This window comes from Polynucleobacter sp. AP-RePozz3-80-G7, from assembly GCF_018882145.1.
Taxonomy (GTDB): Bacteria; Pseudomonadota; Gammaproteobacteria; order Burkholderiales; family Burkholderiaceae; genus Polynucleobacter.
This window is the reverse complement of sequence record NZ_JACVPC010000002.1, coordinates 115,344-230,686: the sequence shown is the minus strand read 5'-3', so window position 1 is coordinate 230,686 and position 115,343 is coordinate 115,344. Positions and strand designations below refer to the sequence as shown.

Here is a 115,343-nt window from a genome sequence, read left to right as displayed (position 1 = left end):
AATCTCCATTGATTTCCCGAGTTCGTGCTACCGAACTTTTGGGCACGATGCTAGGTGGTTACAACATCAAACCGTTAGTAGAGCTTTTATCTGACTCTGAGTGCGGAGTTGCTGCTGCAGAAGCGCTCAAGAAAACACTTTTGATGTTTGATTATTTCAACGACGTTCAAGAGCTTGCTGAAAAAGGCAATGCAAATGCTAAAGCGGTAATGCAAAGTTGGGCCAATGCGGACTGGTTTACTAGCCGCCCTGCAGTTCCAGAAAGCATGAAGTTAACTGTTTTCAAGGTAACCGGTGAAACCAATACCGACGACCTTTCTCCTGCGCCTGACGCATGGAGCCGCCCTGATATTCCGCTACATGCAACCATCATGCTCAAAAACCCTCGTCCTGGCATTGAGCCAGATGAGGTTGGTGTTCGTGGTCCTATGAAGCAAATTGCTGCTCTCCAGAAAAAAGGCAATCAAATTGCCTACGTTGGGGACGTTGTTGGTACAGGCTCATCACGTAAATCTGCAACAAACTCTGTTCTATGGTGGACAGGTCAAGATATTCCATTCGTACCAAACAAGCGTTTTGGTGGTGTGTGCTTAGGCACCAATATCGCCCCGATCTTCTTCAACACAATGGAAGATTCCGGAGCATTGCCAATTGAATTAGATGTTTCTCAAATGAATATGGGTGATGAAATAGAACTTCGCCCATACGAAGGAAAGGTATTCAAAAACGGTAAGGAAATTACCAGCTTTACATTGAAGTCGCCTGTCATTCTGGATGAGGTACGCGCTGGCGGACGCATTCCTTTAATCGTTGGCCGTGGCTTAACTGCTAAAGCACGGGCTGCCCTGGGCTTGCCTGCTTCTACTGAATTCCGCCTTCCAGTTAATCCTGTTGATAACAAGAAGGGCTTCAGCTTGGCTCAAAAGATGGTTGGTAGAGCATGTGGCTTACCAGAGGGCCAAGGTGTTCGGCCCGGTACGTACTGCGAGCCGCATATGACTACTGTTGGCTCACAAGACACAACAGGCCCAATGACGCGCGATGAATTGAAGGACTTGGCTTGCCTTGGCTTCTCTTCCGATCTCGTAATGCAGTCGTTCTGTCATACCTCAGCTTATCCAAAACCTGTAGATATTCGCACTCAACATGAGTTGCCGCCATTCATGACGAATCGTGGTGGCGTTGCCTTGCGACCAGGTGATGGCGTGATCCATAGCTGGTTGAACCGCTTACTCCTCCCAGATACCTGTGGAACTGGTGGCGATAGCCATACTCGTTTCCCAATTGGCATTTCTTTCCCTGCTGGTTCAGGACTAGTTGCTTTCGCAGCTGCTACAGGTGTGATGCCATTAGATATGCCTGAGTCTGTATTGGTGCGCTTTAAAGGCAAGATGCAGCCTGGCATCACCTTACGTGACCTAGTAAATGCCATCCCTTTATATGCAATCAAAAAAGGTTTGTTGACCGTTGAGAAACAAGGCAAGAAGAACATTTTCTCGGGTCGTATTCTTGAAATTGAAGGTCTACCTGACCTAAAAGTTGAGCAAGCGTTTGAATTGTCTGATGCTTCTGCTGAGCGCTCTGCTGGCGGCTGTACTGTTCACTTGAACAAAGAGCCAATTATTGAATATATGACATCAAATATCACCTTGATGAAGTGGATGATTGCTAATGGTTATGAAGATAAGCGTACTCTTGGTCGCCGTATCAAAGCCATGGAAGCTTGGATTGCTAATCCTCAGCTTCTTAAAGCTGATGCAGATGCTGACTATGCAGAGATTATCGAAATCAATATCGATGAAATCAAAGAGCCTATCCTTGCATGCCCTAACGATCCGGATGATGTGAAAGTGTTGTCTGAAGTTGCGGGTGACAAGATTGATGAAGTATTTATTGGTTCATGCATGACCAATATTGGCCACTTCCGCGCAGCTGGTCAGGTGCTACAAGGTAAGAAAGATATGCCAACCCGTTTATGGGTAGCGCCTCCAACTAAGATGGATGCTATGGTCTTGATGGAAGAAGGCTACTACGGCATGTTAGGCGCAGCTGGTGCCCGCATGGAAAGCCCAGGCTGCTCACTTTGTATGGGTAACCAAGCGCAGATCCGCAAGGGCTCCACAGCTGTATCAACCTCTACTCGTAACTTCCCTAACCGCTTGGGTATCGATACTCGCGTGTATTTGGCTTCTGCTGAATTGGCGTCTGTTGCCGCACTCTTGGGTCGCCTACCTACTCCTGCAGAGTATTTGGAGCAAGTGAAGGCTCTTGATGCTAAAGCTGGCGATGTTTATAAATACATGAGTTTTGACAAGCTCAAGTCATTTAGCGATGTTGCAGATACTGTGACCGTGTAATACGCAATACGCTCAACCTAGCAATAGGTTGAGCGGCAAAAAAAGGCGATCAAACGATCGCCTTTTTCTTTTGCTACGAAGTATTAGATCGAAAGCTTATCTTCTTGTCGGGCATTCTCCCGACTAATGCCTGAAACCCATTTATTAGTAGGGAGCCCAGTTTTTTCAAGGATCAGTTTTGCCCGTTTTGAGACATCCTTCCATTCCGCCTCGAGCTTAGGGCCCTTAAATGCGATTGCGACGACATTGCAATCATGGGACTCAGGAAATAAGAGCACCCTGTTATCAAAAGCTTCGCAGATATTCTTAAGGTTTATATCAAAGCTTTTGTGTCGCGAGAATAAATTCACCGTCATCACACCGGGCCCTTTGAGAATATCGTAGCAACCTTTATAAAAATCCAAAGAGCTTGCCGCAGGACCATCGCAAATGGCATCATACAAATCAACCTGAACAGCATCAAAGCAGTCTTGATACTTTTTATTCTTGACGAATAGTTTTGCATCAGCTTGTAGAGTTTCTAAGCGGCGATCATCGTCAGGTGTAAAAAACATAGATCTTGCAGAAACGATTACAGCGGGATTGAACTCTACTACGGTAGTTTTCACAGCTGGGCAATATCGATGTTGAAATTTTGTTAGTGCGCCGGTACCTAAACCTAGCTGGGCTATCCGCATGCCGGGCTTAGTTTCCAAAAATAATAGCCAGGCCATCATCTGCTGGTTGTACTCTAAATAAATCTCATCAGGATCACGAATACGCATCGCTCCCTGAATGGAGTCCGTACCAAAGTGAAGATAACGAACGCCGCCACTTTCAGAAAAAGTGACCGGCTCCATTAATCCATCAGCAGACAACTTAATTCGCCCAACGACGGGCATTGCGGAATAAGCGTAGCCAAGGGCTAGCACCATCAGGGGTATCCAACCATTCAGGCGGACACCAGCTCATCTGCACAGCTCTAAATACACGCTCGGGATGAGGCATCATGACCATAAAACGACCATCGGGTGTCGTGACCCCATTTAAACCATTGGGAGACCCGTTTGGATTCATTGGGTAAGTTTCTGTTGGATTGCCTTGATGATCCACAAAGCGGAATGAGGCCAAGCCTTGCTTTTGAATTTGCTCTAAGCTGCCTTGTTGGCTGAAGTTGGCGAATCCCTCACCGTGAGCGATGGCAATGGGTATCTGACTGCCTTCCATTCCTTGGGTGAATATGGAAGGCGAAGCCATTACTTCAGCCATCACTAAGCGCGCTTCATATTGCTCTGATTGATTGCGCGTAAATTTAGGCCATGCTTCTGCACCCGGAATAATTCCTGAGAGGTTACTCATCATTTGGCAACCGTTACAAACACCTAACGCAAAACTGTCTTGACGATTGAAGAACTTAGAAAATTGATCTCGGAGTTGTTGATTAAACAGGATTGTTTTAGCCCAACCCTCGCCGGCACCCAATACATCGCCGTAACTAAAGCCGCCGCACGCTATTAGCCCTCTAAAGTCTTCTAATTTAGCCTTGCCACTGAGTAAATCAGACATGTGGACATCATAGCTATCAAATCCAGCCCAATTTACTGTATATGCCATTTCAACATGGGAGTTCACGCCCTGCTCTCGCAATATGGCTACTTTAGGGCGTACATTCTTAGTGATAAACGGCGCTGAAATATCTTCAGAAGGATTGAATGTGAGTTTAGGATTCATCCCTGTATCGGCAACATTGTCCAAGAGCGAGAATTCACTATCAGCACAGGCAGGATTGTCACGTAAACGGGCTATTTGATAGCTAGTATTGGTCCAGATCTTTTGCAGCACCTCACGCGGCTCAGCAAAAATATTTTTAGCATCACGCCAAATTTCAATACGACCGTTGGTATTGGGTTTGCCGATCACATGGCTATGAGCACTTAAGCCCAAATATCTCAATACGGCAAACACCGCATCACGATCTTCTTTGCGAACTTGAATTACCGCGCCTAACTCTTCATTAAATAATGCGCGCATCGTTTGCTCATGGCGGCGACCAGAAACCTGCTGCGCCCAATTCTTGGCATCACCATAATCAGGCTCCTGTCCAGCGTCCATAGCGATCATATCTACGTTGAGCGAAATTCCGCAATGAGAGGCAAAAGCCATTTCAGCGACGGCGGCAAATAACCCACCATCAGAACGGTCGTGATAGGCCAAAAGCTTATTCGCTTTCCGCAGTTCAATTATGGCGGCGGCCAAAGCCTTAAGATCTTCTGGATGATCAATATCAGGCACTGACTTTCCGGACTGATCAAGTACTTGAGCCAAAATACTTCCCGCCATACGATTCTTGCCACGCCCTAAATCAATCAAGATCAGCTCAGTCTCTTGTGGAGATCCGTCTTTGCCCTTTAATTGAAGCAGAGGTGTCAATGTTTTACGGGCATCAAGCACAGATGCAAAAGCAGAAATAATTAAAGATACGGGTGCGACTACTTTCTTGACCTCATCACCATCTTGCCATGCGGTAGACATAGATAGAGAGTCTTTACCCACTGGGATCGATATTCCAAGCGCAGGACACAGCTCCATACCGATTGCTTTAACGGAGTCATAAAGCTTAGCATCCTCGCCAAGAGATCCGCATGCTGCCATCCAGTTTGCAGAAAGTTTTACGCTTTCGAGGCTGGCAATATCTGCAGCCAAGAGATTGGTAATCGCCTCACCCACTGCCATGCGTGCAGCTGCTGGTGCGTCTATAACCGCTAATGGAGTTCTTTCACCCATGGACATAGCTTCGCCGCGATACCCCTTGTAATCCATCAGGGTTACTGCGCAATCAGCTACTGGTACTTGCCATGGACCAACAAACTGATCCCTGGCATTTAGACCGCCAACAGTTCTGTCACCAATCGTAATTAAGAAAGATTTGCTAGCTACGGTAGGCTGTTGCAAGACCCAGGCTATTGATTGGGCAAGATCGGCATCAGTTACATCTAATTCTTTGAACTCCTGGGCAACTCTTGTAACGTTGCGATGCATCTTTGGAGGCTTACCAAGCAAAACTTCCATCGGCATATCAATTGGCAGCGCTGCATCATCAGATAACGGCTGCTTTGAGTCACTTAATTTCAGTTGACGTTCAGTAGTCGCTTCTCCAACTACCGCAAAGGGGCAGCGTTCACGTTCGCAAAATGATTTAAATAAATCTAAATCCTTGGCATCAATTGCCAAAACATAACGTTCCTGAGATTCATTGCACCAAATCTCTGCAGGACTCATGCCACTTTCTTCGAGTGGAACGCTCCGAAGTTTAAATGAAGCCCCCAATCCAGCTCCATCTGCAAGCTCCGGGAATGCATTAGAGATACCGCCCGCACCCACATCATGTATAGAAACAATTGGATTGCGGTCACCCAGAGCGCGGCATGCATTAATCACTTCTTGCGCGCGACGCTCCATTTCTGGGTTGCCTCGCTGTACAGAATCAAAATCAAGATCGGCAGTATTAGTCCCGGTTGCAACAGAGCTACCCGTAGCACCGCCCATGCCGATTCGCATACCTGGACCGCCCAATTGAATGAATAGGTGCCCTGCTTTAATTGCTTTTTTTTCAGTATGAATAGAATCAATACTTCCAATGCCACCAGCAATCATGATGGGCTTGTGATAGCCGCGGCGTATGCCATCTAATGTTTGCTCAAAGACTCTGAAGTAACCACCCAAGATTGGTCGGCCAAACTCATTATTAAATGCAGCGCCGCCTAGTGGCCCCTCAATCATGATTTGTAAAGGTGTAGCAATGCGCTCAGGCTTACCGTATTTCAGATTCTCCCAAGGAAGGTCTGTGCCTGGAATATTCAAATTGGAAACTGAGAAACCGGTCAGACCAGCTTTAGGTCGGCCACCAATGCCAGTTGCTCCCTCATCACGAATTTCACCGCCCGCACCTGTAGATGCCCCAGGAAAAGGAGCAATTGCAGTCGGGTGATTATGTGTCTCCACCTTCATGAGGGTATGGACTAGGCGAGTATCTTTTTCGTAGAGCTGATCTTTGCCTTGAGGAACCCAGGTTTCCGCTTCACAGCCAACCATGACTGCGGAGTTATCAGAATACGCAATGATCGTTCCCTCTGGATGCAATTGGTGTGTATTGCGGATCATGGCAAATAAAGAGCGTTCTTGATCATCCCCATCAATTGTCCAGCTGGAATTAAATATCTTATGGCGACAGTGTTCGCTATTTGCTTGCGCAAACATAATTAACTCAACATCTGATGGGTTGCGTTGCAGGCGGATAAAGTTTTCGACAAGGTACGCTACCTCATCATCAGATAAGGCAAGGCCTAATTCCTGATTAGCTTTATCAAGGGCAACTCTGCCTTCAGTCATCACTGGTATGCGAGTTAGAGGCTTGTCTTCGAGAGATTGGTATAAAGCATTGGCTGCATCCGTAGAATCAATCACCGTTTCGGTCATTCTGTCGTGTATCGCAGCTAGCACTAATTTTTTTTGCTCTGGAGTTAACGCCTTTTTACTTTTCCATGAAAACTGTACGCCACGCTCAATCCGCAACACATCTAATCCACATTGACGAGCTATATCAGTAGCCTTACTAGCCCAAGGAGATAAGGTCCCAAATCTTGGGATAACGATGGCGCCTTGATTCTCACCCTTACCAGTTCCGAACCAAGGCTTTCCTGGATGTATTTTGGAATGAAACGGCTGGCCATAGGTCAATAAACTAGCCATGACTTCTTGGTCTTTGGCTTTTAGCTCAGCCTCTGACCATATGAAATGAAGGTATTGAGCTTCAATAGACTCAAGATCAACCCCTTGGGCAGCCAAAGTAGCTAAAAGTCGCTGTTGGCGAAAGGGGGAAAGCGCATCAGCGCCAGACAAAAAGTGGAAAAAAGACATCCCTAGATTATAAGGTTTTGCCTACAACAATCGCCCACCTTGAAGGTGTAACTGCCGCTGGCACCGATTAGCCAGGGCCTTGTCATGGGTGACCAAAATAAGGGTGGAATGATTGGCTCGATTTAGGTCAAAAAGCAGCTCAATAACCCGATTCCCGCTACCCTCATCAAGGCTGCCCGTAGGCTCATCGGCAAACAAAATCGCCGGCTTCATGATGAAAGCCCTTGCCAGAGCAACCCGTTGCTGCTCTCCGCCTGATAAAGTTTTGGGGAAATGATTGGCTCGCTCACTTAAACCCACCTGGTCCAGGCAGACCAGAGCATTTTCTTTGGGCTTTGCCATGCTGTTCAGCTCAGCTGGCAGCATGACGTTTTCAAGGGCTGTCAAATGAGGCAGCAATTGAAAGGATTGGAATACAAAGCCAACCTTTTGCCCCCTTAATTTTGCCCGCCCTTCTTCATCCAGGTGATTCAGATTTTGAGAGACCAACTCAACATGCCCACTAGAGGGCGCATCTAATCCAGCCAGAAGTCCAAGTAAAGTACTTTTTCCAGAACCCGAAGCTCCGGTGATGGCGATGCTTTCACCCTCAAAGACGTCAAAGCTAATGTCGTGCAAAATAGTTAATGATCCATTACTAGATAAAACTTCTTTACCTAGATGTATTGCGCTAAGGACCTTCACTGGAATACTCATAAATGAATCAATATATTTGGTTGAACTTCTTGAGTAAAAAATTGCAAGCCGCATTAATGGCAACTGCCCTATTTTGCCTGTTTATTCCTTTTGGCACAAAAGCTCAGACAAATCCAACAATACTAGTTATGGGCGATAGCCTTTCAGTTGAGTATGGATTGGTTCGAGGTACCGGCTGGGTAAGGCTGCTAGAGGATCAACTCCAAAGACAGAGAAGCCCCTGGGGCATATTTAACGCCAGCATTAGTGGCGAAACTAGCGCTGGTGGTTTATCCAGATTATCAAAACAACTAGAGCAAAAAAAGCCGGGCATCGTTCTATTGGAACTCGGAGCAAATGATGCATTGCGCGGTCTATCTATCCAGGAGTCGGAAAAGAATTTACGCAAGATGATTCAGTTAAGCAAGGCCTCTGGGGCCAAAGTCCTTTTGTTTGGCATGCAAATTCCACCAAATTATGGCCAGGAGTACACGAAGGAGTTTCATGATTTATATCCCAAGCTTGCTCGTCAGGAACAGGTTGAGCTTGTACCGTTTTTTCTTAAGAATGTTGCCTCTGACATCAATTTATTTCAAGCAGATCGCATGCATCCTAACGAAAAGGCGCAAGTCATTCTCTTTAAAAATGTATGGGGCGCTATGGCCCCATATCAAACACTGCTGAAGAGTCAATAAGTAATTTAGCGATACAGCTTAACTGCCCGCACCAGATGATGGCGGCTTAAGGGGATTAATTAGCTTAACCCCAGCAACATCGCGCCAATAAGCCATAAACCCAGCAAATTCAGACTGAGCTGCCAATGCTTGGATTTGTTGCGCTTGTGCCTTGTGGACCTTGGCATCTGCACCTGTGGGCTGCCTTAGCTGATCAACACGATACAAAATAGTGCCGACCCCAGGATTCTGAACAGAAACCAGCGCAGGAAATTTATCAGGGTTAGTGGACATTACCTCATCAAGCGCTCCGCCAATTAAGTTTGCAGGCTTATTGCGAGAAACCCAAATTGGGCTTGCAAAACCGGCTGCACTTTTAGGATCTTTTTCTAGCGAAGCTAAGCGCTCAGCTGCTGCGCTGATGGCAAGCTTTTCAGCCATGCGCTGGCTAACTTGACGTTTCACTTCTGCCGCCACATCTTTAAATGGCAAAGTTTGTGCTGGGTGGAAGGTGATAACACGTGCTGAAACAAAAACACCAGGGGATGTTTGCACTGCTTCAATATTACGTTTGTTCTTAACAGCTTCATCGCCAAATAAAGATTGGACTACCTTAGGATTGGCCAATGGGTGATCTTTTGCAACACCCATTGCTCCAGAGCGAGTGACACCCTTTTGGGTTTGGACATTGAGCTTTAATTTATCTGCTGCTGGCTTAAGACTGTCTGACTGGTCATAAGTGATATTGGCAAATTGATCTGCTTTATCGCTAAATACTTTGGCATCTTCTTTTGGATCAGCTTTGAGAACGATGTACTCGACATCCACATACTCTGGACTCTCAAATAGCTTTGTGTTGGCGTTATAAAAAGCCTGCAGGTCTTCTTGGGATGGATTTACCTTGCTTAGGTAATCTTTGGCATCAAATGATAGGGACTGAACTTGACGCTCAGCCTCATAAAGGGTTGAAACGATTTCAGATAATTTTGGACTGCCGATTTCTGTCCGAGCTACAGAATTCACCAATTGGCTAATTTTTAAATCAAAAGCCTGGCTGGCATAAAACTGCTCTTCGTTTAAACCATTACTAGCCAAGAGCTGCTTGAAGCGCGCATCATCAAAACTTCCATCTTGCTTATATAGGGCGCGAATCTGCGGAATATTTTGCAAGCTCTTAACGAGAGCCTCCTTGCCAACTTGTAAACGTAAATTGCTGACTGCAAATCCAAGGATGCGTTGTTGCAATAGCTCATTCAAAATTGCCTGTCTAAATTGGAGGCTTTGAGCAATCTGAGCGTTTCCACCAACGCGCTCAGCTTGACGTTTCGCAGCTGAATCTACTTCCTGAGCAGTAATGGGTTTGCCGTTAACTTTGACAATGTCAGTCTCTTTGTCCATGAAGCTGGAATAGCTAGAGATTCCAAAGAAGGCAAAAGATGGAACGATCAAAAGCATTAATACAAACTGCAGAATTCGCTGGTGCTTACGGACGGTATCAAACATATAAAAGTTCGCTAGTAAAAAAGATGAATACCACGAGTGTACTGGGCACTGAGCAGATGGGTATTGAAATGCCTGAGTAGGCTAAGAAGAACTGACAAGAGTAATAGTTTGGTGGGCGCTGAGAGGCTCGAACTCCCGACATTCTGCGTGTAAGGCAGACGCTCTACCAACTGAGCTAAGCGCCCCAAAATATTACAGCTAAGATTGTAACCTAAGCGTGAGCTTAGGGTGGATTTTTGGCTAAACCTGCCTCATTAGATGAGTAGGATTTAACGAAAAATCACCCTATTTTCAGTGCTTAAGAACGTCTGAAGCAGCACCCTTTTCATTTGCCTTACTGGCTTCAGCGGCCTTTTTAGCCAACTCTTCAGGCGAAGGATCTGGCAAGGCTTCGGGCATACGTTCTAAAGCCAATTCCAATACTTTATCGATCCAACGAACTGGAATAATCTCAATTGCATTCTTAACATTGTCTGGAATATCAATCAGGTCTTTGACGTTCTCTTCAGGAATTAAGGCAAGCTTAATACCACCACGATGAGCAGCCAAAAGCTTCTCTTTTAATCCGCCAATAGGTAGCACTTCACCACGTAACGTAATTTCACCTGTCATGGCGACATCTGAACGAATCGGAATCCCAGTAAAGACGGATACCAAGGCTGTCGTAATCGCAATACCAGCAGATGGGCCATCCTTTGGTGTTGCGCCATCTGGGAAGTGAATATGAATATCCTTCTTCTCAAAAGCCTCATCCGTAATGCCAAGTCGTTTAGATCTAGAGCGAACTACCGTTCTAGCAGCCTCAACGGATTCTTTCATCACATCGCCAATAGAACCGGTGCGGGTAATAACACCCTTACCTGGCATCACAGCAGCTTCGATGGTGAGCAAATCACCACCCACTTCAGTCCAAGCCAAACCGGTAACCTGACCAACTTGATTTTCTTTTCCGGCCAAACCAAAGTCATACATGCGTACCGATAAGAATTTCTCTAAATTATCCGCATTCACAACAATCGGGGCAGCTTCTTTTTTTAAGAGCAATAGCTTTACTACTTTGCGGCAAATCTTGCTGATTTCACGTTCTAAAGAACGCACGCCAGCCTCACGCGTATAGTAACGAATCATATTACGAACTGCGCTATCTTCAATCTTGAGCTCGTCCTTCTTTAAGCCATTATTTTTGATTTGTTTAGGAATCAAATAATTCACAGCAATACTGGTCTTTTCATCCTCGGTATATCCAGCCAGGCGAATAATCTCAAGACGATCTAACAATGGGCCAGGAATATTCAAGGAGTTCGAGGTAGCGACAAACATCACATCTGAGAGATCAAAGTCAACCTCTACATAGTGATCTTGGAAGGTGTGATTTTGTTCTGGATCTAAAACCTCCAACAAGGCACTAGCTGGATCACCGCGGAAATCCATACCCATCTTGTCTACTTCATCTAGAAGGAATAAAGGATTGCGAACGCCCACCTTGGTAAGGCTACTCAAAATCTTACCAGGCATCGAACCAATATAGGTACGACGGTGACCACGAATCTCAGATTCATCACGCACACCGCCTAAGGCCATGCGGACAAATTTTCGATTGGTCGCACGCGCAATAGATTGACCTAAAGAAGTTTTACCAACACCAGGAGGGCCGACTAAACAAAGAATTGGGGCCTTGACACGATCAACACGTTGTTGAACTGCTAGGTACTCCAAAATGCGTTCCTTGACCTTATCCAAGCCATAGTGATCCTCATCCAATACTTTCTCAGCATTAGTAAGGTCGTTGTTAATCTTGGTTTTTTTCTTCCAGGGTAGATTCACCAGCGTATCAATAAAGTTACGGATGACTGTTGCCTCTGCAGACATGGGCGACATCAACTTAAGCTTCTTAAGTTCTGATTCTGCCTTTTTCAATGCTTCCTTAGGCATGCGCGCAGCCTTGATACGCTTCTCGAGCTCTTCGAGATCAGCGCCCTCTTCGCCTTCACCCAACTCTTTCTGAATCGCTTTTACCTGTTCATTGAGATAGTACTCGCGCTGACTCTTTTCCATCTGACGCTTTACACGTCCACGAATACGCTTCTCAACCTGAAGAATATCAATCTCACTTTCCAGATCAGCCAACAAACTTTCCAAGCGTTGTACAACATCCATCATTTCAAGTAAGCGTTGTTTTTGCTCTAGCTTCACAGGTAGATGAGCGCAGATGGTGTCAGCCAAACGACTTGGATCATCTATTCCGCCCAGAGAAGAGAGTATCTCTTGAGGAACTTTTTTATTGAGTTTTACGTATTGATCAAACTGCGCCATGATTGCGCGACGCAAAGCCTCTGTTTCATGCGCGTCAATTGCATTGATGGCAGTTGGTGTAGCTTCGCAATTGAAGTAACCAAGACTATCTTCAATTTGACTAACTTCAGCGCGCTGAACACCTTCAACAAGCACTTTTACAGTGCCATCAGGCAACTTGAGCATCTGCAAAATATTGGCGATACAGCCCACCTCATAGAGATCCTCAATGACGGGCTCATCTTTAGCAGCCGTTTTTTGAGCCACCAAAAGAACGTTTTTGCCCGTTTCCATAGCCGCTTCGAGCGCTTTAATCGATTTAGGGCGACCCACAAAGAGTGGAATCACCATATGAGGAAATACAACTACGTCCCTTAAAGGGAGTAAAGGTAGTTGAATCGGTTCAGAGGGTAGTAATAAGTGGCCAGGCATGGGGCAAATCCTCCAAAGTAATCAAACCTCAAAAGTCTTCATTAGTAGCAATTGAATTAACAACCACTAAATACAGACATTATTCATAAGTAGCATACTACCTATATGGGTGGGCTTTAGAGAAAAACAAGGGGTAAAAAGACAAAAACGGGGCAAAAATGCCCCAAAAATAGCAAAAACCCTAAGAATTTATGCTTTTTTGCTTAAATCCGCCTGATCAGCATCATGTTTGTAGACTAAAAGTGGTTTTCCGCCATCAGCAATGCTACTTTCGTCTATCACAACTTTTTGGACATTCTTCAGGGATGGTAGGTCATACATGACATCCATCAAAGAACCTTCAAGGATGGATCTCAGGCCACGAGCACCAGTTTTGCGGGCGATTGCCTTCTTGGCAATGGCAGATAATGCCTCGCGACGTACTTCGAGGTCAGAGCCCTCCATAGTTAAAAGCGCCTGATATTGCTTAACTAAGGCATTTTTAGGTTCAGTCAGAATCTGAATTAAAGCCTCTTCATCCAATTGAGCCAAAGTCGCAACAACGGGCAAGCGTCCAATCAACTCTGGAATCAAGCCAAACTTAATAAGATCTTCTGGCTCAACTTCAATCAAGAGATCACTTACACCGCGGTCATCTTTACCAGGAACAGTTGCATTGAATCCAATACCTGTTTTAGCAGTACGCTGCTGAATGACTTTTTCAAGTCCATCAAATGCACCACCACAAATAAACAAAATATTCGTTGTATCTACTTGCAAGAAATCTTGATTAGGATGCTTGCGTCCACCTTGAGGTGGCACAGAAGCCATCGTGCCTTCAACCAGCTTTAACAGCGCTTGCTGCACACCCTCACCAGATACATCACGGGTAATAGACGGGTTATCCGACTTGCGTGAAATCTTATCAATCTCATCAATATAGACAATTCCGCGCTGTGCTTTTTCTACGTTGTAGTCGCAAGCTTGCAATAATTTTTGAATGATGTTTTCAACGTCTTCACCGACATAACCTGCTTCAGTTAAGGTAGTTGCATCAGCCATCACAAATGGGACATCCAACATACGAGCCAATGTCTGGGCCAATAATGTTTTACCTGAGCCAGTAGGACCAATCAACAAGATATTGCTCTTTGCAAGCTCTACACCATCAACCATTGCTTTAGCGGGGAGCTTAGATTCTTTCTTTTCTGTACCCTCTACTGGCTTGCCGTCCTTATCCAGTTTCTCTTTTTTAGGCTTAGGTAAATACTGTAGGCGCTTGTAGTGGTTGTATACGGCAACTGCTAATGTTTTTTTGGCATGATCTTGACCAATAACGTATTGGTCCAAGTTTTCACGAATTTGATGTGGCGTTGGTAAAGAATCATCGCCCTCTTCCTTAGGAAGCTTGGCAATTTCTTCTTGAATGATATCTGTGCAAAGATCAATGCACTCATCGCAAATAAAAACAGATGGACCAGCAATCAGTTTTTTTACTTCATGCTGACTCTTGCCGCAAAAAGAGCAATACAGAACTTTGTCTGCTGAATTCGTAGTGTTGGTATCGCTCAAAATGGGCTCTGTATATATTTATGAAGGTTTAAGGACGTTTCTCGATAACCTTGTCGATCAAGCCATAGTCACGAGCTTGCTCTGCAGACATAAAGTTGTCGCGATCAGTATCCTTGGCAATCGTTTCGATTGATTGACCGGTGCGGTCAGCCAAAATTTTGTTCAAGCGCTCACGCAAATACAAAATCTCACGAGCTTGAATCTCAATGTCAGATGCTTGACCACGTGCACCACCTAATGGCTGGTGAATCATGACACGTGAGTTTGGCAAAGCATAACGCTTACCTTTTTCACCGGCACACAATAAAAATGCGCCCATACTTGCAGCCATTCCCATGCACAATGTGCTGACATGAGGCTTTATGAATTGCATTGTGTCGTAAATAGCCAATCCCGCAGAAACTGAGCCGCCTGGAGAGTTGATATACAGAGAAATTTCTTTATCTGGATTTTCACTCTCAAGGAACAGCAATTGCGCGATTACCAAATTAGCAGTTTGGTCGTTGACCTCCCCAACCAAAAAAACTACTCGTTCACGCAATAATCTAGAGTAAATGTCGTAAGCACGCTCGCCTCTACCAGAGGTTTCAATCACCATTGGAACCAAGCCCAAGCCTTTTGGTTCTAGATTTTCAGACTGAGAATGGTTGTAGATCATAACGAAACCTCTTGTGGGTAAATAGATGACTTAGTAGTTGACTTAGTTTAGCTTGCTGAGTTCTTCGAAGGTAACCGCTTTATCAATTACCTTGGCTTGGGATGTGAAATACTTAATCACATTATCTTCAAGCACGAGGTTTTCGATATCCTTCAAGCGACTTGGATTGCTGTAGAACCAACGCACCACTTCTTTTGGATCTTCGTATGTAGCAGCTTGCTCGTCAATTTCGGCTTTAATTTGATCCGCAGTAGCGGCCAGATTTTGCTTCTTAACTAGCTCACTCAAAATCAAACCAAGACGAACACGCTTGGTAGCTTGCTCCGCAAAAATCTCAGCAGGGATTGGAGCATCTTTAGCATTCGGAACGCCGCGTTGCATTAAGTCTTGACGGGCGCCTTCAACTAAGCGCTCTTGCTCGGAGGCGACTAAAGACTTGGGAACATCAAGTTCGCACAAGCTATTGAGCTTGTCCATCACTTCATTCTTGAGCAAAGAAGTAATACGACGTTTTACTTCGCGATCTAAATTCTCTTTTACTTCAGCACGCATTTTCGCAACGCCGCCTTCAGTAACACCTAAAGACAATGCAAATGCATCATCAACGGCGGGTAGATGCGGCCAATTTACTGATTTCACAGTAATAGTGAACTCAGCAGTTTTGCCTGCAACGTCTTTACCGTGATAATCAGCAGGGAAACTTAATGGGAAAGATTTGCTCTCACCTGCTTTAAGTCCCAATGTTGCAGCTTCAAACTCAGGCAGCATGCGCCCTTCACCCAGAACGTATTCAAAGTTTTCTGCTTTACCACCGGCAAACTCAACTCCATCAATCTTGCCAACAAAATCAATCACCACTTGGTCACCATTTTGAGCTTCAAGATTAGAGCCGCCATCGCCATGAGCACCAGCCTCACCGCGTGGGTGGTAATGAACCTGTTGTTTACGCAGCACATCTAAGGCGCGGTCAATTTCTGCTTCGCCAATATCGGTTGTGTGTTTGGTAACTTCCGCCTTACTAAAGTCACCAATTTTTACTTCTGGCAACACTTCAAAGAAGGCATCAAAAACAATCTTGTCGGCATCGATTTCACTCTTTGGCTCAAGACGTGGTTGACCAGCTAAAGCAACACCTTCTTTTTGGGCTTGGTCATAAAAGAGTTCAGCAGCTTTATCAAACTGGAGCTCGAAGTCCACTTGCATGCCATGTTGTTTTTCAACGAGATTCTTTGGTACCTTGCCTGGGCGGAAGCCGGCCATTTTCATGGTCTTACCAACTTTAGCTAAACGGGCTTCCCGCGCTTTTGCCAAATCGGCACGAGCGAATTCCAAAGTCATTTTGCGGTCTAGTGAACCTAAATTTTCTATCTGCACAGCCATTCTCGTCTCTTAATTGAAATCTGGAAATGTGAAGTCCAAGCCAAGTAGCAATCTTGTGGTGCGAGGAGGGGGACTCGAACCCCCACACCATTTCTGGCGTCAGGACCTAAACCTGGTGCGTCTACCAATTTCGCCATCCTCGCGATATCCGCAAACTGCCAAGCCTAGACTTCACTCTAAAGACCGTAATTCTACAATGCCTAGGGTTTTAGAGAATCTTTTAGGCCTTGTAGAGCAAAGCAACGGCGTGGACGGCAATGCCCTCGCCTCTACCTAAATGGCCCAGGGATTCATTTGTCTTAGCCTTAAGATTGACGTGACTGGGGGTCACAGCCAAATCTGCAGCAATATTGCGGACCATTTCTGGCAAAAAATCCGCCAATTTCGGCTTTTGGCAAATAATCGTGGCATCTACGTTGCCAATCTGAAATGCCGCTGCCTGGATCTTTTGCAAGGCCGCTCTGAGCAAGATTCGACTATCCATATCCTTAAATTGAGGATCAGTATCCGGAAATAACTGCCCAATATCATTTAAGCCCGCAGCCCCCAATAAAGCGTCAGTTAATGCATGCAGTAAGGCATCAGCATCGGAGTGGCCCAATAAACCCTTTTCATAAGGCACGTGGACTCCACCCAGAATCAACTTTCGGTCTGCTACTAATGCATGCACATCGTAACCCTGACCAATGCGAAATTGCGGAATATGGGGATTGCTTTGAGTCATATTGGATTTCTCATTGTTTGGCGCGGGAACTTAACAGCAATTGCATTAACTCCCAATCGGCTGGATGGGTAACCTTAAAGTTACGAGCGGCACCTTCAATCAATAAAGGTTTAGCTCCAGTTAACTCGATTGCGCTAGCCTCATCAGTAACGTCAGCTTCAAGGCGGATAGCATCCTGAAGGGCATCATGCAATTGTTTTAATCCAAACATCTGTGGCGTTTGCGCTTGCCAGAGATGCTCGCGTGGAATAGTTCTCTCTGAGTGTGGGATGTTTCCAGCAATCACTGAATCTAGATCAGCCTGTTTTAAGGTATCAGCCAAGGGAACAGCTAGGATGCCACCACTATTAGATGCCTGTACTGAGTGAATGAGTTTCTCAATTAATGCCGGGGTGATACCTGGTCTAGCTGCATCATGAACCAGTATCCAGTCATCCTCAGGAATTCCAGCCTTTAGCATTGCAGCTAGAGTATTTCGGACCGTTTCTTGTCGAGTTGGTCCACCAGTTGCTACAACATGTATATCAGCCCCAGTGTTGGCGATAGTTCCTAAGATGGGGTTCTCGATAAAGCCAGGGCTGACACCAATCCAAATAGACTGGATCAGCGGAGATCCCTTAAAGGCTTCTAGCGCATAAGAGACCATGGGTTTGCCGGCTAGCTGCTGAAACTGCTTAGGCAACTCACCACCTAGGCGCGAGCCAGTCCCTGCTGTTGGTAAAAGGGCATGGCATTTCTTAATGGAATGATTTCCGGAGTGCATACCTGATTCTATAATGAGCGCAGATGTCTGATGCATTAAATCCAGCACCCCCCATACCCGCTCCACGGGCTGGGCAGCGCTTTACCTTTTCGGGCCTGGTAGGCTCGGCAGATGCTGCCTTAATCGCTCAAACCGCCCTGCGCTACCGCGATCAGTTTTCAGTGATGGTCATTTTTTGCGCTCAAGCCCAGGAAGCCCAGAGGCTTCTAGAAGAAATTCCCGCTTTTGCTCCGCAGCTAATAACCAGGCTTTTGCCTGATTGGGAAATTCTTCCCTATGACCATTTTTCACCGCATCAAGATTTGGTTTCAGAACGACTCGCCACTCTGTATGAATTGCTGAATGGTAGTTGCGACATTGTTTTGGTTCCAGTGACAACTGCTTTGCAAAGATTGGGGCCGCCGAACTTTTTATCTGGCCATACTTTTTTCTTTCGGCAAGGTGACAAACTCAATGAAGCTGCCCTAAAGCTGCAACTGCAACAAGCTGGCTATGATCCTGTGAGCGCCGTAATGCGTCCAGGTGAATATAGTATTCGGGGTGGTTTGTTTGATTTATTTCCAATGGGATCGAATCTGCCATACAGATTAGATCTCTTTGGTGATGAAATTGAACAGATTCGGGCGTTTGATCCGGATACGCAACGAAGCCTTTACCCCGTCAAGGAAGTCCGCCTTCTTCCTGGCCATGAATTTCCATTTGATGATGCTTCACGAACCGCTTTTAGAGGTCGCTGGAGAGAGGTGTTTGAGGGTGATCCAAGTCGCTGCTCCATTTACAAAGATGCCAACCAAGGCATACCTAGCGCAGGCATTGAATCCTACCTACCTCTCTTCTTTGAAGAGAAATCCAATCTTTTTGATTACTTCCCTCGCTCAGGCGATCCCGTATGGCTTGTCAGCATTGGTGATGTTGAAGAAACTATCAAAGGGTTTTGGAAGGACACACTTTCTCGTTATGAGTTCCTCAAACACGATCTTGATCGCCCCATCCTTCCTCCAAAAGAATTATTTCTTGATGTCGATGAATTTTTCAGCACCTCTAAATCGTACGCACGACTAACGCTTGAAAAGGACGGTGCCGAGAAAAGTCAATTCCTAGCGGTACCGGATATTGCCGTGCATCGCCGCGATACAGATCCGATCAACCTATTGCGCAAAGTAGTGTCATCTGAAACGGTTCGCGTACTTGTTTGTAGCGATAGTGCGGGTCGTAAAGAATCAATTCGACAACTCTTTGATGAAAGTAATTTGGTTGCCGGACTGGACGGCAACGTGCTCTACCCACTAAAGCCAGGGAGCTTCGAAAGTATTGCCGATTTTATTAGGAGCGATTCATTATTTGGGCTGGTAACTGCACCACTCTTTAATGGGTTTTCATGGCCAGCCGAAAATCTCCTGGTCATTACCGAGGCAGAGTTATTCACCACAACAGCACGACAGAGGCGTAAAGGAAAAAGTAATGAGAATGCTGATCCTGACATGCTCTTTAAGGATCTGTCTGAGCTAAAGATTGGCGATCCCGTAGTTCATGCTGAACATGGCATTGGTCGCTACCAGGGATTAGTACTTCTGAATTTAGCTCCGCCTAAAGAGGCGCCAATTTTTGAAGAGTTTTTGCATTTGCAATACTCAGGTGAAGCTACACTGTATGTTCCTGTTCAGCAGCTGCAAATGGTTACGCGTTATGCGGGATCTGACCCTGATTCAGCACCACTGCATCAATTAGGCTCGGGCCAATGGGATAAGGCCAAACGCAAAGCTGCCCAACAAATTAGAGATACCGCAGCCGAGCTATTGGGTCTGTATGCAGCCAGAGCAATACGCAAGGGTCATGCTTTTGAATTCTCAGCTCATGACTATGCTGCTTTTGCAGAAAGCTTTGGCTTTGAGGAAACTCCTGACCAAGCCAATGCTATTGCAGCCGTTATTGGCGATATGACGAGCGGTACGCCAATGGATCGCTTGGTCTGTGGAGATGTTGGTTTTGGGAAAACCGAAGTAGCGCTCCGAGCAAGCTTTGTTGCAGTCATGGGCGGAAAACAAGTTGCCATTTTGGCGCCAACCACCCTACTAGCCGAACAACATGTGGCCACCTGGAAAGATCGCTTTGCCGATTGGCCGGTACGCATTGTGGAATTGTCACGCTTTAAAACAACCAAGGAAATTAATGCAGCCCTAGAGGCCATTGCCAAAGGTGATGCGGACATCATTATTGGTACACATAAGTTACTTTCCAAGGAGACGCAATTTGCCAATCTTGGCCTAGTGATTGTGGATGAGGAACATCGCTTTGGAGTACGCCAAAAGGATGCTCTCAAGGCATTGCGCGCCGAAGTCGATATTCTGACGCTAACCGCTACACCCATCCCAAGAACCTTGGGCATGGCTATGGAAGGTTTACGTGAGTTTTCTATTATTGCCACTGCCCCACAGAAACGTCTGGCGATTAAGACCTTCGTTCGTCGCGAAGGAGATGGCGTTATTCGTGAGGCCGTGCTTCGTGAAATAAAACGTGGCGGCCAGGTTTACTTCCTGCATAACGAAGTTGAAACGATACAGAATCGCAAACACTTTTTACAAGAACTCATTCCAGAGGCGCGCATTAGTGTTGCACACGGACAGATGCATGAACGCGAGCTGGAATCGGTCATGCGTGAATTTGTTACCCAGCGTACCAATATTTTGCTGTGCACCACGATTATTGAGACCGGTATTGACGTACCCACAGCCAATACCATCATCATGCACCGCGCCGACAAGTTTGGTTTAGCTCAATTACATCAACTGCGTGGCCGTGTAGGCCGCTCACATCACCAGGCTTATGCTTATTTACTAGTGCCAGATCCTGAGGCACTCAGTAAGCAAGCGCAGTTGCGTCTTAATGCCATTCAAGCCATGGAAGAGCTTGGCTCTGGCTTCTACTTAGCTATGCATGATCTAGAAATTCGAGGGGCTGGTGAGGTCCTAGGTGATAAACAATCCGGTGAAATTCATGAGATTGGCTTCCAGCTTTATACCGAGATGCTCAATCGTGCTGTTAAGTCCCTGCGCAGTGGAAAGGAGCCTGATTTACTCTCGCCATTGCAAGCAACCACCGATGTAAATCTTGGCGTTCCCGCTCTATTTCCAGAGGACTACTGCCCTGACGTTCACGAGCGTCTATCCTTATATAAGCGTTTTGCAGGTACAAATGATTTCACAGAGCTAATGGGATTGCGCGAAGAATTGGTTGATCGTTTCGGCGACCTTCCTGATCAAGCTAAATCGTTTTATGAGACTCACCGTCTACGTTTAGAGATGACCGGTTTTGGAATTAAAAAGATTGATGCTACGCCTGCATCTATACAGATTCAATTCATCCCAAATCCGCCCATTGATCCAATGAAGATCATTCAGCTCATCCAATCTTCTAAGCACATTCAGCTAAATGGTCAGGATAAGTTAAAAGTACTTCCTCAGAAAGACCGTGAGTTCGAGAAGTTAGAACAACGCCTTGACACTATACGCAACATCTTGCGACGCCTCAACGATTCCGCAGTGTTGAGCACTGCAAAAGTAAGCTAACTATCCGATATTATTCAGCTATGCCTAAACACCAAGTCCTTGTGACGTTATCTAGAGAACCGATTGCCGATAAGCTCGTATTTTCATTAAAAGATCAGGCCTTAAAGTTTGGCATTTCGTTGCACTCTAATGGCGGTCAAATCAGTAATGGAAGCTACTACTCTGAGCGTTTTGAATCTGGAGCCCAACTAGATACAACTCAACGTGAGCATCTGCGAACTATTGCAGCAAGCTTTAATGCCGACCTGTGCTTTCTAAAGCCAGATCTGACACCACAAGACATCTGCGTACTAGCAATGGATATGGATTCAACGTTGATTAATATTGAATGCATTGATGAGATTGCTGACTTTACAGGCAAGAAGTCCGCTGTAGCTGAAATTACTGAAGCTACTATGCGCGGCGAAATCAAAGACTTTAAAGAAAGTCTAATTAGGCGCGTTGCACTTTTGGAAGGTGTACATGCTGATGCACTCGAATCTGTTTACCGAGAACGCTTACGACCTAATCCTGGAGCAGCAGAGCTTTTAGCTGGCGCTCATCAGCGCGGTTTGTACACGCTGCTTGTTTCAGGGGGGTTTACTTTCTTTACTGAAAAATTACGTCAAGAACTTGGCTTTAAACAAACGCAGGCTAATACACTCGAAATCGTGGATAACAAATTGACAGGTCGAGTCCTTGGCGACATTGTTGATGGGGTAGCTAAGGCTGCTCATCTGGACGAAGCCTGTATCCGCCTTGGCTGCACCAAAGCGAATGCCATCACCATGGGTGATGGTGCCAACGATCTGATGATGATGAATGGCTCTGGCATCAGTGTTGCATACCAAGCAAAGCCGGTCGTCAAAGAAAAAGCCGATGCGGCTTTTGACCGCGTCGGCTTAGATGCTGCTTTACTACTGATCTCCTAGGCTTGTACCCAAGAGATCGGGGTAATAGCTATGTTTCTATGTTTATAAACGCTCAAAAATAGTAGCGATACCTTGACCACCACCAATACACATTGTTACCAAAGCATATTTACCTTGAACGCGGTGTAACTCATGGATTGCCTTAGTAGCAATCGCTGCGCCAGAACAGCCAATTGGGTGGCCCAAAGCGATTGCACCACCGTTGACGTTAGTCTTGGCCGGATCTAAGCCCAAACCTTTAGTAACCGCCAACGCTTGAGCAGCAAAAGCCTCGTTAGACTCAATGACGTCCATTTGATCTAATTTCAGACCGGCGCGCTCAAGAGCTAATTTGGTTGCGGGAATTGGGCCTTCACCCATGATGTGGTTTGGAACTCCAGCTACTGCATAAGACACCAAACGAGCGATAGGCTTATGACCAGCTTTCTTTGCTGTTTCAGCATCAGCCAATACAAAGAATGCGGCACCATCATTAATACCCGATGCATTACCAGCCGTTACGGAACCACCCTCTTTTTTGAACACTGCCTTCATCTTGGCAAGTGTTTCCATCGTAGTTTCAGGCTTCACATGCTCATCGGTATCAAACACTACATCACCCTTACGAGTTTTAATAGTGATTGGCACGATCTGAGATTTAAAGCGACCTTCTTTAATTGCATTGGCCGCACGACGATGGGATTCCATAGCCAGAGCATCTTGCTCATCACGTGTTAACTTCCATTTTTCAACGAGATTTTCCGCTGTAACGCCCATATGACCAACACCAAATGGGTCAGTCAAAATACCAACCATCAAGTCGATCATTTTGGTATCGCCCATGCGTGCGCCGCTGCGCATCGCTGGGGAGCCATACATGCCGCGGGACATTACTTCAACGCCACCACCAACACCGTAATCACAATCACCCAACATAATTTGCTGTGCGGTTGTAACGATTGCTTGCAAGCCAGAGCTACACAAACGATTTAATGCCATTGCTACTGATTCCATTGGCAAGCCAGCTTGGATCGATGCAACACGGGCGACATACCCATAGCGGCTATCTGTAGGAATAGTATTGCCTACGGTGATGTAATTAATCAGCGCCGGATCTACACCTGAACGTGCTACCGCCTCTTTCATCACGATACCGCCGAGCTCGGAAGGCTCAAAACTACTCAGAGCACCGTTAAATGTACCAATTGCGGAGCGAACTGCACTTAAGACAACGACATCACGACTCATATCAATCCCCTTTGCTAAGCCCAATTGTTGGGCTGACTTTGTACTAAATAAGTAATCCTACTATCAGTTTTATTGCATTCGTCAAGTTTCGGCTATTAGGTCATGCCCTTGGGAGCTAATCACAGTAGCCTTGATGATTTCACCGGCACGATAGCGCTTAGAAGGCTTGCTAGGGGGCAAAACCCTCACTAGACCATCAATTTCTGGGGCATCGCCAATGGTTCTGCCAATTCCGCCAGATTCATCTACCCGATCAATGATGACCTGAATGCGTTTGCCTATTTTTTTAGCAAGCCGTTTGATGGAAATATCTTCGGCTTTAGCCATAAACCTAGCGCGCCGCTCTTCTCGTAATTCAGCAGGAACTGGATTATCTAATTGGTTTGCAGTAGCGCCATCAACAGGAGAGTAGGCAAAACAACCGGCCCGATCAATTTGAGCCTCTTCCAAGAAATTGAGGAGATGCTCAAACTCCTCCTCAGTTTCCCCGGGAAAGCCTGCAATGAAGGTGCTTCGAACAACCAAATCGGGACAGGCCTCACGCCACGCTAAGATGCGTTCCAAATTCTTCTCGCCACTCGCTGGACGCTTCATACGCTTAAGAACGTCAGGGTGCGAATGCTGCAGTGGAATATCTAAATACGGAAGAACACCATAACCATGCTCTGAGAACTCCGCCATCAAAGGCAAAACATCATCCACATGTGGATATGGATAAACGTAATGCAATCTGACCCAGGCCTGATGTTCACGCGCAATTTGATTTAACGAATTGACCAAATCAAACATTTTGGTTTTGACTGGTTTGCCATCCCAAAAGCCAGTGCGATATTGAATATCAACACCATAGGCACTTGTATCCTGAGAAACAACTAGCAACTCTTTTACGCCAGACTCAAATAATCTTTTTGCTTCAAGCAACACCTCACCAATCGGCCGTGAAACCAAATCACCACGCATATTGGGAATGATGCAGAAAGTGCAGCGATGGTTACAGCCTTCACTAATTTTGAGATAGGCGTAATGCTTAGGGGTGAGCTTGACACCAGCCGGGGGAACTAAATCCGTGAAGGGATCATGCGGCTTAGGCAGATGCAAATGAATGGCTTGCATTACCTCATCGGTAGCATGAGGGCCTGTAACGGCGAGGACTTTGGGGTGAATGCTTGAAATGAGGTCGCTACCGTCAGCATTTTTTCTCGCACCCAGACAACCAGTCACAATGACTTTGCCATTTTCAGCGAGCGCCTCGCCAATAGCAGAAAGACTTTCTTCCACGGCGGAGTCGATAAAGCCACAGGTGTTCACAACTACAAGATCAGCGCCAGAATAATCCTTGGCAGTCTCATATCCCTCAGCACTCAATTGCGTCAGGATAAGCTCAGAGTCTACAAGTGCCTTAGGGCATCCTAAGGATACAAATCCAATTTTCCCAGCCACAACTATTCTTTTTCAGTTTTATTGGGCTGAGGGGTAAATGGAAAGTTTCCAAAAATATTTTGAGAACCCTGCACCTGTTCTTGCATTTTGATAAAGAGATCTTTACTTTGCTCCATGTAGTTACCCATCAAGCCTTGCATCAGCGGGTTTTGGAGATTCATCATTTGTGACCATGCCTCTGGTGTACTGCCAGCACCGAGACCCTTCGTTTGATCGCCAAGCTTATTGTGAATGTCCACAAATGATTGCATGGTCTTCTCAAGATAGTTACCCATCAAACCCTGCATGGAGTTTCCATAAAAGCGAATGATTTGCGAAAGCATTTGTGATGAAAATACTGGTGCGCCACCAGCCTCTTCCTCAAGAATAATTTGCAGCAATATATTGCGCGTTAAATCTTCTTCAGTTTTGGCATCAACTACTTTAAATACTTCATTAGCCATAACCAAGTTTTTGATGTCAGATAGCGTGACGTATGTACTTGTCTGGGTGTCGTAGAGACGACGATTCGGATACTTCTTAATGAGCCGATCTTCGCCAGCTCGTTTAGCGCGGGTAACCATGTATTTTCCTTACTATTTACTGCATCGCAACATCAGCGTAGTTTAGCCTTAAGTTGTCCAAAAGGTAAATATGCTGTGTTGCGTACTGCACGTACTACAAATACTGAATTAATTGTTGCAGTGCAATATTAACCAGTGTGGATACCGCCGTTTAAGGAGAAGTCTGCACCAGTAGCATAGCCACCATCTTCAGAAGCTATCCAGCAGCAGATAGAGGCAATCTCTTCAGGAGTGCCCAAACGCTTGACTGGAATGCCAGAAACAATCTTCTCAAGGACATCTTCGCGGATAGCTTTAACCATATCAGTGCCGATATAACCAGGGGACACCGTATTTACAGTAACGCCCTTAGTGGCAACTTCTTGAGCTAGGGCCATAGTAAAGCCGTGCAGGCCTGCCTTTGCAGTGGAATAGTTCGCCTGACCAAACTGGCCCTTTTGACCATTGACAGAGGAAATATTAATAATCCGGCCCCAGTTATTTTCAACCATGCCATCAATCACTTGTTTGGTAACGTTAAACAAGGAATTCAGGTTGGTATCAATCACAGCTTTCCATGCGTCTGGGGTCATTTTGCGGAAAACGCTGTCACGGGTAATACCGGCATTATTTACCAATACGTCTACACGACCTACTTCAGCCTTAACCTTCTCAAAGGCAGCGACCGTACTATCCCAATCGGAAACATTACCTTCGGAAGCAATAAAATCATAGCCCAAGGCTTTTTGCTCACCAATCCAGCGATCTTTACGCGGAGAATTTGGACCACAGCCTGCGATCACTTTAAAGCCATCTTTAGCTAAACGTTGGCAGATAGCGGTACCAATACCACCCATACCACCAGTTACATATGCGACTTTCTGAGACATTACTTTCCCCTTTTTAAAACCTTCGTTAATTATTAATTGAGTTCTGGCGTTGCTTTTTCTTTTACATACACGCCAGGTGCCGCATCCATTTTTTTGTACTTAGCATTTCCAAAAGTAGTACCTGCTGGTTTCATTTCACCGCCAAATTGCGCAAGCCATTTGGTGTAATCAGGCCACCAACTTCCTGGAATTTGTTTTGCCCCCTCTAGCCACTCCTGGGCTGTTGGAGCAATCTTGTTATTTTCAAAGTAATAACGCTTATTTTTAGCCGGAGGATTGATCACACCCGCAATATGTCCAGAAGCGCCTAATACGAAACGATTTTTACCTTTCAGAAGATGAGTCGATTCGTAAGCAGACCTCCAAGGAACAATGTGATCTTCTTGGGATGCATATAAATATGCGGGGCAATTGATTTTTCCGAGATCCACTTTTTCACCGCAAATTTTTACTTTGCCGGGCTTCACTAAATCATTCTGCAAGTAGGTATGTCGAAGGTACCAGCAGTACATTGCGCCAGGAAGATTAGTGGAGTCGCCATTCCAATACAACAAATCAAATGGTGGGGGTGAATTACCTTTGAGGTAGTTCTCCACTACGTAGTTCCATACCAAATCATTCGGACGCAAGAATGAAAAGGTATTGCCTAAATCGAGGCCTGACATCATGCCGTACTTACCGCCCTTACCGCCAATAGAGTTCTCGCGCATCTCCACCATGCCTTCATCGATAAAGACATCCAGAATTCCGGTATCCGTGAAATCCAATAAGGTGGTTAGGAGCGTCAAGCTTGCTGCTGGGTGCTCGTCTCGGGCTGCCAGGACAGCCAACGCAGAGCTGGTTAAGGTCCCGCCAACACAAAATCCTAAAATATTAATTTGCTTGATATCGCCGATTTCTTTTACGACTTCAATTGCCTTGATAACACCCTTGCCTACGTAATCATCCCAACTTACTTCTGCCATGGAAGCATCTGGGTTCTTCCAAGAAACCAAAAACACGGTATGCCCTTGGCTAACCATGTGACGCACTACAGAGTTATCAGGCTGTAAATCGAGAATGTAATACTTATTGATGCACGGTGGCACCATTAAATAAGGGCGTTCAAATACTTGTTCTGTTAATGGCGTGTATTGAATTAACTCGAATAACTCATTACGAAACACCACATGACCCTCTGTAGTGGCAATATTTTTTCCCACTTCAAAAGCAGATTCATCTGTTTGAGAGACCTTACCTTTTTTCATATCCCCCAATAAATTAACAATCCCTTTTTGAATAGATTGTCCTTGGGAGCTAATAATGCTTTCTAATACCTCTGGATTGGTGGCAATAAAGTTAGATGGTGACAAAGCATCAATCATTTGCTCAGTAGTAAATAATATTTTCTGCTTTGACTTTTCGTCCGTCTCAACTGCTTTTGCTAACTCCATGAGATGCTTGGAATTAAGTAAATAAGTAGCAGCAATGACTTTGCTCCAGGATGAGTGCCAGGCCTTACCTGCAAAACGACGATCTTTAACCTCAATCGCTTCAGGATTGGTTGCAATGTGCGCTAATTCAGTGAAATATTCTTTTTGGATTTCAGATAAACGCTCTGGCGGAATGAGCGCCATATGATGCGGTGCCAAAGATGGTGTTGCACCGGTATTCATGCCTGCAAACATAGTAGTCTCTTCAATTAATTAAAGACATTCTCCGCCCTTAAGCACTATAGAGTTATACGCAATAACCCTAGCTTGGTGCACGGGCTAGTACTAACCCGCATGCTTTTGTGTACAAGCTATTTTTCAATCCAGATAGCTGAGGCAAATCTTCCAGTTTCACCATCACGACGATAAGAGAAAAACTGCTGCTGATCTCGAACGGTGCAATATTCACCGCCAAAAATCATTTTTATGCCACAAGCCTCTAAACGCGCTCGAGCCAGCATGTAGATATCCGCCAGAAACTTTCCAGGTTTATGGGATATTTCAGTGAATGCATTCTTTGGAACAGGAGGGCCGGAGTCTTGAAACGACTTCACAACATCCTCCCCAACTTCAAATGATTCGGGTCCAATTGCTGGTCCTAACCAAGCCATGAAGTCTGCAGCAGTGGATCCGTCAGAAATTTTGAGCAGCTCAGTAATGGTGTTTTCCAGAATTCCAGTACAAAGACCCCTCCAGCCAGCATGCGCGGCACCCACTGTAGTACCTTTGGAGTTAGTAAATAACACTGGCAAGCAATCTGCCGTCATGATGACCAAAACCTCTTCAGGAACGTTAGTGACCGAGGCATCTGCCTCAATTGACATCCCTCGGTTTAAGTCTCGACTATTCGGAGTGCTTACTGTTGTTCGGTGAGTCTGCTTTAACCAGATAGGTTCGCCTGGCATCCCTTTAGTAAAAATTGTTCTATTAAGCAAAACAGCCTCAGTCCGGTCACCTACATGATTCCCCAGATTTAGAGAATCATATGGGGCTTGACTTACCCCGCCCAACCTTGTGCTTACTCGTGTGTGCACCGACTTTGGGGCGGGCCATTGAGGCTCAACCAAACTCATCAGCGTGACTCATTTTCAATAGAGGCCAACACGACAGATTCTTTCGGCAGAACTTCGTCACTCATTCCAACTTGCGGTAATAAGTCCAATAAATCCTGTGGTGGCAAGCGGAACCAAGTCATTAATTCATGCTTCACTGGATGTTGAAGACTTAAAGCAAAGGCATGTAAAGCCTGGCGATTAAATGAAAGATTTTTAGCCGCGCCCGGAGCTTTTTTGCGGTAGACCGGGTCCCCCACCAACGGAAAGCCGAGTGATTCTAGATGGACGCGAATTTGATGCGTACGCCCCGTTTCCAGGCGACACTCCAACAAGGCAACAGGAGCCTCTCCGACCAAACCTTTGGCCAAGCGTCGAAATAAAGTAGCCGCCGGTTTTCCTTGTGGACTGCCTGCGGCCATCTTGAGGCGATCTCGCTGATCGCGCCCTACCGAAGCTAGGACTTTGCCTTGACTAGGGGCATCACCCCACACCCAAGCCAAATAGCGACGTCCCACCGTTCTTTCTTGAAGTTGACGTACCAGGGAGGTTTGGGCATGCGATGTTCTCGCCACGACCATCAGACCTGAGGTGTCCTTATCCAGGCGATGAACAATTCCCGCCCTTGGGAGTGACTTGAGCTCTGGATAGCGATGTAAGAGACCATTTAACAGGGTTCCAGACCAATTTCCAGCTGCTGGGTGAACCACTAGGCCTGGTGGCTTATTGACCACAATAATGGCCTCATCCTCGTAAACCACATCCAAGGGGATATTTTCAGGGCTGAAGGCAAATTGCTCCGGCATTTCCTGAGGAAAGACCTTAACGCTCTCGCCGCCATGGAGCAAATAGCGGGCTCTAGTAACCCTTCCATCGACCATAACGGCCCCAGCCTCAACCCAGGCTTTAAGGCGATTACGTGAATAATCAGGCAAAGACCCTGCTAGCACCTTGTCCAAGCGCTCGCCAGCCATCTCCAAAGGGATATCTAGGGAGATAAAATCCTCATCATCGATATAATCAATGGGATTCGAATCAGGAGTTTGCGGCAATGCCACGCTTAGAGAGCCTTTCAGTTATGTCCGACGTAATATCAGACGCCAGTTTAAGGCTTGCTGGGAATTATTCCTCACAAAAAAAGAGCTTTCATGTAAGTGGCACTCCATTTGCCCTACTTTTAGCCTTCATGTTTACATTAATGCTTTTGGGTGGATGCGCAGGTAGCGATGGCAGCAAAGATGACACCGATATTTGGTCGGAGGCAAAACTCTACTCTGAAGCCACTGACAAGCTCAATGATGCTGACTTTGCTAAGTGCGGCAAGTACTTTGAAAAATTAGAGGCACGCTTTCCTTTCGGGCCCTATTCACAACAAGCACAAATTAACTCTGCTTATTGCTACTGGAAAGCGCAAGAGCAAACTCAAGCACTGGTTGCGATTGATCGCTTTATTAAATTACATCAAGGCAGTCCGAGTCTTGATTACGCCTATTACTTGAAAGGTCTCATTACTTTTAATGATGACTTGGGATGGCTTGGTAAGTTCACTGGCCAGGATCTCAGTGAGCGCGATCCTAAAGCCGCAAAAGAGGCCTTTGAGTCATTCAAGATAGTAGTGGAACGCTTCCCAGACAGTAAGTACGCTCCAGATGCATTAGATCGCATGCGCTATATCGTGAACTCTCTTGCCGAGGCAGATGTTATCGTTGCCCGCTTTTACTATCAGCGTGGCGCCTATTTGGCCGCAGCCAATCGTGCCCAACTAGTTATTCGTGATTATGATCGCGCACCTGCCGTTGAAGAAGCGCTCTACATACTCACTAAGTCTTATGAGAAGCTTGGTATGGTCGATCTCAGCAATGATTCAGCCCGCGTCTTCAAATTAAACTTCCCTGACAGTCAAATGATGATCACCGGTCAACGTGTTCAAAAAGAACGCAGATGGTGGCAGTTCTGGAATAAGTAAGCTTGTTTTATTCTCAAAAAAATCCTCCGCTGTGGAGGATTTTTTATTTACCGGCTTGGCATTTTCTTTATCTACCGGATCTCAACAGGAACCCTAGGCGCCACGGCACAAAGCAACTCATAACCAATGGTTCCACTCATTTGCGCCACATCATCTACTGGAACTTTGTCACCCCAGAGTTGAACAACGCTACCGATGCCCGCATTTGGCGCATTGCTTAAATCAATCGCCAGCATATCCATAGAGACTCTTCCAGCAAGTGGGCAAGTCACGCCATGATCACCGTTGCTAACCCAAACCGGAGTGCCATCTTTTGCGTGCCGTGGATAACCATCGGCATAGCCGCAAGCCACAATGCCAACACGCATTGCATGAGGCGCTTCATAACGACCACCATAACCAATGCGATCACCTTTTTGAAGATCTTGAATATCGATAATTTCACTATGAAGTTGCATGACCGCCCTGAGGTTGGCATGCTCAATATCAGCATGCAGTCCTGTTGGTGATGCGCCGTAGAGCATGATGCCTGGGCGTACCCAATCGCCTAAGGCGTTGCGATGCCACAAAATAGCTGCAGAGTTTGCTAGCGATGTCGCACCCTTTAAACCAGCAATCGTTTCATTAAATAACTCTTGTTGACCGCCAACTGAAGGTAACTGATCCACTTGATCCGCATTGGCAAAATGGGTCATGTGATGCATGTGATAACCAGTAGCATGCAAGCGATGGAAAACAGTTCGATAAACCTCGGGCTTAAATCCTAAGCGATTCATGCCGGTATTCATCTTTAGAAAAACACTTAAAGGCTTATGGTTTTTACCTTTAAATCGCTCCAGCCAATCTACTTGAGCATCACAGTGGACCACAAGGTCACACGCTAAATCTTCCGCTCGGCTTAGCTCATTTTCATGAAATAAACCTTCTAAAAGGAGGATGCGCCCCTGCCAGCCATGCTCCCTTAGCCAGGCGGCGTCCTGTATGTCTAACAAGGCAAAGCCATCGGTAGAGGACAGACCCTTTAGCGCAGCTTCAAAACAATGGCCATAGGCTCGGGCTTTAATAACAGACCAAATTTTGGATTCTGGCGCCAATTCCCGAACTCGGTTTAAATTATGCTGAAAGGCGGCAATATCAATAGATGCCAAAATTGGTCTATTAATCAGGCCGTTAGCTGAATCACCCATTTTCACCCCTCCTTTCATGCTTTAATTGCAGTAATGACTAGATTGTACGAATGAACCGTAGCTTTTACATCATTATGGCGGCGCAATTTTTTTCGTCGCTTGCCGATAATGCTCTCCTAATTGCCGCTATTGCGCTCTTGGCCCAGCTTCAAGCTCCGGCCTGGATGACGCCGCTGCTCAAATTGTTCTTTGTATTGTCCTACGTTCTTCTGGCCGCCTTTGTAGGTGCCTTTGCAGACTCCCGCCCCAAGGGCAATGTCATGTTCATCACCAATACTATTAAGTTTGTTGGCTGCGTGACCATGTTGTTCGGTAGCCATCCTTTAATGGCCTACGCCATCGTTGGCCTAGGTGCCGCCGCTTACTCACCAGCTAAATATGGGATTCTGACCGAACTTCTGCCACCTGAAAAATTAGTTGCTGCTAATGGTTGGATCGAGGGATTAACGGTAAGCTCAATCATTTTAGGCACCGTTTTAGGTGGCGTTCTCATTAGTAGCACCGTATCTCAAAGTCTTTTAGCCCTTGACATGCCTACATTTGATACTGGCATTGATACGCCGGCTGAGTCCGCAATTCTGATCATCATGATGATTTATGTCGTTGCCGCACTCATTAACCTAAAGATTCCCGATACTGGCGCACGTTATGTTTCTCAAAAAACCAATCCCATTGAATTGGTCAAAGACTTTGCCATTTGCTTTAAGACACTCTGGAATGATCGCTTAGGTCAAATCTCCCTAGCAGTAACAACCTTGTTTTGGGGTGCTGGTGCAACTCTGCAATTTATTGTCATTAAGTGGGCGCAAGTGGCTTTGCATATGAACCTATCCCAGGGGGCTATTTTGCAAGCCATTTCCGCTGTAGGCGTTGCCGGTGGTGCTGTATATGCAGCTTGGCGTATTCCACTTCGTAAATCCCTAAAGGTACTGCCCTATGGCATTGCTATGGGCCTAGTGGTCTGCGTCATGGCAGTCTATAACTCAGATATGCTTCTCAATATAAGCATCCTTACAATGGGCAAGTTGCAGATATCTCTGAACTTATTGCCTGCTTATTTTTTATTAATACTAGTAGGTTGGTTGGCGGGCTACTTTGTAGTGCCAATGAACGCCTTGTTGCAGCATCGTGGTCACGTCCTGATGTCTGCAGGCCACTCCATTGCAGTACAGAACTTTAACGAGAACATCTCTGTTTTGGTGATGTTGTTAATTTATTCTCTGCTGATCTGGCTGGATATACCAGTTCAATTTGTGATTATCGGATTTGGTTTGATTGTTAGCCTAATAATGTGGCTAGTGATTAAACGCCACGCCAGAAATCAAGCGGAGTATGACTCCATGCATCTGATCGGCGAACACAAGCAATAGACTTGCATACGATTAGATCAACTGTTTTGCAGCACAGATCTCGCTAACAACATATCCTGCCAGAGCAATGCCTTATCATTTGGTTTTGCAAGTACTTGATTTAGTTCAAATGAAGCAATTACTGGAATCTCTTCTTCATTGCCAGTATTTAAAGCTAAAACTGTTTCACGCAACTGCGGCAATGGATCTCTTTCACCAGTGATTTTTTGGGCAGTAGGCCCACCGAAGGCAATTGCTATAACAGGCATCTCAGGGGCACTCAACTGACTCAGACTATGCCCTGGATTTTTCCAAGCCCACTCATTTTTAGCCAGTCCCAAAACACGAATCATATTTTGAAATAAGATTTGAGCATCCCCCTGTGGTTCACTACCAAAAAACCACCACATTCCATAGCTAACTCTTGGAGTTAACTGTGCAAGCTCAGAAGAGGCTTGAGCGTTAGTCTGCTCGGTTACTGAGGCTGTCTCCTGTATGACATCCCGAGAAGTCCATTCGGTGATGCCCATCTCTTTTAAGAAGGCTGAATCAGTATTGGTCATGGCTCTAGCTTAATCGATTTGGCCATAACGAGCGCATCTTCTCGAGATCCAGTCTCCAGGTTGGCTGGATAGTAATTCTTACGCACACCAATTTGCTCGTAACCCAATTTTTGATAGAGTGTTATTGCAGCGGTATTGCTTGGCCTTACCTCTAAGATAATTCGGGGCATTTTTTGTTGGGCTGCTACACCCTCGATCGCAGCCATCATTCTTTGGCCTAGCCCAAGCTTGCGCAAATGAGGCGAGACCGTAATATTGAGAAGGTGCAATTCATCTACCGCGGGAAAAAGGATGCAGTAAGCCCAAAGCACTGCTGGATCCAAATAACTACCCTTCACCATTTGGTCTTCTTGCGGACGAATGCAATAAGCCCAATGTCCAGCGGCCAAAGAATCGGAAAAATTACCTTTTGTCCAAGGGTGAATGTGCGAGACGGACTCTATCTTGAGAACTTCATCTAAGTCTACAACTTGCATTGGCATGAACGAGAGCTCTGCAATACCTCCTGCCGGGGAAATATCAGACATTATTTCATCCCCCCTTCACGCTCTGCAGTGGTAAATGCCACTTTATTTCGCACATACATTGGCTCAAGCAGTCGAACATCTTCCTGCAAACCTTCTTTAAACGATTGTTTGGCGCACTCTAAGACACCCAATGCAGAGATTGAGATCTCGACATCCTTTGGACCATCAAATAGGGGCATACGATTGCTGTAGGCATTTAAAGCGCTACCAGCTATGAGTTGCAAGCCATCAAAGTTAAGCACTTCAGGCTTTGTGAGGTGAATATCACTCACGCGTTTTGGTAATTGAGTAGCTTGAGACTCATAGTTCGCCCAATAAATTTCTTCCATGCGTGCATCAATGGCTATCATGAAGCGTTGAGGCTTGGTCTTTTTATAAATCTCGGCGCTGGTAATTTGCGCGGCTATTGCATCTAAGCTACATACGGATATGACCGGAAGATTATTTGAAATTGCCAGGCCTTGAACTGCAGCCACACCCAATCTAACCCCCGTGAATGCGCCGGGACCAATACCAACAGCAATAGCATCGAGATCTTTTAAAGACAGTTTTGCATTAGCTAGCAGCGACTCAACCCAGGGCAATAGAAGTTGGCTGGCACCAGCTGAAACAGCTTCATGCCTGAACTCTGGTGCTTTATCACCTAAAGATAAAGCCACCGAACACCACGCTGAAGAGGTGTCGATGGCCAATATATTTGCCAATTTGAATCCTGTTTGCTAATTACAAAACCAAATTATGAACTTAATCCTGCAATCACCTCAGGAGGCGCTTGAACCAGCTCAATGAGCACCCCTTCACCGCTAATCGGGAACTCGTCATTCCCCTTGGGGTGCACAAAAGTAATGTCATAGCCTGCAGCACCCTTGCGGATGCCCCCTGGAGCAAAGCGCAGGCCATTGGCTGAGAGCCACTCAACCGCTTTAGGGAGGTCATCCACCCACAAACCAATATGGTTCAGAGGTGTCTGATGTACAGCTGGTTTCTTTTCGATGTCAAATGGCTGCATCAGATCAACCTCTATCTCATAGGCACCTGATCCAATCGCACAAATATCTTCATCTACGTTTTCACGCTCAGAGACAAAAGTACTTTTGTATTCAAATCCGAGCATATCAACCCACAACTTCTTGAGTCGATCTTTATTTTCGCCGCCTATTGCGATTTGCTGAATACCTAAAATCTTAAATGGCTTAGTGCTCATAGTCATTAACCTGGTTACTCAAAGCGAATAATTAATTGATCCACCGCCAAGCTATCACCCTCTTTAGCGCAGATTTCAGCAACCACACCATCTTGCATAGCGGATAGCGTATTTTCCATCTTCATCGCTTCAATTGAGGCTAGTTTCTGACCTGCGGTAACCGCTTCACCTGCCTTGACAGCAATTTTCGTTAATAGGCCTGGCATTGGAGACATTACTAATTTAGAAGTATCTGGCGGTAACTTGACAGGCATGCGACGTTGTAACTCTGCGCCCAAAGGGCTCAGAACCATACATTCGAAATGGGCGCCATCCAGAATTAACAGATACTTAACGCCACGACGCTCTACTTGTGCAGTAATCTTATGTGTACCGTTAATGGTTGCGTGCAGACAAATCTGCCCAGGACGCCAGTCACTCACAATGTCATAACGGCTCACACCATCAGCATCATCGATGTATACAGAATAGATGCCGTCTTTCAATTCAACGCGAATAGGCACTTCATACGGATCATTCATGGAGCCGGTTTTTTTACCAGTAACCACTACGAATTTCTTTGCAATGATCATTTCATGGCCAGCTAATTGCCCATCAATCATCTTAATATGCTCAAGATAGCGATAGCGCATAAACGCAGCTAATGCTGCCAAACGCTTAGGATCAGCGGGCTGTACAGAATGCTTTTTAAAGCCCTCTGGATATTCTTCAGCGATAAAGCCAGTTGTAAAGTCGCCATTTACAAAGCGAGGGTGTTGCAATAAGGCCGCCTGAAATGGAATATTGGAATGAATGCCGCGAATCACGAAATCATTTAATGCTGCGCGCATCTTTTCAATTGCTTCTGTACGATCCTTGCCGTGAACAATCAATTTAGCAATCATTGAATCGTAATACATTGGGATTTCACCGCCCTCATACACACCGGTATCTACACGCACTCCATTAACAGATTCTGGTGGACGATACTTCACTAAGCGGCCAGTTGATGGAAGGAAATTGCGGAATGGATCATCAGCATTAATTCGACACTCCATCGACCATCCATCTAACTTCACATCTTCTTGCTTGAATGCCAACTTCTCGCCTGCAGCAACACGAATCATCTGCTCGACCAAGTCAAGGCCGGTAATACTTTCGGTCACTGGATGCTCAACCTGCAAACGGGTATTCATTTCCAGGAAGTAGAAAGACTTATCTTTTCCTACAACGAACTCAACGGTACCGGCGGACTGGTAGTTCACGGCCTTAGCTAATGCAACCGCTTGTTCGCCCATAGCTTTACGAGTCACTGGATCAATAAAGGGTGAAGGCGCCTCTTCAATCACCTTTTGATGACGGCGCTGAATAGAGCAATCGCGCTCATTGAGATAAACCACATTGCCAAAGGAGTCACCTAAAACCTGAATCTCAATATGACGCGGACCCTCTACAAACTTCTCGATAAAAATACGATCGTCACCGAAGCTGTTCATCGCTTCTGTTTTGCAGGCTGCAAAACCCTCAGCAGCCTCTTTGTCATTAAATGCAACTCGCAAACCCTTACCACCACCGCCTGCCGAAGCTTTAATCATGACGGGATAGCCAATACCTTGAGCAATTTTGACCGCTTCTTCAGTGGTGTCAATCGCCTCGTTATAACCAGGAATAGTATTTACCTTGGCTTCTAAAGCAAGCTTCTTAGATGCGATCTTGTCACCCATAGCAGCGATGGATTGATGCTTAGGGCCAATAAAGACAATGCCCTCTTCCTCGCAACGCTTAGCAAACTGCTCGTTCTCAGATAAGAAGCCGTAGCCAGGATGCACCGCTTCAGCGCCGGTATCTTTGCAGGCTTGGATAATGCGGTCCATTACTAAGTAAGATTCACGCGAAGGTGCTGGTCCAATGCAAACAGCCTCATCTGCCAGTTGTACGTGACGCGCCTCTTTATCTGCCTCAGAATAAACAGCAACAGTCTTGATGCCCATTTTTTTAGCGGTCATCATCACACGGCAAGCAATCTCACCGCGGTTAGCAATCAAAATTTTCTTAAACATTTTCGTAGTCATAATTTATCAGCGCCTTTACAGAGGAATATTGCCATGTTTACGCGCAGGATTCTTCAAGTCTTTATCTTTGAGCATCGCTAGTGAACGAGCAATCCGTTTACGGGTCTCATGCGGGAGAATGACATCATCGATGTAGCCGCGACGACCTGCCACAAAAGGGTTGGCAAACTTCGACTTGTACTCAGCCTCACGTGCAGTGATTTTTTCTGGATCTGATTTCTCTTCGCGGAAAATAATCTCAACAGCGCCCTTAGGGCCCATCACGGCAATTTCTGCTGAAGGCCAGGCAAAGTTGACGTCACCACGTAAATGCTTAGAAGCCATCACGTCATAGGCGCCACCATAAGCTTTACGAGTAATTAAAGTCACCTTAGGTACGGTGCAATCTGCGTAGGCATAGAGCAATTTCGCACCATGCTTAATAATGCCGCCGTATTCTTGTGCAGTGCCAGGCATAAAGCCAGGAACGTCGACTAAGGTCACTACAGGAATATTGAATGCATCACAGAAGCGTACGAAACGTGCAGCCTTGATGGATGCCTTAATATCCAAACAACCAGCCAGAATCAGTGGTTGATTGGCAACAATACCAATCGAACGGCCTTCGATACGAGCAAAGCCAATCACGATGTTTTTTGCGTAATCAGGTTGCAATTCAAAAAACTCGCCATCATCAACGATCTTTTCAATCAACTCTTTCATATCGTAAGGTTGATTTGGATTTGATGGCACTAAGGTATCTAGTGAAAAATCAGGCTCTTCTGTACGGTTCGCACCTTTGATCAAAGGTGGTTTCTCACGATTGGATAAGGGCAGGTAATTAAAGAAACGACGCAGCATCATGATCGCGTCAACATCGTTATCGAAAGCCAAATCGCAAACACCAGATACTGTTGAGTGAGTCACTGCACCACCTAATTCTTCGGCAGTAACATCTTCATGAGTAACGGTCTTCACTACTTCAGGGCCCGTTACAAACATGTAAGAGCTGTCTTTGACCATGAAGATAAAGTCGGTCAAGGCTGGAGAGTACACAGCGCCACCAGCTGAAGGCCCCATGATCAAGGAAATTTGGGGGATCACGCCAGATGCGGTCACATTACGTTGGAAAATCTCTGCATAACCACCAAGAGATGCAACACCCTCTTGAATACGCGCACCGCCAGAGTCATTCAGACCGATTACAGGAGCGCCCACCTTGAGCGCTTGATCCATGATTTTACAAATCTTTTCCGCATGAGCTTCAGATAAGGAGCCACCTAAAACGGTGAAGTCCTGTGAGAACACAAATACGAGGCGACCATTAATCATTCCGTAACCAGTTACGACCCCATCACCAGGAACGGTTTGATCAGCCATGCCAAAATCATGACAACGGTGTTCAACAAACATATCCCACTCTTCGAATGTGCCTGCATCAAGCAAAAGCTCAATGCGCTCACGAGCGGTTAATTTGCCCTTCGCATGTTGAGCCTGGATGCGCTTTTGCCCGCCACCCAATCGAGCAAGCTCACGCTTAGCTTCGAGTTGTTGAATGATTTCCTTCATTTCTTGCTCCTTAGAAAAATTCATGCCCCATGGCTTCCAGTAGCCGTCTTGCCGCCACTGAAGCTGCCATAGTTCCTTGGTTTACCTGTGCTGCCAAGCTTGGTAGAAGCGCTTGAACGGCTTCATTACTACGAAATGCGTTTTTTAATCCTGCATCGATGCGATCCCACATCCATGCGCCTGATTGTTCTTTGCGCCGGGAGTCAAATTTCCCATTGGCCTTTTGCAGGAATTCAAAATGAGAAACTTTTTCCCATAACTCAGGAACGCCGTTACCTTCTAAAGCACTTAAGGTCATGACTTGCGGGTGCCAAAACTCTTTGTTATGGGATACATGATCTGGATTTCCTTGGAAACCCAGTAGTCGTAACGAACTGGTGATAAATAATTGAGCACGCATTGCGGCATCAGGATCGATGTCTACTTTATTGATGACGATCAGATCGGCAATTTCCATTACGCCTTTTTTAATTGCCTGCAGATCATCGCCAGCATTGGGGAGTTGCATTAATAAGAACATGTCTGTCATACCCGCAACGGCAATCTCACTCTGACCTACGCCGACTGTTTCAACGATAATCACATCAAAACCTGCCGCTTCAGCAACCAACATAGCTTCACGCGTCTTCTCTGCAACACCACCCAGCGTACAAGACGATGGACTTGGACGGATAAAGGCGTGCTCCAGAACGGATAGACGCTCCATACGGGTCTTATCACCCAAAATAGAACCACCAGAGATGCTAGATGAAGGATCGATCGCCAATACAGCGACTCGATGACCTTTATCAATGAGGTAAAGGCCTAAAGTCTCAATCAAGGTCGACTTACCAACTCCTGGAACACCTGAAATTCCCAGACGAAATGAATTACCTGTTTTTGGCAACAAAGAATTCAACACCTCATCAGCGCGATGACGATGATCCAGTCGAGTTGACTCAAGCAGCGTAATGATCTTCGCTAATGCGCGTCGCTGTTTTAGCGATGGCGCACCAGTGAGATCATTCACCAGGGCTTGATCAGCGGCTTCGAGCATGCCTATGGCCCGTACTAAGCTGGTTTAACAGACTTGCGGATTTGCTCGAGCACATCCTTGGCCGAAGCTGGAATTGGAGTGCCTGGACCGTAAATGCCCTTTACACCTGCCTCGTAGAGGAACTCGTAATCTTGCCTTGGAATCACACCACCAACGAATACGATGATGTCGTCTGAACCCTGTCTTTTTAATTCGGCAATGATGGCTGGCACTAATGTTTTATGGCCAGCAGCCAATGTAGAAACCCCCAAGGCATGTACATCATTCTCGATCGCTTGGCGCGCACATTCTTCTGGAGTTTGAAATAAAGGCCCGATATCCACGTCAAAACCCAAGTCAGCATAGGCTGTAGCAACCACTTTTGCACCACGGTCATGGCCATCTTGCCCCAGCTTTGCGATCATCACGCGAGGGCGACGACCAAAGTCTTTTGCAAAATCAGCAATTTCAGTTTGGAGTTTTGCCCAGCCTTCGGCTGAGTCATAAGCAGCTGCATACACACCGGTCACCTTTTGAGTATCGGCGCGATGGCGCCCGTAAACTTTTTCTAATGCATCAGATACTTCACCAACAGTTGCTCGTAAACGAATTGCATTAACAGATAACTCCAATAAGTTTCCAGAGTTATCCTCAGCAGCCTTAGTCAACGCTTCTAACGCAGCCTCTACTTTTTTGGAGTCACGCTTAGCCTTAATATCCTTAAGGCGTGCAACCTGACCTTCACGGACCTTATCGTTATCGATCATTAATACATCAACAAGATCTTCTTTGCCAAGCTTGTATTTGTTCACACCCACAATGACATCAGAGCCCGAATCTATCTTGGCCTGTTTTTCTGCAGCAGCAGCTTCAATTTTGAGCTTGGCCCAACCACTTTCAACCGCCTTGGTCATGCCACCCATGACCTCTACTTCTTGAATAATTTCCCAGGCTTTGTCAGCCATTTCTTGAGTGAGGTTTTCCATCATGTAGGAGCCTGCCCAGGGATCGATCACGCTAGGAATATGCGTCTCCTCTTGCAGAATCAACTGCGTGTTACGCGCAATACGACTGGAGAACTCAGAAGGCAAGGCAATCGCCTCATCCAATGAGTTGGTGTGTAAAGATTGCGTGCCACCAAATACCGCAGCCATAGCTTCAACAGTTGTTCTCACCACGTTGTTATATGGGTCTTGCTCAGTCAAGGACCAGCCTGATGTTTGACAGTGCGTACGCAACATCAATGATTTAGGGTTCTTTGGCTCGAATGATTTCATAATGCGCCACCATAACAAACGGGCAGCACGTAATTTGGCAACTTCAAGGTAGAAGTTCATACCGATAGCAAAGAAAAATGAGAGGCGACCTGCAAAGCCGTCAACATCCAAACCCTTAGCAAGCGCTGTTTTTACATACTCTTTACCATCAGCCAAGGTGAATGCCAATTCCAAAACTTGATTAGCGCCAGCTTCTTGCATGTGATAACCCGAAATAGAAATCGAGTTGAACTTCGGCATGTGCTTAGCGGTGTACTCAATAATGTCGCCAATAATACGAATCGAAGGCTCTGGTGGATAGATGTAGGTGTTGCGCACCATGAACTCTTTCAGAATGTCATTCTGAATAGTTCCTGATAGCTGCTCCTGTTTTACGCCCTGCTCTTCACCAGCCACAATGTAACCAGCCAGTACCGGCAATACAGCACCGTTCATCGTCATCGAAACAGATACCTTGTCCAATGGAATGCCATCGAACAAGATTTTCATATCTTCAACAGAGTCAATGGCAACACCGGCCTTACCAACGTCACCAGTAACGCGTGGATGATCGGAGTCGTAGCCGCGATGAGTGGCTAAGTCAAAAGCAACGGATACGCCTTGACCACCTGCATCAAGCGCCTTGCGATAAAACGCATTGGATTCTTCTGCAGTTGAAAAACCAGCGTACTGACGAATGGTCCAAGGACGAACCGAGTACATCGTTGCTTGAGGGCCACGTAGAAATGGTTCAAATCCAGGCAATGTATCGGTGTAATTAAGACCTTCTACATCAGATGATGTGTATAAGGCTTTTAAATGAATCCCATCCGGGGTTTTCCAGCCCAAGGAATCAACATCACCATTAGGTGCCGATTTTTGCGCTGACTTTTCCCAGGCCTCTAGATTGGCGTCTGGAAATGATGGCCATGAATTATTTTCTTTAGAACTCACAAAAACTCCCGGTTAATTTTTGCTGCATTGCATCGAAATATCCTTACATTCTGCTTGACTATTTGTCATTTGTCTAGCTATCATGTATTTATAATTATGAATACAAAACTGAATAATAGGCCCTTATATGAGGATGTTGCTGACCGCCTGCGGGAGCAAATATTTAGCAAACAATTGGCCCCTGGAAGCTGGCTTGATGAGCAATCTCTCGCAGATCAGTTTGGGATTAGTCGCACCCCAATGCGCGAAGCAATCAAGGTTTTAGCCTCTGAAGGTCTGGTTACCATCAAGATGCGTCGTGGCGCCTATGTGACTGAGGTAGCCAGAAAAGATCTAGAACAAATCTTCACGATTCTCTCCCTTTTAGAGGGTCAAGCAGCTAAGGAGACAGCGATTAAAGCGACTGAAGCAGAGCTAAATATGCTGGACCACCTGCATCACCGCCTAGAGAAAGCAGCTGCTGACCGTGATATTGAGCAGTTTTTTGAGATAAATGGCAAGTTTCATGAGCTAATACAAGAAATTGCAGGCAATAAATGGATGAATGGTGTCATTGCTGATCTACGCAAAGTACTCAAATTACATCGCAGGGACTCATTAACTAGCACCGGTAGACTACAAAACTCTTTAGTTGAACACCGAGAAATCCTTAGAGCACTTCTCAAGCGAGATGAGCAAGCTGCTGAAGCCGTGATGCGCAAACATTTGGCGCAAGGACTTGAAGCGCTAAGATAAAACCTATAAAAAATAAAGGCTTAGAATATTATTCTAAGCCTTTAATCTAAGTAGCCTGAGCTAGCTGGATTTACTTTTTAATAACAAAATTTCCTGGCAAACTGGAAACATAAGCAGCGATATCTTGCATATCAGCATCGCTAAAGGCCTGAACTTGTGAGCCCATGATGGCGTTATTACGACCATACTGAGGATTGCCGTTGCCTACTTTGTATGCTTTCAAGGCGTAATACAAATAGTCAGAATACTGGCCAGCTAACTTTGGATAAGCCGGCAAGATTGGGGCATTGAGTCCAGCACCATGGCAAGAAGCGCAATTAGACTTCTCTACCAAAGCCTGACCTTTATCTACGTTAGCAGCATTTGCTACGTTTACCAAACCAATGCTGGAGAGCAAAACTGCTGTAATTAGTGCAAATTTCATAAAAGTATCTCTATGTATCTTTATCAATGAATCACTTCAATGGGTTGTTCGGTGTGCTGGCAGTTTGCGCAGCATAGTATTCGCCAATATCGGCCATATCCTGGTCAGACAAACTGGCAGCGATAGCGCGCATCGTTGGATGCTTGCGCTCACCCTTTTTGTACTCTGACAAAGCAATAGCAATATAGGCGCCATTTTGACCGCCCAACATAGGCACTTTGTATACCAATGGGTAATCAGCGCGGTAATCAGGGATAGAGTGACAACCAACGCAAAGCCAAACCTTAGCATTACCAGCGGCGGCATTACCTTTAACTTCATCAGCCTGAGCAACTGAACCTGCAAAAGCTAAAGTTGCAGCAACGGCCAAATGAGGAAGAAATGAGAGTTTTTTCATAGAAATCAGTATTAATGAGTTTGATTTAGATCAATTTGGGAAGAGTATAGCGGACAGATGCCTTTCCCGTCATTTCAGAGGCCAAAATCAGTAGAAACACTGAAAAATTCCCCTTATTTACCTATACTTGAACGCTTGATCCAGTCTTTATTTAGGTATGTCCATGAGTAAATCCACCTCGCACTCCCCAAATCGCTTTGCTGGTAGCCAAAGCTATGTAGCCACTGATGATCTGAAATTGGCAGTCAATGCGGCCATTGCTCTGCAGCGTCCCCTTCTCATTAAAGGTGAGCCCGGTACTGGCAAAACCATGCTCGCTGAAGAAGTAGCTGCTGCCCTCAATATGCCGCTGTTGCAATGGCATATCAAATCAACCACAAAGGCTCAGCAGGGTCTATATGAGTACGATGCCGTAAGCCGTTTGCGAGACTCCCAATTAGGCGATGAAAAAGTAAACGATATTCGGAACTACATTGTTAAAGGTGTTCTTTGGCAAGCTTTTGAAGCAGATGAGCCGACTGTATTACTAATCGATGAAATCGATAAAGCAGATATTGAGTTTCCGAATGACTTATTGCGCGAAATTGATCGTATGGAGTTTTATGTCTATGAAACTCGTGAATTGATTAAAGCAAAACATCGCCCGCTTGTCATTATTACGTCAAATAATGAAAAGGAATTACCCGACGCCTTCTTACGTCGTTGCTTCTTTCATTACATCACCTTCCCGGATGCCAATACGATGCAAAGCATCGTGGATGTGCACCACCCCAATATCAAACAGGATCTTTTGGATGCTGCCCTCAAGGCCTTCTACCAGATACGCTCGTTGCCGGGCTTAAAAAAGAAGCCCTCTACATCCGAGTTAATAGACTGGCTAAAGCTCTTATTGGCGGAAGATATTCAGCCTGAAGCGCTGCACAGCAGCGATGAAAAGATTGTCGTACCGCCTTTGCACGGGGCTCTACTTAAGAATGAACAAGATATTCATCTATTTGAGCGCTTGGTCATGATGAATCGCAATCATCGCTAACTTGTTACCTAGAAGCCTTCTGACATGTTGATTCAATTCTTTCTAAATCTGAAAGAGGCCAAGGTGCCTGTTTCAGTGCGAGAGTTTTTAACTCTTTTGGAGGGTTTGAAATCGGGTGTTATTAACCCCTCGATTGATGAGTTTTACCAGTTCTCGCGCTTAACCTTGGTTAAGGATGAGCAACACTTTGATCGGTTTGATCAAGTATTTGGCAGCTACTTCAACGGGATTGAACAAATCATTGCGCTCTCACCAGATATTCCACTGGAATGGTTAGAGAAAAAACTTCAACACGTACTAACGGATGAAGAAAAAGCTGCGCTGCAGAAGTTAGGTGGTCCGGATGCCTTAAAGAAGCGGCTTGAGGAGCTTTTAAAAGAGCAAAAAGAATGGCATGGCGGTGGCAATAAATGGATTGGCGCAGGTGGTTCTTCACCCTTTGGTCACAGCGGCTATCACCCCGAAGGCATCCGTATTGGTGGCGAGAGTGCTGGCAACAGAACGGCCATCAAAGTCTGGGAAGCTCGAGAATTTAAGGATTACGACAGCGATCTAGCATTAGGTACACGCAATATAAAAGTCGCTTTACGGCGCTTGCGTCGCTTTGCTCGCGAGGGATCTACTTTAGAGTTGGATTTAGATAAAACCATTCATTCAACAGCTGCCAATGCAGGCATGCTTGATATTCAAATGCGACCCGAGCGACATAACCAGGTCAAGGTTTTGCTACTGATGGATGTCGGCGGTTCGATGGATGATCATATTCAACGCATTGCTGAGTTGTTTTCTGCCGCTAAAGCTGAATTTAAGCACTTAGAGCATTACTATTTTCATAACTGCGTTTATGAAAATTTATGGCAAAGCAATCGCCGTAGACGCGATCAAGTGACTGCAACGCAAGACATCATTAATAAATATGGGCCCGACTACAAGCTCATCTTTGTTGGAGATGCGACGATGTCTCCCTATGAAATATTGAGCCCTAACGGTTCTGTCGAGTACAACAACAAAGAAGCTGGGGCGGTTTGGATTAATAGACTGATTGATCACTTCCCCCATTTTGCATGGCTCAATCCAGAGCCTGAATCCATCTGGCAATACCGTCAATCAATCGACATCATGCAAAACCTCATGAAAGATCGTATGTACCCAGTCACTCTGAATGGCCTTGAAAGTGCCATGCGTCAACTTTCCAAGTAAGATTTCTTTTTCAATTTAATTACAGAAACCACATATGAGCACAACCATTAACGAACGCCTTAAGACCCTCGGCATCGATTTACCGCCACCAGGACCTCCTGCTGCTGCCTATGTCATGGCTGCCACCACTGGTAATACCGTATTTCTTTCTGGTCATATCGCCAAACGTGATGGTAAGCCTTGGGTCGGTAAGCTCGGTAAAGATATGGATACAGAAACTGGGAAAGCCGCTGCCCGCGCTATTGCGATCGACTTGATTGCTACATTACAAAACCACTTAGGCTCTTTAGATAAAGTAAAGCGCATCGTTAAAGTCATGGGCTTAGTGAACTCCACTGACAGCTACACAGAACAACATTTGGTAGTGAATGGCTGCTCAGAGTTATTGTTTGAAGTTTTTGGCGACGCTGGCAAACATGCACGTAGCGCCTTTGGTGTCGCTCAAATCCCGCTTGGTGCTTGTGTAGAAATTGAACTCATTGCGGAGATTTAATTGGTTTTAATTAAATAGGATCAAGCCCTAGTTTCTGGATGTCAGATTGCGTATCGACATCCATTAAATAGGCCTTGTTATCGGTTGTAAATGATTTGACCAACTCTGGATGCTCATTCATATAGGGCCTGCAAACCATTCCGGGAATAGATAAAATTTGATTGATCACCCCTCTTGAAAACAATACCGGGTTACCTCGCTGACCATTCACCATTGGCAGAATGATTTCCTGGTTTGCGGCTCTTTGATTAAATTGCCCTAGCAATGCCTCTATCTCAGTACTCGCTATGCTGGGTTGATCGCATAAAGCAATCGTCAACACATCGTAGTCACTCCTTAGAGATTCAAGACCAAGACGTACCGAAGAGGCTTGACCCAATTCTGGCTGGAGATTTTTTACCCAAGTGATTGGGCTTGCTACGAACTGCTTGATTAATTTGATTTCTGCTTCAATTTGATCTGAGTAAAAGCCGGTAACAATCAGAGTCTCTAAGGGCTCAAGAGTTTGAATTGATTGGACAAAGTGCTTTAACAAACTATCCCCGTCCTTTTTTAACAGGGCTTTTGGATATCCACCCAAACGACTTCCCTCACCCGCCGCCAATATCAGGATGGCTAGACGCAAATTGGGGCTTTTGGAGGATTCACCGGAGACTGTCATTAGAGTGATAATAAATAGTTATTAATAAAAGCTTTCACAAAAGAACGAAAAAGAAGAAAACGCATGAACAGCACCGATTTAAGCGTACTCAAATCTGCCGTCGAATGGCTCCAAGCGGGTCAATCTGTTGCGATTGCAACCGTTGCCCAGACTTGGGGCTCAGCACCGCGTCCAATCGGCTCCTGGCTGGCTATTCGAGCTGATGGGCAAGTTGCTGGGTCTGTTTCAGGTGGCTGCGTTGAAGATGACCTTATTCGTCGAGTCCAATCTGAAATCCTCACTCGCGATACCCCAGAAATGGTGGTTTATGGAGTAACCCAGCAAGATGCTGCCCGTTTTGGTCTACCTTGTGGTGGCACGCTTCGCCTGCTGGTCGAACCAAAACCAGAATTGGCAATTTTAGAGAGGTTGCTTGCAAATATTTCATCCCATCACATTACGCGCCGCTCCGTAAATTTGGCTACTGGCAAATCCACCCTCCGTTTAGGCGATCGCAGCGATGAATTTGCTTGCACCGAACAAGAAATGCAAACCACCTACGGCCCCCGTTGGCGCATGGTGATTATTGGCGCTGGTCAGCTATCCCTATACACCGCGGATTTTGCGCTGGCTTCCGACTTTGAAGTCGTTGTGATTGATCCCCGTGAAGAATATGCCGAGGGTTTAAATCGCTCAGACATCACCTTTGTAAAGGGCATGCCAGATGATGTCTTGCTGGAAATTGGCGTTGACTCTCACACTGCTGTCGTTGCTCTTACACATGACCCTAAGTTAGATGACATGGCTTTGATGGAGGCCTTAAAGTCACCTGCCTTTTATGTGGGAGCACTCGGTAGTCGCAAAAATACACAGAAGCGCAAAGAGCGCTTACTCGAGTTCGACGTGAGCCAAGAACAAGTTGAAAAGTTACACGGCCCTGTTGGGCTTTATATCGGCGCACTCACTCCACCAGAGATCGCTGTATCGATTCTGGCAGAAGTGATTGCCGTTAAATATGGTGTGAGTATTTCGAAGAATACTTAGCTGATTTAACTAGCTTAGTTTGCTGTTAACTTGCCGTCTTTCAACCGCGGCTCAACAAAGTGGCCTTTGCGTGCGCGGTTACCTGCAAAAGACTTCAATGTTTTGGCATCAAGGCCGAGTTCAGTTGGTTTACCGGCACGTCCAGCGCCTGAATAGGTGGCACCATCCGACCCAACTGCGATAGCAGAAGCCAAGTGCTCTTTTTCATCCAAGCCCATCAAAATTACACCCTTACCGCCGGTTGGCAGACGCTTGAGTTCATCTAGTGGGAATACCAATAACTTAGAAGCTTCTGATAAGCAGGCAACTTGCTTCATACCTACTTTCACCTTGGCAGCACCTAAAGGAGCATCGCCAGGAACTTTAGCGTCCATGCTCAAGAATGATTTACCCGCTTTATTACGAGTAGTCATATCAGATACATTGGCCAAGAATCCATAACCTGCTCTAGTGGATAGCAATACTAAATCATCAGGTTGACCAGCGTAATAGGCAACCATTTGTGAGCCAGCAGCCAAATTGACGAAACTAGTTAATGGCGAGCCATCACCACGAGCCCCTGGTAATTCGCTGACAGGAACTGTATATACACGTCCGTCACTTCCAAAGCCCTGAATTACATCTACAGTTCTTACCTCGAAGGTAGCATATAAAGCATCGCCCGCTTTGAAGCCAAATTGGGTTGCATCGTGCTCATGACCTTGGCGAACACGTACCCAGCCCTTTTGAGAAACAATCACTGTAACCGGCTCATCAACGACCTTGGTCTCAGCAACGGCGCGCTTATCTTCCTGAATCAGGGTGCGACGATCATCGCCGAAGTCCTTCATATCGGATTCGATTTCTTTGATGATGCGCTTGCGTAAGACGGTGTCGTTTTGCAATAAACCCTCTAGGTCATCACGTTCAGCCTTAAGCTCTTTCAGCTCTTGCTCGATCTTGATGCCTTCAAGACGCGCCAACTGGCGCAAGCGAATGTCTAGAATATCTTCAGCCTGGCGATCGCTCAGCTTGAACTCTTTAATAAGATCAGCTTTAGGTTCATCGCTATTGCGAATGATCTTAATGACCTTATCAATATTGAGAAGAACGGTTAAGCGCCCCTCCAAAATATGCATACGGTCTTTGACTTTGCCTAAGCGGTGCTGAGTTCTGCGCGTCACTGTGGCAACTCTAAATGCAACCCACTCAGACAGAATTTCTTTTAAGCCTTTTTGCCGTGGGCGCCCATCGTTACCAATCATCACCAAATTCATTGGTGCATTGGATTCCAATGAAGTGTGAGCAAGCAATAAATTGACAAACTCATTGACGTCAATATTCTTACTCTTGGGCTCAAATACCAAACGTACTGCGGCATCCTTGCTGGATTCATCACGCACGCCATCGAGCACATTCAAGATGGTTGATTTAAGATTATTTTGTTCAGGTGTTAAGGTCTTTTTGCCTACCTTAACCTTCGGGTTGGTGATTTCTTCAATCTCTTGCAAAACACGCTGTGAAGATGTAGCTGGAGGCAATTCGTTAACCACGATCTGCCATTGACCTCGAGCGAGCTCTTCGACAGACCAACGTGCACGCACTTTTATACTGCCGCGACCAGCTTCATAAATCTGCGCAATTTCTGCAGCAGAAGAAATGATTTGACCGCCACCTGGATAGTCGGGACCAGGCATGATTTCCAATAACTCTGAAGTGCTCATCTTCGGAGACTTCATTAAAGCAACGGCAGCGGTAGCCACTTCACGCAAATTATGTGAAGGAATCTCGGTCGCCATACCTACTGCAATACCGGATGCGCCATTGAGCAATACAAACGGTAGGCGCGCTGGTAATAATTTAGGCTCCTGGAATGAGCCGTCGTAGTTCGGTGCAAAATCTACCGTACCCTCATCAATCTCACTCAGTAGCAAACCAGCAATCTTGGTTAGGCGAGCCTCGGTATAACGCATCGCTGCCGCGCCATCGCCATCGCGCGAGCCGAAGTTACCTTGACCATCGATTAATGGGTAACGCAATGAGAAGCTTTGTGCCAAACGAACTAAAGCATCATATGCAGATTGGTCGCCGTGCGGATGGAACTTACCCAATACATCACCAACTACACGTGCACTCTTCACCGGTTTTGCATCAGCGCGTAAGCCCATTTCGCTCATCGAGAACAAAATACGGCGCTGCACAGGCTTCTGACCATCAGACACATCTGGTAGTGCACGACCCTTAACCACGCTAATTGCGTAATCTAGATAGGCACGCTCTGCGTACACCGCCAGAGTTAAGTTATCTTTTCCATCTTCATTGAGATCAATTGTTTTGGGGTCGTGATTGCTTGATCCACCACCTGAGGTAGCAGCTACAGCAGGAGCTTCATCTACTTCAACAATATCGATTTCGATCGGGCTAGAGAACAAGTCGGCCTGATCAGCCGGAGTATTTTTTCCAGGAGTCTTTTTAGTTGTCATTAGATATCTGCCTCCACTTCATTGCCGCGCTCTTCAAGCCAGTCACGGCGTGCACCAGACTCTGATTTACCCATCAGCATATCCATTGTTTTAAAGGTTTCGTCTTCAGTCCACGTGCCCAAAGTAACCGGTAGCAAACGACGTGTATCTGGATTCAGAGTGGTATCCCAGAGTTGCTCTGCACTCATTTCTCCTAAGCCCTTAAAGCGAGAGATCTGCCATGCAGTTTCTTTGACGCCATCTTTACGTAATTTATCCTCAATAGCCTGAAGCTCATTAGCATCTAAGGCATAAATCTTTTGCGCTGGTTTTTTACCGCGCGCCGGAGCATCCACTCTAAATAGTGGCGGTCTAGAAATATGTATATGCCCTAACTCAATGAGTTTAGGGAAATGTTTGTAGAACAAGGTTAAGAGCAATACTTGAATATGCGCGCCATCGACGTCTGCATCAGAAAGAATACATACCTTGCCGTAGCGTAGATTGGAAAGATCGGGGGTGTCATTTGCTCCATGCGGATCCACACCAATCGCTACAGCGATGTCATGCACCTCATTATTGGCAAACAAGCGGTCGCGCTCAGCTTCCCAGGTATTTAATACCTTGCCGCGCAATGGCAGAATGGCTTGATATTCCTTGTTACGTCCCATCTTGGCTGAACCACCAGCAGAATCACCCTCCACAAGGAAGATTTCATTCATGCTGATATCTTCGCTCTCGCAATCTGTAAGCTTGCCCGGGAGTACGGCTACGCCAGAGGATTTTTTCTTCTCCACTTTCTGACCAGCACGAGTTCTCGCTTGCGCCTGCTTGATCACCAGGTCGGCTAACTTGCGACCGTAGTCAACGTGTTGGTTGAGCCAAAGCTCTAAGGCAGACTTCACATAGCCGGAAACTAAACGTACAGCATCACGAGAATTCAGACGCTCTTTAATCTGTCCTTGGAACTGAGGGTCCAATACTTTGGCTGACAGAATGAAAGATGCGCGAGCAAAAACGTCTTCAGGCATGAGTTTCACACCTTTCGGTTGCAATGCATGCATCTCAATAAAGCCTTTAACAGCATTAAATAAGCCCTCACGTAAACCGCTTTCGTGAGTACCGCCTGCAGGTGTTGGAATCAAGTTCACATAACTCTCGCGCACTGGCGCACCATCTTCAGTCCAGCAAACAACCCAAGCCGCGCCCTCGCCTTCAGCAAAAGAATCTTCCTCTCCAGTACCGGTAGCGTATTGCTCACCCTCGAACGGAGGAATGACTTCAGCACCATGGCCAGCTTGCGCAATTGCTTCATTTAAATAACCGCGCAAGCCTTGCGCATATTGCCAAGTCTGGGTATCGCCTGATTTTTCTTGAATCAGGGTTACCTTCACACCTGGCAATAAAACAGCCTTGGAACGTAGTAGGCGAATGAGCTCAGGCATTGGAATCACTGAGCTATCAAAATACTTACCATCTGGCCATGCACGAACGCGCGTACCGTGTGACTTATCTTCCTTTGGAGAAGAAATCGTTTTGAGCTTTTCAATCACCTTGCCATCGGCAAAGGTCAATGTTGACATTTGGCCATCACGCCAAACGGTGACTTCTAATCTTTTGGATAAAGCATTGGTTACTGAAACACCCACACCATGCAAGCCACCTGAGAATGCGTATGCTCCACCAGTACCTTTTTCAAACTTACCGCCTGCATGTAGCTGGGTAAACACGATCTCAACAACCGGCAATTTCTCAGTTGGATGCATTCCCACTGGAATACCTCGACCATCATCTTCCACGCTCACGCTGCCATCGCTATGCATCGTAACGATGATTTGCTTGCCAAAACCTCCTAAAGCCTCATCGGATGCGTTATCCAGCACCTCCTGAATGATATGGAGTGGATTGTCGGTGCGGGTGTACATTCCAGGCCGTTGACGGACTGGTTCTAGTCCTTTTAGGACCTGAATCGACGATTCGCTGTATTCGGAAGTTTTACGGGTAGCCATGCGCGCAAATTGTAGTCATGTCTGAGATCCAGACCGAATTTTTCGGGAATTCCCCTGTCATCCATGCCAAAATCGGGGGATGGGAGCCTTAAGTCATATTCGCGTTTTAGACCTTAGCCGTGTCTTGGCTGGTCCTTGGTGCGCTCAAAATCTTGCCGATTTGGGTGCGGATGTCATCAAAGTCGAAAGACCTGGGGTTGGAGACGATACCCGCCATTGGGGCCCTCCATTCGCCAAAGATGCCAATGGCAAGGAAACTGACGAATCTGCCTATTTTATTTGCATCAATCGCAATAAACGCTCTATTACGGTTGATATTGCCAAGCCCGAGGGTCAAGAGCTAATTCGCAAACTTGCGGCTGAATCTGATGTTGTCATCGAGAACTACAAAGTGGGTGACTTGGCTAAATATGGACTCGACTACGAAAGCCTGAAGAAGGTCAAACCCGATTTAGTCTATTGCTCAATTACTGGATTTGGTCAAACTGGGCCTTACGCCCATCGCCCTGGCTACGATTTTATTATTCAAGGTATGGGCGGCTTCATGAGCGTGACTGGTGAAGCTCATGACTTCGAGGGTGCTAGCCCACAAAAATCCGGGGTTGCGATCGCGGATATCTTTACTGGCATGTATGCCAGTACCGCCATTCTCGCTGCCATTGTGCATCGAGACCATACCGGTGAAGGTCAATACATTGATATGTCACTACTAGATACACAAGTAGCCGTGATGGCCAATGTATCGAGTGCCTACCTCACCTCAGGAGAAGTTCCGAAACGCTGGGGTAATGCTTCTCCGATCATTGTTCCCTATCAAACTTTCCCTACCTCTGATGGCTGGATGATTGTGGGGGCTGGTAACGATGGTCAATTTCGACATTTTGTAGCTGCAGGTGGCGAACCCCAGTTAGCGGATGACTCACGCTTTGCAACCAACCCGCAGCGTGTTGAGCATCGCAAGCAACTCATTCCGCTTTTAGAACAAATGACGCGCAAGAAGACCAAAGGTGAATGGATTGCACAGCTTGAGAAAGCTAATGTTCCTTGTGGTCCGATCAATAACTTCAAAGAAGTCTTTGAAAACGAACAGGTAATTCATCGTGGAGTACAGATTGATGTACCACACCCGACCGTTGGCACTATGAAATTAGTTGCTAGTCCGATGCGCCTATCTAAAACACCCACTGAAGTGCGAATGGCGCCACCAACACTGGGTCAGCATACACAAGAGATCTTGCATGAACGTCTCAAGTTAGATGATCAAGCGATTGAAGTTTTACGTACCAAGGGGATCATCTAGGAACCATGACAACACAAACATCCAAAGCAGGGCTTTCGATGAAGGAAGTCCTCATTTATGGTGGACTCATGGTCACCCTATCGATGGGTATTCGTCATGGCTTTGGCCTCTTCAATTTACCCATTACTTCAGCCAATGGCTGGGGTCGCGAAACGTTTGCTCTGACTATTGCTTTACAAAATCTGATTTGGGGGGCTGTGCAACCAGTTACTGGGGCCTTGGCCGATCGTTACGGCGCATTTAAAATTATGGTTGCTGGTGGGATTTTGTACGCCCTAGGTTTGGCAGGCATGGCTATCTCTACTGATGTCATGAATTTTACATTGGCTGGTGGCTTACTCATCGGCTTGGCACAAACTGCCACGACCTACAGCGTGGTCTATGGAATCCTGGGTCGCAATGTGTCTGCGGAGAAGCGGGTTTGGGCAATGGGCATTACTGCAGCTGCCGGTTCATTTGGTCAGTTCCTCATGATTCCAGCCGAGCAAGGCTTGCTCAGCATGTTTGGCACCCAAGATGCACTACTAATGTTGGCGTTGATGGCAAGTTTGATGGTACCAACCGCATTCATGTTGCGTGAAAAGAATTTCACTTACAACCATAATCCAGGTGATCAGACGATTAAGCAGGCATTAAAGGAAGCAATGAGTAACCCAAGCTTTCGTTATCTGACCCTAGGTTATTTTGTTTGCGGATTTCAGGTAGTGTTTATTGCGGTGCATTTGGCGCCTTACCTTAAGGATCTGTCTTCTACCTATCCAGCTGTTGGGGCTCCGGTTGTTGCCACGACCGCCCTAGCATTAATTGGCTTATTTAATATCTTCGGCACTTATAGCTCCGGCATCCTAGGTCAGCGCTTTCCTAAACGCTATTTACTATCTGCAATCTATATCGGGCGTTCTATTGCCATTACAGCGTTTTTATTGTTGCCACCAACACCGATGAGCACTTATATCTTTGCGGCCATCATGGGCTTCTTGTGGCTCTCAACTATTCCACTGACCAACGGTATCGTTGCGCAAATTTTCGGCGTGAAGTATTTAACGATGCTTTCTGGCCTCATCTTTTTCTCTCATCAATTGGGCAGTTTCTGCGGAGCCTTCCTAGGCGGCTATTTATTTGACCAAACTGGTTCTTATTTAATTGTTTGGGAAATCGCGATTGGATTGGGCGTCTTTGCTTTCTTGGTTAATCTTCCCGTAAAGGAACGAGCAATTCACAGAGTGGCCAATGCTTAAGAGAAAACCAAGTATTGGGGAAATCATGTTTTATGGGTTTGCTCTATTCGCTTTGTTGTTTGTTTTCTCGATGTACTTCGCACCCGATATGATGGTGGCAGTGACAAATCAAGTATGGGCGCTGTGTGGTTGGTAATTCGTGGTTTGTAATTCATTAGAATTGACCTAGCACACTTTTTTATTTTTTAGCATCTCGCCGTAGCACAATGGATAGTGCACATGCCTCCTAAGCGTGGGATACAGGTTCGATTCCTGTCGGCGGGACCAGAATTTCTTCATAGTTATCCACAGGTCATGTGGATAAATCCTCAAAAGTATTCGTAAGTCACAGATTTGTATAGACAGACCTAGCTTGCCTAATTTGTGTGCAGTATAGCTTTCCCTGTTTTGGATGTTTACTTATAAATATTTAAGTTAGTTCTTATGAAATTATGTGTTAGGGAGCTTTACCAATAAGGACATAGAACCGGAAGTTCCCTTACACTTAGACCATGACCAGTCTCTCAACCAGTACGCTAGCCGCCCTTGAGGAAATGCTCCAAAACACGGCGCGCTCTGCTCCTGCGGAATACCTGCCGATTTATTTATCCCGCGGCGCAATAGGTGAGCAACTCATTGGCCACCTCAATCCAGAATTTATTCCTTATCTGCAAGAGTCTTTACAAAAAGAATCCATTGCACTGATTGCCATGGGTCATGACAAGCTCACCATTCAATTAGGCAAACCTAGAGATTTATCCAATAGTCTTTATCAGTTAGCCAATCGTATGAGACTGGGTGGATTTATTCCAGGCTGGCGTAACGAAGACTTTGCTTGGGTTGATCTAAATGGTCACAAACACTTTCGCATGGAGCGTGCTGCGTTTCGTACCTTTGGTTTTCGGAGCATGGCAACGCATATCAATGGTTACACCCGCGGCAATACCATTTGGTTGGGTAGACGCAGTGAAACCAAGCCAACGGATCCAGGTAAGCTAGACAACTTGGCAGCCGGTGGCATTACAGCCGATGAAACACCCTGGGTTAGCGCTCGTCGTGAGCTTTGGGAAGAAGCTGGCGTACCTGAGCAAATCTCCGATCAAATTGAGCCTGTGGGTCGTATTCATATGCGCCGCCCAATATCCGGTCGAGGCTTTCATGATGAGCAGCTATATGTATACGATTTAGAGTTGGCTGACAACTTTATCCCTACCAATCATGATGGTGAAGTCAGTGGCTTTATTGAAATCTCCCTGCCAGAGGCTGCCGCCAGAATCCTGGCTGATGAATTTACCTCTGATGCTGCTTTTGTTACGGCTGACTTCATATTGCGCCGCAATAAATAGGGTATTCGCCTTGTTTAGCGCATCAGGGCTGCTGGTTGACTAGCGTCATGCCTTAAACCGTCAATTCGTGGTTAAATTCATCTTAAGGATGAAACAGGGGTGCCCTTCATAGCAGTTTTGCTAGAAGGCGCTGAGAAAGACCCTAGAACCCGATCCAGGTAATGCTGGCGTGGGGAGTTACATCAGACCGACACCCGGTTTCGTCCATCTAAAACAGCCAGGAGATGGACATGAGTACAGGCAACACCTCAACTAAAAACGCTAAACACGAGATTCCAAGCTTAAAAAGTTTGGAGCGCGACTTTGGGCAAAAGTTTGCCTATCCAGCCTCAACCAAAACTTATCTTCAAGGGTCAAGGCCTGATGTCAAAGCGCCAATCCGCATGATTGAGCAACTACCTACTCGCGTAGGTGAAGAAATGTTGGCAAATCCTCCGGTACCCGTCTATGACACTTCAGGCCCATACAGTGATCCTGATGTTGTGATCAACCTGGAAAAAGGTTTGCCAAGGCTGCGTGATGCTTGGATTGCTGAGCGTAATGACACCATCCAGTTGGCAGGACCTAGCTCTGAATACGGCGTAGCTCGCTCTCAAGATGAAGCTACTCAAAATTTACGCTTCTCTCATATCAGTGCACCGCGAGTCGCTAAATCCGGTCATAACGTGAGTCAGATGTATTACGCCCGCCAAGGAATCATCACTCCTGAAATGGAATACATCGCCCTGCGTGAATCTATGGGCCTTGAGCAACTTCGCAAAGATCCAGCCTATAAGCAACTCCTAAAGCAACACCCTGGTAAAGGCTATGGCGCGAATCTGCCAGACATTGTCACCGGTGAATTTGTGCGCTCTGAGATTGCTGCAGGCCGTGCGATCATTCCAGCAAACATCAATCACCCTGAATTAGAGCCAATGATTATTGGCCGTAACTTCCGCGTGAAGATTAACGGCAACTTAGGTAATTCTGCTGTTACTTCATCCATTAATGAAGAAGTTGAAAAGATGGTGTGGTCTATTCGTTGGGGTGCAGACACCATCATGGATCTCTCCACTGGTAAACATATTCACGAGACTCGTGAATGGATTATTCGTAACTCTCCAGTACCTATTGGCACAGTGCCAATCTATCAAGCACTAGATAAAACCGGCGGTATCGCCGAAGACCTCACCTGGGAAATGTTCCGTGACACACTTATTGAGCAAGCTGAACAAGGCGTGGATTACTTCACAATCCATGCAGGTGTATTGCTACGTTACGTCCCGCTAACAGCTGATCGTATTACGGGTATTGTTTCTCGTGGTGGTTCGATCATGGCTAAATGGTGTTTGGCTCATCATAAAGAGAACTTCCTTTACACGAAGTTTGATGAGATCTGCGAAATCATGAAAGCCTATGACGTCTCATTTAGCTTAGGTGATGGCTTGCGCCCTGGTTGCATTGCCGACTCTAATGATGCTGCTCAGTTTGGTGAACTCCATACATTAGGCAAGTTGACTGCTAAGGCTTGGAAGCATGATGTGCAAGTCATGATTGAAGGTCCTGGTCACGTTCCAATGCAGCGCATTGAAGAGAATATGACTGAAGAGCTGAAGCATTGCTTGGAAGCTCCTTTCTACACGCTCGGACCATTGATTACCGATATTGCTCCTGGCTATGACCACATTACCAGCGGTATTGGTGCTGCGCAAATTGGTTGGTACGGTACAGCAATGCTTTGCTATGTCACGCCAAAAGAGCATTTAGGTTTGCCAGATAAAGAAGACGTTCGTGAAGGCATCATTACCTACAAGATTGCTGCCCATGGTGCTGACTTGGCTAAAGGCTTGCCTGGTGCACAAGTGCGTGATAACGCCCTCTCTAAAGCACGCTTTGAATTCCGCTGGGAGGACCAATTTAATCTAGGCTTAGATCCTGAGCGCGCACGTGAGTATCACGATGCAACACTGCCAGCTGAAGGCGCCAAGATTGCGCACTTCTGCTCAATGTGCGGTCCGAAGTTCTGCTCGATGAAGATCACTCAAGAAGTTCGTGACTATGCTGCAACTTTAGATGCAGATGGAAATCCAAAAGCGAAAGTTATTCCGATTACTGAAGTAGCTGACGCTTCTAAGGGCATGGAAGAGATGTCTGCAGAGTTCCGTAAACGCGGTAGTGAGATTTATCAATAAGCCAACTAGCTCAAAAGATAAAGATGACTAGTGCAGGCTTCACCGATAGTAAATATGCAATTGCTGGCGGCGGTCTGATGGGTCGCCTGCTGGCTGTTGCGCTTGCTAAAGAAGGTGCTCAAGTCGATCTCTTTGATAAGGGTGGGCCGAATGGTGCCCATGCTGCTGCGCGCATTGCTGCAGCGATGTTGTCGCCATTAGCTGAATCTGCCATTACTGAAGATTCAGTAGTTCGCATGGGTTTGCATAGCTTGCCCCGCTGGAAGGAGCTTATTGCTGATTTGTCTAATCCGGTTTACTTTCAGCAAGATGGCACTTTGATTTTGTGGCATCGCCAAGATGCCAGTGAAGCCGAACGCTTTACTGCTCATTTAGAGAGGAACTGTCGCGCGAACGCTGATCTCAGTGCGCCACAAAAGCTCGGCAATGAAGCTTTGCGTGAACTTGAGCCTGGTATTGCCGATCGCTTTACTCAGGGACTGTACTTACCCAATGAGGGGCAATTGGATAATCGCCAGCTATTGGATGCTCTCGCTAGTGAGTTAACGCTATTGAAGGTCAATTGCCACTGGCATACCGAAATCGACCCAACCGAATTGCGCAAAAAGACGGGCTATAAGGCCGTAATTGATTGCCGCGGTACGGGAGCTAAAGAAGCTTGGTCATTTGGTGACAAGCCCAATAGCTTGCGTGGTGTTCGTGGTGAGGTTATTCGACTCTATGCGCCAGAAGTGAAGTTGCGTCGCCCTACGCGCTTAATCCATCCACGCTACCCGATTTATATTGCCCCTAAAGAAAATGATATTTATGTGGTGGGTGCAACGGAGATTGAGTCCGATGACTTGTCAGAAATGAGCGTACGCTCTGCTATGGAATTGCTCAGCGCCGTCTATACCGTTCATAGTGGGTTTGCTGAGGCACGTATCTTAGAGATGGCAACGCAGTGTCGCCCTACTTTAAAAAATAATCTTCCAGAAATTCAATCGCAAAGGGATACAGGGCTATCTGATTTGATCATGATCAATGGTCTATATCGCCATGGTTTTATGATTTCTCCTGCAGTGCTTGACTGCGCATTGGAACTTATAGAGCTCGGCACCAGTAAGACTGCATTGGATTTGGGATTGAGTATGACTCAAGACAATAATCAGATTGAGGCGGTATGCGCGTAATCGTTAATCAAGTGGCTTATGAGTTGCCCAGCAAGAGCATGGTGAGCGATGCTCTGGCCTTGATCGATGCGAAGCCACCCTATGCTGTTGCCGTGAATCTTAATTTTGTGCCCAAGACTAAGCATGCAGACTTTGTATTAAATGAGGATGATCAAATTGAAGTGATTGCCCCAGTTACTGGCGGTTGATTAAGAACCAATTATTTTTCTATGAACGCTCCTTTACCTAATAACCTCAATAGCGCAGACACACTTGTCTTATATGGCGAGAGCTTTGCGAGTCGTTTGCTATTAGGAACCTCACGCTACCCTTCTCCACAGGTGCTTGAGAACTCAGTAGAGGCATCTAACCCTGGCATGATTACCGTAAGTTTGCGTCGCCAGGGAACATCAACCGCTGAAGCGCATAGCGGCTTTTGGGATTTGCTCAAAAAGATGGCAGTTCCTGTTTTACCAAATACCGCTGGTTGCCATAGCCCACAAGAAGTCATTACCACCGCGCAAATGGCGCGTGAAGTGTTTGAAACCGACTGGATCAAGTTAGAGCTCATTGGCGATGATTACACTTTGCAACCAGATGTCTTGCGCTTAGTGCAGACAGCAGAGACTCTGATTAAAGATGGCTTTAAGGTTCTGCCGTATTGCACGGAGGATCTCATTTTGTGCCAACGTCTAGTTGATGTCGGTTGCCAAGCAGTCATGCCTTGGGCTGCTCCAATTGGTACCGGACAGGGGCCTTTAAATCCCTATGCCATGAAACTGTTGCGCGACCGATTAAAAGTTCCGCTCTTGGTGGATGCTGGTCTAGGACTTCCTTCTCATGCCTGCACCGTCATGGAATGGGGGTTTGATGGTGTACTACTCAATACCGCAGTAGCCTTGGCGGATGATCCTGTAGTGATGGCCAAAGCCTTTGCTATGGCGGTTGATGCAGGTCGTGCAGCCTATTTATCCGGTGCCATGAGGCCCCAAGAGTCTGCTCAAGCAAGCACTCCTTTGGTGGGTACTCCGTTTTGGCACCAATCGTAGTCGCAACAGGACACTAAGTTAAGTACACTGAACTCATGAGCCTCATTCGTGACCTTGCCGATCAAATCGTTGCCGCGCATCGCAATGAAGATTTATGCATTCCGATTCCGGCCTTTAGCCTGAACTCCCCGCCTCCACTCATTGATAACGAAGCAGCAGTTGATCATTACGAATTGGCCGGTGCACTAGCTGCCATTGAAATGGGATTTATCGAGTCTGATGCCAGAATTCTGGGTAAGGCATGGTCACGCATGACATTGCAAGATGGTGGCTTTAATCCCTTTAAATGGCCCAGCAGGCCAGAGCATTTTGATTTATTGCCCTGGACTCGCAATATGAATCCCAATGCCTTTAAAGAGTGTCCAAAACGCCTGGGCTTGTATGGAGTCATGCCGGATGCTGATTGGGTAAAGCGCATGGTCGATGCAGAGTTGCCGACGGTACAACTTAGATTTAAGTCAGACGAAAAGTCTAAGATCCGAAAACAAATTAAAGAATCTGTTGCAGCAGTCAAAGATAGCAAGACCTTGCTATTCATTAATGACTATTGGCAAGAAGCAATTGATGCTGGCGCCTATGGCGTGCATTTAGGTCAAGAGGATTTAGTAGATGCCAACCTAGAAGAAATTCGGGGTGCGGGCTTAAGACTGGGACTAAGCACTCATGGCTATGCAGAGCTGGCTTATGCAGATCGCTTTTGCCCAAGCTACATTGCGATGGGCGCAGTCTTTCCAACAAATTTAAAGAAGATGCCTACAGCACCGCAAGGACTAGGTCGTTTATATCGATATGCTCAGCTCATGAGCAACTACCCACTGGTAGCGATTGGCGGCATTGATCAAGACAGCATTCATGCGGTAGCAAAAAGTGGTGTTGGCTCAGTAGCCGTTGTGAGAGCCATTACCCAAGCCAAAGACCCTAAGGCGGCGGTCAAATACTTACAAGAATTAATGCAGTCGTGATTTCCTGATTTATTAGTAACTGACCTAAGTTAGCCCAGATCTGCTCAGTAATTTCCTTTTTCTTCGAGCAATGAAGTTGGATAAAAATCGTGCATATGCCATAGCGGCCCCGGACCTTCGCCAATACTCAAGAAGCGTCCCGCCTCTAAACCTGCCTCTACATAGGCAATCGCCTTAGCAACGGCATGAGCTAGATCATGACCATCAGCTAGGTAGGTAGCAATGGCAGATGCTAAAGAACATCCAGTGCCGTGCGTATTTACTGTATTGACACGATAGTGTTTGAATTCTTTTGATTGCACAACTTCAAGACCGTCTTCCATGGAGCGCCACATTAAGTAATCGGTAATTTGAGTGTGCGTGCTATCCAAGTGTCCGCCCTTGATGAGGACTGCTTGTGGGCCCATCTCGAGTAATTCTTCGGCAGCCAATTTGAAATCATTTGGACCGCTTATTTCACGACCAAGTAGTAATGAAGCTTCATCTAGATTGGGCGTAACCAGTGTTGCAATCGGAAACAAGTCAGCAATCATGGCTTGAGCGGTATCGTCGCCACCTAAGCTTGCACCAGAAGTAGCGCGCAAAACAGGATCTAGAACAATCCGTTTAACGCCGTGTTTGCGTAACGATTTAGCAACTGTGCGGACTATTTCTGGGCTGGCCAACATACCGATTTTGACTATATCGGCGCCAATATCCATTAAAACAGCGTCGATCTGGGCTTCGACCACATCAAGATCTACATCCTGAATACGCGTTACACCCAAGGTATTTTGGGCGGTAATTGCCGTAATGACTGACATGCCGTAGCCACCAAGGGCGGTGATCGCCTTGAGGTCGGCCTGGAGCCCCGCCCCACCGCCGCTATCGGACCCAGCAATGGTCAGTACTTTGGGGATCTGCACAGAAGTGGGAAGAAGTGATTTCATCTTGCTATAATATCGGCTTATTCCTCGATAGCTCAGTCGGTAGAGCGCCGGACTGTTAATCCGTAGGTCCCTGGTTCGAGCCCAGGTCGAGGAGCCAAATAAGTAAAGCCCCTAGAGCAATCTAGGGGCTTTTTCTTTTGTAGTACGGGTAAGGCAACCCGCTTAGATCAAGCCCTTCTTGCGTAAATTGGCCAGGCGATTATTGAGAGTCTTAATAGTCAGGAGATTATATTTATCGCCATCTTTCCAAGCGCTGCCTTTCCATTCGATGCCTTCTGCTGTGACATTAGCAAAAGGCTCTTTACCTTCTTTTGCATAGCCTTCTAAGATGGCGATCAGTGCCGCCCGATCATCGGATCCACCAGCATCTTTAACCGCATCCAAAATGGGTTTGGTGATGGTATCGCCATAGGTAACCTTGGTATCCATATGATTTGGGGCTGCTGGTTCTTCGAAGATGTACTCATGTGGCCACTCAAAGACATTTCTGGCGGAATTTTTAACTGCCTCAGGACTCACTGCACCGCTCTCAGGATTCTTTGGATCAGTTGGTAGACTTAGACCTAAAATCCAAGCTTCAAATTCAGCAATGCGGCTGTAGCGCTTTTCTTCGCTATCGCGCTTTTGCTCTTCTTGTGAGAGCAGCAAAGTCACCCATGCCCAGGCAATATCTTTGGGTATTGCAAACTCTTGAGCCAAAATACCGCTGGCTTTTTTTAGGATAGGTTTGGATGTGAGTTTTGACATTGCATTCTTTCTGGATTCGTTCTACTTTTTTAGTAAGCGCCTTCAATTTAGGGTGAAAAGTCAAAGGGAAGGCTCCCCCTTTCATTTTGACAATGCTCTCCACATCCCCCGAAGGATACTCTTCATTTACCATCGTTTTATTGCAAGGCTGGAATTAATCCAGTTCTAGCAAGCTCCTGGGATGGCTAGAGGGTGACAATCTTTTTTTAATAGACAGTTCTAATGGGTATTAGATATGATTAATCCATCAACTGTCCAGGGATGAGTCTCACATGAAAAATCCATTTATTATTCTCGCCGCCACTGCATTGATCTCATCATCAGCAGTCCTTGCATCTGATGACTCACCGGCAGTTACTAAAGTTACTCCATACAAACCTGGCATCACGATGACAAAATCAGTTCAGGCCGGAATCTCTCCTGATGACGCAATGAATATCCTTAAAGCAGGCAATGAACGTTTTGTTTCCGGAAAACCATTGAGCAGAAACCAAAAGACTCTGGTCACTCAAACCGCTTTAGGGCAATACCCTTTAGCTCATGTTATTGCATGCATGGACTCTAGAAGTGGGCCGGAAGTTGTTTTTGATATGAGCACCGGAGATATATTTTCCAACAGGGTTGCTGGCAATGTGATTAACGATGACATTTTAGGTGGCTTAGAGTATGGCTCTAAAGTGGTTGGCACTCCACTCATCGTAGTGCTAGGTCATACCAGCTGTGGCGCTATTAAGGGTGCCTGTGATGGAGTGAAACTAGGCAACCTAACTCAATTGCTTGAAAAAATTCAGCCCGCCGTTCAGATGTCAAAAACACCGGGGGAGCGTAATGGTAAGAACTACAAATTTGTGAACGAAGTTACTGAGCTAAATATTGATGATTCAGTCAATGAGATACGCACTAAGAGTCCAATTCTTGCGGATCTTGAAAAACAAGGAAAAGTCAAAATCGTTGGCGCCTTGTATGACACCTCTACTGGCAGAGTATCTTGGCGGTAATTTAAACCACTAAAGCACTACCCCCCATCTAAGGCAAGCAATTAAAGCCTCCGATAGGAGGTCGGCACCAAGTGCCTAAGGGCACTAAAATAGAGTCCATGACTAAGATTCCTGAACTTCTCGCCCCAGCCGGCAGCCTTTCCATGCTGCGTACCGCCTTTGATTTTGGTGCCGACGCTATCTATGCCGGACAGCCTCGCTATTCACTCCGGGTTCGTAATAACGACTTCGGCAAGATTGAGGTTCTCAAGCAAGGCATCGATACTGCGCATGAACTGGGCAAGAAGTTTTATTTGGTTTCTAACTTATTGCCCCATGGCGGTAAGACGCGCACTTACATTAAAGATATGGATCCAGTCATTGCATTGAAGCCAGATGCTTTAATCATGTCTGATCCTGGCCTCATCATGATGGCTCGTGAAGCTTGGCCAGATATGCCAATTCATTTATCAGTACAAGCCAATACTGTGAATGGTGCTTCTGCTAAGTTTTGGCGATCAGTTGGCATCAGTCGCGTGATTTTGTCTCGCGAACTTTCCTTTGATGAAATCGAAGAGGTTCGTCAAGACTGTCCTGAGATGGAGCTTGAAGTATTTGTTCATGGCGCTCTCTGTATTGCCTACTCAGGTCGCTGCTTGTTATCTGGCTATATGTCTCATCGAGATTCCAATCAAGGTGCCTGTACCAATGCTTGCCGCTGGGATTACAAGGTGAAACCTGGGCAACAAAATACTAGCGGTGATGTGGTGCTGCTTCAGGAAGCACGTCGACCTGATGACTTAATGCCGATGGAAGAAGATGAGCATGGCACCTACATCATGAACTCCAAAGATCTGCGTGCCGTTGAACATATTGAGCGCCTGACCAAGATGGGCGTTGACTCCTTTAAGATCGAAGGTCGCACCAAATCACCTTATTACGTTTCGCGTACTGTGCAATCCTATAGAGCGGCAATTAATGATGCCGTTCAAGGCAAGCCATTTAATACTGCCTTGTTAGGTCAATTAGAAGGTTTAGCTAATCGTGGTTATACGGATGGCTTTTATGAGCGTCACCATGACAAAGAGTACCAACTCTATATGCGTGGCCACTCTTTATCTGGACGTAGCTTGTACGTTGGTGAAACGCTGGAGATCGATGCTGCTACCGGCCGAGTTAAGGTAGATGTCAAGAATCGTTTTTCTGTTGGTGACAAAATTGAAATCATTGAACCAAACGGAAACGCAGATGTTGTATTGACTGAGATGTGGAATATGAAGGGTGAATCAATTGATGTGGCCCCTGGATCGGGTCACTTTGTTTGGCTAAAAATCCCGATGACTACTAAACATGCTTTTATTGCACGCTATACCCAAGAGCCAGCACCAGCTGAAGTAGCTACCTCCAGCTCTTGCTCCACTTGCGGCGATTAATACACCCCAATCTTCTGAATAAAGATTTTCATGACTAACAGCGCCAAAAACCTTACAAATAAAACAGGCTTGAAAATCAAGTTTGAGGAGGAAATGAAAAAAGCGTTTGCTTTATCAATTTACTTTGGCACTTGGTTCTGCGCGATTGCCTTTATGGCTGCAACCGCTCTTGAGGAGCGCCCCATTCCCCTATCTCTTTTTGGGTTTGCGTTGATTAAAGCTGCTTTATCGGCAAAATTTATGTTGATTGCTCAGGCTGTGTATCCAGTTAAAATTGATAAACAAAACGGCATTGTTAAGTCACTCATGCTTGAGTCGCTGATTTATCTAGTGGTAGTTGTGGCGCTAAATTATCTTGAGGCTGGAGTTCATGGACTCATTAATGGTAAAGACTTTATTGCCTCTATGGCAGCATTTGGTAGCGGCGATCCATTAAGAGTACTTGCCATGTCAATTGTGTATTGGTTGATTGTTTGGCCTTACTTGATTTTTGTGGGCTTTAATATGGTCGTAGGCAATACTGAAACTCTTGCAGTCTTGTTTGGCTCCAAAAAATAATTGCCTTACTTGTATTGCGTGAGAATTTTTTGGCTCTGCTTGTTAGGATTCATTTGCCAACAAGCGTCCGCTCAAGAGATTGAAGCTCGCGCGTATTCAAATGCGCCTATTGGCATTAACTTTATTTCGGGTGGAATAGCCCAGGCCAAGAGTGGTTCATACACCCTCACTACTGAAGCAACAAGTCTGACACGCATTATTAATGTCTTTGGACAGTCTGGCCGGATTAGTCTACTACTTCCGTATGCCCAACTTTCTGGCGCTGGTAGTCTTGGCCCTCAAAATATCAACGCTTCTGCCGAAGGCTTATCCGATCCTATTGTAAAGATCTCCGCCAATCTGTATGGTGCGCCAGCACTCTCGCTAGAGGAATTTAATAACTACAAACAAGATCTTATTATCGGCACTAGTCTCGCTGCATCAATCCCATGGGGTAAGTACAACAGTGAGCAAATGCTCAACGTGGGCGCCAATCGCTCTCTTATTCAGCCCGCCATCGGAGTCTCTCAAGTAATCGGATCATGGCGCTTGGAATTGGCAGGCATGGCTACCATCTACACCAACAATACTAGTTTTCTGGGAAGTAATACGCTCTCTCAAAACCCCGTCTACTCCTCGGAAGCCCATGGGATCTATTACTTTGAGAATACAGCCTATATTTCTGCTGATGCTACCTACTTCATGGGTGGTCAGAAATATGTCAATGGCACAGCAATCAGCGGCTCACAAGAAAATTGGCGTTTTGGCAGTACTTTTTCTTACCCTATTAATAAGCGCAATTCCATCCGCCTGACTGGTAGCAAAGGCGTCTACTCCAACACCAATACTGACTACACCGCACTGGGAATTTCCTGGCAGTACCGCTGGGGCGGCGGAGTGTAGGTATATAGGCTACTCCATCGCTACAATAAAGCCAAAGATCATTAAAAAGAGACACGAGACAATCATGAGCAATACACCAAAAGACTCTGCAGAGAGTGGTTTACGTAAAGGCTTAACTAGCTATGGCGATAAAGGCTTTTCTTTATTTTTACGTAAGGCTTTTATTAAAGGTGCTGGATATACCAATAGCGCTTTAGATCGCCCTGTCATCGGCATTATCAATACTGGCAGTGCGTACAACCCCTGCCATGGCAATATGCCTCAGCTTTTGGAGGCGGTAAAGCGTGGTGTGATGTTGGCCGGTGGTTTGCCGATGGAATTTCCGACGATTTCGATACATGAGAGTTTTGCTGCGCCTACTAGCATGTACTTGCGCAACTTAATGTCGATGGACACTGAAGAGATGCTGCGCGCACAGCCAATGGATGCAGTTGTCATGATTGGTGGTTGCGATAAAACTGTTCCCGCACAAATGATGGGTGCCGCTTCTGCAGGCTTACCCGCTATCCAACTGATTACCGGCTCAATGCTGACTGGATCGCATCGCAGCGAGCGTGTTGGTGCTTGTACTGACTGCCGCCGTTACTGGGGTAAATTCCGCGCCGGTGAAATTGATGAAGTTGAAAAAGATGAAGTCAATGATCAACTGGTCGCCAGCGTTGGCACCTGTTCAGTAATGGGCACTGCTAGTACGATGGCCTGCATCTCTGAAGCTCTTGGTATGACTGTTCCAGGTGGCGCAACTCCTCCTGCAGTGACTGCAGATCGTATTCGCGTAGCCGAAGAAACCGGTACTTGTGCCGTGAAGATGGCAAAAGAAGGTTTAACGATTGACAAAGTACTCACAGCCGACGCCTTTGAAAATGCCATGCGTGTTTTGCTAGCGATTGGTGGATCAACCAATGGCATTGTTCACTTAGCTGCCATTGCGGGCCGTATGGGACTTGAGATTGATTTAGATGCGCTCGATAAGATGGGAGATGAGACCCCTGTTTTGGTGGACTTAAAACCATCTGGCGATCACTATATGGAAAACTTCCATGATGCTGGCGGCATGACTACCTTGCTTCGTGAGCTAAAGCCACTCTTGAAACTTGATGCGATGACTGTATCCGGCAGAACTCTTGGCGAAGAAATTGATGCTGCTGCGCCAAGCTTTAAACAAGATGTAGTACGTCCATTTGATAAACCAATTTACCCACGTGGCAGTATTGCTGTATTGCATGGCAATTTAGCGCCTGGTGGCGCCATCATCAAACAGTCAGCTGCAAATGAAAAACTCATGGAACATGAAGGTCGTGCAGTGGTGTTTGAAGATGCTGCTGATTTAGCTAACCGTATCGATAGCTCAGACTTAGATGTCACTGCTGATGACATTTTGGTACTCAAAAATATTGGGCCTAAAGGTGCCCCTGGTATGCCAGAGGCTGGGTACATCCCTATTCCCATGAAATTGGCACGAGCTGGCGTCAAAGATATTGTGCGCATCTCTGATGGACGCATGAGCGGCACTGCCTTCGGCACGATTGTGTTGCACGTTACCCCTGAATCCGCTATTGGGGGTCCATTAGCGCAGGTACGTAACGGTGATCGCATTCGTTTGAGCGTGAAGAATCGTGAAATAAGTCTTTTAATTTCAGATGAAGAACTAGCTAAGCGTATGAAAGACAATCCCATTACTTCTCCTACAGCTGAACGCGGCTACAAGAAACTCTTTTTAGATACCGTTACTCAAGCAGATCAAGGCGTCGACTTTGATTTCCTGAGGGCAGCGAAGATGGTTGGCAAAACGCCCTCTTCCAAATAAAAGCATTCAATGATTAAAGCTAATCTATTGCGTAGAGGCATGAATCTTTGGCCACCCTTTCTGGGTGCTGGCATTACTGTTGAGAAAATTTCTAAGGACTTTCGCCATGCTACGGTACGCCTCAAGCATGGCATATTGAACCGTAACATTGTGGGCGTGCATTTTGGCGGCAGCCTCTTTGCGATGACTGACCCCTTCTTCATGATGATGGTATCTCAGAATCTAGGTAAGGGTTATGTTATTTGGGACCAGGCGGCTAAGATTGAATTTCTGAAGCCAGGTAAGGGGAAGGTTCATGCTAGTTTTGAAATTACCCAAGAACAATTAGATGACATCATCGGCTCTGCTGAGTCTGGCAACAAAGTACTCAAAGACTTTGTTGTTGATGTGAAAGATCAAGAGAATGATGTAGTCGCGAGAATTACGAAGACTTTATATATCCGCAAGAAGAAGAAAAGCTAACGTGTATTGTTAACTTTTTTATAAATAGACTAATTACTTTGTATAAGCAGGTGCATCAATGAGTCGCATCTCGCCTTCAATCCAAGCTTCTACCTCAAGCTGCAACTGGTCCTCCGTTTTTCCTGAAACAGAAATCACAGGCCCAATGGAAAGCGTAATCACTCCAGGACGCTTTAAGAGGGTGTTTCTAGGCCAAATGGCAGCAGAGTTCTGCGCTACCGGAAGAATGTCTGTTTGTGTACTTATTGCAAGTCGTACACCGCCCTTTCTATAAGGCTTAAATGACCCGCGCGGGGTGCGAGTGCCCTCTGGATAAATCGCAATCCAACTGCCCTGGGCTAATACCGCCTTGCCCTGCTCATTGACTGCTTCACGAGCCTTCTCACGATCGCCCCGATTAATGTGAATCATTTTTAACGAGGCCAAAGCCCAACCAAAAAATGGCACAAACAATAATTCTCTTTTGAATACAAAGCAAAGCTGTCTTGGGAAAAATGCTGGGTAGACAAAGGTTTCCCATGCCGATTGATGTTTACCCAAAATAATTAATGACTTATTAGGATCTTGGGGAATATTTTCCAAGCCCTTTATCTTTAGATCAACTCCACAGAAAAATAAGAGTGCTTTTTGGGTTAAGCGGCACCAAAATACACCCATCTGGTAACGCGTGCCTCGACTTGTAAAGGGGATGACCAAAATTATTGCGCTAGCAACAATGGTGACGGTTGTGAAACCAAATAAATAAAATAGAAAAGAACGTAGCCAAAGCATCACAATAGTATTTTTACTAATAAAGCGCTAAAAAACTTATTTTAAATGATTGGCCTTGGGAGGTGACCCTTGGTAGTGGTCATAAATCTCTTAATTCACGTCTTAGGATTTTTCCAACATTGGTTTTTGGCAAATCAGCACGGAAAACAATGTGCTTCGGGCGCTTATAGTTTGTAAGATTTTCTTTACAGAACGCCATGATAGCTTCCTCTGTTAATGAAGCATCCTGTTTCACAATGAACGCCTTAACGGCTTCGCCTGAATCCTCATCAGGCACACCAATGACTGCACATTCCAGCACTCCAGGAATGAGAGATAGAACCTCTTCCACTTCATTTGGATAGACGTTAAATCCAGAAACCAGAACCATATCTTTTTTACGGTCGACAATCTTAGTCAGGCCGTCGGGATTCATGATGCCGATATCGCCTGATTTGAAGAAGCCATCGGGCGTCATAACATTCTTGGTTTCCTCGGGCTTGTTCCAGTAACCGGCCATTACCTGAGGCCCCCGAATACAAATCTCACCAGGAGTACCAAAAGGTACTTCGATGCCGTCATCGCCTAAGATCACTACTTCGGTACTTGGTACCGGGAAGCCAATATAGCCAGTAAAGCTCTCAATCAAAGCAGAGTTGACGCAGGCAACTGGTGATGTTTCTGAAAGGCCATACCCTTCGGCAATAGGAGCGCCAGTCATTTCTTGCCAGTGATCTGCAACTATCTTTTGCATTGCCATACCGCCGCCAATAGTTGCCAAAATATTAGGGAACTTCACTGTGGCAAATTCAGGTTTATGCATCAGCGCATTAAATAAAGTATTTACTCCGGGGAAGATATTGATATTCGGATGCTTCTTCAATAGCTTAATGAAGCCATCGAAATCACGTGGATTAGGAACTAAGACTAAAAGACCACCTTTGCGCATTCCCAATACTGAGCAGGCTGTTAAAGCAAAGATGTGATACATGGGAAGCGCGCATAAGAAAACCAATTGATCCACTTTTTTACGCTTTAATCCTGGCTCAAGCCATAACTCCGTTTGAATGACATTAGAGAGAATATTGCTATGTAAAAGAATCGCGCCTTTAGATAACCCCGTAGTGCCACCTGTATATTGCAAAAAGGCAATGTCACTTAAAGAAGTATTCGGCTTATTCCAGCGCTGACGACTACCCTCACCTAAAGCAGCCAAAAAAGTAATATGGTTAGGTAGATCCCATGCAGGCACGAGTTTTTTTACATTGCGTACTACAAAATTGACTATCGCACCCTTAAGTCCAATCATCTCTCCAAGAGAAGTCACGATAGTCTTTTTCAATGGCACGTCAGCAGCGATGTGCTGATAAACATGCGCAAAGTTTTCTAAGATGACAAGAGCTGATGCACCACTGTCTTTGAGTTGATATTCCAACTCACGGGCGGTATAGAGCGGATTAACATTGACCACTACGTACCCAGCACGAAGAATACCGATCATCGCAATCTGAAACTGCAACACGTTAGGCAACATGATTGCCACACGAGCACCAGACTCTAAGCCCAGACTTTGTATATAAGAGGCAAAATGCTTGGAGTGCTGATCGAGCTCTCGGTAAGTTAAAAACTTATCGAGATACTCGCAGGCACGTCTATTCGGATAGCGTTCAAAGGCCTCCTCAAACATATCCAGCAAAGAGTTATAGCCAGAGATATCGACTTCGTGAGGAACGCCCTCAGGATAGTGTTTTAGCCATGGCTTACTGGGGTTAGTCATATGAGATATGTGGTTTCTACTGTGATTTAATGTTGATGCAAAAACAAAAAGGAATTAAAAAGCCCTCAAATAGAGGGCTCTTTGTCAAACAGTTAAAACATTAGAAGCGATAGCCAACACCAACCAGAATATCAGTGCCAGTGCCGCTAATAGTCATCCCTTGAAGTTGAGTACCGGTAGTGAGTGTTGCCGTTAAGTTTTTTGTACCATAAGAAGCATAGTTAACCTCACCAAAAGCATATAAAGACTCGGTAAACATCTGTTTATAGCCAAGACCTAAGGTGTAGCCAGTTAAGTTGGTTGATTGGTACGCAAGAGTTGGACCGGACAAACCAATGGTGGCACCAGTGTATCCGAGCTTCGCATAAGCTAAACGATTCTTATCAAAAGCATAGCCTGGTGTGAATACAACACTGTAAAGGTTTTTTACGTTATATGTTGCCGTACTACTTCCACCACTGACAGGTAGCGTTCCAAGAGCCCCGCTAATTGTTGTATTTGCAACGCTAAGCTGCCCCGTAGCGGAAGAGCTTGCGCCCGGATAGTATGTTGCACCAACCCCCAAAATCCAAGTTTCATTAATGCCAAAGTTATAACCAGCAGCTAAGTTAGCAATCCCTGTATTAACATTATTAACATTGCTAGCCGAAGCTCCCTGAGATACGTAGGCTGGATAGCCCAAGGCAGTTAGAGGAGTGCCAGCAGGAACACCAGGAATACCAGCCGGTGCTACTGCAGTATTTTGAGTAACAGCCGTACCGCTACCTATTTTAGGAGTGAAGACACCAAAACCAACGCCTACTTGTCCATAAGCACCTTCCCATGCATTCGTCTTGGACGATTGCGCCATAGCTGAACCTGCTACAACGCTTGTCATTGCAAAAGCGATTGCGCTGATTTGTAATTTCTTCATGTGTCTTCCCTTTTTATTTCAATTAATTGTTATTTAAATCTTGCACCACTGCAGCAACTCTATAGAAATTTATTTCAATATATAGCCCGGGTTTTCCCGAGGCTTATTTTGCAACGCAACATTTATTGCAATGCAAAAACGAATTTATTGCATAGAGACCCTATTGGTATGGACTTCACGCAGGGGTTAGTTATTTTTTGTGAGAGTAGTATTAAAAAAAATTCATGTAATATAAACGAACGATCGTATTATTTTTACAACAAAACAAGATTATTTAGAATCCCATGAATCAAACAAGGGTTAATTTGAAGGCGCCAGAAGAGCAAACCAAAGGCTCAGCTACCAAGACTTTGATTTTGGAGGCGGCTTTGGAAATTGCTAGCAAGTCAGGTCTTGAAGGTCTAACCATTGGGAACATAGCTGAAGTTGTCAAAATGAGTAAAAGTGGAGTGTTTGCTCATTTTGGTTCTCGTGAAGAGCTGCAGGTTGAAGTTGTTCGCGCATACCATCAAAAATTCCAGGAAGTTGTATTTGCCCCTGCCCTTTTAAAGCCAAAGGGATTGCCCAGGCTTAATCAAATGATTAGCTCTTGGCTCAAGATGAGTAGCGGCGGCGATACCTCAAGTTGCTTCTTTATCTCTGGCGCCGCTGAATTTGATGATTGCCCTGGCATTGTTCGTGATGAATTGCTTCGAAGCGTTGAAATATGGCGCACTGCCCTTCTGAGAGCAATTAAAGAAGCCATTACTGAGGGCCACCTAAAGAAATCTTTAGATGCACAAGCACTACTCTTCAGGCTCTATAGCATTGCTTTAGGCGTCCATCATGATTCTCGTTTTTTAGAAAATCCTAAATGCCTTGTCATAGCAAATAAGCTAATCAAAGAAATTTTTGCAGCAAATAAAGCAAGTAAGTAGTTCATAAGAAGCTCTTAAGTTCAATTTAATAAGATAAATAAATATGCCTCAATACAATCCACCCCTCCGCGATATTCAATTCGTTATTCATGAAATGCTTGATGCCGGCAAAGAGTTCGCTTCTCTGCCTGCATACCAGGATGTTGATAAAGACACCATGAATCAGATCATTGAAGAGGCCGGCAAATTTGCTAGTGAGATCGCCTTCCCTTTGAATCAAATTGGCGATCAAGAAGGTTGTACGCGACATGAGGATGGGTCAGTTACGACCCCTGCTGGCTTTAAGCAGGCTTATGAGCAGTATGTTGCGGGTGGTTGGCCTGCTTTGTCATGCGATCCCGCATATGGTGGCCAAGGATTGCCGCAACTACTCAATACTGTTCTGTATGAGACCTTAAATTCTGCTAATCAATCTTGGACAATGTATCCAGGTCTGTCGCATGGTGCGTATGAATGTCTACATGCGCATGGTACTGAAGAACAGAAAAAAACTTATTTAGAAAAATTGGTATCTGGTCAGTGGACTGGAACCATGTGCTTGACTGAGCCACATTGCGGTACTGACCTTGGATTACTGAAAACAAAAGCCGAGCCACAGGCTGATGGCACTTACTCTATTAACGGAACCAAGATTTTTATCTCTAGCGGCGATCATGATTTAGCTGAGAACATTATTCATCTTGTTCTGGCACGTCTACCAGACTCCCCCATTGGAAGCAAAGGCATCTCTTTATTTGCTGTTCCTAAATTTCAGGTTGGAGCCGATGGTTCAATTGGTAAAGCCAATGCGGTGTCTTGTGGCTCCCTAGAACATAAGATGGGCATTCATGGCAATGCCACTTGCGTTATGAACTTCGATGGCGCTATTGGCACCCTTGTGGGCGAACCGCACAAAGGCCTTAACGCAATGTTTGTGATGATGAATGCGGCTCGTCTTGGCGTAGGTATGCAAAGTCTTGGCTTAACAGAGGTGGCATATCAAAACTCTGCTACTTATGCCAAAGAGCGTTTACAAATGCGTAGCTTAACTGGGGCTAAGGCACCCGAAAAGGCGGCTGATCCGATTATTGTTCATCCGGATGTTCGTAGAATGTTGCTCACCCAAAGAGCTTACGCAGAAGCTGGTAGAGCCTTCTCTTACTGGGTGGCCCTCATGATTGATAAAGAACTTAATCATCCTGATGAAAAAGTTCGTAAAGAAACAGGTGAGATGGTAGCCCTACTCACCCCAATCATTAAAGCCTTCTTAACCGATAACGCATTTACTGCAACAAACGAAGGCATGCAGGTATTTGGTGGTCATGGCTATATTGCTGAATGGGGTATGGAGCAATATGTTCGTGATGCTCGTATCAATATGATTTATGAGGGCACCAACACCATTCAATCTCTTGATCTCTTAGGTAGAAAAGTTCTTGGAGATATGGGCAAGAAGCTTACCAAGTTTGGCAAAATCATCGAACAGTTCATCGAAGATGAAGGTGTGCGCAAGGAAATGCAGGAGTTTATTGATCCACTCTCTGATATCGCCGTCAAGGTAGAAAAACTCACCAAAGAGATTGGCATGAAAGCTATGATGAATCACGAAGAAGTGGGTGCTGCTGCCGTACCTTACTTACGTGTTGTGGGTCACTTGATTTACTCATACCTCTTTGCGCGGATGGCAAAAATTGCTTTAGCCAATAAGGCTAGCAAAGATCCTTTTTATGAAGCGAAATTGGCTACTGCCCGCTTCTACTTTGACAAACTCCTTCCTGAGACAGCCATGCTGATCCGTCAAGCACGTGCTGGCTCTAAATCGTTAATGGCTATGCCTGCTGATTTTTTCTGAGAGACTAAATATGAGTGATAACAAGATTATTAAGAAAGTAGCCATCCTAGGCGCTGGCGTGATGGGCGCTCAGATTGCTGCACAATGTATTAATGTAGGGTTGCCTGTAGTGTTGTTTGATTTGCCGACGAATTCTGAAGATGGCAAACCTTCTAATAAGAATGCAATTGCCATTAAAGCGATTGAGAATCTTAAAAAGTTAAAGCCGGCACCTTTGGGTTTATCTTCAGAAGCCAATCTAATTACTCCAGCAAATTATGAGGACGACTTAGGTCTTTTAGCGGGTTGCGACCTCATCATTGAAGCCATTGCAGAGCGTCTCGATTGGAAGCATGCTCTCTATGAAAAAGTAGCGCCACATATTCCGGCGCATGCTCTGTTTGCTACCAATACCTCAGGCCTTCCTATCGGCGAACTTGCCAAAGGTTTTTCTGGTGATCTGAAGAAGCGCTTCTGTGGCGTGCACTTCTTTAACCCACCTCGGTATATGCATTTACTAGAGCTCATTCCAGCGGCAGACACTGATCCCGCCGTATTGGATGCACTTGAAACCTTTATGACTTCCACGATGGGCAAAGGGGTTGTGCGCGCTAAGGATACCCCGAACTTTATCGGCAACCGTGTAGGTGTTTTCTCGATCCTGGCAGTGTTTGCAGAGGCACAAAAGTTTGGCCTAGGCTTTGATGAAGTTGATGCCATTACCGGCAGCAAACTTGGACGTGCTAAATCAGCTACCTTTAGAACCAGCGATGTGGTTGGCTTGGATACTATGGCCCATGTCATTAAGACCATGGAAAATGCATTACAAGGCGATTCCTTCTCTGCCCTATTTAAAACGCCTGAAGTGGTTAGTCAACTCATTGCAAAAGGTGCGCTGGGACAGAAAACCAAAGCAGGTTTTTATCGCAAGGACGGGAAGAATGTTCTTGTATTGGATGCTGTCACCGGTGAATACAAACCATCTACCGCAACGATTGAACCGCTGATTGAGCGCATTCTGAAAAAACCAATTGCAGAGCGACTTGCATTGCTACGCGAGACCGATGAACCTCAAGCTCAGTTTTTATGGGCTATCTATCGGGATATCTTCCACTACTGTGCGATTCACCTTGGTGAGATTGCGCAATCTGCTCGAGAAATCGACTTCGCGATGCGCTGGGGTTATGGTTGGAATTTAGGCCCCTTTGAGGACTGGCAAGCAGCTGGCGTTACGCAAGTAGCTAATTGGATTAAAGAGGATATTGATGCAGGCAAAACACTAAGCAAAGAGCCTTTGCCCGCATGGATCTTTAGTGGACCAGTTGCTGATAAGCAAGCTTTCCATACGCCTGAAGGTTCATGGTCTGCATCTGAGAATAAATACATTCCCCGCTCTGCTTTGCCGGTATACCAAAAGCAAGTATTTAGGGCGCCACTGTTAGGGGATGGCTCTCCTGATCCTAAAACAGCGGGCACCACTGTTTTTGAGAACACGGACTTCCGAGCTTGGGTAGATACCAATCAGCCTGAGGTGTTGATTGCCTCATTCCGCTCGAAGATGAATACCTTCAGCCCAGACGTATTAAGTGGCCTACAAAAAGCCGTTGAGATCGCAGAAGCGAACTATGCAGGATTGGTGATCTGGCAACCCACTTCATTGAAGCTAGGCACGCCTGGTGGGCCCTTTTCTGCAGGTGCTAATCTAGAAGCTGCAATGCCTATGGTCATGAAAGGCGGCCCTGCTGGAGTTGAGCCGTTCGTAAAAGAGTTTCAAGATACGATGATGAAAATCAAATACTCCCAAGTGCCTGTAGTTGCCGCAGTCTCTGGTATTGCCCTAGGGGGTGGTTGTGAATTAGTTCTCCAATCTGCGCGCAGAGTTGCTGCTATGGAAAGCTATATTGGTCTGGTGGAAGTTGGTGTTGGCTTATTACCTGCTGGTGGCGGACTTAAAGAAGCAGCCATTCGTGCGGCTCAAGGCGTTGCGCTTGCTGGGAACACCAATTATTTGGATTTCACCAAAGCCGCTTTTGAAAATGCTGCAATGGCTAAGGTTTCTTCATCAGCTCAAGAAGCAATGAAGATGGCTTACCTCCAAAAGGGTGACATTATCGTTGCAAACGTTTATGAATTACTGGCTTTGGCACAAGATCAAGTCAAAGCAATGCGCTACTCCGGATACAGACCTCCTATACCAACCTTAATACCGGTTGGTGGCCGTTCTGTTGCCGCCACCGTGATGGGTCAAGTAGTCAATATGCGTGACGGTGGCTTTATCTCTGAACACGATGCGCACATTGCTCAGAAGATCATTCAGATCATTACTGGTGGCGATGTCGATGCAGGAACGCTTGTTACTGAAGAGTGGCTGCTCAAACTAGAGCGCCAGGCATTTGTGGAGCTCATTGGTCACCCTAAATCCATGGAACGGATTATGGGCATTCTCCAAACTGGCAAGCCTGTTAGAAACTAATTTACCGAGATATCACTATGAAAAATATTCAAGACGCATATATCGTTGCTGCCACTCGCAGTGCCGTTGGTAGATCTGGGCGAGGTGCATTAAAAAATACTCGTCCGGATGACTTACTTGGCAACGCCTTGCAACATATTCTGACGCAAGTACCCACCCTAGATCCCAAAGCTATTGAGGATGCCATTATTGGCTGTGCCATGCCAGAAGGTCAACAAGGATTGAATGTGGCCCGCATTGGTTTACTCCTAGGTGGGCTACCAAATACTATTGGCGGTATTACTGTCAACCGTTTCTGCTCGTCTGGGTTAAATGCCATTGCTATGGCAGCTGACCGCATTCGGGTTGGCGAGGCGGATGTGATGATTGCTGGCGGTGTTGAGTCAATGAGTATGGTTCCCATGGGTGGCAACTCTCCATCGATGTCACCAGAAATCTTTATGGCCGATGAAAACATTGGTATTGCTTACGGTATGGGCTTAACCGCCGAGAAAGTTGCGCAACAATGGAAGATCAGTCGCGAAGATCAAGATGCTTTTGCATTTGATTCTCATCAAAAGGCTATGGCCGCACAAGCCGCCGGTGAATTTAACTCTGAAATCTTTCCCGTCAAGGTTGCCCATCGCTCGATGAATCTGGATAAAGGCCAAGTGGATATACAGTGGCGTGAATTTTTGAAAGACGAAGGCCCACGGATCGATACCTCGCTTGAAGGATTAGCGAAACTCAAATCTCCATTCGCCGCTAGAGGTAGCGTAACCGCTGGCAATAGCTCACAAACCTCTGATGGTGTTGGCGCACTCATCTTAGCCAGTGAAAAAGCGATCAAGACCTTTGGCCTCACTCCTTTGGCACGTTTTGTAAGTTTTGCCGTCAAAGGCGTTGCCCCGGAGATTATGGGCATCGGCCCTAAAGAGGCTATTCCAGCTGCGTTAAAACTGGCTGGACTCAATTTGCAGGATTTGGACTGGATCGAGTTAAACGAAGCGTTTGCAGCCCAGTCTTTAGCGGTCATTCGAGATCTTGGTTTGGATCAAAGCAAAGTCAATCCTTTGGGTAGCGCCATTGCTCTTGGTCATCCTTTGGGCGCAACAGGCGCCATCAGAGCTGCAACAGCGATTCATGCCCTACAGAGACGCAATCTTAAACATGCCATGGTGACGATGTGCGTTGGTACCGGTATGGGCGCTGCTGGAATATTTGAGCGTTGCTAATCAGCTTTTATCAAAAATAGGAGACATCAGAATGTTAAAAAAACAAATCATTCTATCGGCCTGTATTCTTGGTCTGATTGCTGGCAATACGTATGCTCAAGCTACCGATCCAGCTATTGGGGTTTGGAAAACAATTGACGATAAAACCAATCAACCGGCTTCCTTAATTAAGATTGAAGAGGCCAATGGGTTTTTACAGGGCACCATCATCAAAACATTCCCAGCCCCAGGCGAAACGCCGCTAGTTTATTGCAATCTGTGCAAAGATGATCGTAAAGATAAGCCTCTCATTGGCATGAAAATCATGAGTGATCTTAAGCAAGATGGGTCGGGTACTTGGTCAGATGGAAAAATCTTAGACCCAAAGAATGGCGAAACCTACAAAGTTAAGGTTGCAACTGAAGATGGCAAAAAGATGGATGTCCGCGGCTATATTGGCATTCCATTATTAGGTCGCACCCAAGTTTGGTACAAAGCTGAGCAGTAATCTACAGATCATTTAAAAAATATGAGCAATCAACCTCTTCCAGAAGTTCTACGCAAACATTTGGCGGATGGTAATTTACCCGTCATTGCAGCCCCACTTTTTATTATCAGCAATCCTAAATTAGTGATTGCCCAGTGCAAAGCGGGTGTGATTGGCTCTATGCCAGCCCTCAATGCCAGACCTGCTGAACAGCTTGAAGAATGGTTGATTGAAATTACTACTGCCTTAGCGGAATACAACAGAGAACACCCGGATAAGCCAGCCGCACCTTTTGCCATTAATCAAATTGTGCACAAGAGCAACGATCGTCTTGAACATGATATGGCGCTATGCGTCAAATACAAAGTACCCATCATCATTACCTCCCTTGGTGCACGCGAAGAAATTAATACTGCCGCACATAGCTATGGCGGAATCGTATTGCATGACATCATCAATAATGCTTTTGCTAAAAAGGCGATAGAAAAAGGTGTTGATGGCTTAATTGCAGTTGCAGCTGGTGCTGGTGGACATGCCGGCATTAAAAGTCCTTTTGCATTAATTCAGGAAATTCGGGAATGGTTTAAAGGACCATTAGTACTGAGTGGCTCCATTGCTACTGGCGGTGCAGTTTTAGCAGCCCAGGCCATAGGCGCTGACTATGCGTATATTGGCTCTGCATTTATTGCCACTGAAGAAGCGCGTGCAAGTGAGGCCTATAAGCAAGCAGTGGTTGATTGCAACTCAGATGACATTATCTTGAGCAACCTTTTTACTGGTGTTTCTGGGAACTATTTAGCACCCTCTATTCGCAATGCTGGCTTGGATCCAGATAATCTTCCAGAAAGCGATCCGAGCAAAATGAATTTTGGTGGCGCAGCCCAGAAAGCCTGGAAAGATATTTGGGGCTGTGGTCAAGGTATTGGCGCCGTAAAAGCAGTTACGCCTACAGCGCAGTTTGTTGCTCGATTAAAAGTTGAATATGATCAAACTAAAGCAATTTTGCTTAAAGGTGCAGCGTAGATCACATGATTAATCACCATCTGTCTGACGGGATTCTGAAGATATTACTGAACCGTTCTGAGAAAAAGAACGCATTTACTAATGCAATGTATCGTGAACTTACACAGATACTCTTTGATGGAGATCAAAACCCTCAAGTGAAGGTGATGTTGATCTCTGGGGCTGGCAATGCCTTTTCAGCAGGTAACGATATTGTGGATTTCATGCAATCGCCGATTACACATGAAGATGCGCCACCCATTAATTTGTTAAAGGCGCTAGCAGGACTAACTAAGCCTTTAATCGCAGCAGTTGATGGAGTTGCGGTTGGCATTGGGGCAACATTACTGTTTCATTGCGATTTGGTATACGCGCAGAAGAATGCTCGTTTTATATTTCCTTTCGTTTCCTTGGGCTTGGTTCCAGAAGGTGCCGTCTCTTTATTGCTACCACGCCTCGTGGGCCATCAAAAGGCTTCAGAAATATTGCTTTTTGGTGAACCCATCAGCGCTGATGAAGCCCATCAAATTGGATTTGTAAACAAAGTAATTTCAGAACCATCTGCACTACCTTATGCGGAGCAGAGAGCCAAAAAACTAACTACCTTATCCTCCGGATCAGTCTCAAGAACGAAGTCTTTGTTAAAAGAGGGTGAACTTAAGGCTGCAGTACTCAATCAAATTGATATTGAAGGCAAGCACTTCATCGATAGACTCCATAGTCCAGCAGCAAAAGAAGCGCTGACCTCCTTTTTAGAAAAGCGCACCCCCAATTTTGATGGGCTAGATTAGCGACCTGCTCGGATCAGGTCTACTGCTTTTTCAGCGATAGCAATGATGGGAGCATTAGTATTGCCTCCGATTAGGGTTGGCATGATCGAGCCATCAACCACCCTTAGCCCCTCCATGCCATGAACTTTTAAGTTTGCATCAACTACTGCCATTGCATCATGGCCCATCTTGCAGGTGCCCACTGGGTGATAGACCGTATCAGCCCGCTCCCGAATAATCTTCCGAATGTCATCATCTGTTTTTACATTAGGTGTAAAGACATCTTTTTTGCGTATCTTAGTAAACGAGGGGGCATCCATTAGTTGTTTGGTCAGCTTATAACCTTTAACTAGGGTTTCCAAATCCTCTTCTTCAGCCAAAAAAGCTGGATCAATTAATGGTGCGTCTTGCATACTGTTACTAGCTAGCGTAATCTGCCCACGGCTCTTAGGCCTCAGAACGCATACATGACACGAATAGCCATGGGCCATATGTAATTTACGAGCATGATCTTCCACTAAGCTAACTACAAAATGCAATTGCACATCTGGCGCCTCAAGACTGGGATCTGTTTTGAGGAAGCCGCCCGCCTCTGCAAAGTTGGTGGCAATCATACCTTCGCGTGAACGAACATACTTGATAATTTCACCAGTCAATTTAACCGCACCACCTAAAGAAATGCCGATCAGATCAAGGCTATCTGCTGAATAGCCAAAAATAAAGTCTGGATGGTCTTGAAGATTTTGACCTACACCAGGCAAATCATGGATAACTGGTATATCGAATTTCTTTAACTCTTGAGCAGGCCCCACCCCTGAAACCATGAGTAATTGTGGGGAATGGAAGGCGCCTGCACACAGAATAACTTCTTTGTTAGCGCGCATGATGTGCTGTTTACCACCCTGCATATAGCTCACGCCCACAGCGCGCTTACCTTCGAACAAAATACACTCAACCTGAATACCAGTTTGCACATTTAAATTTTTTCGTTTACCCATATGGGGGTGTAAATAGCCACGCGCTGCACTCCAGCGCTCACCATTTTTATGGGTAACTTGATAAATCCCTAAACCCTCTTGCTCAGCACCATTGAAGTCTTCCGTAACCGGAAATCCGGCTTCCTTGGCTGCATTCAAATAGATTTGCTGAAAAGGATTATGTGACTGCAGATTTGATACAGATAAAGGGCCATCAATACCGTGGAAGGAATTCTGAATTGTGGTGTTGTTTTCGCTTTTCTTAAAGTAAGGAAGTAGCTCGTCATATGACCAGCCTATATTGCCAAGCGCTGCCCAGTGATCGTAATCAGAGCGATGCCCTCTGGTGTAAATCATGGCATTAATCGCCGAAGAGCCACCTAAACACTTTCCTCTGGGCTGATATCCTCGACGGCCGTTTAAGCCCTTCTGGGGTACCGTTTGAAAGGCATAGTTATTGATTGATGTGGGTAACATAGCTACGGCAGCCGCAGGCGTTTTAACGACCCAGCTATCACCATTACCGCCAGCCTCCAGCAATACAACGCTAGTGCCGGCATCCTCGCTAAGTCGTCCTGCCATCACACTACCAGCAGACCCACCACCTACGACAATGTAATCAAAGGCCTGAGACTTCATTGTTGATTACTCCAGTGATTCATCAGCTTTGATCTAGCTGAAGGCTGTATATTGATTTTGCTCATATCCCCAGCGTAATGGCGCACTACCCGTCTGTCCATTAAGGCAAACCAGAGGGGCGGGCAATACGCCAAGGTAATCATGGATGCATAACCACCTGGCAATTGAGGAGCCTCTCCAAAATGACGTAATGCTTGATAACGTCTAGTTGGATGAGCATGATGATCAGAATGGCGCTGTAGGTGATACAACAAAATATTTCCGACTATATGGTTACTGTTCCAAGAGTGCTCTGGTGCACAGCGCACGTACCCACCATTTTGATCTTTTTGACGTAACAGACCGTAGTGCTCTACATAGTTCACAACTTCCAACATCGAGGCAGCGTAGATGCCCTGAAGGACAAGAAAGATTAGCGCTGCCCATCCCAACCAAAATATGAGAGCACCGTACAAGAGAATCGTGAGAGACCAAGCTTGGAGATTTTCATTCTGAATACTCCAAACGACCCTCCCTTTTCTTTTTAAGCGTTCTCGCTCTAATTCCCATGCGGAAATTAGGCTGCCCAATACAGTACGCGGCAGAAATGCCCAAAAACTTTCCCCCATACGGGCGCTAGCAGGATCCTCTGGTGTTGCCACCCGCTTATGATGGCCGCGGTTATGTTCCACAAAGAAGTGGCCATACATACTGGAGGCTAATGCCAATTTAGAAAGCCAGCGATCTACGGACTCTTGTTTATGCCCTAACTCATGAGCAGTTCCAATGCCAATACCATTGGTAGATCCCACAGTAAATACTAAGGCGATGTAGGCATACCAATCTAAAGACTGAGTCGCTGCCAGCCAAGTTCCATAGACTGTGCCAATGAGCTGAAAGGGAACATAAAGCCAAACCAGCGCGCGATAAAAGAAATCTTTATTTAAGCTCTCGACAGCGGATTCCGGAGGATTGCTAAAGTCTTCACCAAAAGTCAGATCTAAGATAGGGATGGCGATATGAATGATGGCTGGGGCAAAAAGCAAATAGAGCCAATGACCGGTCAATACGAATGCCAGAATAGAGGCGGTAAAAGCAAATGGAATGGTTGGGCTCAATAACCAAAGCCAGCGCTTATCATTCCACTCTGGACCTTGGATTGTTGTTATGCCGTTCATAACCACATCTTAGCCTCCACTCAAAAAAATTTCTTGATTTGATAGCCTGCATTTTTAGGCGCCATGCTCAGAGTACCTTAGTGAAATCCCTAATGATGGAGCGCCATTAAAGCCTCATTAGTGACCGATAAGGGCCGATCCGAATGGAGGTTTAGATAACCAGATTAGGGGCATCAGCGCCACCAAAATGAGTCCTGCCAATAGCATTAGCTGATTGGTTGAAAGCATGTAGGCCTGAGAGGTAACCAAGTTATCAACTAAGGCATATCGCTGCATTTCTGTCATGCCGAGTTTGGCAGTTGTTTCCATCAATTGTTGGTATGCAAGATTCCCCGTCTGAATATTGCTCATGAGGTTCTCATGCTGTCTAATCGCATTGTCCTGCCAGAGCGTAGTGGCAACCGCTGTTCCTACACTGGCACCCACGTTTCTTAAAAAGTTAGAGATACCCGTACCAGAAGCAATTTGACTCCCCCTGAGCTGCGACATAGAAATTGCAGACATTGGCATGAAGAATCCTGCAATACCCACACCCATAATGAGGCGAGCAAACATCAGTGTTTTTTCATCGACGCCAGTTGTAAAGCCGGCAGCCATCCAGCACCCAATTGCCATGGCGGCAAATCCAATAGTGGCAATGATTCTCGCGTCAATACGATGGATATTGGCCCCAAATAAAGGGCCACAAAATAAAGCCAATACTCCAGTGATTGCCATGACCTTGCCAGAGTTAAATGCGGTATAGCCCAATTGGGTTTGCAGCCATAAAGGGCCGATCACAATGTAGATGTAAAAGGCAAAAGATCCTATCCCCAAGCAGATGGCAGAGGTACGAAAGTTCACCAGCCTAAATAAGCGCAAATCCACAATGGGGTGCTCTGCCCCCAACTCCCAGAGAACAAAGGCGACCCAAGAGATAAAGGAGATCGTTGCTAAAGTTGCAATGAATGATGATGACAACCAATCTAATTCACTACCCTTATCAAGTGCAATTTGCATCGAGGCGACAGCAGCAACTAGTAGCGCTATGCCAATAAGATCAATTTTCTCTTTAGAGGACTCAGGCTTTGGAGCGCCATACAACCAGTAAACCATCACAGCAACCAAAATGCCAAATGGCAAATTGATATAGAAAGCCCAACGCCACACCAAATTATCGGTAAGCCAGCCACCAATTAAGGGTCCTAATACAGGCGCCACTATGGTAGTTGTCGCCCAAATACCCAATGCCATACCCCGCTTTGCTGGCGGATAACATTTCATGATCAAGGTTTGGGAAAGCGGAATCATTGAAGCGCCAACAATGCCTTGCAAGATGCGCGAGATGACCAGCACCTCGAAGGATGGCGCCAACCCACACAGCATTGAAGCTATCGTAAAAAGTATTGTGGCAAAGATAAACTGACGTACCTCGCCAATTCTCTTGGCTAGAAAGCCGGTTAATGGCAAAAAGATAGCTTCGCTAACTGCGTAGGAAGTAATGACCCAGGTCCCTTGAGTTGGGCTAATAGCAAAATCTCCTGCAATCGTTGGTAAAGCAACGTTTGCAATGGACATATCAAGAACGTTCATAAAGGATCCCAAGGCAAAAGCCAAGGTTCCAAGTACCAGCTTATATCCCTTAAGAGGCTCTAGCTCAGGCGCACTCATAAGGGCTAATTATGGCTTCTTAGAGTTCGTCAATAGAGACTGAATATGGCGCTCAGCTTTATCAAATTGCTTTTGATAAATAGTAGTGTCACTAATGGGACCTTTATCCATCGCCTGTAGTGAACTACCATCGCGATCACTAGTATCGACTTTAACATTCATTGATAAGCCAATATTTAAGGGGTGCTTACTTAACTCATTACTATCCAGCGCGATTCTCACAGGTAAGCGCTGCACTACTTTTACCCAATTTCCTGTGGCATTCTGAGGTGGCAAAAGAGCTAAAGTGGAACCTGTTCCAGGGGCAAAGCCAACTACCTTGCCATGAAATTCCATCTTGCCTCCGTAGATATCAGATTCCAATTTCACCGACTGTCCAATGCGAATATTTTTAAGCTGATCTTCTTTAAAATTCGCATCAACCCAAATCTGATCGCCCGCAACCATCATTGCCAGTTGAGTGCCTGGAGCTACACGCTGGCCAACTTGAGCATACCGCTTTGCTATTGTGGCTTTAGCTGGACTTTGAACATCGACTCGAAGCAGATTGATGTAGGCTTGGCGGGCATTAGCCATCGCCTTTAGCAAGGCCAACTGAGAGTGTTCCAGCTCCTCTTTTGACACACTGGCATCGCCCTGTAAGACCTTACGCTTTTGGTAATCTGCATTCGCATTGCGCAAATCAATGTCTGCTTTTTCAGATGCAATCAGTACTTCTGTAGGGTCAACCCTAAAGAGTGTTTGGCCCTCCTCGACAGATTGGGTTTCAGAAACATTGACAGTAGCAATCGCGCCTTCTATTTGGGATACAACCTGAATCTGAGAACCTGCTACATATGCATCATCAGTAGATTCTGAATTACGGCTAAAAATAAGCCAGTACAGCAGTCCTAGAAGAAAGACGCCAACCAGGATCGCGAAAAAGATCTTGAAAGCTTTTGGTCGATTAAAACCGCCATTGTTTGTAGTAGTGTCCATGGATATTCCGAGTGAAATACTTATTGAGTTTGTCCGCTTAATTTCGCTTGAGTTCTAGATTCAGATTTAGACTGAAGATAAGATCCGCCTAAGGCCTGAACCAGCACCACATTGGCAGTTAACAGTTTGGATTTAGCATCTGCATAGTTTTGCCCCTGCAACAGATAAGCCTGCTCCGCAGTTAAAGACGCTTCTTTGGAGGCGATTCCAACCTCGCTTCTACTGCGCGTAATTTCAAAATTTCTTTTGGCGTTTATCTCGGCATTAGCGAAGCCCTCATAATTAGCCTGTGTATTCTTCACAGATCCAATGCTATCGGCAACCTCTCGCAAAGCTTGTACTAGTTGCTCCTGATATGAGGCAATCGCTTGGTTTCGATTGGCTTCTTTGCCAGTTACGTTGGCATCAATTACGCCGCCATCAAAGATTGGCAGATTTATCGCAGGGCCGATACTAAATTGCTGACTTCTGCTAGAAAAAAGTTGGGATAAGCCAAATGATTGAACTCCGATGAAACCTGCAAGATTCACGTCCGGCAAGTACTCTAACTTTGCACCTTCTAATTGCAGCTTTGCTACATCAATCTGACTTAACAATGCCTGTAAATCAGGCCTGCGCTCCAATAGATCGGATGGGATAACTTCGGGGAGACTAAGATTGGTTGCCTGAATCGATGGGGCCTTGAGCGATTCACCCCAGGATGGGCCCTCTTGAACCAAAGCAGCAAGTTGATGCTGCATCATCTTCACACTCAAATTAGACTGATTTACATTAGCTTGAGCAGACTCTAATTCTACCTTGCGCTGATTTACTGTCAACGCATCAACTAGACCTGCGTGCTGGCGGTCAATGGCAATACGCAGTAAATTCTTTCTGACCTCAAGCTCCCTCGCATAGAGTGCTCGAGCCTGAACCATATGGTCATAGTCAAAATAAACGCGCACAATCGTTGTCGAGAGAAGAAGTTCTGAGGCTTTGTAATTTGCTTGAGCAACAAGTACCTGATTCTTGGCGGCATCAAAATACTTCTTTTGCTTTCCCCAAATATCCAAAGACCAACTCAGTGAAGCATTGGCTAGTCCGTATCCAGTGTAAATAGGCATGCCAGGCACAAAAATATAATTCTGTGAAAGTTGTTGTCGATCAACCTGACCTCCAACACTTACCTGAGGAATAAATGCCGCCCTTTCACTCTCTAACATCGCTTGGGCTGCCGCTATCCTTGCGCCTGATGTATCCAAGCTAGGAGACTGCTTAAGCCCCAGTTGAATCAATTGATTTAACTGGGGATCGCCAAATGCCGTCCACCATGCATCTTCAATAGGATTAGTACTGCTGTTATTGCTATTGGTTTGTGTAGCCAGCTTTGGCTCAAGCACATCAATGGATTTCGCAGCTTGCTCAGGCAACGCCTGCCTAGGAAAAAAGGCACAAGCCGATAGGAGAGAGCCTATGGACGTCACTAGGACTACGCTACGTACCCAAGCTAAGCGCCTCATGAGCTCACCTCAAGTTGCTGTAAATTATTTTTTTCAATTCGCAATAAGAAATCGCGCAATTGATCAAATTCTTTTTGCGTAAAGCCATTTAATGACTGATTTAATAGATCGCACCACAGTGGTGGAATCGATATTGCCGCCTTCTTTCCGTCAGCAGTGAGCGATAGGCCAATTACACGTCCGTCCTTTTTGGAGGGCTCTTTTTGTATGAGTTTCATCTTTTCCAGTTTTTGAACCACGCGCACTGTTGCTGCGGCATTAACTCCTAACGCTTGCGATAAGGAAGAAATCGTAGCCGCTTCAGAATGTGAAACGAGGAGCAACACGCTCATCTGCGCTGCAGTAATACCAAGATCTGCCAGCCTCAAATCACCTAGGCGTTGATAGCTTGATTTGTTACGCAACACCAAATAAGCCACACTCCCCTGAGGGCGGTAATTATCTGGGGTGTAGAAAGAGGATGGTGAAGGGCTGGTATTTTTCATAAAACTAATTGACTAGTCAATGAATTTTATAACACAAGAACTTATTTTGCCGGTGCGACTCAGCAGAAATCACCACAAGCTTGATGAGGGTAAAAAAACCTTACTTAGATGCTTTTAGGGTGATTTTGGGCTCAAATTAAGGAATAAGGTAACTAGGAATCGTTAGCAAGAGCCTGACTTAAAGCCGCCAAAAAGAGTTCTTGGCCGAGATGAACTTTCGCATGCCAGTCTTCCCCAGAGTCTTCATTAGCTTCATCGGTGATGTATTTAAATGATTGCCAAGGTATTTGATGATCATGTGCAATCGCAGCAATTGCAAATAGCTCCATATCAACAACATCAACACCTTGGCTATGCAACCAAGGATCGGATGCCGTCACAAAGCTATCACCAGAGCCACAGATAAATCTTCCGGTAGATACATACTCTTGTGGTCTAGCGCAAAAAGGAGTGCTGCCGCGGGGTGCTAGTGGCTCAGCATCCATATCGCGCTGAATGACCTTACCGATTTCTAGTAGACCCTGTAATTCTGTTTTGATTTTCCCTGCGGTACCGAAATTCAATATTCTCTTTGGTGAGTATTGGTGAATGGCTTTGATGCTGGTTATGGCAGCATTAATTTTGCCAACGCCTGAATAAACAATTTCCACCCCACTTGGCAGAGCTTCACGCTTGAGCTCGGACTCTAATGCGGTAATAATAAGAAGTTCTGTTTTCATATTGGCTGTTGATGAATTTATTAGATTATCTACCCGGAGTTCCTGATTTTCCAAAACCCGGCATTCTCTTTAGGGATATATCCCCTTTATTAGCCAATCCAGCCGCCTTTAAAGAAGCTATTCGTCAGTTAGATGAGGTGTCCCAGCAATTTGATTACACCCACATTCTAGGCATTGAGTCTCGCGGCTTTATCTTTGGCTCTGCCCTAGCCCATCACGCACACAGGGGCTTAGTACTGGCTAGAAAACCTAACAAACTCCCTTTAGCTAGTCATCGTGAAGCTTATGGTCTTGAGTATGGCAATGATGCTCTAGAGATTCAGCAATCTACCCTCCCTAAAGATGCCAGAGTATTGCTGCTTGACGATGTTCTTGCTACCGGTGGAACCTTAGTGGCTGCTGATAAGTTAATACGCAGCGCTGGCTTTGAAGTCAGTGGTGCAATTACCTTGCTGGAAATTCCTTTCCTAAATGGCCGTGATCTTTTAAATCAATCGGGCATTCGCCATCAGTCAGTATTAAAAAGCTAGAAGCTAGAGCAGTTTTTTAACGCTCTTGATAACCTTCACGGCACCCCAACCCACTGCAAGAGCCTTACTTGCCAGCTTAGGCCTGTAATGTGCCAAGGCTGCAAATGCACTAGTCCATAGGATCGGATTACTCCTTAGGAAGTTGACAGCATCAACCCCTTTATCAGCCCATGAGAGAGGCTTTTCCCAAGCCTCAAAATGTTCAGCAAACTCAGTGCGCTCACGGTGCGCCTGAAGCTTCAATTGGTGTTGGCGCAGCTCCAAAGCTTTTAAATACTCACTCATTTTGAAAGCGCTTCGCGATCTTTTGCTAATTCAGCAATTGAGGCCTCAAATAGTCTAGGCATCGTATGTAGTGATTGAGCAATCAGCGCCGCTAAAACCAGACCAACCAATAAAAAGGCTGCGGTCAATAAGCCTAAGGCCAGTATTCGGTCCGTCTCCCAGCTGTAAATAACAATTAGCAACGCGAGCATCACTAAACCAAAGAATAAAAAAAATAAGGCGCCGATAATCATCACTAGCAAGCTGATGAATTTACTTCTGGCGATATGCACGTCCAGAGATAAGAGCTCTAAGCGCGTTTGCGCTATCGATGCACCAGTTGATGCAAGGCCTTTGATAGAGGAAAGTAAATTTTCTTGAGACATAAGGGTCTAACGGCGTCCAATAAATAAGCCAATCAGCAAACCTAGACCAGCTGCAACACCGACAGCCTCCCAAGGATTGCGATGCACGAAATCATCCGCACCTTCAGCGGCTACCTTCGCTTTCTCAATCATCTTGCCCTCGACACCTGAAAGGCTTTCTTTGGCACCTGCGAGAGTTTCAAGGGCTTTATTACGAATGGAGCTAATGGCCGCACCTGGATGATCTTCGGTTGCCTTGATTAAAGCTTCAGCATCAGCCATCAGGGATTTGAATTCACTAATAAGGCTTTCTGCGCCAACTTGCTTTTCATCATGTAAATCTGAATGTTCGAGTTTCTTAGTAGTCATGGAAATGGATCCCTAATAGATGAGGCATAAATACCAATAACCCTATTCTAAGCACTTCTAACCTGAGATCCCAGCAATAAAACTGTCATACCAGCGTTACCTTCTTTAAAGCGCTTGAGATATCGCTTTAGGCCAGGACGGCGTTTCAGCAAGGCATGATAGGACTCACTACCAAAGGCTACATCTTCGCCAAAATGGTATTCAGCAACTCGGTCAGAGTAACGGTTATTTTCAAGCGCTTCATGGATAGCCCACTTAATTCGACCACCTTCACCGCTTGATCCATATCCATGAATCAATATGACGGCCTTGATTCCGATCTCTAATGATTTTCGTAGGATGTCCGTTAGGCGATCTAGGGCCTCTTCAACATATGGGCCGTCTTGCTTGATATTGAACTCAATCGTATCCGAACCCAATATGGGCAAATTGACAGAACCGCAATGCGGACACTGATTAAACAATGCCCGCATATTTCCACAATCAGGGCATTCAGCGTTATGTGCCACCTTTAAGACTCAGACTGATCTCCTTAAGAGCAGTACTTACCCTCTAAACCCCTTGTATCGGTTGCCTTATCGTCAACCATGAGGTTCAGGGTCTTTTGCGCTAGCTCGCGATTCTCTGGAGTCTTAAGGCTGGCGTTAATTAATGTGGCTACATCCTTGCGAATTGAAGTGTTGCCGTAACGCAGACCCTTCAAGGTAGATACCGCTTCAGCAGATATCTTGCACTGCTGATTGACTAACTCAGAAGAATCTGACGGCGATGTATTTGCATAAGCGAATGCAGCAACAGTGATTGTTGCAGCTGCTAATAGAGTCTTTTTCATCTTAGTTCCTTATTTTGTGACCACATGTTGGACAACAGCCCACTTCTTTCGCCTTTGTCTTTCTAAGGGCGGCATACACACTGGATTCTGAAATTTGCATCTTTCTGGCTGCTTGAGCAGCAGTCATGCCCTTCCCTACCCACTCTAAGGCTTGATGTGTTTTCGGTATCTCTCTCTTCATTTCATCTCCCAGTCGTAGCACTATATCACAAGTTGTGAAGTTGTGAAGTTGTGAAGTTGTGAAGTTGTGAAGTTTAATAATATAGTAATGAGATACCCTAATAAAAGAGATTTGCGATCGTTGCTATAACTGCGGCTACATTAGGGCGTTTAAGCCACTTTGGTGTTATAAATACTGAATAAATAAGAAATTTGGGGCTTCTTAAGATCGTCTTAAAGCACCTTAATAATTGAAGGAGATATATGTCTTTACATTTCACGCCTAAAAAAGGCTTGCTGACTGTTTTTGCTGCGCTCATCACGGTTACTTCGATTCCGGCCCTAGCACAATCTACAGCTGCTTGGCCTACCAAACCCATCAAAATTATTGTTGGCTATTCGGCCGGTGGTGCAACTGATGTATTGACCCGCCTGGTATCAGTCGGCATGGGCAATACCTTAGGTCAATCCATCGTGGTAGAAAACCGTCCTGGTGCTAACAGCAACGTGGGCGCTGAAATTGTTGCTCGTTCACCTGCCGATGGCTACACGCTTTACGCCTTCTCGATTGCTAATACGATTAACGCTACGCTCTATCCGAATCTAAGCTACGACCCGATTAAAGATTTTGAGCCGATTGGGATGATCGCTAAGATTCCAAATATTTTGGTAGTGAACCCAAATCTTCCAGTAAAAACGCTTGCAGAATATGTGCGCTATGCCAAAGATGCTAAAGATGGCGTAACCTTTGCTTCCTCCGGTAGCGGCTCATCCATTCACCTATCCGGTGAAATGTTTAAGATGCAGGCGAAAATCCAAATGCTGCATATTCCCTACAAAGGCAGCGCTCCTGCAGTAACGGATTTGCTTGGTGGTCAAGTGGAATCCATGTTTGACAACGCGCCTTCTGCACTACCTCATATTAAGGCTGGAAAACTACGTCCGATTGCAGTTACCAGTGCGCAACGCTCACCATTTTTACCGGACGTCCCAACTATTGCTGAGTCAGGATATCCTGGCTTTGATGTGCAGTCTTGGTTTGCATTGGTTGCCCCTGCGGGAACGCCTAAGCCCATCATCATGCAATTAAATGCTGCTCTAAATAAAGCACTCAACTCCCCTGAAGTTAAACAGAGGCTTCAAGAATTGGCTGCAACACCAGAGCCTGGTTCACCAGAAAAAATGGCTGCATTTGAAGCAACCGAAGTTAAACGCTGGCGAGATGTTGTAAGGGCCTCTGGCGCTAAGGCCGAATAACTCATTATGTTTCCGATTGATTTTTTTTGGAGGGCCGCACAACGTTGGCCCGATCGCATTGCCATTGATACACCGAGTGGCCCAATTCATTACGCCACCTTAGCTAAGCGCGTTAAAGCCTTGTCTGCAGGACTTACTGCTTTAGACCCTAGCCTTCAGAGTCGAGTAGCTATTTGCGCAGGTAACAGCGATGATCACATTACTGCCCTGTTAGCCATTTTGGCTTGCGGCAAGGTATGGGTACCACTGAACCCTAAGAGCACCCACCCTGAGATTCAGCGTATTGTTAATATCACCGAGCCTTCTATTGTGATTTTAGATGCCGCCAATCAAGCATTACTTAAAGGCGCTGCGGGAGCATGGGTTTATACAGGCGCTGACTCTGATGCTTCTGCGCGCAGCATAAATGAATTAATTCAATTGCATGAGGATGCACCGCAGCCTTCTTTTGAATTACCACTAGATGCAATTCAGGCGATCAAATTTACTGGGGGGACAACTGGCGCTCCTAAAGGAGTTATGCAGCCCTATCGCGCTTGGTTGGCAAATATCACCAATCAGATTCAGGTATGGGGATTTGATGAGCACGAGCGCTATGTTGTTGCAGCGCCAATTACCCATGGCACATCTACTTATATCGTTCCGATCTTGGCGCAAGGTGGCTGTCATGTGATTTTGGATGGTGCTGGCGCAGAGGTAGTCAGAACTGCTTTTCGTGAAAGACGCGGTACTGTTTGCTTCATGCCGCCAACCCTTGTTTATATGTTGATGGCATTACCTAATGCATCCAGAGATGATTATCCAAAGTTACGAAGACTGATTTATGGCGGTGCACCAATGCCTGCAGAACAGGTTCGTAAGGTACGTGATTTCTTTGGTCCGGTATTGGGCACGACCTATGGTCAAACCGAAGCACCGCAAATTTTGACGGTCATGCGACCTGAGGATTTTGAAGATCCCAACAACTGGGCAGCCGTTGGCAGACCTACTTGGTTTAGTGATGTGGCCATCATGTCTCCTGAAGGCGAACTATTGCCTACCGGTGAAATCGGCGAAGTCGTTGCCCGTGGTGATCTTCTCATGAACGGCTATTGGCGCATGCCTGAGAAAACCGCTGAAACCATTATCAATGGCTGGCTTCATACTGGTGACCGTGGCTTGATTGATGAACGTGGGTTTTTGTATCTCAAGGATCGCCTCAAGGACATCGTGATTACTGGCGGATTTAATGTCTACCCAGTGGATGTTGAGAATGCCTTAAGTCAGCACCCTGCTGTTCACGAATGCCTTGTCTTCGGTCTCCCTGATGAAAAATGGGGTGAAACTGTTCAAGCTGCAGTGCAATTGCATCCAGGACAAAAAACAGATGAAGCGGAGCTGATTGCTTTTGTTCGAAATTTATTGGGGCCAGTACAAACTCCAAAACACGTTCACTTCTACGAAAGCTTGCCTCGCTCCAATGTGGGTAAATTACTGAAAAGTGCAGTGATTCAGAAACTTCAAACGCCTGCTTAGGCAATAATTAATCCTTTTAGCTTATGACTACCAAAAAAACTCCTGTTACCAGTCTGTGTACTCACACTCTCACTAGCTTGCATTATCGCGATGCGGATTTAGTAGAGGATTTGATGGGTAAGAAAACATTCACCGAAGTCATGCTGATGCAGATTCTGGGTAGACAGCCTCGAGGTGTTGATATTCGCATTACTGATGTGGTGCTCATTGTGCTGATGGAGCATGGCCTAACGCCCAGTGCAATCGCCACACGCTTGATCTATATGAGCGCTCCAGAGAACCTTCAAGGGGCTGTATCTGCAGGCCTGTTGGCTGTTGGTAGTTCCTTTATTGGCACAATGGAAAACTGCTCCGCCTTGCTAGATCGGATTATTGCCTCTAAAGACCAACATGCTGAAGCCCTTTTGATTGCGCGACATTACAAGAGCATAAAAGGCGCAGTGCCTGGCTTTGGTCATCACCTGCATAAGCCGCTAGATCCACGTGCTTACAAGCTATTAGACATGGGCCGCGCTGAGAAAGAACTCAAAGGTGATCATATTCGTGCGCTAGAAACTTTATCTAAAGCAGTGGATGAAGTGGCTGGTCGCCCCATTACGATTAATGCCACTGGTGCGGTTGCCGCCCTATTAGGTGAGATTGGCATACCTACTGCTGTGATGCGTGGCTTTGCCGTTATCTCCCGTTCTGCTGGCTTAGTGGCCCATATTGTTGAGGAACAACAAAGCCCATCAGGTCGCTTCATTTGGGACGCCATTGAACATGCCATTCCGTTTGTGGATGGTGCCAACAAGATTGGCTAATGATGGGCTCTAGAGAATGCATACTAGTTACTGGTGCTAGCCGTGGTATCGGTCGCGCCATATTGGAGCGCCTAATTGCGGATGGCATGCATGTCATTAATTTTGATAAAGAGTCTCCTGTAAAAATTGCTGAGCATGAAACTTTTATCAAAGTAGACATGTCCGATGAGAAAGCTTTGCGCACTGCACTGGCTGATGCGACTTCTAATAACTCGATTACTCGCTTAGTGAATAACGCAGGCATTGTTCGCCCTGCTAGTATCGAGAAGACTACGATTGCAGATCTACAGGCCGTAATGAGCGTCAATATTGCTGCTGCCATTATTTGCGTGCAAGCCGTACTCCCCGCCATGAAAGTAGCTCATTTTGGTCGTATTGTGAATATTGCCAGTCGTGCTGCTTTGGGTAAAGAAGAGCGAATTTCATATGCGACTTCTAAGGCGGGATTACTGGGATTGACTCGCACTTTGGCTTTAGAGCTCGCAAGTGATGACATCACAGTAAATGCTATTGGGCCCGGACCGATTGCAACCGAACTCTTTCAGAGTGCGAACCCTCCTGGTGCCCCTGCTACACAACGCATCTTAGATAGCGTGCCTCTGGGTCGAATTGGCAAACCAGAGGAAGTGGCCCATATCGTCGCCTCTCTACTTGATCAACGCGCGGGTTATACAACTGGTCAGGTTGTATATGTTTGTGGTGGCATGACTGTAGGTCTGAGTCAGTAAATGAATTCAAAACACCCTCCTGGTTTACCAACGGATCTCACTAATCGAGTAATCTTCGTTTCTGGCGGTGGATCTGCTGGGCCCGGCTGGAGTATTGGTAGAGCCTCATGTGTTACCTATGCTCGTTTAGGCGCAAAGGTCTGCGTAGTCGATCGAGATCAAGCATCTGCAGAAGAAACTACCAAGATTATTCTGAATGAAGGCGGTATAGCGGAAACTTTTGTTGGGGATGTTTCTGAAGAACTTGATGTAACAAGACTCTTTGACGAAGCTCGTAAACAATTTGGTCCTATTGATGTGCTGCATCACAACGTGGGCATTGGCAAAGTTGGCGGACCAATGGAAACCAGCGCTGAAGATTTTGATCGCATTCACAAGGTAAATGTGCGCAGCCTCCTACTTGCAGCTCAAGAGGTCTTGCCTGAAATGGTGGCGCGCGGTACCGGCAATATTATTGCCATCTCTTCAGTGGCGGGCATGCGCTATTTGGGCTACCCACATTTAGCCTATAGCGTAACCAAGGCTGCTAATACCCAATTTATTCGGATGATTGCTCAGCAATACGCCGATAAAGGCATTCGAGCCAATACAGTAGTGCCTGGCCTTATAGATACTCCACGCATTGCCAATACTGTAGCGAGGATGTTTTCTGAAAATGGTCTAGATGAAGCTCGTGCCGCACGTGATAAGCAGGTACCCATGGGACGCTCTGGAACAGCCTGGGATGTGGCACACGCTTGCGCCTTTCTGGTCTCAGATGCCGCAGCCTACATTACAGGCACTGAGCTGGTGGTTGATGGCGGCCTCACCGGGAAATACGTCTAAGTCCCAGAATTCCAGCCCCGAGCTTAAGGGATAGTATGATTTGATGATTCTTTAGGAGCTTTATATGCATCGAATCATCTACCGAGTTGTTTTATTGCTAGCAATCAGCGCTGTTCTGGTTGCTTGCAATATGAATGATAAAAAAATTAGTGGCTGGGAAGTGAATGATGTCTATCACTCGACCATCATCACGCCTAATTCAGCAACTGGTGGGAAAACCTATCAAGGCCCACCTATCAATACGATGGATGCGGCCAATACTTATGAGATGTTTAGCCTCAAAACTGAACAGCCTAAACAAGGGGCAAAGACTTATGAGCTCAATGCGCAACTAACGTATTTCTCACAATGGCGTTATTACGATTCCGCAATGCTAGAAAACACACCTGCTACGACATTTAAAGTGGTTGGTAGAGAAGCTGGCGCTTGTGGTGACAGAGGTTGCATCTTTAGAGAAGTCGTCTCTATCCAATTGCCCGAGGCATTCCTAAAGGATAAGATGAAGAAGGGTTTCATCATCACCCTATCCGCTAAGAATGGAATGAAGACTGAGCTTTTTGTGTCGCCACAATATATCCAAGGTTATATGCAGGCAGTGAATGGATTTAATTGATAGCTCGATCAGTGTGATTGAAATAAATAAAGGGGCATAGAGCCCCTTTATTTTTAAGTACTGGCGGAGAATCTGTCCGGTAAAGAGGTGTCCCTTTGACGGAATTACAAGCCTAAATTTTCTACTGTAAATCATTAAATCACTTATAAATGGGTCATTAAAACACTTAAAGACTCATTTATGAGTCATATTTATTGACCTATGGCGTATAAACAGGTATATTAACGCCTCATACTTAACAAAATGCATGAGGCAATTATGCGCGTAGATCAAGAACTGACCCTAGCATCAAAGCAACTTGGCCAATCCGCTGAAATAGCGCAATGCCTTGTTTCTTTGCGTCTTGCGCGTCGTGTTCGCCAAGGTGAGGCAGCAGTCCGTGCCGGCCTATCTCGCGCTACTGCACAGCGCATTGAAAAGGGTGATCCTGGTGTAGCCATTGGCGCGCTCCTGCGTTACTTAGATGCAATCGCTCCAGGCATGAACTTATTGCAACTATTAAGCGGAGATGATCCTGCGATCATTGCTTTAGAGCGTCGCTCACGTCCACAACGCGTGCGTGATTTAAGTGCAGCGGAAATGAAAGCGCTTGATTTCTGATGGCCAATACCACTAAGGATCTTTTTGCCTTTGCCAATCTTGATGGTGAATTTGTACCAGCAGGTCAACTGCAAGTAGATGAGGAAGGCTCAAGACTTATTGCCTCTTCATTTGCTTATGGCTTGCGTTACTTAGATAGGAGCAACGCACAAGAAGTGGATCCAGTCGCTCTTAGCCTTAGAAGTAAAAGTGAGATCAAAGGTAAGCGCCTCATTCCACCTAACGGCTTAGAGGCTTTTGGTGGAATTCGGGATGCTGCTCCTGATTCTTGGGGGAGAAGAGTCATTGAAGCTAGGCTTAAGGTTCCAGCCAATAGCCTGCCAGAATCAACCTATCTAATCGAAGCAGGCAGTGATCGTGTTGGGGCTTTAGACATTCGATCTTCTTTAGATCAAGAGGAGCGCCCTGCTCACGAAAGTATTCACAATCTGTCATACGTACTCGAGGGTGCACAGAAGATTGAGGCGGGCTTGCCAGTATCAGAAGCACTATCCAAAATTTTGATTGTGGGTAGCGGTCTTGGGGGCATGCGTCCTAAGGCAAGCGTGCGCGATGATGAAAACATTTTATGGATGGCTAAGTTCCCAGGTAATACAGATGGCGCTTTAGATGTACCAAGCATTGAATACGCCACACTCAAACTTGCGCAGTTAGCCGGTCTTAATGTAGCGCAAACGCAATTAGAACAAGTTGGCAAGAAAAAAGTGTTGATGGTCAAACGCTTTGATCGCTCTTGGACTGCTTTTGCTCGGCCAATAGAAATTCGTCATCATGTCGTTAGCGCCCTCACCTTAGTTGCCTGTCACGAATCAGAATCCAATACAAAAAGTTATATGGATATTGCGGATGCTATCCGCAGATATTGCGTGATTCAAACAGTCAAAGCTGATATTGAAGAACTATATGCACGCATGATCTTTAATATTTTTGTTAGTAATGATGATGATCATCTACGCAATCATGCATTCTTATGGAGCCATGCACTTAAAGGCTGGAGCCTGAGTCCACTCTATGACGTGATGCCTCATGCAGTCATTGCAAGTGAGCGTTATCAACATCTAGGCGTTGGACCACAAGGTAAATTGGCCACACTCGATAATGCCTATGGTGCCAAAGAGCGCTTTGGCCTATCCGCGCAGCAAGCAAGCGACATTATCGATCGTGTATGGCGAGTAACTAGGCAATGGAAAACTCACTTCGAGAGCCTTGGAATTGCTGCAGATCAAATCGAAGAAATCTCTCTAGCCTTTAGGCATATCGATGATATTTGCAGCGCTGAATTAATCAAGACTTTAGCCAAAGACTAAGATCTCATTATGAAGCGCATAGTGGGTAACTAGATTTCAATTATTAAAGATGGATTAAATGCTGGGTTCTCAGCATGATTAGATCGCACATAACCGCGAGGATTACAAACCACCCTAGTGCCATTCATTTGATAATCACAGGAGTCATGCGTATGCCCATGAATCCATAAAGACATCTTTCCAAAGAGATGGGCTAACTCGGATGAAAAACAGGCGGACAGTAGATCCGGTTTATATCGCTCTGCTACTGAGCTCATTGAGGGTAGATGATGAGTAACCACTACCGTCTTGCCATTAAAGGGACTCTCTAACTCTTTTTGCAGCCAAGCCAGTGACTTTCCATGTAGTTGGATAGACTTTTTTGGAGAAAAATTTCTACCTCCGTCACGGATTCTTCTGAAGTCATTTAAGTAAAGCTCTCCATACGATAAGCATTTAGATTTAAGATCTTCACCAAATAATAAAAAGTCCGTCCACAACGTAGCTCCCAAAAAGCGGACGGGAGTATTTAATTGGAGATCACGTAGCACAATCGCATCGTCATCTAGGAAATGAATGTCGTTTTCTGCGCATGTATTTTGGATGTCCTCAATGACATGAGAGTGCTGAGAACCATAGAACTCATGGTTGCCAGCCACATAAATAATTTCTTGATCCGGAAAAGATTTCCTGGCCCAAGTTACACCTTCCGCGCGAAGGCCGATATCACCCGCCAGAACAATAACATCTGCCGTATTTGATGCAGGGGTAAAGTCAGCAAACTCTAGATGCAAATCACTCAGTACATGAAGTTTCATAATTTTGATAAGACTCGATCGTGACCTTTAGATTGAAATCTAGTGTATTCAATAAATTAACCTTACCATCAGGATGTAATAAGCGATTGTTAGCTTAATTGGTATTAGCCACATATTTGCAATCACATATTGTTTAGGTGGTAAGCGTACCGGCAAGCGGGAGTGATAAAGAAAAAGCCCCGGTTAGGGGGCTAAGTCTTTGTTGCATATAGCAAAAAGAGAAAAAATGCCAAAAGTGATGGCGGAGACGAGAGGCGTTCTCACCACCTCCAAGAAAATCCAAGGAATTCCAAATATCCCATATATTTATTAGCTTATAGGCTGATATTAGTCCAAGAAAGTTCTTTACAGTTCTTATAAATCCTGTAGCATAAATGGGGTTGAACAATGGGTACGTAAAAAGGATTTATATGGCCAATAGAACAAGCAACCAGCTCTCAGCTAAGTTCGTAGAGACAACCAAGACCCTTGGAAATCATTTGGATGGAGATGGCCTTTACCTTCAAGTTCGCGAGGGAGCCAGAGGCATTAGTAAGTCATGGATATTCAGATACCAGCTCAATAAGCGTGTTAGAGAAATGGGCTTTGGAGCCTTGAAAGATGTCAGTTTACAGGCGGCCAGATTAAAACTTGCTGAGTCTCGCAAGATGTTGCTAGAAGGCAAAGACCCACTCTATGAAAGAAATTTAAAGAAGTCTTTGAATGTTCCAACTTTTTGGGAATGTTGTGAGGCATATATTGAAATTCATAAGTCCGACTGGAAGAATGCCAAGAGTGAACTCCAATGGCGTAACACCCTTAAAAATGATGCTAAGAGTCTTTCCAACATCAAGGTAGATTTTATCTCCACCCCACTAGTCCTAAAGGTGCTTCAACCCATCTGGAATGAGAAGAACGATACGGCCAGGAAACTTAGGGGTCGGATTGAAAGGGTTTTGGACTACGCGAAGAGTATGGGCTTTAGAGCCGGTGAGAATCCTGCTGCAATGAAAGGAAATTTAGAGTTTAGTTTAGCCAAAAAACCCACTGAAAGAATTCATCAGCCCTCATTGCATTGGAAACAATTGTCTACCTTTATTAAGGAGCTGAGGAAGTCAAATGCAGTGAGCAGACTCGCCTTAGAGTTCTTAATCCTAACCGCATCTAGAACAGGTGAAGTAATCAATGCTCAATGGGATGAAATTGACCTTGATGAAAAAAGATGGACGATTCCAGCTACAAGAATGAAGATGGCCAAAGAGCATGCCATTCCACTCTCCCCTTCAGCAATTGCAATTCTCGAAAAGGTTAAAGGACTCCATGAAAAATGGGTTTTCCCTAATGATAAGAAAATGGGAGCACTCTCTAATATGGCAATGCTAGAGGTGGTGAGAGGTATAAAGGGCTACAAAGATAAGGTAACAAATAAAGAAATTGTTGTTCATGGGTTCCGCTCCACCTTTCGCACTTGGGTATCTGAAGCCACCAACTTCCCAGCAGAGATTGCCGAAGCAGCTCTAGCACACAATAATCCCAATAAGGTAGAAGCATCCTACCTAAGGTCTAATCAATATCAAAATCGCATTAACTTGATGAATCATTTTGCCCAATTAGCCGAAGGTCAACTGGATAGCAGCCAAGTTCTCCCATTTAGGAGTGCAGCATGAGTATTGTCAAGCAATGTATAGATGAAATTGAGCTAGAAACATTTAAGAAGACACTCAAGAAGATAGAAAGTCAAAATTTGTCTTATGACAACCTGACCATACTGTCGGCACTATTAATTACTGAACTCAACAAACCAACAAGAAAACCAATATCTTTAAGCAATTGGATTGAGATTGAAGGTGGGATTACTAAAGCCATTAGAAAAATACCTGCAAAAGCTGGTGGGCATGGAAAGCATCAAACTAATAATGATTTCTTTGACCTGATGAAGCAAAATTATTTGAGATATATAGATAAATATCCAGATATAAAAAGGTCAAAAAATTGGCACGCAAAAAGACTGATAAATCACTTTAAAAAATACGGTTGCAAAATCACAAGCATAGAAAATCTTGCTCGTAAAATTTCTAAGTGGAAATAAATACTACGTAGCCTGCTGAGCAGCCTCAATCTTCATGGCCTAAATGGCTTTTTAATCATCCTAATTGATATTGCTTAGGAGATTAAAGTGTTAAATAATGTAAAGCGTCTTCCAGATATCCTATCCATATTCGGGGTGTCACGTTCACACGTCTATCAGCAAGTAAAGGATGGTTTATTCATTAAGCCCATCAAACTTGGTAAAAGAGCTGTTGGCTGGCCCTCCAACGAAATAAGTACTCTTCTATCCGCTCGAATAGCTGGTCAATCCAACGAGCAAATTAAGTCACTAGTTTCAACTCTTGAGGCTTCAAGGGGGCAATCATGAAGCCATATCAGTGTCCAAAGTTTGACGCTTGTTCGGCGCCGATTTGTCCCCTGCTTCCATCCACCTCTACTCAATCAATGGGAAACGGCGAGAGGGTCTGTTTTTATCTCGCAGAGTATCAAAAATTCAATTCTAAGGCTGTATTTAAGGCGTTAGGGCTAGAGGAGTTATATGAAGCAATGTCGCAAGCTATGGATGAGATTAAATCCAAGCCTCACATCAACCCCCACTTAAAGCGAGCGTTGAAACTAGCATCTCAATCATCCTCAAGGATGGCAAGAGGAATTGAGCTTAAGAATCAATCTGTAGGTGTTGCATGACTACTGTAACTCACCCATACACACATAGACGCTGGATTGGTCAGGATGAGACCAAAGAATGGCTATCCGAATTTGGTGAACTTGCTCTGCTTGTGACTATTACTCTAAAAGATAATATCCCAGGTAGTTTAGATAGGATTAGAGAGCGGGCAGAGGCAGCATTGAAAATTTATCTAGCGATTATTAATCGAAAATACCTTAAGAATCAATTTAAGCGTGGTGAGGCAAGCCTAGCTTGTGTAGCAGTATTCCATGGCAGATTTAACCCCCTAAATCCTCACCTACACTTAGCTTTACAGGTGCCACAAGGGGAGACTGAATATAGGTTCATGAGCTCTTTAAAAAATCAAATTCGGTGTATGCGTGACTTTGGATATATTTCTGAGGTAAAGCCCTTTTCAAATGCAGGTGTTGTGGATTACATTATTAAAGAAGGTCAAGACTCTATTCTCTTGGATAGATGTAGTAAAGGCGATTAACTTAGAAGCCCGTCTGGCTAATAGGTGCCTATAACAAGGATTGAATGCCTTGTTTACTCCCTATGGGGAAACTACTCTCAATCACTACCTATGTTTAAACCCTCTACCCTATACCAACCTTCTTGAGATATACGCTACACCACTACTAGTACTATTGGTTTATATGTATGATTCCTTGAGATATTTTGTATATATTTAAGGTATTATTTCGGCCGTTTTGAACAGACCTAATATGCTAATCTATAGTGCAATTGATATTAGTTAGCACTATTAATGGTTTGCCGAGCATTCTCTATACGCTCACTCGGATTTGGATGGCTTTGAAAAAATGGTATTAATGAATTTCCACTTTTACTCTCAATAGCTCTAAATAGCTTGATGGCTCCATTGGGGTCGTAACCATCTTGCTTGGCCCAAATCAATCCAAGCCTGTCTGCATCTCTCTCTTGGTCTCTAGTAAAAGATGTAGAAAAAGCAGTTCCAATAAGTTGCCCGCCCTGCAATCCTAGATTTGTAACACCTAATTTATTTTGAGCAACAATTTCTAAGGCGATACCAGCGAGCAACCCTAAAATACTTCCTGCCGCATCAGTTCCAGCAGTAGCGCCAGGATGCCTTAAATAAAGATGAGCCATCTCGTGACCTAATAGAGCTGCAGCCATATCGGGGTCATCTTTTATCAAATCCATCATTGGCTTATTGATAATAATGATTGGCTTGCCATCCTTATTGAAGGTTGCTCCAGCATTCAGCTCGCTTGATTCCAATAGAAATAGTGTTGGACGTATCCCAGAGTTCCTACCTATTGCGTTAGCCACAGCAACAACTGATTTAGCATCCTCCACCTTTAACGTTTCATAAACAGAGGAATCTGGCCTATTTAAGTAAGAAATTTGATTGCTTGAATTGGCAATTTGCCTCAAATCCCAAACCGAAGTACTGCCTGGTCTCGGGGGTGAAGACCTATAACTCAGTTGACTAACAGCATTTGCTTTTTTTGCTGCCTCAAATGCTTGCTTTCTCTCTAACAACTCTAAAACACATTCACCAAGCTGAGGATTCTTCTTGGTAAATCCAATATCTCTACATGCCTTTTCCTCATCAGAAGTATCAAGACTGAAGCATAGGCTCGAACCCAAAAGAATTGTTAACGTAATAACTATTTTGAAAGTCGTAGTACGCATTTTCCAAATGCCTCTGTCTGCTCTTTAAAGCCTAGTTCTTTACATTTATTTTTGTAATCACCTAAAGAGGGTGTTGGGTTTGAAGACGCTGAGGGTGCCGAAGGAATTGAAGCTATGAGGCCCTTAAGATATGGTTCTGGGTCAACTGGTTTTCCATTGACCCTAATTTCAAAATGCAATTGTGGATTGTTAATATCTGAACCACCTACTTCTGCAATCTTTTGTCCTTTGGAAACAAAATCATTAGTTCTTACTTGCAAGGAACTATTGTTAGCATAGGCTGTTAAATAGGTACTGTCGTGTTTAATGAGCACCAAATTGCCATAGCCTTTGAGGCCATCTCCAGCGTATGCCACTGTACCATCGGCAGCTGCTACTACTGGGTCTCCATATTGACCCAAAATAGCAATTCCTTTGCCAATTCCCACCGTACTCTGTACAACTTTCCCTTTTGCTGGCCAGATAAAGTTTGGTGGAGAGCTTGTCGGTGCAGCACCAGAAGATACTTGGTTACAAGAATTATTTTTAGGCTGCAAACTCAATATTTGGCCAATGTATATTTGGCTAACAGATTGTGGATTTCCTGTTAGCAAACAATTCCATGCGGCAAATTCTTTTGGACTAATTCCATGGTCCAAAGCAATTCGTGCAATCGTATCCCCCTCTTTTACCACATAAGTCGAAGGTGCATTCTGGCCAAAAGCCAGAACATTTACAAAAGTGAAGATAAAAGCAACTGCAATTCTCATTTATTAAATTTCAAAGTTTCTATTGCGAACAAATTTGGTTGCATTGATTCCCGCCACCACCCTGAGCAGTACACCTTGCGACACAATTCCAGTCCGTTTGCCGAGTTTGTGAAAAACCACCTCCATTCAATTGCTGGGAATAATCTGGCCTATTTTGATAAGGGTCTGCTCTAGGAGGGCCTGGTGGTGGTACAGCAGGTCTAACTTGCTGAATACACGGAGGGGTAAATGAGGTGCCGCACTGAGGTTGCCCCCACTGTCCATAAACTAAAGAAATAGATGCTAAAACTAAAGCCGTAAATGCCAGTAGACACTTCATTGCTCACCCCGATGGTTCTAATCTCTATATTCTATATCCTAATATGGGATATTTAGGGATAACTCATAGCATGGGTTCATGCTGGAACGCCAAAAATATGAACTTCTTAGGTCTGAGCTTAAAAACGCTCGATTACAGGCCAAGATGCATCAAGTTGACCTAGCAAAGAATCTCAAGAAACCCCAAAGCTATATTTCTAAAGTTGAGTCTGGGGAGCGTAATTTAGACATCATTGAGTTTGTGTCCTACTGTGAAGCTCTGGGACTTGATGCAAGTAAGTGGCTTCGCAGAATAGTAGATAAGTTTTAAGATTCCTCGGAATCACACAACTCTCCATTGGATTCATCAATCAATCTTAGTATTAAGTTCATTGCAGAATACTTCGCACATTCAGTAATAAACCCCTCTATTCCTAGGTTATGGGCTTGATTTAAAGCCTTTAATTGCTGTTTTACTTTTGTTTCAAGGTTGAGACACTCATTTCCGTCTTCGAATTTATAGAGATATTTTTCCAATATTCTCCCTGAGTATTCATTTAGATTTCTTAAATGGGTTCTTTCTCTATCAATATATTGATTTGATATCCCAAATCCAAGATAGGTATCACCTAAATATGCAATTTCATATAGGTAGAAAACACCCGGCTTACGAATATCGTACCCTGCAGCATTGCAGACAGGGCATCCACTCCCCCTGATTAAAGTGCTAGCTATTGGCGTCCACCTATGACCACAAGTTAAGCATTCTGCATCCATACGAGTTGTAGAATTATGGTACTCGGAATGAAGTTTTATTTTGCTTGCATCTAAATTCTTTTCCTCAAAATCTTTCAAGAAATCCTCATTAGATTTTCTAGATGCTTCTGCTGACCTCTCGTAGCCACAGGCTGGACAACCCGATGTTCCCTTCCATATATGCTGAGCTGGAGCATCCCACTCATGAGAGCAGGTGGTGCATTTACATCTAATGCTCTTTCTCATGCCCGTAAATTCTCCCAATAGAGTTAAATCACTTCTTTCGTGAGAGACTTTTTCAGAAAAAATTTCATGAGTAATATTAGGTACCCCAGCACAATTTGGACAACCTCGACCCTTAAGTAGGCGATAAAGAGGAGGATTCCATTCCCAATTGCAGACCTTACATCTGCATGGAGCTCTAGATTTGTTTGATGAATATTCGCCTAAGGCCTCTATATTTGGCTGAACTTGGCGCAATTTCTCCATGAATTCCGTATTTGACATAGCAAGGTTGCCGCTACACCTTGGACAACCCCGACCCTTCAATAGGTTTGAGGGGGTAAGCTCCCACTCATAAGCACAATTTTTGCATCGACATTTCAAATGGGATTTTGAATTAACGTATTTACCAAGAATCTCAATGTTAGGGTTTGCAATAGAAGCATCAAGCTCAAATTGTTTGACTGATTTTCGTTGCTTAAGTTTTGAACTTTCCAGACCACACACCATGCAACCAGATTTTCTTAATAGGGCATTTCCCGTAGTTGACCAAAAATTTCCACACGTCCTACACCTAATATCAACTTTTTTATCAACTGCTTGGAAAATTCCCGTTACTTGAATGTTGGGATTAATTGCGTGCAATTCCGCCACGAATTCTTCATGCGTCTTTTTCTTTCTCCCAGAGCAAATAGCACAGCCATAACTGTTTTTATTATTTTTTGCAGCCCTTAATATTGAATTTGCTATTGGCTCCCACTCATGTGAATTTGGACAGCGAACTCTTATGGGGTTCAATATCCCTGTGAATTTGCCAATTACCTCTACTGAAGGATTGGCTACCTTCATCTTAAGGACGAATTCATCATGAGTAATTTTTTTCATAATTAAGACAATGTTTAGGCTTGCGAGTCTAAATTACAAAAAAACATTTGCTGACTGAAGGTTCTACTGAATTGTTTTTCTACCTGTGCTTTGACCATTTTGGTCATAGTAGTTAACAGTGTTTCCATTTTGTACTGCTCTACCTTGGCTCTGACCGTTTTGGTCATAGTAGTTGGTTGTATTTCCATTCTGCACTGCTCTACCTTGGCTCTGACCATTCTGGTTGTAGTAGTTAGCAGTATTACCTTGTTGAACCACTCTTCCTTCACTTTGACCATTCTGGTTGTAAAAATTAGCCGTATTACCCTGCTGAACTGCTCGTCCCTGGTTTTGACCGTTCTGGTTGTAGTAATTAGTGGTATTACCTTGTTGAACAGCTCTACCTTGGTTCTGTCCATTTTGATTGTAGTAATTGTTGTAGCCTTGACCGCTAGCACTAGAAATGAGTCCAAAAGCCAATACAAAATACAAGCTAGTCTTATGCATATACTCCCCTTTAGTTATTCTTAAAAGCATATATGAATAAAGACAGATTATTTATAGTTCTTATCAAGAAATATGCTTAAATTTGAAAACTAAAGCTAGCGTCGGAAGCACCCTATATCTATCTTTAATTCTGTAGTTTTTCCCTCCCCCACCCCTAGTTTTTAGGGAAAAATGGAGTCTATGGAATGATGAAGTGAGGGTTGAAAAAGGGGTATACAGATAACCAAACCTGTAACCCTTTGATTTCATTGCCAAAATACAGAGTATTTGGCGGAGACGAGAGGATTCGAACCTCCGATCAGAGTTTTAGCCCCGATGCTCCCTTAGCAGGGGAGTGCCTTCGACCAGCTCGGCCACGTCTCCGTACTTCTTACTATTACAACGCCCTACAGTTTAACGGATAACCGCTTCTGAGGGGTTTATTGTGCTTTTTACTTACTTCTGGTCCAGCTCAAATGCTTTGTGCAAGGCACGCACAGCCAACTCCATGTATTTCTCATCAATCACCACTGAGATCTTGATTTCGCTGGTGGAGATCATCAAGATGTTGATGCCCTCTTCCGACAAAGTGCGAAACATCTTGCTGGCGATACCAACGTGGGAACGCATACCAACACCAACAACTGAAACTTTAGAGACCTTTGGATCGCCAGAGATTTCTTTTGCTTCGATGTGAGCTTGCACGGTGTTCTTGAGCAAGTCCAATGCTTTTTGATAATCAGCACGCGGCACTGTGAAAGTAAAGTCTGTTTTACCTTCAACTGATTGATTCTGAATAATCATATCCACATCAATATTGGCATCCGCAATCGGACCAAGAATTTGATACGCAATGCCTGGACGATCAGGAACTCCAAGAACGGTAATCTTCGCTTCATCACGCGCAAAGGCGATGCCGGAAATAACTGCGGCTTCCATAGTGCTGTCCTCTTCAAATGTAATCAAGGTGCCCGACTTCATCTCGATGTCTAAAGGCATCAATGGGTCTGTCAGGGAAGACAGAACCCGGGTTTTAACTTTGTACTTACCCGCAAACTCAACTGAACGAATCTGCAATACCTTTGAACCTAAGCTCGCCATTTCTAGCATCTCTTCAAAGGTAATCTTATCTAAGCGACGTGCATCTTCGCAGACGCGTGGGTCGGTTGTGTAAACACCATCAACGTCTGTATAGATCAAACACTCATCCGCTTTTAAGGCTGCCGCCATTGCCACTGCTGATGTATCAGAACCGCCACGACCTAATGTGGTGATGTTGCCATTAGGATCAACGCCCTGGAAACCAGTAACAACAACCGCACGACCAGCATTAAGATCTTTGAGAATCTTGTCGCTTTCAATACTCTTAATGCGCGCCTTGGTAAATGCAGAATCGGTATGGACTGTTACTTGCCAACCAGCGTAGCTCACTGCATCAATACCTTCACGCATGAGCGCCAGCGCTAACAAGCCAGAACTAACTTGCTCACCTGTAGAAGCGATTTGATCTAACTCGCGTGGATTTGCATCAGGGTTGATTTCTTTTGCGAGACCTAACAAGCGATTGGTTTCGCCTGACATGGCTGAAGGCACAACCACCACTTGGTGGCCTGCACGCATCCATTTAGCAACGCGTTTGGCAACATTGGCAATGCGCTCTGTTGAGCCCATTGAGGTGCCACCATATTTATGAACGATAAGAGCCATAAAGCCGTCTATTTAACTATCAGTAACAAGGAAATGAATCCTTGAGGGTCTAAAAAGGGCTTATTTTACAGGGTTTTGCACCCATTCTGGGAGTACTCGCCTACCGGCGGATGTCAGGTGCGGGTAACTCAGCCCAATACCCGCCACAGCGATCAATTCATCATTGATGTAAAGCAAGGGTGATTGACGCTCCCATGGAGGGATATCAGCCTCCTGATAGAGGTTTTTAAGGGTTTTACGGGGTGTCTTGGGCTTTATCTGAATCTTCTCAGAGCCTAGGCGCTCTCTCAGCGTGATTTGGTTATTCCCCTGGGCAGTTTTTACCCAATCCGCAGGAAGACCTAATTGCTTGGAATTGGCCGGCAGTGATTTAAGCACCCATTGACCTTCTTCTGCGCCCGCAACTTGAAGGGCTCCACGCCAGAGGCAGATCTTTCTTTCGTCATGTAGCCACTCAAGCTTGGCATCAGCTTTAACTTTCGTCAGATCGCGCCACCAAGATTGGAGGCGCTCTTGCGATGGCATTGCCAACTGCTGAGTTTGCAACCAGTAACGCAAGACATTGTTTGCTGCAGGCAAATCATCTTTAGCCAAAGCTAGAAGTGGCGCTACTTGCAATTGATCTTGATTGAGAATATTTTTGCCGTCTTGCTGCGCTAAGCGATTCAGTAGGACTTGCGCTTCACCAAGTAACTCAGCACTGCGTGCCATATTCGTTAATGCTTCAGGCTGAATACTTTCAAGAGCAGGAATAATTTTCTTGCGAATAGCATTACGACGATATTTTGTATTTTGATTGCTTGGATCTTCAATCCATTTGAGCTTATGTTCTTTGGCATAAGCTTCAAGCTCTTGTCTGCTTTGATTTAAGAGTGGGCGCCAGAGGGTGAGGTGTTGATTGCTGGAAAGCCTCCTCCTTGTTGGCATACCGGATAAGCCAGCTACGCCCGAGCCCCGCAGGAGCTGCAGGAGAACGGTTTCTACTTGATCGTTTTGATGATGGGCCAAGAGTAAATCTTCGATGCCATATTCTTCGCAAAGATCGGCGAGCGCTTCGTAACGCCCTTCTCTTGCCCTGGCCTCGATATTACCTTGCTCGTTAGAACTACTTAGATGCAAGAGTCGAAAATCAAAATGGATCTTGTATTTTTTGGTCAGCTTCTCGCAAAAGATTAACCAGTCATCTGCCGGTTTTTGTAAGCCATGATGAATATGAAAGGCGTAGATTTGATTTTGGCTTTTAGCTTGCGCTTTGCAAACCGTGTCGAGCAACACAACCGAATCGAGGCCGCCACTTAAGGCAACCGCAATTCGTTTTCCCAGCTTAGGACTTTGCTGTGATTTCCTTGAACTTGCCATAGCTCATCAAACGCTCATGACGACGTTCAAGCAATGCATCCACTTTCATGCCGTCAAAAGTTTTCAAAGATTCAGCAAGTGCTTTGCGCATATTGCTCATCATATTGTCGTAATCACGATGTGCGCCACCAATAGGCTCAGCAACGATCTTATCGATTAGACCCAAAGCCTTTAAGCGCTGAGCCGTGAGGCCCAGCTGCTCAGCTGCCTCGGGAGCCTTATCAGCAGTCTTCCAGAGGATAGATGCACAGCCTTCAGGAGAGATTACTGAGTAAGTGGAGTTCTGCAACATTAAGACCACATCGCCCATAGCAATAGCTAACGCACCACCGGAACCCCCTTCACCAATAATGGTGGCGATGATGGGAACTTCAAGCTCTGCTTGCACAAACAAATTGCGGCCAATCGCTTCAGACTGATTGCGCTCTTCCGCATCAATGCCAGGGAATGCGCCTGGGGTATCTACAAAAGTAAATACTGGAATGCCAAACTTTTCCGCAAGACGCATGAGGCGCATTGCTTTGCGGTAACCCTCTGGACGGCTCATGCCGAAGTTTCTGAGGGCACGTTCTTTGGTGTCGCGGCCCTTCTGATGACCGATCACCATACAAGGCTGATTTTCAAAACGGGCTAACCCAGCAATGATTGATTGATCATCTGCAAAAGTGCGATCACCATGCAGTTCATGGAAGTCGGTAAATAAAGCACCAACATAATCTAAGGTGTAAGGACGCTGTGGATGACGCGCTACTTGAGAGACCTGCCAAGGAGTCAAATTGGCATAAACATCTTTTGTTAACTGCTGACTCTTTTCGGCAAGCGTTTTGATCTCATCGGAGATATCTACCGATGACTCATCTTGCACAAAACGCAGCTCTTCAATCTTTGACTCTAATTCGGCGATTTGCTGCTCAAAATCCAGGAAAGTCGTTTTCATAGTCTGATTTTAATATTCAACTGGGGCGGGGTCGATACTTCTCCACATATACCAGGTAGCTACCGTACGCCACGGGGCCCAATTGGCAGCCACCTCCCTCGCCTCATGGCGGCTAACAGGCTCACCACTGAAGTAATTGAGGGAAATAGCCTTAATTAAACCAATATCGTCCAAAGGGAGGATATTAGGGCGAACCATATTAAAAATGAGGAACATTTCAGCAGTCCAGCGGCCAATTCCCCGAATAGAGCTTAATTCTTTGATCACGCTCTCATCATCCATATCTTTCCACTGATTGGCATGGAGGCGACCGGAATCGAAGTGATCTGCTAAATCGCGGATGTACTCCACCTTGCGCCCAGATAATCCGGCGGCGCGCAACTCTTCAACGGATAGCGCTAGGATATTTTTGGGTGTGACCTTTCTCTTGCTCGCAGCAAGCACCCTATTCCATACGGTTTGAGCTGCTGCAACTGAAATTTGCTGTCCAACAATCGATCTTGCCAAAGTATTAAAAGAATCGCCGCGTGTCACTAAAAATCCGGATCCAATTTTAGGAATCAATTTTTTCAGAATACGATCGTGCTTCATCAATTCTTTGCAAGCCTGCTCCCAATAGTCTGGAGCAATTTCCTCAAGAATTGATTCTGCTTTTTCCACTTTTATTTCTTTTGCTACAGTCATTAAGCCCTACGCCATTCTGTTAAGCCGCCGGGTTTATCTTCCAGAACAATTCCTTGCTCTAGTAATGTCTTACGAATTAAGTCTGCTTGGGCAAAATCTTTTGCTTGTTTAGCGGCCACACGTGCAGCGATATGTTCTTCAATTTGCGCAGGACTTAAGCCATCCTGATCTTTGGAACCCGCCTGCAAAAATGCAGTTGGATCGCGCTGCAAGAAATTTAGAGAGGCGCCAAGGGCCTTCATTGTATTGGCGAGTAATTGCTTTTCTTGGCCTTGCGCACGGTTAACTTCGCTGGCCAGATCAAACAAGACCGCAATCGCCTCTGGTGTATTGAAATCATCATTCATGGCATCCGCAAAGCGCTTGGCCCATGGATTGTGTGGATCTAGATTGATTGATTGTGCTTTTGGGGCTTGAGCCAAGGCAGTGTATAGACGACCAAGTCCTGAGCGTGCCTCTTCTAGTTGTGCATCGCTGTAATTAATCGGACTACGGTAATGCGCCTTCAGCATGAAGAAGCGCAATACTTCTGGATCAAAGCTTTTTAAGACATCTCGTATTAAAAAGAAGTTGCCCAATGACTTGGACATTTTCTCTTCGTTCACTCGAATGTGGCCGTTATGCATCCAGTAATTAACAAAGGGAGCATCATCTTCTTTACGATCTTTGCCATACAAAGCGCCTTCGCTTTGAGCAATTTCATTTTCGTGGTGCGGGAATTGCAAATCCGCACCTCCACCATGAATATCAAAGTGCTCACCCAGTAAGTCACAAGACATGGCTGAGCACTCAATATGCCAGCCTGGACGGCCTTCACCCCATGGTGACTTCCAGCGAGTATCAGCAGGCTCTTCAGCTTTAGCACTTTTCCATAAAACAAAATCTAACGGATCACGCTTGCCATCACCAACCGCTACCCTCTCACCAGCATTTAATTCATCAAGTGTCTTACCGGATAGCTGACCATAGCGTGGCAGCAAACGCACCGCAAAATTGACATCGCCATCATTGGCTTGATAGGCCAAGTCGTTTTCAATGAGTTTGCCAATCATGCCCTGCATTTGGGCAATGTAATCGGTAGCACGCGGCTCTTGATCGGGATGAATTAAACCCAACTCATTCGAGTCGGCATGCATCGCATCGATAAAACGATTGGTTAATGCAGAAATGGGTTCGCCATTCTCAATGGCACGGTTGATGATCTTGTCATCAATATCAGTGATATTGCGCACATAAAGCACTTCATAGCCGCTAGCCCTAAGCCAACGAACCACCATATCAAAGACGATCATGACCCTGGCATGGCCAATATGGCAAAAGTCATAAACCGTCATGCCGCAGACGTACATCTTGACCTTGCCCGGCACTATGGGCTTAAAGACCTGTTTAGAACGGCTAAGGGTGTTATAGATTTGCAGCATAGGGCTATAAAGGTGGGGCAAGTAGCGCCAATTTGTTAGACTGAGCGCTGAGTATATCGAATGAGCCCGTTTCACACCCCTTCCTCTATGCCCCACAACGCCCCAGCGCCACAAATTACCCCGAATAAGGTCTTAGCCCTAACTTTTGCCACTTTGGTGTCATTGGTGCTAATGACAGGGTGCAGCACGCCCGCTCAGCAACGTGCGGATGCTGAAATTCAGGCATTAAATACCCGGGAAATGAAGTCGGGACAATTGGCCCCACAACCCTATTTAGGTGGCTACAGCCCA

General features: G+C 45.5%; 106 protein-coding genes, 5 tRNA genes and 1 riboswitch (2 of these 112 cut by a window edge). Of the genes, 50 read left to right on the top strand and 61 right to left on the bottom strand.

Features of this window, described 5'->3' with window-relative positions:
* Positions 1–2,357, top strand: the 3' portion of a protein-coding gene (locus ICE90_RS06510; RefSeq protein WP_216191589.1) for a bifunctional aconitate hydratase 2/2-methylisocitrate dehydratase. It extends 229 nt beyond the left edge of the window; only the last 2,357 of its 2,586 coding nucleotides appear in the window; its start codon lies beyond the left edge, outside the window; its stop codon occupies positions 2,355–2,357.
* 83 nt (positions 2,358–2,440) lie between these two features.
* Here ICE90_RS06510 and ICE90_RS06505 read toward each other — a convergent pair whose 3' ends face one another.
* Genes ICE90_RS06505 through ICE90_RS06495 form a run of 3 tightly spaced genes read right to left on the bottom strand, consistent with a single transcriptional unit; the run spans position 2,441 to position 7,949 of the window.
* On the bottom strand, positions 2,441–3,271 hold the full coding sequence (locus tag ICE90_RS06505) for a spermidine synthase (RefSeq protein ID WP_255533318.1): 831 nt from the start codon (positions 3,269–3,271) through the stop codon (positions 2,441–2,443).
* Positions 3,216–7,253 (bottom strand): phosphoribosylformylglycinamidine synthase, encoded by a 4,038-nt coding sequence (purL, locus tag ICE90_RS06500; protein WP_216191587.1) that lies wholly within the window; start codon positions 7,251–7,253, stop codon positions 3,216–3,218. Before purL ends, ICE90_RS06505 begins: the two co-directional genes overlap by 56 nt.
* A 21-nt stretch (positions 7,254–7,274) precedes the next feature.
* Positions 7,275–7,949, bottom strand: a complete 675-nt coding sequence (locus ICE90_RS06495; RefSeq protein WP_216191585.1) for an ABC transporter ATP-binding protein — start codon at positions 7,947–7,949, stop codon at positions 7,275–7,277.
* 2 nt (positions 7,950–7,951) lie between these two features.
* On the opposite strand from ICE90_RS06495, the gene ICE90_RS06490 reads away from it, so the two are divergent.
* Complete coding sequence (locus ICE90_RS06490; RefSeq protein WP_216191583.1) at positions 7,952–8,623, top strand: arylesterase; 672 nt, start codon at positions 7,952–7,954, stop codon at positions 8,621–8,623.
* An 18-nt stretch (positions 8,624–8,641) separates the two neighbouring features.
* Here the strand turns inward: ICE90_RS06490 and ICE90_RS06485 are convergent, their stop codons facing one another.
* From ICE90_RS06485 to ispD, 9 genes are all read right to left on the bottom strand, one after another.
* Complete coding sequence (locus ICE90_RS06485; protein ID WP_215322158.1) at positions 8,642–10,105, bottom strand: peptidylprolyl isomerase; 1,464 nt, start codon at positions 10,103–10,105, stop codon at positions 8,642–8,644.
* 109 nt (positions 10,106–10,214) lie between these two features.
* Positions 10,215–10,290 (bottom strand) — tRNA-Val (locus tag ICE90_RS06480).
* A gap of 106 nt (positions 10,291–10,396) precedes the next feature.
* Positions 10,397–12,829: an endopeptidase La gene (lon, locus tag ICE90_RS06475; RefSeq protein WP_215322156.1), complete on the bottom strand. Its 2,433-nt coding sequence runs from the start codon at positions 12,827–12,829 to the stop codon at positions 10,397–10,399.
* A 189-nt stretch (positions 12,830–13,018) separates the two neighbouring features.
* A complete protein-coding gene (gene clpX, locus ICE90_RS06470) occupies positions 13,019–14,380 on the bottom strand; it encodes an ATP-dependent Clp protease ATP-binding subunit ClpX (protein WP_216191581.1) in 1,362 nt (453 codons plus the stop codon).
* A 28-nt stretch (positions 14,381–14,408) separates the two neighbouring features.
* Entirely contained in the window at positions 14,409–15,038 is a 630-nt protein-coding gene (gene clpP / locus ICE90_RS06465) for an ATP-dependent Clp endopeptidase proteolytic subunit ClpP (protein ID WP_072582405.1), read from the bottom strand.
* A gap of 42 nt (positions 15,039–15,080) precedes the next feature.
* A complete protein-coding gene (gene tig / locus ICE90_RS06460; protein ID WP_216191579.1) occupies positions 15,081–16,418 on the bottom strand; it encodes a trigger factor in 1,338 nt (445 codons plus the stop codon).
* Positions 16,419–16,474: 56 nt separating this feature from the next.
* Positions 16,475–16,561, bottom strand: a tRNA-Leu gene (locus ICE90_RS06455).
* Positions 16,562–16,638: 77 nt separating this feature from the next.
* A complete protein-coding gene (ispF, locus tag ICE90_RS06450) occupies positions 16,639–17,142 on the bottom strand; it encodes a 2-C-methyl-D-erythritol 2,4-cyclodiphosphate synthase (protein ID WP_215322145.1) in 504 nt (167 codons plus the stop codon).
* A 10-nt stretch (positions 17,143–17,152) separates the two neighbouring features.
* Positions 17,153–17,905 carry a 2-C-methyl-D-erythritol 4-phosphate cytidylyltransferase gene (gene ispD, locus ICE90_RS06445; RefSeq protein WP_215322143.1) on the bottom strand — a complete coding sequence of 251 codons (753 nt, stop codon included), beginning with the start codon at positions 17,903–17,905 and terminating at the stop codon, positions 17,153–17,155.
* A 23-nt stretch (positions 17,906–17,928) separates the two neighbouring features.
* Here ispD and mfd point away from each other — a divergent pair, with 23 nt between their 5' ends.
* Together mfd and serB are read left to right on the top strand one after the other, a co-directional pair.
* Positions 17,929–21,471: a transcription-repair coupling factor gene (mfd, locus tag ICE90_RS06440; protein ID WP_216191570.1), complete on the top strand. Its 3,543-nt coding sequence runs from the start codon at positions 17,929–17,931 to the stop codon at positions 21,469–21,471.
* Positions 21,472–21,491: 20 nt separating this feature from the next.
* Complete coding sequence (gene serB / locus ICE90_RS06435; protein WP_215322140.1) at positions 21,492–22,382, top strand: phosphoserine phosphatase SerB; 891 nt, start codon at positions 21,492–21,494, stop codon at positions 22,380–22,382.
* Positions 22,383–22,424: 42 nt separating this feature from the next.
* Here serB and ICE90_RS06430 read toward each other — a convergent pair whose 3' ends face one another.
* The 7 genes from ICE90_RS06430 to ICE90_RS06400 all read right to left on the bottom strand — a co-directional run bounded on the left by ICE90_RS06430 (position 22,425) and on the right by ICE90_RS06400 (position 30,063).
* Positions 22,425–23,609, bottom strand: coding sequence for an acetyl-CoA C-acyltransferase family protein (locus tag ICE90_RS06430; protein WP_215322138.1), 1,185 nt, complete (start codon positions 23,607–23,609; stop codon positions 22,425–22,427).
* An 81-nt stretch (positions 23,610–23,690) separates the two neighbouring features.
* On the bottom strand, positions 23,691–25,049 hold the full coding sequence (rimO, locus tag ICE90_RS06425) for a 30S ribosomal protein S12 methylthiotransferase RimO (RefSeq protein WP_215322136.1): 1,359 nt from the start codon (positions 25,047–25,049) through the stop codon (positions 23,691–23,693).
* A 2-nt stretch (positions 25,050–25,051) separates the two neighbouring features.
* Positions 25,052–25,612 (bottom strand): polyhydroxyalkanoate synthesis repressor PhaR, encoded by a 561-nt coding sequence (gene phaR / locus ICE90_RS06420; protein ID WP_215322134.1) that lies wholly within the window; start codon positions 25,610–25,612, stop codon positions 25,052–25,054.
* Between the two features lie 128 nt (positions 25,613–25,740).
* On the bottom strand, positions 25,741–26,481 hold the full coding sequence (locus ICE90_RS06415) for a 3-ketoacyl-ACP reductase (RefSeq protein WP_072582397.1): 741 nt from the start codon (positions 26,479–26,481) through the stop codon (positions 25,741–25,743).
* Positions 26,482–26,513: 32 nt separating this feature from the next.
* Positions 26,514–28,148 (bottom strand): class I poly(R)-hydroxyalkanoic acid synthase, encoded by a 1,635-nt coding sequence (phaC, locus tag ICE90_RS06410; protein WP_216191569.1) that lies wholly within the window; start codon positions 28,146–28,148, stop codon positions 26,514–26,516.
* Between the two features lie 116 nt (positions 28,149–28,264).
* On the bottom strand, positions 28,265–29,026 hold the full coding sequence (gene pgeF / locus ICE90_RS06405) for a peptidoglycan editing factor PgeF (RefSeq protein ID WP_216191568.1): 762 nt from the start codon (positions 29,024–29,026) through the stop codon (positions 28,265–28,267).
* On the bottom strand, positions 29,026–30,063 hold the full coding sequence (locus tag ICE90_RS06400; RefSeq protein ID WP_370624653.1) for an RluA family pseudouridine synthase: 1,038 nt from the start codon (positions 30,061–30,063) through the stop codon (positions 29,026–29,028). The genes pgeF and ICE90_RS06400 overlap by 1 nt, the downstream gene beginning before the upstream one ends.
* 20 nt (positions 30,064–30,083) lie before the next feature.
* Between ICE90_RS06400 and ICE90_RS06395 the strand changes: the two genes are divergently transcribed.
* Positions 30,084–30,971, top strand: coding sequence for an outer membrane protein assembly factor BamD (locus ICE90_RS06395; protein WP_216191566.1), 888 nt, complete (start codon positions 30,084–30,086; stop codon positions 30,969–30,971).
* Between the two features lie 71 nt (positions 30,972–31,042).
* On the opposite strand, the gene alr is transcribed toward ICE90_RS06395, so the two are convergent.
* The gene (alr, locus tag ICE90_RS06390) at positions 31,043–32,158 is read right to left on the bottom strand and encodes an alanine racemase (protein ID WP_216863849.1); all 1,116 of its coding nucleotides are present in this window, start codon (positions 32,156–32,158) and stop codon (positions 31,043–31,045) included.
* 50 nt (positions 32,159–32,208) lie between these two features.
* Between alr and lplT the strand changes: the two genes are divergently transcribed.
* Positions 32,209–33,528 (top strand): lysophospholipid transporter LplT, encoded by a 1,320-nt coding sequence (lplT, locus tag ICE90_RS06385; RefSeq protein WP_216191563.1) that lies wholly within the window; start codon positions 32,209–32,211, stop codon positions 33,526–33,528.
* 17 nt (positions 33,529–33,545) lie between these two features.
* Here lplT and ICE90_RS06380 read toward each other — a convergent pair whose 3' ends face one another.
* The 8 genes from ICE90_RS06380 to scpA are packed head-to-tail and all read right to left on the bottom strand — an operon-like array spanning position 33,546 to position 42,625.
* Positions 33,546–34,070, bottom strand: coding sequence for a hypothetical protein (locus ICE90_RS06380; protein ID WP_216191561.1), 525 nt, complete (start codon positions 34,068–34,070; stop codon positions 33,546–33,548).
* On the bottom strand, positions 34,067–34,597 hold the full coding sequence (gene rimI, locus ICE90_RS06375) for a ribosomal protein S18-alanine N-acetyltransferase (protein WP_216191559.1): 531 nt from the start codon (positions 34,595–34,597) through the stop codon (positions 34,067–34,069). The genes ICE90_RS06380 and rimI overlap by 4 nt, the downstream gene beginning before the upstream one ends.
* On the bottom strand, positions 34,597–35,301 hold the full coding sequence (tsaB, locus tag ICE90_RS06370; protein WP_215322125.1) for a tRNA (adenosine(37)-N6)-threonylcarbamoyltransferase complex dimerization subunit type 1 TsaB: 705 nt from the start codon (positions 35,299–35,301) through the stop codon (positions 34,597–34,599). The genes rimI and tsaB overlap by 1 nt, the downstream gene beginning before the upstream one ends.
* Before the next feature lie 32 nt (positions 35,302–35,333).
* Positions 35,334–35,801, bottom strand: coding sequence for a VOC family protein (locus ICE90_RS06365; RefSeq protein WP_215322123.1), 468 nt, complete (start codon positions 35,799–35,801; stop codon positions 35,334–35,336).
* 14 nt (positions 35,802–35,815) lie between these two features.
* Positions 35,816–37,852 (bottom strand): acetyl-CoA carboxylase biotin carboxylase subunit, encoded by a 2,037-nt coding sequence (accC, locus tag ICE90_RS06360; protein WP_255533317.1) that lies wholly within the window; start codon positions 37,850–37,852, stop codon positions 35,816–35,818.
* 15 nt (positions 37,853–37,867) lie between these two features.
* Positions 37,868–39,400 (bottom strand): acyl-CoA carboxylase subunit beta, encoded by a 1,533-nt coding sequence (locus ICE90_RS06355; protein WP_072582555.1) that lies wholly within the window; start codon positions 39,398–39,400, stop codon positions 37,868–37,870.
* A 10-nt stretch (positions 39,401–39,410) separates the two neighbouring features.
* On the bottom strand, positions 39,411–40,436 hold the full coding sequence (gene meaB, locus ICE90_RS06350; protein WP_215322122.1) for a methylmalonyl Co-A mutase-associated GTPase MeaB: 1,026 nt from the start codon (positions 40,434–40,436) through the stop codon (positions 39,411–39,413).
* Between the two features lie 14 nt (positions 40,437–40,450).
* A complete protein-coding gene (gene scpA, locus ICE90_RS06345) occupies positions 40,451–42,625 on the bottom strand; it encodes a methylmalonyl-CoA mutase (protein ID WP_216191557.1) in 2,175 nt (724 codons plus the stop codon).
* 96 nt (positions 42,626–42,721) lie between these two features.
* On the opposite strand from scpA, the gene ICE90_RS06340 reads away from it, so the two are divergent.
* Complete coding sequence (locus ICE90_RS06340) at positions 42,722–43,360, top strand: GntR family transcriptional regulator (RefSeq protein WP_216191549.1); 639 nt, start codon at positions 42,722–42,724, stop codon at positions 43,358–43,360.
* A gap of 70 nt (positions 43,361–43,430) precedes the next feature.
* On the opposite strand, the gene ICE90_RS06335 is transcribed toward ICE90_RS06340, so the two are convergent.
* Positions 43,431–43,784 carry a cytochrome c gene (locus ICE90_RS06335; RefSeq protein WP_216191547.1) on the bottom strand — a complete coding sequence of 118 codons (354 nt, stop codon included), beginning with the start codon at positions 43,782–43,784 and terminating at the stop codon, positions 43,431–43,433.
* Between the two features lie 31 nt (positions 43,785–43,815).
* On the bottom strand, positions 43,816–44,181 hold the full coding sequence (locus tag ICE90_RS06330) for a cytochrome c (RefSeq protein ID WP_216191545.1): 366 nt from the start codon (positions 44,179–44,181) through the stop codon (positions 43,816–43,818).
* A gap of 163 nt (positions 44,182–44,344) precedes the next feature.
* Between ICE90_RS06330 and ICE90_RS06325 the strand changes: the two genes are divergently transcribed.
* From ICE90_RS06325 to ICE90_RS06315, 3 genes are read left to right on the top strand one after another with little or no spacing between them, the layout of a single operon-like run.
* Positions 44,345–45,214, top strand: a complete 870-nt coding sequence (locus tag ICE90_RS06325; protein ID WP_215322113.1) for a MoxR family ATPase — start codon at positions 44,345–44,347, stop codon at positions 45,212–45,214.
* A 24-nt stretch (positions 45,215–45,238) separates the two neighbouring features.
* Positions 45,239–46,414: a VWA domain-containing protein gene (locus tag ICE90_RS06320; protein ID WP_215322110.1), complete on the top strand. Its 1,176-nt coding sequence runs from the start codon at positions 45,239–45,241 to the stop codon at positions 46,412–46,414.
* A 34-nt stretch (positions 46,415–46,448) separates the two neighbouring features.
* Positions 46,449–46,907, top strand: a complete 459-nt coding sequence (locus ICE90_RS06315; RefSeq protein WP_215322105.1) for a RidA family protein — start codon at positions 46,449–46,451, stop codon at positions 46,905–46,907.
* 10 nt (positions 46,908–46,917) lie between these two features.
* Here the strand turns inward: ICE90_RS06315 and ICE90_RS06310 are convergent, their stop codons facing one another.
* Positions 46,918–47,568: an NTP transferase domain-containing protein gene (locus ICE90_RS06310; RefSeq protein WP_216191543.1), complete on the bottom strand. Its 651-nt coding sequence runs from the start codon at positions 47,566–47,568 to the stop codon at positions 46,918–46,920.
* Between the two features lie 63 nt (positions 47,569–47,631).
* Between ICE90_RS06310 and ICE90_RS06305 the strand changes: the two genes are divergently transcribed.
* A complete protein-coding gene (locus ICE90_RS06305; RefSeq protein WP_216191541.1) occupies positions 47,632–48,591 on the top strand; it encodes an XdhC family protein in 960 nt (319 codons plus the stop codon).
* A gap of 14 nt (positions 48,592–48,605) precedes the next feature.
* On the opposite strand, the gene parC is transcribed toward ICE90_RS06305, so the two are convergent.
* Both parC and ICE90_RS06295 read right to left on the bottom strand, forming a co-directional pair.
* Positions 48,606–50,981, bottom strand: coding sequence for a DNA topoisomerase IV subunit A (parC, locus tag ICE90_RS06300; protein ID WP_370624655.1), 2,376 nt, complete (start codon positions 50,979–50,981; stop codon positions 48,606–48,608).
* A gap of 71 nt (positions 50,982–51,052) precedes the next feature.
* Complete coding sequence (locus tag ICE90_RS06295; protein ID WP_215322099.1) at positions 51,053–53,041, bottom strand: DNA topoisomerase IV subunit B; 1,989 nt, start codon at positions 53,039–53,041, stop codon at positions 51,053–51,055.
* Positions 53,042–53,120: 79 nt separating this feature from the next.
* On the opposite strand from ICE90_RS06295, the gene ICE90_RS06290 reads away from it, so the two are divergent.
* From ICE90_RS06290 to thiE, 10 genes are all read left to right on the top strand, one after another.
* Positions 53,121–54,341 (top strand): CaiB/BaiF CoA-transferase family protein, encoded by a 1,221-nt coding sequence (locus ICE90_RS06290; RefSeq protein ID WP_216191539.1) that lies wholly within the window; start codon positions 53,121–53,123, stop codon positions 54,339–54,341.
* A gap of 5 nt (positions 54,342–54,346) precedes the next feature.
* Positions 54,347–55,579 carry an MFS transporter gene (locus tag ICE90_RS06285; protein WP_216191537.1) on the top strand — a complete coding sequence of 411 codons (1,233 nt, stop codon included), beginning with the start codon at positions 54,347–54,349 and terminating at the stop codon, positions 55,577–55,579.
* Entirely contained in the window at positions 55,572–55,715 is a 144-nt protein-coding gene (locus ICE90_RS06280) for a hypothetical protein (protein ID WP_215322096.1), read from the top strand. Before ICE90_RS06285 ends, ICE90_RS06280 begins: the two co-directional genes overlap by 8 nt.
* Before the next feature lie 56 nt (positions 55,716–55,771).
* A tRNA-Arg gene (locus ICE90_RS06275) sits at positions 55,772–55,846 on the top strand.
* Between the two features lie 224 nt (positions 55,847–56,070).
* A complete protein-coding gene (locus ICE90_RS06270; RefSeq protein WP_216191536.1) occupies positions 56,071–56,904 on the top strand; it encodes a DUF4743 domain-containing protein in 834 nt (277 codons plus the stop codon).
* Between the two features lie 85 nt (positions 56,905–56,989).
* Positions 56,990–57,097, top strand: a riboswitch (TPP riboswitch).
* Between the two features lie 37 nt (positions 57,098–57,134).
* Entirely contained in the window at positions 57,135–59,075 is a 1,941-nt protein-coding gene (gene thiC, locus ICE90_RS06265) for a phosphomethylpyrimidine synthase ThiC (protein ID WP_255533314.1), read from the top strand.
* Between the two features lie 23 nt (positions 59,076–59,098).
* Positions 59,099–60,247 (top strand): FAD-dependent oxidoreductase, encoded by a 1,149-nt coding sequence (locus tag ICE90_RS06260; protein WP_216191534.1) that lies wholly within the window; start codon positions 59,099–59,101, stop codon positions 60,245–60,247.
* Positions 60,238–60,435, top strand: coding sequence for a sulfur carrier protein ThiS (gene thiS, locus ICE90_RS06255; protein ID WP_215322090.1), 198 nt, complete (start codon positions 60,238–60,240; stop codon positions 60,433–60,435). The genes ICE90_RS06260 and thiS overlap by 10 nt, the downstream gene beginning before the upstream one ends.
* 21 nt (positions 60,436–60,456) lie before the next feature.
* Positions 60,457–61,275: a thiazole synthase gene (locus ICE90_RS06250; RefSeq protein ID WP_216191532.1), complete on the top strand. Its 819-nt coding sequence runs from the start codon at positions 60,457–60,459 to the stop codon at positions 61,273–61,275.
* Positions 61,276–61,310: 35 nt separating this feature from the next.
* The gene (thiE, locus tag ICE90_RS06245; RefSeq protein ID WP_216191530.1) at positions 61,311–62,237 is read left to right on the top strand and encodes a thiamine phosphate synthase; all 927 of its coding nucleotides are present in this window, start codon (positions 61,311–61,313) and stop codon (positions 62,235–62,237) included.
* A 44-nt stretch (positions 62,238–62,281) separates the two neighbouring features.
* Here thiE and thiD read toward each other — a convergent pair whose 3' ends face one another.
* Entirely contained in the window at positions 62,282–63,166 is an 885-nt protein-coding gene (gene thiD, locus ICE90_RS06240) for a bifunctional hydroxymethylpyrimidine kinase/phosphomethylpyrimidine kinase (protein WP_216191528.1), read from the bottom strand.
* Between the two features lie 21 nt (positions 63,167–63,187).
* On the opposite strand from thiD, the gene ICE90_RS06235 reads away from it, so the two are divergent.
* Positions 63,188–63,263: transfer RNA gene (locus tag ICE90_RS06235), tRNA-Asn, on the top strand.
* 65 nt (positions 63,264–63,328) lie between these two features.
* On the opposite strand, the gene ICE90_RS06230 is transcribed toward ICE90_RS06235, so the two are convergent.
* The gene (locus tag ICE90_RS06230) at positions 63,329–63,913 is read right to left on the bottom strand and encodes a hypothetical protein (RefSeq protein ID WP_216156357.1); all 585 of its coding nucleotides are present in this window, start codon (positions 63,911–63,913) and stop codon (positions 63,329–63,331) included.
* A 272-nt stretch (positions 63,914–64,185) separates the two neighbouring features.
* On the opposite strand from ICE90_RS06230, the gene ICE90_RS06225 reads away from it, so the two are divergent.
* The 6 genes from ICE90_RS06225 (at position 64,186) to ICE90_RS06200 (ending at position 70,032) form a co-directional block, all read left to right on the top strand.
* Positions 64,186–64,911, top strand: a complete 726-nt coding sequence (locus tag ICE90_RS06225; protein WP_216191526.1) for a carbonic anhydrase family protein — start codon at positions 64,186–64,188, stop codon at positions 64,909–64,911.
* A gap of 98 nt (positions 64,912–65,009) precedes the next feature.
* Complete coding sequence (locus ICE90_RS06220) at positions 65,010–66,323, top strand: U32 family peptidase (protein ID WP_216156351.1); 1,314 nt, start codon at positions 65,010–65,012, stop codon at positions 66,321–66,323.
* A 30-nt stretch (positions 66,324–66,353) separates the two neighbouring features.
* Positions 66,354–66,881: a hypothetical protein gene (locus tag ICE90_RS06215; RefSeq protein WP_215322078.1), complete on the top strand. Its 528-nt coding sequence runs from the start codon at positions 66,354–66,356 to the stop codon at positions 66,879–66,881.
* A gap of 18 nt (positions 66,882–66,899) precedes the next feature.
* Positions 66,900–67,763, top strand: a complete 864-nt coding sequence (locus tag ICE90_RS06210; protein WP_370624652.1) for a transporter — start codon at positions 66,900–66,902, stop codon at positions 67,761–67,763.
* A 64-nt stretch (positions 67,764–67,827) separates the two neighbouring features.
* Positions 67,828–69,570 carry an IlvD/Edd family dehydratase gene (locus tag ICE90_RS06205; RefSeq protein WP_216191522.1) on the top strand — a complete coding sequence of 581 codons (1,743 nt, stop codon included), beginning with the start codon at positions 67,828–67,830 and terminating at the stop codon, positions 69,568–69,570.
* Between the two features lie 9 nt (positions 69,571–69,579).
* Positions 69,580–70,032 (top strand): DUF4442 domain-containing protein, encoded by a 453-nt coding sequence (locus ICE90_RS06200; protein WP_251368546.1) that lies wholly within the window; start codon positions 69,580–69,582, stop codon positions 70,030–70,032.
* Between the two features lie 33 nt (positions 70,033–70,065).
* Here the strand turns inward: ICE90_RS06200 and ICE90_RS06195 are convergent, their stop codons facing one another.
* The 3 genes from ICE90_RS06195 to ICE90_RS06185 all read right to left on the bottom strand — a co-directional run bounded on the left by ICE90_RS06195 (position 70,066) and on the right by ICE90_RS06185 (position 73,472).
* A complete protein-coding gene (locus ICE90_RS06195; protein WP_215322074.1) occupies positions 70,066–70,803 on the bottom strand; it encodes a 1-acyl-sn-glycerol-3-phosphate acyltransferase in 738 nt (245 codons plus the stop codon).
* Positions 70,804–70,882: 79 nt separating this feature from the next.
* Complete coding sequence (locus ICE90_RS06190) at positions 70,883–72,559, bottom strand: long-chain-fatty-acid--CoA ligase (RefSeq protein ID WP_216191521.1); 1,677 nt, start codon at positions 72,557–72,559, stop codon at positions 70,883–70,885.
* 100 nt (positions 72,560–72,659) lie between these two features.
* Positions 72,660–73,472 (bottom strand): outer membrane protein, encoded by an 813-nt coding sequence (locus tag ICE90_RS06185; protein WP_215363637.1) that lies wholly within the window; start codon positions 73,470–73,472, stop codon positions 72,660–72,662.
* 284 nt (positions 73,473–73,756) lie between these two features.
* Here ICE90_RS06185 and ICE90_RS06180 point away from each other — a divergent pair, with 284 nt between their 5' ends.
* From ICE90_RS06180 to ICE90_RS06150, 7 genes are read left to right on the top strand one after another with little or no spacing between them, the layout of a single operon-like run.
* Positions 73,757–74,389 carry a TetR/AcrR family transcriptional regulator gene (locus tag ICE90_RS06180; RefSeq protein ID WP_216191519.1) on the top strand — a complete coding sequence of 211 codons (633 nt, stop codon included), beginning with the start codon at positions 73,757–73,759 and terminating at the stop codon, positions 74,387–74,389.
* 43 nt (positions 74,390–74,432) lie between these two features.
* A complete protein-coding gene (locus ICE90_RS06175; protein ID WP_216191517.1) occupies positions 74,433–76,220 on the top strand; it encodes an acyl-CoA dehydrogenase C-terminal domain-containing protein in 1,788 nt (595 codons plus the stop codon).
* Between the two features lie 10 nt (positions 76,221–76,230).
* Positions 76,231–78,672: a 3-hydroxyacyl-CoA dehydrogenase/enoyl-CoA hydratase family protein gene (locus ICE90_RS06170; protein ID WP_216191515.1), complete on the top strand. Its 2,442-nt coding sequence runs from the start codon at positions 76,231–76,233 to the stop codon at positions 78,670–78,672.
* Positions 78,673–78,689: 17 nt separating this feature from the next.
* Positions 78,690–79,886, top strand: coding sequence for an acetyl-CoA C-acyltransferase (locus ICE90_RS06165; protein ID WP_216191514.1), 1,197 nt, complete (start codon positions 78,690–78,692; stop codon positions 79,884–79,886).
* Positions 79,887–79,917: 31 nt separating this feature from the next.
* On the top strand, positions 79,918–80,373 hold the full coding sequence (locus tag ICE90_RS06160; protein WP_076023259.1) for a DUF2147 domain-containing protein: 456 nt from the start codon (positions 79,918–79,920) through the stop codon (positions 80,371–80,373).
* Between the two features lie 21 nt (positions 80,374–80,394).
* Positions 80,395–81,375, top strand: coding sequence for a nitronate monooxygenase family protein (locus ICE90_RS06155; RefSeq protein WP_216191512.1), 981 nt, complete (start codon positions 80,395–80,397; stop codon positions 81,373–81,375).
* 5 nt (positions 81,376–81,380) lie between these two features.
* A complete protein-coding gene (locus ICE90_RS06150) occupies positions 81,381–82,145 on the top strand; it encodes an enoyl-CoA hydratase (RefSeq protein WP_216191510.1) in 765 nt (254 codons plus the stop codon).
* Here the strand turns inward: ICE90_RS06150 and ICE90_RS06145 are convergent.
* The 7 genes from ICE90_RS06145 to ICE90_RS06115 form a co-directional block, all read right to left on the bottom strand.
* The gene (locus tag ICE90_RS06145; protein ID WP_216191508.1) at positions 82,142–83,740 is read right to left on the bottom strand and encodes a GMC family oxidoreductase; all 1,599 of its coding nucleotides are present in this window, start codon (positions 83,738–83,740) and stop codon (positions 82,142–82,144) included. The two genes, ICE90_RS06150 and ICE90_RS06145, sit on opposite strands and share 4 nt — an antisense overlap.
* Entirely contained in the window at positions 83,737–84,897 is a 1,161-nt protein-coding gene (locus tag ICE90_RS06140; protein ID WP_216191506.1) for an alkane 1-monooxygenase, read from the bottom strand. The genes ICE90_RS06145 and ICE90_RS06140 overlap by 4 nt, the downstream gene beginning before the upstream one ends.
* A 117-nt stretch (positions 84,898–85,014) precedes the next feature.
* The gene (locus ICE90_RS06135; RefSeq protein WP_216191504.1) at positions 85,015–86,547 is read right to left on the bottom strand and encodes a DHA2 family efflux MFS transporter permease subunit; all 1,533 of its coding nucleotides are present in this window, start codon (positions 86,545–86,547) and stop codon (positions 85,015–85,017) included.
* 9 nt (positions 86,548–86,556) lie between these two features.
* Positions 86,557–87,525 (bottom strand): efflux RND transporter periplasmic adaptor subunit, encoded by a 969-nt coding sequence (locus tag ICE90_RS06130; RefSeq protein ID WP_216191502.1) that lies wholly within the window; start codon positions 87,523–87,525, stop codon positions 86,557–86,559.
* Positions 87,526–87,545: 20 nt separating this feature from the next.
* Positions 87,546–89,024, bottom strand: coding sequence for an efflux transporter outer membrane subunit (locus tag ICE90_RS06125; RefSeq protein ID WP_216191500.1), 1,479 nt, complete (start codon positions 89,022–89,024; stop codon positions 87,546–87,548).
* Complete coding sequence (locus ICE90_RS06120) at positions 89,021–89,509, bottom strand: MarR family winged helix-turn-helix transcriptional regulator (protein ID WP_216191498.1); 489 nt, start codon at positions 89,507–89,509, stop codon at positions 89,021–89,023. Before ICE90_RS06120 ends, ICE90_RS06125 begins: the two co-directional genes overlap by 4 nt.
* A gap of 152 nt (positions 89,510–89,661) precedes the next feature.
* A complete protein-coding gene (locus tag ICE90_RS06115) occupies positions 89,662–90,228 on the bottom strand; it encodes a 5'-methylthioadenosine nucleosidase (protein WP_216191496.1) in 567 nt (188 codons plus the stop codon).
* A gap of 11 nt (positions 90,229–90,239) precedes the next feature.
* Here ICE90_RS06115 and ICE90_RS06110 point away from each other — a divergent pair, with 11 nt between their 5' ends.
* Positions 90,240–90,758 carry an adenine phosphoribosyltransferase gene (locus ICE90_RS06110; RefSeq protein ID WP_216191494.1) on the top strand — a complete coding sequence of 173 codons (519 nt, stop codon included), beginning with the start codon at positions 90,240–90,242 and terminating at the stop codon, positions 90,756–90,758.
* Positions 90,759–90,761: 3 nt separating this feature from the next.
* Here ICE90_RS06110 and ICE90_RS06105 read toward each other — a convergent pair whose 3' ends face one another.
* The 5 genes from ICE90_RS06105 to ICE90_RS06085 are packed head-to-tail and all read right to left on the bottom strand — an operon-like array spanning position 90,762 to position 92,588.
* Positions 90,762–91,043 carry a YqjK-like family protein gene (locus ICE90_RS06105; RefSeq protein ID WP_215322038.1) on the bottom strand — a complete coding sequence of 94 codons (282 nt, stop codon included), beginning with the start codon at positions 91,041–91,043 and terminating at the stop codon, positions 90,762–90,764.
* Positions 91,040–91,408, bottom strand: a complete 369-nt coding sequence (locus ICE90_RS06100) for a phage holin family protein (protein ID WP_216156286.1) — start codon at positions 91,406–91,408, stop codon at positions 91,040–91,042. Before ICE90_RS06100 ends, ICE90_RS06105 begins: the two co-directional genes overlap by 4 nt.
* Before the next feature lie 6 nt (positions 91,409–91,414).
* Positions 91,415–91,756, bottom strand: coding sequence for a YqjD family protein (locus tag ICE90_RS06095; protein ID WP_215322035.1), 342 nt, complete (start codon positions 91,754–91,756; stop codon positions 91,415–91,417).
* A 47-nt stretch (positions 91,757–91,803) separates the two neighbouring features.
* A complete protein-coding gene (locus ICE90_RS06090; protein ID WP_216863848.1) occupies positions 91,804–92,229 on the bottom strand; it encodes a Smr/MutS family protein in 426 nt (141 codons plus the stop codon).
* A 59-nt stretch (positions 92,230–92,288) separates the two neighbouring features.
* Positions 92,289–92,588, bottom strand: a complete 300-nt coding sequence (locus ICE90_RS06085) for a hypothetical protein (protein ID WP_215322031.1) — start codon at positions 92,586–92,588, stop codon at positions 92,289–92,291.
* 423 nt (positions 92,589–93,011) lie between these two features.
* On the opposite strand from ICE90_RS06085, the gene ICE90_RS06080 reads away from it, so the two are divergent.
* The 8 genes from ICE90_RS06080 to ICE90_RS06045 all read left to right on the top strand — a co-directional run bounded on the left by ICE90_RS06080 (position 93,012) and on the right by ICE90_RS06045 (position 100,395).
* Positions 93,012–94,004 (top strand): tripartite tricarboxylate transporter substrate binding protein, encoded by a 993-nt coding sequence (locus ICE90_RS06080; protein ID WP_215322030.1) that lies wholly within the window; start codon positions 93,012–93,014, stop codon positions 94,002–94,004.
* 6 nt (positions 94,005–94,010) lie between these two features.
* Positions 94,011–95,519, top strand: a complete 1,509-nt coding sequence (locus ICE90_RS06075; RefSeq protein WP_216191492.1) for a class I adenylate-forming enzyme family protein — start codon at positions 94,011–94,013, stop codon at positions 95,517–95,519.
* Between the two features lie 23 nt (positions 95,520–95,542).
* Positions 95,543–96,322, top strand: coding sequence for a citryl-CoA lyase (locus tag ICE90_RS06070; protein WP_215322026.1), 780 nt, complete (start codon positions 95,543–95,545; stop codon positions 96,320–96,322).
* Positions 96,322–97,050, top strand: a complete 729-nt coding sequence (locus ICE90_RS06065) for an SDR family oxidoreductase (protein WP_216191490.1) — start codon at positions 96,322–96,324, stop codon at positions 97,048–97,050. The genes ICE90_RS06070 and ICE90_RS06065 overlap by 1 nt, the downstream gene beginning before the upstream one ends.
* Positions 97,051–97,875 carry an SDR family NAD(P)-dependent oxidoreductase gene (locus ICE90_RS06060; protein WP_216191489.1) on the top strand — a complete coding sequence of 275 codons (825 nt, stop codon included), beginning with the start codon at positions 97,051–97,053 and terminating at the stop codon, positions 97,873–97,875. It abuts the gene before it with no gap.
* A gap of 64 nt (positions 97,876–97,939) precedes the next feature.
* Positions 97,940–98,488 carry a hypothetical protein gene (locus ICE90_RS06055; protein ID WP_215322021.1) on the top strand — a complete coding sequence of 183 codons (549 nt, stop codon included), beginning with the start codon at positions 97,940–97,942 and terminating at the stop codon, positions 98,486–98,488.
* A gap of 243 nt (positions 98,489–98,731) precedes the next feature.
* Complete coding sequence (locus ICE90_RS06050) at positions 98,732–99,088, top strand: helix-turn-helix transcriptional regulator (RefSeq protein ID WP_255533313.1); 357 nt, start codon at positions 98,732–98,734, stop codon at positions 99,086–99,088.
* A complete protein-coding gene (locus ICE90_RS06045) occupies positions 99,088–100,395 on the top strand; it encodes a type II toxin-antitoxin system HipA family toxin (protein ID WP_216191487.1) in 1,308 nt (435 codons plus the stop codon). Before ICE90_RS06050 ends, ICE90_RS06045 begins: the two co-directional genes overlap by 1 nt.
* 29 nt (positions 100,396–100,424) lie before the next feature.
* Here the strand turns inward: ICE90_RS06045 and ICE90_RS06040 are convergent, their stop codons facing one another.
* Positions 100,425–101,192 (bottom strand): metallophosphoesterase, encoded by a 768-nt coding sequence (locus ICE90_RS06040; protein ID WP_216156263.1) that lies wholly within the window; start codon positions 101,190–101,192, stop codon positions 100,425–100,427.
* A 410-nt stretch (positions 101,193–101,602) separates the two neighbouring features.
* Here ICE90_RS06040 and ICE90_RS06035 point away from each other — a divergent pair, with 410 nt between their 5' ends.
* The 4 genes from ICE90_RS06035 to ICE90_RS06020 all read left to right on the top strand — a co-directional run bounded on the left by ICE90_RS06035 (position 101,603) and on the right by ICE90_RS06020 (position 104,386).
* Positions 101,603–102,838, top strand: coding sequence for a tyrosine-type recombinase/integrase (locus ICE90_RS06035; protein WP_216191485.1), 1,236 nt, complete (start codon positions 101,603–101,605; stop codon positions 102,836–102,838).
* Entirely contained in the window at positions 102,835–103,260 is a 426-nt protein-coding gene (locus tag ICE90_RS06030) for a hypothetical protein (RefSeq protein ID WP_216191483.1), read from the top strand. The genes ICE90_RS06035 and ICE90_RS06030 overlap by 4 nt, the downstream gene beginning before the upstream one ends.
* Positions 103,261–103,347: 87 nt before the next feature.
* On the top strand, positions 103,348–103,587 hold the full coding sequence (locus tag ICE90_RS06025) for an AlpA family phage regulatory protein (protein ID WP_216191482.1): 240 nt from the start codon (positions 103,348–103,350) through the stop codon (positions 103,585–103,587).
* A 316-nt stretch (positions 103,588–103,903) separates the two neighbouring features.
* On the top strand, positions 103,904–104,386 hold the full coding sequence (locus ICE90_RS06020; protein ID WP_216191480.1) for a hypothetical protein: 483 nt from the start codon (positions 103,904–103,906) through the stop codon (positions 104,384–104,386).
* Positions 104,387–104,643: 257 nt separating this feature from the next.
* On the opposite strand, the gene ICE90_RS06015 is transcribed toward ICE90_RS06020, so the two are convergent.
* Together ICE90_RS06015 and ICE90_RS06010 are read right to left on the bottom strand one after the other, a co-directional pair.
* Complete coding sequence (locus tag ICE90_RS06015; RefSeq protein ID WP_216191478.1) at positions 104,644–105,570, bottom strand: M48 family metallopeptidase; 927 nt, start codon at positions 105,568–105,570, stop codon at positions 104,644–104,646.
* Positions 105,546–106,319: a peptidoglycan DD-metalloendopeptidase family protein gene (locus tag ICE90_RS06010; protein ID WP_216191477.1), complete on the bottom strand. Its 774-nt coding sequence runs from the start codon at positions 106,317–106,319 to the stop codon at positions 105,546–105,548. Before ICE90_RS06010 ends, ICE90_RS06015 begins: the two co-directional genes overlap by 25 nt.
* Before the next feature lie 397 nt (positions 106,320–106,716).
* On the opposite strand from ICE90_RS06010, the gene ICE90_RS06005 reads away from it, so the two are divergent.
* On the top strand, positions 106,717–106,947 hold the full coding sequence (locus tag ICE90_RS06005; RefSeq protein ID WP_216191476.1) for a helix-turn-helix transcriptional regulator: 231 nt from the start codon (positions 106,717–106,719) through the stop codon (positions 106,945–106,947).
* Here ICE90_RS06005 and ICE90_RS06000 read toward each other — a convergent pair.
* The 8 genes from ICE90_RS06000 to cysS form a co-directional block, all read right to left on the bottom strand.
* The gene (locus ICE90_RS06000) at positions 106,944–108,479 is read right to left on the bottom strand and encodes a zinc-ribbon domain-containing protein (protein WP_216191475.1); all 1,536 of its coding nucleotides are present in this window, start codon (positions 108,477–108,479) and stop codon (positions 106,944–106,946) included. The two genes, ICE90_RS06005 and ICE90_RS06000, sit on opposite strands and share 4 nt — an antisense overlap.
* A gap of 63 nt (positions 108,480–108,542) precedes the next feature.
* A complete protein-coding gene (locus ICE90_RS05995) occupies positions 108,543–108,965 on the bottom strand; it encodes a hypothetical protein (protein WP_216191474.1) in 423 nt (140 codons plus the stop codon).
* 268 nt (positions 108,966–109,233) lie between these two features.
* Positions 109,234–109,328 (bottom strand) — tRNA-Ser (locus tag ICE90_RS05990).
* Positions 109,329–109,400: 72 nt separating this feature from the next.
* The gene (locus ICE90_RS05985) at positions 109,401–110,651 is read right to left on the bottom strand and encodes an aspartate kinase (RefSeq protein WP_215322016.1); all 1,251 of its coding nucleotides are present in this window, start codon (positions 110,649–110,651) and stop codon (positions 109,401–109,403) included.
* 60 nt (positions 110,652–110,711) lie between these two features.
* On the bottom strand, positions 110,712–112,010 hold the full coding sequence (tilS, locus tag ICE90_RS05980; RefSeq protein WP_216191473.1) for a tRNA lysidine(34) synthetase TilS: 1,299 nt from the start codon (positions 112,008–112,010) through the stop codon (positions 110,712–110,714).
* A complete protein-coding gene (locus ICE90_RS05975; RefSeq protein ID WP_216122724.1) occupies positions 111,976–112,947 on the bottom strand; it encodes an acetyl-CoA carboxylase carboxyltransferase subunit alpha in 972 nt (323 codons plus the stop codon). Before ICE90_RS05975 ends, tilS begins: the two co-directional genes overlap by 35 nt.
* Positions 112,948–112,956: 9 nt before the next feature.
* Entirely contained in the window at positions 112,957–113,607 is a 651-nt protein-coding gene (locus tag ICE90_RS05970) for a DNA-3-methyladenine glycosylase (RefSeq protein WP_370624651.1), read from the bottom strand.
* A gap of 23 nt (positions 113,608–113,630) precedes the next feature.
* Entirely contained in the window at positions 113,631–115,052 is a 1,422-nt protein-coding gene (gene cysS, locus ICE90_RS05965) for a cysteine--tRNA ligase (RefSeq protein WP_215322009.1), read from the bottom strand.
* Positions 115,053–115,112: 60 nt separating this feature from the next.
* On the opposite strand from cysS, the gene ICE90_RS05960 reads away from it, so the two are divergent.
* A protein-coding gene (locus ICE90_RS05960) for a M48 family metallopeptidase (RefSeq protein ID WP_215322008.1) crosses the window boundary here: on the top strand, positions 115,113–115,343 show its 5' portion. Its footprint extends 684 nt past the window's final position; 231 of the gene's 915 nt are visible here — the first part of the coding sequence; its start codon is at positions 115,113–115,115; the stop codon falls past the right edge of the window.

Bases quoted from the DNA above. Each gene is read 5' to 3' on its own strand.
- ICE90_RS06000 (WP_216191475.1), bottom strand. From the start codon at position 108,479: ATGAAAAAAATTACTCATGATGAATTCGTCCTTAAGATGAAGGTAGCC.
- ICE90_RS06045 (WP_216191487.1), top strand. From the start codon at position 99,088: ATGGCCAATACCACTAAGGATCTTTTTGCCTTTGCCAATCTTGATGGT.
- ICE90_RS06180 (WP_216191519.1), top strand. From the start codon at position 73,757: ATGAATCAAACAAGGGTTAATTTGAAGGCGCCAGAAGAGCAAACCAAA.
- ICE90_RS06085 (WP_215322031.1), bottom strand. From the start codon at position 92,588: ATGAAAAAGACTCTATTAGCAGCTGCAACAATCACTGTTGCTGCATTC.
- ICE90_RS06225 (WP_216191526.1), top strand. From the start codon at position 64,186: ATGAAAAATCCATTTATTATTCTCGCCGCCACTGCATTGATCTCATCA.
- ICE90_RS06230 (WP_216156357.1), bottom strand. From the start codon at position 63,913: ATGTCAAAACTCACATCCAAACCTATCCTAAAAAAAGCCAGCGGTATT.
- ICE90_RS06110 (WP_216191494.1), top strand. From the start codon at position 90,240: ATGAATTTATTAGATTATCTACCCGGAGTTCCTGATTTTCCAAAACCC.
- ICE90_RS06320 (WP_215322110.1), top strand. From the start codon at position 45,239: ATGTTGATTCAATTCTTTCTAAATCTGAAAGAGGCCAAGGTGCCTGTT.
- ICE90_RS06205 (WP_216191522.1), top strand. From the start codon at position 67,828: ATGAGCAATACACCAAAAGACTCTGCAGAGAGTGGTTTACGTAAAGGC.
- lon (WP_215322156.1), bottom strand. From the start codon at position 12,829: ATGCCTGGCCACTTATTACTACCCTCTGAACCGATTCAACTACCTTTA.
- ICE90_RS06190 (WP_216191521.1), bottom strand. From the start codon at position 72,559: ATGACTAACCCCAGTAAGCCATGGCTAAAACACTATCCTGAGGGCGTT.
- ICE90_RS06330 (WP_216191545.1), bottom strand. From the start codon at position 44,181: ATGAAAAAACTCTCATTTCTTCCTCATTTGGCCGTTGCTGCAACTTTA.
- ICE90_RS06290 (WP_216191539.1), top strand. From the start codon at position 53,121: ATGGGAGCCTTAAGTCATATTCGCGTTTTAGACCTTAGCCGTGTCTTG.
- ICE90_RS06150 (WP_216191510.1), top strand. From the start codon at position 81,381: ATGATTAATCACCATCTGTCTGACGGGATTCTGAAGATATTACTGAAC.
- ICE90_RS06145 (WP_216191508.1), bottom strand. From the start codon at position 83,740: ATGAAGTCTCAGGCCTTTGATTACATTGTCGTAGGTGGTGGGTCTGCT.
- ICE90_RS06315 (WP_215322105.1), top strand. From the start codon at position 46,449: ATGAGCACAACCATTAACGAACGCCTTAAGACCCTCGGCATCGATTTA.
- ICE90_RS06015 (WP_216191478.1), bottom strand. From the start codon at position 105,570: ATGCGTACTACGACTTTCAAAATAGTTATTACGTTAACAATTCTTTTG.
- ICE90_RS06140 (WP_216191506.1), bottom strand. From the start codon at position 84,897: ATGAACGGCATAACAACAATCCAAGGTCCAGAGTGGAATGATAAGCGC.
- ICE90_RS06270 (WP_216191536.1), top strand. From the start codon at position 56,071: ATGACCAGTCTCTCAACCAGTACGCTAGCCGCCCTTGAGGAAATGCTC.
- meaB (WP_215322122.1), bottom strand. From the start codon at position 40,436: ATGCTCGAAGCCGCTGATCAAGCCCTGGTGAATGATCTCACTGGTGCG.
- ICE90_RS06060 (WP_216191489.1), top strand. From the start codon at position 97,051: ATGAATTCAAAACACCCTCCTGGTTTACCAACGGATCTCACTAATCGA.
- ispF (WP_215322145.1), bottom strand. From the start codon at position 17,142: ATGACTCAAAGCAATCCCCATATTCCGCAATTTCGCATTGGTCAGGGT.
- ICE90_RS06260 (WP_216191534.1), top strand. From the start codon at position 59,099: ATGACTAGTGCAGGCTTCACCGATAGTAAATATGCAATTGCTGGCGGC.
- ICE90_RS05985 (WP_215322016.1), bottom strand. From the start codon at position 110,651: ATGGCTCTTATCGTTCATAAATATGGTGGCACCTCAATGGGCTCAACA.
- ICE90_RS05975 (WP_216122724.1), bottom strand. From the start codon at position 112,947: ATGAAAACGACTTTCCTGGATTTTGAGCAGCAAATCGCCGAATTAGAG.
- ICE90_RS06495 (WP_216191585.1), bottom strand. From the start codon at position 7,949: ATGAGTATTCCAGTGAAGGTCCTTAGCGCAATACATCTAGGTAAAGAA.
- accC (WP_255533317.1), bottom strand. From the start codon at position 37,852: ATGACTACGAAAATGTTTAAGAAAATTTTGATTGCTAACCGCGGTGAG.
- rimI (WP_216191559.1), bottom strand. From the start codon at position 34,597: ATGTCTGATATTTCCCCGGCAGGAGGTATTGCAGAGCTCTCGTTCATG.
- ICE90_RS06160 (WP_076023259.1), top strand. From the start codon at position 79,918: ATGTTAAAAAAACAAATCATTCTATCGGCCTGTATTCTTGGTCTGATT.
- ICE90_RS06100 (WP_216156286.1), bottom strand. From the start codon at position 91,408: ATGTCTCAAGAAAATTTACTTTCCTCTATCAAAGGCCTTGCATCAACT.
- serB (WP_215322140.1), top strand. From the start codon at position 21,492: ATGCCTAAACACCAAGTCCTTGTGACGTTATCTAGAGAACCGATTGCC.
- ICE90_RS06220 (WP_216156351.1), top strand. From the start codon at position 65,010: ATGACTAAGATTCCTGAACTTCTCGCCCCAGCCGGCAGCCTTTCCATG.
- ICE90_RS06090 (WP_216863848.1), bottom strand. From the start codon at position 92,229: ATGCGGGCATTGTTTAATCAGTGTCCGCATTGCGGTTCTGTCAATTTG.
- thiE (WP_216191530.1), top strand. From the start codon at position 61,311: ATGAGCCTCATTCGTGACCTTGCCGATCAAATCGTTGCCGCGCATCGC.
- ICE90_RS06305 (WP_216191541.1), top strand. From the start codon at position 47,632: ATGAACAGCACCGATTTAAGCGTACTCAAATCTGCCGTCGAATGGCTC.
- ICE90_RS06055 (WP_215322021.1), top strand. From the start codon at position 97,940: ATGCATCGAATCATCTACCGAGTTGTTTTATTGCTAGCAATCAGCGCT.
- ICE90_RS06395 (WP_216191566.1), top strand. From the start codon at position 30,084: ATGTCCGACGTAATATCAGACGCCAGTTTAAGGCTTGCTGGGAATTAT.
- pgeF (WP_216191568.1), bottom strand. From the start codon at position 29,026: ATGAGTTTGGTTGAGCCTCAATGGCCCGCCCCAAAGTCGGTGCACACA.
- clpP (WP_072582405.1), bottom strand. From the start codon at position 15,038: ATGATCTACAACCATTCTCAGTCTGAAAATCTAGAACCAAAAGGCTTG.
- ICE90_RS06365 (WP_215322123.1), bottom strand. From the start codon at position 35,801: ATGAGCACTAAGCCATTTAAGATTTTAGGTATTCAGCAAATCGCAATA.
- cysS (WP_215322009.1), bottom strand. From the start codon at position 115,052: ATGCTGCAAATCTATAACACCCTTAGCCGTTCTAAACAGGTCTTTAAG.
- ICE90_RS06280 (WP_215322096.1), top strand. From the start codon at position 55,572: ATGCTTAAGAGAAAACCAAGTATTGGGGAAATCATGTTTTATGGGTTT.
- thiS (WP_215322090.1), top strand. From the start codon at position 60,238: ATGCGCGTAATCGTTAATCAAGTGGCTTATGAGTTGCCCAGCAAGAGC.
- ICE90_RS06430 (WP_215322138.1), bottom strand. From the start codon at position 23,609: ATGAGTCGTGATGTCGTTGTCTTAAGTGCAGTTCGCTCCGCAATTGGT.
- ICE90_RS06105 (WP_215322038.1), bottom strand. From the start codon at position 91,043: ATGAGTGAGTATTTAAAAGCTTTGGAGCTGCGCCAACACCAATTGAAG.
- ICE90_RS06030 (WP_216191483.1), top strand. From the start codon at position 102,835: ATGAGTATTGTCAAGCAATGTATAGATGAAATTGAGCTAGAAACATTT.
- ICE90_RS06070 (WP_215322026.1), top strand. From the start codon at position 95,543: ATGACTACCAAAAAAACTCCTGTTACCAGTCTGTGTACTCACACTCTC.
- ispD (WP_215322143.1), bottom strand. From the start codon at position 17,905: ATGCACTCCGGAAATCATTCCATTAAGAAATGCCATGCCCTTTTACCA.
- thiC (WP_255533314.1), top strand. From the start codon at position 57,135: ATGAGTACAGGCAACACCTCAACTAAAAACGCTAAACACGAGATTCCA.
- ICE90_RS06380 (WP_216191561.1), bottom strand. From the start codon at position 34,070: ATGACCAATACTGATTCAGCCTTCTTAAAAGAGATGGGCATCACCGAA.
- ICE90_RS06170 (WP_216191515.1), top strand. From the start codon at position 76,231: ATGAGTGATAACAAGATTATTAAGAAAGTAGCCATCCTAGGCGCTGGC.
- purL (WP_216191587.1), bottom strand. From the start codon at position 7,253: ATGTCTTTTTTCCACTTTTTGTCTGGCGCTGATGCGCTTTCCCCCTTT.
- ICE90_RS06505 (WP_255533318.1), bottom strand. From the start codon at position 3,271: ATGGTGCTAGCCCTTGGCTACGCTTATTCCGCAATGCCCGTCGTTGGG.
- lplT (WP_216191563.1), top strand. From the start codon at position 32,209: ATGAACCGTAGCTTTTACATCATTATGGCGGCGCAATTTTTTTCGTCG.
- ICE90_RS06340 (WP_216191549.1), top strand. From the start codon at position 42,722: ATGAATACAAAACTGAATAATAGGCCCTTATATGAGGATGTTGCTGAC.
- phaC (WP_216191569.1), bottom strand. From the start codon at position 28,148: ATGTTTGCAGGCATGAATACCGGTGCAACACCATCTTTGGCACCGCAT.
- ICE90_RS06130 (WP_216191502.1), bottom strand. From the start codon at position 87,525: ATGGACACTACTACAAACAATGGCGGTTTTAATCGACCAAAAGCTTTC.
- ICE90_RS06155 (WP_216191512.1), top strand. From the start codon at position 80,395: ATGAGCAATCAACCTCTTCCAGAAGTTCTACGCAAACATTTGGCGGAT.
- ICE90_RS06195 (WP_215322074.1), bottom strand. From the start codon at position 70,803: ATGCTTTGGCTACGTTCTTTTCTATTTTATTTATTTGGTTTCACAACC.
- ICE90_RS06310 (WP_216191543.1), bottom strand. From the start codon at position 47,568: ATGACAGTCTCCGGTGAATCCTCCAAAAGCCCCAATTTGCGTCTAGCC.
- ICE90_RS06175 (WP_216191517.1), top strand. From the start codon at position 74,433: ATGCCTCAATACAATCCACCCCTCCGCGATATTCAATTCGTTATTCAT.
- ICE90_RS06035 (WP_216191485.1), top strand. From the start codon at position 101,603: ATGGCCAATAGAACAAGCAACCAGCTCTCAGCTAAGTTCGTAGAGACA.
- ICE90_RS06075 (WP_216191492.1), top strand. From the start codon at position 94,011: ATGTTTCCGATTGATTTTTTTTGGAGGGCCGCACAACGTTGGCCCGAT.
- ICE90_RS06485 (WP_215322158.1), bottom strand. From the start codon at position 10,105: ATGTTTGATACCGTCCGTAAGCACCAGCGAATTCTGCAGTTTGTATTA.
- ICE90_RS06135 (WP_216191504.1), bottom strand. From the start codon at position 86,547: ATGAGTGCGCCTGAGCTAGAGCCTCTTAAGGGATATAAGCTGGTACTT.
- ICE90_RS06215 (WP_215322078.1), top strand. From the start codon at position 66,354: ATGACTAACAGCGCCAAAAACCTTACAAATAAAACAGGCTTGAAAATC.
- ICE90_RS06185 (WP_215363637.1), bottom strand. From the start codon at position 73,472: ATGAAGAAATTACAAATCAGCGCAATCGCTTTTGCAATGACAAGCGTT.
- ICE90_RS06325 (WP_215322113.1), top strand. From the start codon at position 44,345: ATGAGTAAATCCACCTCGCACTCCCCAAATCGCTTTGCTGGTAGCCAA.
- ICE90_RS06335 (WP_216191547.1), bottom strand. From the start codon at position 43,784: ATGAAATTTGCACTAATTACAGCAGTTTTGCTCTCCAGCATTGGTTTG.
- ICE90_RS06200 (WP_251368546.1), top strand. From the start codon at position 69,580: ATGATTAAAGCTAATCTATTGCGTAGAGGCATGAATCTTTGGCCACCC.
- thiD (WP_216191528.1), bottom strand. From the start codon at position 63,166: ATGAAATCACTTCTTCCCACTTCTGTGCAGATCCCCAAAGTACTGACC.
- ICE90_RS06120 (WP_216191498.1), bottom strand. From the start codon at position 89,509: ATGAAAAATACCAGCCCTTCACCATCCTCTTTCTACACCCCAGATAAT.
- alr (WP_216863849.1), bottom strand. From the start codon at position 32,158: ATGGGTGATTCAGCTAACGGCCTGATTAATAGACCAATTTTGGCATCT.
- ICE90_RS06050 (WP_255533313.1), top strand. From the start codon at position 98,732: ATGCATGAGGCAATTATGCGCGTAGATCAAGAACTGACCCTAGCATCA.
- ICE90_RS05995 (WP_216191474.1), bottom strand. From the start codon at position 108,965: ATGCATAAGACTAGCTTGTATTTTGTATTGGCTTTTGGACTCATTTCT.
- ICE90_RS06285 (WP_216191537.1), top strand. From the start codon at position 54,347: ATGACAACACAAACATCCAAAGCAGGGCTTTCGATGAAGGAAGTCCTC.
- mfd (WP_216191570.1), top strand. From the start codon at position 17,929: ATGTCTGATGCATTAAATCCAGCACCCCCCATACCCGCTCCACGGGCT.
- ICE90_RS06010 (WP_216191477.1), bottom strand. From the start codon at position 106,319: ATGAGAATTGCAGTTGCTTTTATCTTCACTTTTGTAAATGTTCTGGCT.
- ICE90_RS06250 (WP_216191532.1), top strand. From the start codon at position 60,457: ATGAACGCTCCTTTACCTAATAACCTCAATAGCGCAGACACACTTGTC.
- ICE90_RS06490 (WP_216191583.1), top strand. From the start codon at position 7,952: ATGAATCAATATATTTGGTTGAACTTCTTGAGTAAAAAATTGCAAGCC.
- ICE90_RS06040 (WP_216156263.1), bottom strand. From the start codon at position 101,192: ATGAAACTTCATGTACTGAGTGATTTGCATCTAGAGTTTGCTGACTTT.
- ICE90_RS06095 (WP_215322035.1), bottom strand. From the start codon at position 91,756: ATGACTACTAAGAAACTCGAACATTCAGATTTACATGATGAAAAGCAA.
- ICE90_RS06165 (WP_216191514.1), top strand. From the start codon at position 78,690: ATGAAAAATATTCAAGACGCATATATCGTTGCTGCCACTCGCAGTGCC.
- ICE90_RS06005 (WP_216191476.1), top strand. From the start codon at position 106,717: ATGCTGGAACGCCAAAAATATGAACTTCTTAGGTCTGAGCTTAAAAAC.
- ICE90_RS06415 (WP_072582397.1), bottom strand. From the start codon at position 26,481: ATGTCTCAGAAAGTCGCATATGTAACTGGTGGTATGGGTGGTATTGGT.
- tilS (WP_216191473.1), bottom strand. From the start codon at position 112,010: ATGGCAAGTTCAAGGAAATCACAGCAAAGTCCTAAGCTGGGAAAACGA.
- ICE90_RS06355 (WP_072582555.1), bottom strand. From the start codon at position 39,400: ATGAAGGAAATCATTCAACAACTCGAAGCTAAGCGTGAGCTTGCTCGA.
- ICE90_RS06080 (WP_215322030.1), top strand. From the start codon at position 93,012: ATGTCTTTACATTTCACGCCTAAAAAAGGCTTGCTGACTGTTTTTGCT.
- ICE90_RS06125 (WP_216191500.1), bottom strand. From the start codon at position 89,024: ATGAGGCGCTTAGCTTGGGTACGTAGCGTAGTCCTAGTGACGTCCATA.
- ICE90_RS06020 (WP_216191480.1), top strand. From the start codon at position 103,904: ATGACTACTGTAACTCACCCATACACACATAGACGCTGGATTGGTCAG.
- tig (WP_216191579.1), bottom strand. From the start codon at position 16,418: ATGGCTGTGCAGATAGAAAATTTAGGTTCACTAGACCGCAAAATGACT.
- ICE90_RS06065 (WP_216191490.1), top strand. From the start codon at position 96,322: ATGATGGGCTCTAGAGAATGCATACTAGTTACTGGTGCTAGCCGTGGT.
- ICE90_RS06115 (WP_216191496.1), bottom strand. From the start codon at position 90,228: ATGAAAACAGAACTTCTTATTATTACCGCATTAGAGTCCGAGCTCAAG.
- ICE90_RS06295 (WP_215322099.1), bottom strand. From the start codon at position 53,041: ATGGCTACCCGTAAAACTTCCGAATACAGCGAATCGTCGATTCAGGTC.
- phaR (WP_215322134.1), bottom strand. From the start codon at position 25,612: ATGGTTACCCGCGCTAAACGAGCTGGCGAAGATCGGCTCATTAAGAAG.